The organism is Paucibacter sp. KCTC 42545 (assembly GCF_001477625.1).
In the GTDB taxonomy this organism is placed as follows: domain Bacteria; phylum Pseudomonadota; class Gammaproteobacteria; order Burkholderiales; family Burkholderiaceae_C; genus Paucibacter_A.
The window spans coordinates 1938986-2054328 of record NZ_CP013692.1 but is presented as its reverse complement, the minus strand read 5'-3'; the positions used below and the strand labels follow the sequence as shown (position 1 = coordinate 2054328).

Annotated in this window: 89 protein-coding genes and 7 tRNA genes (2 of these 96 running past the window's edge); 57 read left to right on the top strand and 39 right to left on the bottom strand. The window is 59.4% G+C overall.

Annotated features, from left to right (window positions below; all coding sequences use genetic code 11):
- The 17 genes from truA to AT984_RS08995 all read left to right on the top strand — a co-directional run.
- Window positions 1-580, top strand: the 3' portion of a protein-coding gene (gene truA / locus AT984_RS09075; RefSeq protein WP_058722196.1) for a tRNA pseudouridine(38-40) synthase TruA. Its footprint begins 206 nt before the window's first position; the window shows 580 of its 786 coding nt (coding positions 207-786); the start codon falls outside the window, past its left edge; its stop codon occupies window positions 578-580.
- A 5-nt stretch (window positions 581-585) separates the two neighbouring features.
- A complete protein-coding gene (locus tag AT984_RS09070) occupies window positions 586-1230 on the top strand; it encodes a phosphoribosylanthranilate isomerase (RefSeq protein WP_058722195.1) in 645 nt (214 codons plus the stop codon).
- An 18-nt stretch (window positions 1231-1248) separates the two neighbouring features.
- Window positions 1249-2559, top strand: a complete 1311-nt coding sequence (gene trpB, locus AT984_RS09065; protein ID WP_058719817.1) for a tryptophan synthase subunit beta — start codon at window positions 1249-1251, stop codon at window positions 2557-2559.
- Window positions 2556-3353 carry a tryptophan synthase subunit alpha gene (gene trpA, locus AT984_RS09060; protein ID WP_058719816.1) on the top strand — a complete coding sequence of 266 codons (798 nt, stop codon included), beginning with the start codon at window positions 2556-2558 and terminating at the stop codon, window positions 3351-3353. Before trpB ends, trpA begins: the two co-directional genes overlap by 4 nt.
- A gap of 47 nt (window positions 3354-3400) precedes the next feature.
- Window positions 3401-4273, top strand: a complete 873-nt coding sequence (gene accD, locus AT984_RS09055) for an acetyl-CoA carboxylase, carboxyltransferase subunit beta (RefSeq protein WP_058719815.1) — start codon at window positions 3401-3403, stop codon at window positions 4271-4273.
- 77 nt (window positions 4274-4350) lie between these two features.
- Window positions 4351-5652, top strand: coding sequence for a bifunctional tetrahydrofolate synthase/dihydrofolate synthase (gene folC / locus AT984_RS09050; RefSeq protein WP_058719814.1), 1302 nt, complete (start codon window positions 4351-4353; stop codon window positions 5650-5652).
- A 210-nt stretch (window positions 5653-5862) separates the two neighbouring features.
- Window positions 5863-6747 carry an SPOR domain-containing protein gene (locus AT984_RS09045; protein WP_231741616.1) on the top strand — a complete coding sequence of 295 codons (885 nt, stop codon included), beginning with the start codon at window positions 5863-5865 and terminating at the stop codon, window positions 6745-6747.
- A 27-nt stretch (window positions 6748-6774) separates the two neighbouring features.
- On the top strand, window positions 6775-7263 hold the full coding sequence (locus tag AT984_RS09040; RefSeq protein WP_058719812.1) for a CvpA family protein: 489 nt from the start codon (window positions 6775-6777) through the stop codon (window positions 7261-7263).
- A gap of 49 nt (window positions 7264-7312) precedes the next feature.
- Window positions 7313-8821, top strand: a complete 1509-nt coding sequence (gene purF, locus AT984_RS09035) for an amidophosphoribosyltransferase (RefSeq protein WP_058719811.1) — start codon at window positions 7313-7315, stop codon at window positions 8819-8821.
- 5 nt (window positions 8822-8826) lie between these two features.
- Complete coding sequence (locus tag AT984_RS09030; RefSeq protein ID WP_197418289.1) at window positions 8827-10074, top strand: O-succinylhomoserine sulfhydrylase; 1248 nt, start codon at window positions 8827-8829, stop codon at window positions 10072-10074.
- Window positions 10071-11471: a glutamate--tRNA ligase gene (gene gltX, locus AT984_RS09025; RefSeq protein WP_058719810.1), complete on the top strand. Its 1401-nt coding sequence runs from the start codon at window positions 10071-10073 to the stop codon at window positions 11469-11471. The genes AT984_RS09030 and gltX overlap by 4 nt, the downstream gene beginning before the upstream one ends.
- A gap of 115 nt (window positions 11472-11586) precedes the next feature.
- A tRNA-Ala gene (locus AT984_RS09020) sits at window positions 11587-11662 on the top strand.
- Between the two features lie 98 nt (window positions 11663-11760).
- A tRNA-Glu gene (locus AT984_RS09015) sits at window positions 11761-11836 on the top strand.
- Between the two features lie 100 nt (window positions 11837-11936).
- Window positions 11937-12013, top strand: a tRNA-Asp gene (locus AT984_RS09010).
- Between the two features lie 152 nt (window positions 12014-12165).
- Window positions 12166-12241: transfer RNA gene (locus tag AT984_RS09005), tRNA-Ala, on the top strand.
- A 69-nt stretch (window positions 12242-12310) separates the two neighbouring features.
- Window positions 12311-12386, top strand: a tRNA-Glu gene (locus AT984_RS09000).
- Between the two features lie 72 nt (window positions 12387-12458).
- Window positions 12459-12535, top strand: a tRNA-Asp gene (locus AT984_RS08995).
- A gap of 186 nt (window positions 12536-12721) precedes the next feature.
- Here AT984_RS08995 and lexA read toward each other — a convergent pair.
- Window positions 12722-13465: a transcriptional repressor LexA gene (lexA, locus tag AT984_RS08990; RefSeq protein WP_058719809.1), complete on the bottom strand. Its 744-nt coding sequence runs from the start codon at window positions 13463-13465 to the stop codon at window positions 12722-12724.
- Between the two features lie 90 nt (window positions 13466-13555).
- On the opposite strand from lexA, the gene AT984_RS08985 reads away from it, so the two are divergent.
- Window positions 13556-14530, top strand: coding sequence for an asparaginase (locus AT984_RS08985; RefSeq protein ID WP_058719808.1), 975 nt, complete (start codon window positions 13556-13558; stop codon window positions 14528-14530).
- A 19-nt stretch (window positions 14531-14549) separates the two neighbouring features.
- Here the strand turns inward: AT984_RS08985 and AT984_RS08980 are convergent, their stop codons facing one another.
- The 10 genes from AT984_RS08980 to queF all read right to left on the bottom strand — a co-directional run bounded on the left by AT984_RS08980 (window position 14550) and on the right by queF (window position 25203).
- Complete coding sequence (locus AT984_RS08980; RefSeq protein ID WP_058722193.1) at window positions 14550-16007, bottom strand: esterase-like activity of phytase family protein; 1458 nt, start codon at window positions 16005-16007, stop codon at window positions 14550-14552.
- A gap of 78 nt (window positions 16008-16085) precedes the next feature.
- Complete coding sequence (locus tag AT984_RS08975; protein WP_058722192.1) at window positions 16086-16511, bottom strand: organic hydroperoxide resistance protein; 426 nt, start codon at window positions 16509-16511, stop codon at window positions 16086-16088.
- Between the two features lie 54 nt (window positions 16512-16565).
- Window positions 16566-17066: a MarR family winged helix-turn-helix transcriptional regulator gene (locus AT984_RS08970; protein ID WP_058719807.1), complete on the bottom strand. Its 501-nt coding sequence runs from the start codon at window positions 17064-17066 to the stop codon at window positions 16566-16568.
- A 234-nt stretch (window positions 17067-17300) separates the two neighbouring features.
- Window positions 17301-19301 carry an ABC-F family ATP-binding cassette domain-containing protein gene (locus tag AT984_RS08965; RefSeq protein WP_058719806.1) on the bottom strand — a complete coding sequence of 667 codons (2001 nt, stop codon included), beginning with the start codon at window positions 19299-19301 and terminating at the stop codon, window positions 17301-17303.
- Window positions 19298-20197 (bottom strand): 50S ribosomal protein L3 N(5)-glutamine methyltransferase, encoded by a 900-nt coding sequence (gene prmB, locus AT984_RS08960; RefSeq protein WP_058719805.1) that lies wholly within the window; start codon window positions 20195-20197, stop codon window positions 19298-19300. Before prmB ends, AT984_RS08965 begins: the two co-directional genes overlap by 4 nt.
- On the bottom strand, window positions 20194-21339 hold the full coding sequence (dapE, locus tag AT984_RS08955; protein WP_058719804.1) for a succinyl-diaminopimelate desuccinylase: 1146 nt from the start codon (window positions 21337-21339) through the stop codon (window positions 20194-20196). Before dapE ends, prmB begins: the two co-directional genes overlap by 4 nt.
- 12 nt (window positions 21340-21351) lie before the next feature.
- Window positions 21352-22509, bottom strand: a complete 1158-nt coding sequence (locus AT984_RS08950) for a PilT/PilU family type 4a pilus ATPase (protein ID WP_058719803.1) — start codon at window positions 22507-22509, stop codon at window positions 21352-21354.
- 169 nt (window positions 22510-22678) lie between these two features.
- Complete coding sequence (dapD, locus tag AT984_RS08945) at window positions 22679-23503, bottom strand: 2,3,4,5-tetrahydropyridine-2,6-dicarboxylate N-succinyltransferase (protein WP_058719802.1); 825 nt, start codon at window positions 23501-23503, stop codon at window positions 22679-22681.
- 33 nt (window positions 23504-23536) lie between these two features.
- Complete coding sequence (gene dapC / locus AT984_RS08940) at window positions 23537-24760, bottom strand: succinyldiaminopimelate transaminase (RefSeq protein WP_058722191.1); 1224 nt, start codon at window positions 24758-24760, stop codon at window positions 23537-23539.
- Window positions 24761-24771: 11 nt separating this feature from the next.
- Entirely contained in the window at window positions 24772-25203 is a 432-nt protein-coding gene (queF, locus tag AT984_RS08935; protein ID WP_058722190.1) for a preQ(1) synthase, read from the bottom strand.
- Between the two features lie 544 nt (window positions 25204-25747).
- On the opposite strand from queF, the gene smc reads away from it, so the two are divergent.
- From smc to ligA, 4 genes are all read left to right on the top strand, one after another.
- On the top strand, window positions 25748-29263 hold the full coding sequence (gene smc, locus AT984_RS08930) for a chromosome segregation protein SMC (RefSeq protein WP_058719801.1): 3516 nt from the start codon (window positions 25748-25750) through the stop codon (window positions 29261-29263).
- Entirely contained in the window at window positions 29260-30330 is a 1071-nt protein-coding gene (locus AT984_RS08925) for a cell division protein ZipA C-terminal FtsZ-binding domain-containing protein (RefSeq protein ID WP_058719800.1), read from the top strand. Before smc ends, AT984_RS08925 begins: the two co-directional genes overlap by 4 nt.
- A 108-nt stretch (window positions 30331-30438) precedes the next feature.
- Complete coding sequence (locus AT984_RS08920; protein ID WP_058719799.1) at window positions 30439-31755, top strand: hemolysin family protein; 1317 nt, start codon at window positions 30439-30441, stop codon at window positions 31753-31755.
- A gap of 92 nt (window positions 31756-31847) precedes the next feature.
- Complete coding sequence (gene ligA / locus AT984_RS08915; protein ID WP_082679900.1) at window positions 31848-33935, top strand: NAD-dependent DNA ligase LigA; 2088 nt, start codon at window positions 31848-31850, stop codon at window positions 33933-33935.
- Between the two features lie 194 nt (window positions 33936-34129).
- Here ligA and istB read toward each other — a convergent pair whose 3' ends face one another.
- Both istB and istA read right to left on the bottom strand, forming a co-directional pair.
- Window positions 34130-34867 (bottom strand): IS21-like element helper ATPase IstB, encoded by a 738-nt coding sequence (gene istB / locus AT984_RS08910; protein ID WP_058718811.1) that lies wholly within the window; start codon window positions 34865-34867, stop codon window positions 34130-34132.
- Between the two features lie 23 nt (window positions 34868-34890).
- Window positions 34891-36441, bottom strand: a complete 1551-nt coding sequence (gene istA / locus AT984_RS08905) for an IS21 family transposase (protein WP_058718810.1) — start codon at window positions 36439-36441, stop codon at window positions 34891-34893.
- Window positions 36442-37012: 571 nt separating this feature from the next.
- Between istA and AT984_RS08900 the strand changes: the two genes are divergently transcribed.
- From AT984_RS08900 to AT984_RS08875, 6 genes are all read left to right on the top strand, one after another.
- Window positions 37013-38389, top strand: a complete 1377-nt coding sequence (locus AT984_RS08900; protein WP_058719797.1) for a TIGR03013 family XrtA/PEP-CTERM system glycosyltransferase — start codon at window positions 37013-37015, stop codon at window positions 38387-38389.
- A 54-nt stretch (window positions 38390-38443) separates the two neighbouring features.
- Window positions 38444-40582, top strand: a complete 2139-nt coding sequence (gene prsK, locus AT984_RS08895) for an XrtA/PEP-CTERM system histidine kinase PrsK (protein ID WP_231741614.1) — start codon at window positions 38444-38446, stop codon at window positions 40580-40582.
- Window positions 40579-41946 (top strand): PEP-CTERM-box response regulator transcription factor, encoded by a 1368-nt coding sequence (gene prsR / locus AT984_RS08890; RefSeq protein ID WP_058719795.1) that lies wholly within the window; start codon window positions 40579-40581, stop codon window positions 41944-41946. Before prsK ends, prsR begins: the two co-directional genes overlap by 4 nt.
- Window positions 41947-41968: 22 nt before the next feature.
- Window positions 41969-44743 (top strand): XrtA/PEP-CTERM system TPR-repeat protein PrsT, encoded by a 2775-nt coding sequence (prsT, locus tag AT984_RS08885; protein WP_058719794.1) that lies wholly within the window; start codon window positions 41969-41971, stop codon window positions 44741-44743.
- A gap of 96 nt (window positions 44744-44839) precedes the next feature.
- The gene (locus AT984_RS08880) at window positions 44840-46135 is read left to right on the top strand and encodes a GNAT family N-acetyltransferase (RefSeq protein ID WP_058719793.1); all 1296 of its coding nucleotides are present in this window, start codon (window positions 44840-44842) and stop codon (window positions 46133-46135) included.
- The gene (locus AT984_RS08875; RefSeq protein ID WP_335338588.1) at window positions 46132-46947 is read left to right on the top strand and encodes a S1 family peptidase; all 816 of its coding nucleotides are present in this window, start codon (window positions 46132-46134) and stop codon (window positions 46945-46947) included. Before AT984_RS08880 ends, AT984_RS08875 begins: the two co-directional genes overlap by 4 nt.
- Before the next feature lie 116 nt (window positions 46948-47063).
- Here the strand turns inward: AT984_RS08875 and AT984_RS08870 are convergent, their stop codons facing one another.
- Together AT984_RS08870 and AT984_RS08865 are read right to left on the bottom strand one after the other, a co-directional pair.
- Window positions 47064-47873 (bottom strand): PEP-CTERM sorting domain-containing protein, encoded by an 810-nt coding sequence (locus tag AT984_RS08870; protein WP_058719792.1) that lies wholly within the window; start codon window positions 47871-47873, stop codon window positions 47064-47066.
- Between the two features lie 176 nt (window positions 47874-48049).
- Window positions 48050-49651 carry an FAD-binding oxidoreductase gene (locus AT984_RS08865; protein ID WP_058719791.1) on the bottom strand — a complete coding sequence of 534 codons (1602 nt, stop codon included), beginning with the start codon at window positions 49649-49651 and terminating at the stop codon, window positions 48050-48052.
- A gap of 253 nt (window positions 49652-49904) precedes the next feature.
- On the opposite strand from AT984_RS08865, the gene AT984_RS08860 reads away from it, so the two are divergent.
- From AT984_RS08860 to AT984_RS08795, 14 genes are all read left to right on the top strand, one after another.
- Window positions 49905-50501: an XrtA/PEP-CTERM system exopolysaccharide export protein gene (locus AT984_RS08860; RefSeq protein ID WP_058722188.1), complete on the top strand. Its 597-nt coding sequence runs from the start codon at window positions 49905-49907 to the stop codon at window positions 50499-50501.
- Between the two features lie 109 nt (window positions 50502-50610).
- A complete protein-coding gene (locus tag AT984_RS08855) occupies window positions 50611-52197 on the top strand; it encodes an XrtA system polysaccharide chain length determinant (protein WP_058719790.1) in 1587 nt (528 codons plus the stop codon).
- Window position 52198: 1 nt separating this feature from the next.
- Window positions 52199-53134 carry an XrtA-associated tyrosine autokinase gene (locus tag AT984_RS08850; RefSeq protein WP_058719789.1) on the top strand — a complete coding sequence of 312 codons (936 nt, stop codon included), beginning with the start codon at window positions 52199-52201 and terminating at the stop codon, window positions 53132-53134.
- 25 nt (window positions 53135-53159) lie between these two features.
- Window positions 53160-54710, top strand: a complete 1551-nt coding sequence (locus tag AT984_RS08845) for a TIGR03016 family PEP-CTERM system-associated outer membrane protein (protein ID WP_197418288.1) — start codon at window positions 53160-53162, stop codon at window positions 54708-54710.
- A 3-nt stretch (window positions 54711-54713) separates the two neighbouring features.
- Window positions 54714-55772, top strand: a complete 1059-nt coding sequence (locus tag AT984_RS08840) for an XrtA/PEP-CTERM system-associated ATPase (RefSeq protein ID WP_058719787.1) — start codon at window positions 54714-54716, stop codon at window positions 55770-55772.
- Window positions 55773-55898: 126 nt separating this feature from the next.
- On the top strand, window positions 55899-56750 hold the full coding sequence (locus tag AT984_RS08835; RefSeq protein WP_335338587.1) for an XrtA system polysaccharide deacetylase: 852 nt from the start codon (window positions 55899-55901) through the stop codon (window positions 56748-56750).
- Complete coding sequence (locus AT984_RS08830) at window positions 56751-57800, top strand: FemAB family XrtA/PEP-CTERM system-associated protein (RefSeq protein WP_058719785.1); 1050 nt, start codon at window positions 56751-56753, stop codon at window positions 57798-57800.
- Window positions 57801-57803: 3 nt separating this feature from the next.
- Window positions 57804-59048 carry a TIGR03087 family PEP-CTERM/XrtA system glycosyltransferase gene (locus AT984_RS08825; protein WP_058719784.1) on the top strand — a complete coding sequence of 415 codons (1245 nt, stop codon included), beginning with the start codon at window positions 57804-57806 and terminating at the stop codon, window positions 59046-59048.
- 11 nt (window positions 59049-59059) lie between these two features.
- On the top strand, window positions 59060-60718 hold the full coding sequence (xrtA, locus tag AT984_RS08820) for an exosortase A (protein ID WP_231741610.1): 1659 nt from the start codon (window positions 59060-59062) through the stop codon (window positions 60716-60718).
- 206 nt (window positions 60719-60924) lie between these two features.
- On the top strand, window positions 60925-62874 hold the full coding sequence (locus tag AT984_RS08815) for an XrtA/PEP-CTERM system amidotransferase (protein ID WP_058719783.1): 1950 nt from the start codon (window positions 60925-60927) through the stop codon (window positions 62872-62874).
- A gap of 7 nt (window positions 62875-62881) precedes the next feature.
- Window positions 62882-64057, top strand: coding sequence for a glycosyltransferase family 4 protein (locus AT984_RS08810; protein WP_058719782.1), 1176 nt, complete (start codon window positions 62882-62884; stop codon window positions 64055-64057).
- Between the two features lie 28 nt (window positions 64058-64085).
- Window positions 64086-65294: a glycosyltransferase family 4 protein gene (locus tag AT984_RS08805; RefSeq protein ID WP_058722187.1), complete on the top strand. Its 1209-nt coding sequence runs from the start codon at window positions 64086-64088 to the stop codon at window positions 65292-65294.
- The gene (locus AT984_RS08800) at window positions 65287-66573 is read left to right on the top strand and encodes a putative O-glycosylation ligase, exosortase A system-associated (RefSeq protein WP_058719781.1); all 1287 of its coding nucleotides are present in this window, start codon (window positions 65287-65289) and stop codon (window positions 66571-66573) included. The genes AT984_RS08805 and AT984_RS08800 overlap by 8 nt, the downstream gene beginning before the upstream one ends.
- A gap of 96 nt (window positions 66574-66669) precedes the next feature.
- Window positions 66670-67554: a polysaccharide deacetylase family protein gene (locus AT984_RS08795; protein ID WP_231741608.1), complete on the top strand. Its 885-nt coding sequence runs from the start codon at window positions 66670-66672 to the stop codon at window positions 67552-67554.
- Between the two features lie 22 nt (window positions 67555-67576).
- Here AT984_RS08795 and AT984_RS08790 read toward each other — a convergent pair whose 3' ends face one another.
- Window positions 67577-69076 (bottom strand): asparagine synthetase B family protein, encoded by a 1500-nt coding sequence (locus AT984_RS08790; RefSeq protein ID WP_231741598.1) that lies wholly within the window; start codon window positions 69074-69076, stop codon window positions 67577-67579.
- 373 nt (window positions 69077-69449) lie between these two features.
- Here AT984_RS08790 and AT984_RS08785 point away from each other — a divergent pair, with 373 nt between their 5' ends.
- The 3 genes from AT984_RS08785 to AT984_RS08775 all read left to right on the top strand — a co-directional run bounded on the left by AT984_RS08785 (window position 69450) and on the right by AT984_RS08775 (window position 73368).
- Complete coding sequence (locus AT984_RS08785) at window positions 69450-70706, top strand: glycosyltransferase (RefSeq protein ID WP_058719778.1); 1257 nt, start codon at window positions 69450-69452, stop codon at window positions 70704-70706.
- Between the two features lie 28 nt (window positions 70707-70734).
- Window positions 70735-72180 carry a lipopolysaccharide biosynthesis protein gene (locus AT984_RS08780; protein ID WP_082679895.1) on the top strand — a complete coding sequence of 482 codons (1446 nt, stop codon included), beginning with the start codon at window positions 70735-70737 and terminating at the stop codon, window positions 72178-72180.
- A 168-nt stretch (window positions 72181-72348) separates the two neighbouring features.
- A complete protein-coding gene (locus tag AT984_RS08775; protein WP_058719776.1) occupies window positions 72349-73368 on the top strand; it encodes a hypothetical protein in 1020 nt (339 codons plus the stop codon).
- Between the two features lie 37 nt (window positions 73369-73405).
- Here the strand turns inward: AT984_RS08775 and AT984_RS22465 are convergent, their stop codons facing one another.
- The 12 genes from AT984_RS22465 to AT984_RS08725 all read right to left on the bottom strand — a co-directional run bounded on the left by AT984_RS22465 (window position 73406) and on the right by AT984_RS08725 (window position 86137).
- A complete protein-coding gene (locus tag AT984_RS22465; protein WP_082679894.1) occupies window positions 73406-74386 on the bottom strand; it encodes a glycosyltransferase family 2 protein in 981 nt (326 codons plus the stop codon).
- Between the two features lie 1305 nt (window positions 74387-75691).
- The gene (locus AT984_RS08770; protein ID WP_058719775.1) at window positions 75692-76879 is read right to left on the bottom strand and encodes an acyltransferase family protein; all 1188 of its coding nucleotides are present in this window, start codon (window positions 76877-76879) and stop codon (window positions 75692-75694) included.
- A gap of 57 nt (window positions 76880-76936) precedes the next feature.
- Window positions 76937-77593: a class I SAM-dependent methyltransferase gene (locus tag AT984_RS08765; RefSeq protein ID WP_058719774.1), complete on the bottom strand. Its 657-nt coding sequence runs from the start codon at window positions 77591-77593 to the stop codon at window positions 76937-76939.
- Between the two features lie 71 nt (window positions 77594-77664).
- Window positions 77665-78513 carry a 3-deoxy-8-phosphooctulonate synthase gene (gene kdsA / locus AT984_RS08760; protein WP_058719773.1) on the bottom strand — a complete coding sequence of 283 codons (849 nt, stop codon included), beginning with the start codon at window positions 78511-78513 and terminating at the stop codon, window positions 77665-77667.
- 18 nt (window positions 78514-78531) lie between these two features.
- The gene (locus tag AT984_RS08755; RefSeq protein WP_082679893.1) at window positions 78532-79884 is read right to left on the bottom strand and encodes a 3-deoxy-D-manno-octulosonic acid transferase; all 1353 of its coding nucleotides are present in this window, start codon (window positions 79882-79884) and stop codon (window positions 78532-78534) included.
- A 187-nt stretch (window positions 79885-80071) separates the two neighbouring features.
- Entirely contained in the window at window positions 80072-80995 is a 924-nt protein-coding gene (locus tag AT984_RS08750) for a glycosyltransferase family 2 protein (RefSeq protein WP_058719771.1), read from the bottom strand.
- Window positions 80996-81047: 52 nt separating this feature from the next.
- Window positions 81048-82079 (bottom strand): GNAT family N-acetyltransferase, encoded by a 1032-nt coding sequence (locus AT984_RS08745; RefSeq protein ID WP_058719770.1) that lies wholly within the window; start codon window positions 82077-82079, stop codon window positions 81048-81050.
- Window positions 82076-83290, bottom strand: a complete 1215-nt coding sequence (locus tag AT984_RS22460; RefSeq protein ID WP_197418286.1) for a DegT/DnrJ/EryC1/StrS family aminotransferase — start codon at window positions 83288-83290, stop codon at window positions 82076-82078. The genes AT984_RS08745 and AT984_RS22460 overlap by 4 nt, the downstream gene beginning before the upstream one ends.
- Before the next feature lie 41 nt (window positions 83291-83331).
- The gene (locus AT984_RS08740; protein ID WP_058719769.1) at window positions 83332-84099 is read right to left on the bottom strand and encodes a tetratricopeptide repeat protein; all 768 of its coding nucleotides are present in this window, start codon (window positions 84097-84099) and stop codon (window positions 83332-83334) included.
- On the bottom strand, window positions 84096-85025 hold the full coding sequence (locus tag AT984_RS08735; protein ID WP_058719768.1) for a hydrolase 1, exosortase A system-associated: 930 nt from the start codon (window positions 85023-85025) through the stop codon (window positions 84096-84098). The genes AT984_RS08740 and AT984_RS08735 overlap by 4 nt, the downstream gene beginning before the upstream one ends.
- Complete coding sequence (locus AT984_RS08730; protein ID WP_058719767.1) at window positions 85022-85861, bottom strand: hydrolase 2, exosortase A system-associated; 840 nt, start codon at window positions 85859-85861, stop codon at window positions 85022-85024. Before AT984_RS08730 ends, AT984_RS08735 begins: the two co-directional genes overlap by 4 nt.
- A gap of 27 nt (window positions 85862-85888) precedes the next feature.
- Window positions 85889-86137, bottom strand: a complete 249-nt coding sequence (locus tag AT984_RS08725) for an acyl carrier protein (RefSeq protein WP_058719766.1) — start codon at window positions 86135-86137, stop codon at window positions 85889-85891.
- A gap of 278 nt (window positions 86138-86415) precedes the next feature.
- Here AT984_RS08725 and AT984_RS08720 point away from each other — a divergent pair, with 278 nt between their 5' ends.
- A complete protein-coding gene (locus tag AT984_RS08720) occupies window positions 86416-88074 on the top strand; it encodes an acyl-CoA ligase (AMP-forming), exosortase A system-associated (protein WP_058719765.1) in 1659 nt (552 codons plus the stop codon).
- Window positions 88075-88213: 139 nt separating this feature from the next.
- Window positions 88214-89437, top strand: a complete 1224-nt coding sequence (locus AT984_RS08715) for a pyridoxal-dependent decarboxylase, exosortase A system-associated (protein WP_231741596.1) — start codon at window positions 88214-88216, stop codon at window positions 89435-89437.
- Window positions 89438-89472: 35 nt separating this feature from the next.
- On the opposite strand, the gene map is transcribed toward AT984_RS08715, so the two are convergent.
- A complete protein-coding gene (map, locus tag AT984_RS08710) occupies window positions 89473-90267 on the bottom strand; it encodes a type I methionyl aminopeptidase (protein WP_058719763.1) in 795 nt (264 codons plus the stop codon).
- Complete coding sequence (locus AT984_RS08705; RefSeq protein WP_058719762.1) at window positions 90264-90563, bottom strand: ParD-like family protein; 300 nt, start codon at window positions 90561-90563, stop codon at window positions 90264-90266. The genes map and AT984_RS08705 overlap by 4 nt, the downstream gene beginning before the upstream one ends.
- 91 nt (window positions 90564-90654) lie before the next feature.
- On the opposite strand from AT984_RS08705, the gene AT984_RS08700 reads away from it, so the two are divergent.
- Window positions 90655-91287, top strand: a complete 633-nt coding sequence (locus AT984_RS08700) for an ABC transporter ATP-binding protein (protein WP_058719761.1) — start codon at window positions 90655-90657, stop codon at window positions 91285-91287.
- 12 nt (window positions 91288-91299) lie between these two features.
- Here the strand turns inward: AT984_RS08700 and AT984_RS08695 are convergent, their stop codons facing one another.
- The 5 genes from AT984_RS08695 to AT984_RS08675 form a co-directional block, all read right to left on the bottom strand.
- Window positions 91300-92310: a DUF2804 domain-containing protein gene (locus AT984_RS08695; protein WP_058719760.1), complete on the bottom strand. Its 1011-nt coding sequence runs from the start codon at window positions 92308-92310 to the stop codon at window positions 91300-91302.
- A 43-nt stretch (window positions 92311-92353) separates the two neighbouring features.
- On the bottom strand, window positions 92354-94681 hold the full coding sequence (locus AT984_RS08690) for an alkaline phosphatase D family protein (protein ID WP_082679890.1): 2328 nt from the start codon (window positions 94679-94681) through the stop codon (window positions 92354-92356).
- 16 nt (window positions 94682-94697) lie between these two features.
- Window positions 94698-96191: an OmpP1/FadL family transporter gene (locus AT984_RS08685; protein WP_082679889.1), complete on the bottom strand. Its 1494-nt coding sequence runs from the start codon at window positions 96189-96191 to the stop codon at window positions 94698-94700.
- A gap of 134 nt (window positions 96192-96325) precedes the next feature.
- Window positions 96326-97564: an SO2930 family diheme c-type cytochrome gene (locus AT984_RS08680; protein WP_197418285.1), complete on the bottom strand. Its 1239-nt coding sequence runs from the start codon at window positions 97562-97564 to the stop codon at window positions 96326-96328.
- A 168-nt stretch (window positions 97565-97732) separates the two neighbouring features.
- Complete coding sequence (locus AT984_RS08675) at window positions 97733-99148, bottom strand: parallel beta-helix domain-containing protein (RefSeq protein ID WP_082679887.1); 1416 nt, start codon at window positions 99146-99148, stop codon at window positions 97733-97735.
- A 257-nt stretch (window positions 99149-99405) separates the two neighbouring features.
- Here AT984_RS08675 and AT984_RS08670 point away from each other — a divergent pair, with 257 nt between their 5' ends.
- The gene (locus tag AT984_RS08670; protein WP_058719755.1) at window positions 99406-100434 is read left to right on the top strand and encodes an AraC family transcriptional regulator; all 1029 of its coding nucleotides are present in this window, start codon (window positions 99406-99408) and stop codon (window positions 100432-100434) included.
- A gap of 202 nt (window positions 100435-100636) precedes the next feature.
- Here AT984_RS08670 and AT984_RS08665 read toward each other — a convergent pair.
- From AT984_RS08665 to AT984_RS08655, 3 genes are all read right to left on the bottom strand, one after another.
- Window positions 100637-100726 (bottom strand) — tRNA-Ser (locus tag AT984_RS08665).
- Window positions 100727-100822: 96 nt separating this feature from the next.
- Window positions 100823-101734, bottom strand: coding sequence for an SPFH domain-containing protein (locus AT984_RS08660; protein WP_058719754.1), 912 nt, complete (start codon window positions 101732-101734; stop codon window positions 100823-100825).
- A gap of 43 nt (window positions 101735-101777) precedes the next feature.
- Window positions 101778-102206 (bottom strand): NfeD family protein, encoded by a 429-nt coding sequence (locus tag AT984_RS08655; protein WP_082679886.1) that lies wholly within the window; start codon window positions 102204-102206, stop codon window positions 101778-101780.
- Between the two features lie 220 nt (window positions 102207-102426).
- Between AT984_RS08655 and AT984_RS08650 the strand changes: the two genes are divergently transcribed.
- Entirely contained in the window at window positions 102427-104688 is a 2262-nt protein-coding gene (locus AT984_RS08650; RefSeq protein WP_058719753.1) for an arginine/lysine/ornithine decarboxylase, read from the top strand.
- Window positions 104689-104784: 96 nt separating this feature from the next.
- Here the strand turns inward: AT984_RS08650 and fabI are convergent, their stop codons facing one another.
- Entirely contained in the window at window positions 104785-105567 is a 783-nt protein-coding gene (fabI, locus tag AT984_RS08645; RefSeq protein WP_058719752.1) for an enoyl-ACP reductase FabI, read from the bottom strand.
- A gap of 315 nt (window positions 105568-105882) precedes the next feature.
- On the opposite strand from fabI, the gene rimP reads away from it, so the two are divergent.
- From rimP to AT984_RS08610, 7 genes are all read left to right on the top strand, one after another.
- Entirely contained in the window at window positions 105883-106494 is a 612-nt protein-coding gene (gene rimP, locus AT984_RS08640) for a ribosome maturation factor RimP (RefSeq protein ID WP_058719751.1), read from the top strand.
- Window positions 106491-107969, top strand: coding sequence for a transcription termination factor NusA (gene nusA / locus AT984_RS08635; protein WP_058719750.1), 1479 nt, complete (start codon window positions 106491-106493; stop codon window positions 107967-107969). Before rimP ends, nusA begins: the two co-directional genes overlap by 4 nt.
- A gap of 73 nt (window positions 107970-108042) precedes the next feature.
- Entirely contained in the window at window positions 108043-111090 is a 3048-nt protein-coding gene (infB, locus tag AT984_RS08630) for a translation initiation factor IF-2 (RefSeq protein WP_058719749.1), read from the top strand.
- 88 nt (window positions 111091-111178) lie between these two features.
- Window positions 111179-111610 (top strand): 30S ribosome-binding factor RbfA, encoded by a 432-nt coding sequence (gene rbfA, locus AT984_RS08625; protein WP_058719748.1) that lies wholly within the window; start codon window positions 111179-111181, stop codon window positions 111608-111610.
- Window positions 111611-111618: 8 nt separating this feature from the next.
- Window positions 111619-112566, top strand: coding sequence for a tRNA pseudouridine(55) synthase TruB (gene truB / locus AT984_RS08620; RefSeq protein WP_058719747.1), 948 nt, complete (start codon window positions 111619-111621; stop codon window positions 112564-112566).
- Window positions 112567-112597: 31 nt separating this feature from the next.
- Window positions 112598-114421, top strand: a complete 1824-nt coding sequence (gene typA, locus AT984_RS08615) for a translational GTPase TypA (protein WP_058719746.1) — start codon at window positions 112598-112600, stop codon at window positions 114419-114421.
- A gap of 225 nt (window positions 114422-114646) precedes the next feature.
- A protein-coding gene (locus AT984_RS08610) for a DMT family transporter (protein ID WP_058719745.1) crosses the window boundary here: on the top strand, window positions 114647-115343 show its 5' portion. Its footprint extends 239 nt past the window's final position; the window shows 697 of its 936 coding nt (coding positions 1-697); it begins with the start codon at window positions 114647-114649; its stop codon lies off the right edge, out of view.

Genomic DNA, 115343 nt, shown 5'->3' with positions numbered 1-115343 from the left:
CGAGGCCGCCTCCTGGGTGCGTGGCACCAACCGTTACTTGCCCGCCGACGTGGCGGTTCAGTGGTGCCGCTTTCCGGGTGATGAATTTCATGCGCGCTTCTCCGCGCAAGGCCGGCGTTATGCCTTTTTGGTGCTGGAGTCGGTGGTGCGCCCGGCCATCGAAGCGGGTGGTGTGGGCTGGGTGTTTCGTCCGCTCGACGCTGAGGCCATGCGCGCGGCGGCAGACCTGCTGATCGGCGAGCACGACTTCAGCGCTTTTCGCGCCGCCCAATGCCAGGCCAAATCGCCCATCAAAACCCTGCGCAAGATCAGCATCAGCCGACGCGGTGCCTACTGGCGCTTTGACTTTGATGCCTCGGCCTTTTTGCACCATATGGTGCGCAACATCATGGGTTGCTTGATCGCCGTGGGCAATGGCAGCCAGTCGCTCGAGTGGTTGGCTCAGGTCTTGGCGGCGCGTGATCGTGCCTTGGCCGCGCCCACCTTTCCGGCCGATGGGCTTTACTTCATGGGGCCGTACTACGAGCCTCAGTTTGATATTCCCGAACACACCGCAACCATGGACTGGCTGCCCGGATGACGATGATGAGCCGTACCCGAATCAAGATTTGTGGCTTGACCCGCGAGGCCGATGTGGCTGCGGCCGTGGCGGCCGGTGCCGATGCGATCGGCTTTGTGATGTACGCCAAAAGCCCGCGTTATGTCAGCCCGGCCCGCGCGGCCGAGTTGGCGCGCTTGCTGCCACCCTTTGTCACGCCGGTGGGCTTGTTCGTCAACGCCAGTGAGGCCGAGTTGGCGGCGGGCTTGCAGGCGCTGCCCAATATGCTGCTGCAGTTTCACGGGGATGAGAGCCCGCGCGAGTGTGAGGGGGCAGGGCGGCCCTATCTGCGTGCCGCGCGCATGGGCGAGGGTTTTGATTTGCTAAACTTCGCCTCACAGTACTCAAGTGCCCAAGCCGTGCTGCTCGACGCCCATGTCGAGGGCTACGGCGGCGGTGGAAAGGTTTTCGATTGGTCACTCATTCCAAAAAACGTGCCCTCTCCAGTCGTTTTGTCTGGTGGGTTGCATGCCGGAAATGTGCTGACCGGGATTCTTCAGGTTCGGCCTATCGCCGTTGACGTGAGTTCCGGCGTGGAAGAGGCCAAGGGCCTCAAGAGCGCCGCCCTGATCCGTCAGTTCTGCGATGCGGTGCGTCAAGCCGATGCGCGCATCCAGGAACTTTCAACCTGAACAGAGAAATCCAGCACCATGAGCAAGTATCAACAGCCCGATGCCAATGGGCATTTCGGCCCGGTCAAGGGCCAGACCTATGGCGGCAGCTTTGTTGCCGAAACCCTGGTCCACGCGCTTGACGAACTCAAGCAAGCCTATGCGCACTACAGCAAGGATCCGGAGTTCATCGCTGAGTTCAACAAGGAACTGGCCCATTTCGTGGGTCGCCCCAGCCCCATCTATCACGCGGACCGCCTGAGCCGCGAACTCGGTGGCGCGCAGATCTTCCTCAAGCGTGAAGACCTGAACCACACCGGCGCGCACAAGATCAACAACACCATCGGCCAGGCCTTGTTGGCCAAGCGCATGGGCAAGAAGCGCATCATTGCTGAGACCGGCGCGGGCCAGCATGGCGTGGCCACTGCCACCATCTGCGCGCGCTACGGCATGGAGTGCGTGGTCTATATGGGCAGCGAGGACGTCAAGCGCCAAAGCCCCAATGTTTACCGCATGAATCTGCTGGGCGCCCGTGTGGTGCCGGTGGAGTCGGGCTCCAAGACCCTGAAGGACGCGCTGAACGAAGCGATGCGCGACTGGGTGACGAATGTGGAGTCCACCTTCTACATCATCGGCACCGTGGCCGGCCCGCACCCCTATCCGATGATGGTGCGCGACTTCCAGCGCATCATCGGCGATGAGTGCCTGACGCAGATGCCGGAGATGACCGGCCGCCAGCCCGATGCGGTGATCGCCTGCGTGGGCGGTGGCAGCAATGCCATCGGCATCTTCTATCCCTATATCGAGCATGAAGCCACGCGCTTGATCGGCGTTGAGGCTGCTGGTTTGGGTGTGGATACCGACAAGCATGCCGCCACGCTGTCTAAGGGTACGCCGGGCGTTTTGCATGGCAACCGTACCTATTTGCTGCAGGACGATAACGGTCAGATCACCGAGACGCACTCGGTGTCAGCCGGCCTTGACTACCCCGGCGTGGGCCCAGAGCATGCGTATCTGAAGGACATTGGCCGCGCCGAGTATGTGTCGGTCACCGACGACGAAGCGCTCAGCGCCTTCCATCGCCTGTGCCGCACCGAAGGCATCATCCCGGCGTTGGAATCCAGCCATGCGCTGGCCTATGCGATCAAGCTGGCGCCTACGCTGCCGGCGGATCAGCATTTGCTGGTGAATTTGTCGGGCCGCGGTGATAAGGATATTGGCACGGTGGCTGATTTGTCGCAGGCGTCCTTCTTCTGCCGACCGTCTTGCACCGGGCAATCGGTCAAGGGGGGCAACACGATTTCGCTGGATGCCTTGCATGGGCAAAGCAAGACAGGAGCCCAGCCATGAGCCGCATCCAAAGCACGTTTGAGCGCCTGGCCGCTGAGGGCCGCAAGGCCTTGATCCCCTTCGTCACAACCGGTGACCCTTATCCCGATGTCACCGTCGAGCTGATGCTGGCCATGGCCGAGGCGGGCGCCGATGTGATCGAACTGGGCGTGCCGTTTTCCGACCCCATGGCCGATGGCCCGGTGATTCAGCGCGCGGCCGAGCGCGCCGTGCGCGCCGGTGTGGGCATGAAGCAGGTACTGGCCGATGTGCAGCGCTTTCGCGCCAGCAATAACAGCACGCCGGTGGTGTTGATGGGTTATGCCAATCCGATTGAGCGCTACGGCCAGGCCCGCTTTGTCAGCGATGCCAAGGCGGCGGGTGTGGATGGCGTGCTGGTGGTGGACTATCCGCCCGAGGAATGCGAGGCCTTTGCTGGGCTGCTGCATGCCCAGGATATGGATCCCATCTTCTTGCTGGCCCCCACCTCGACCGAGGAGCGCATGGCGCGCGTCGGCAAGGTGGCGCGTGGCTATGTCTACTATGTGTCGATCAAGGGCGTGACCGGGGCAGGGCATCTGGACACCGCGGCGGTAGCCGCGATGATTCCGCGCATCCGCCGCCATGTCAGCGTGCCGGTGGGTGTCGGTTTTGGCATTCGCGACGCGGTCAGCGCGCGCGCGGTGGCCGATCACTCGGACGCCGTCGTCATCGGTTCGCGCCTGGTTGAATTGCTCGAGGCCCAGCCGCGCGATAATGTCGCCGCAACAGGGGCGCAATTCATCCGAGAAATCCGCGCCGCGCTCGACGCCTGAATCCCAGTATCTGGGGTCAGAGTCAATTTTTTTAGAGGAATCTGCCCATGAGTTGGCTTGAAAAACTACTGCCGCCCAAGATGCAGCAAACCGATCCCAACGAGCGCCGCATGGTGCCCGAGGGGCTTTGGATCAAATGCCCGTCTTGCGAGACCGTGCTCTACAAGACCGACCTGGAGCAGAACGTCAACGTCTGCCCCAAGTGCAGCCACCATCACCGCATCGGCGCGCGTGAGCGCTTGAACGCCTTCCTGGACGGCGAAGGTCGCTACGAAATCGGTCAGGAAGTGCTGCCCGTCGATGCCTTGAAGTTCAAGGACAGCAAGAAGTACCCCGATCGCCTGAAAGAAGCGCTGGAGCACACCGGTGAAACCGACGCCCTCGTGGTGTTCGGCGGCGCGGTGATGACGGTGCCTGTGGTGGCTGCTTGCTTCGAGTTCAGCTTCATGGGCGGCTCAATGGGCTCCGTGGTGGGTGAGCGTTTTGTGCGTGGCGTGGAAACCGCCATCGAGCAAAAGACGCCTTTCATCTGCTTCACCGCCACCGGTGGCGCGCGCATGCAAGAAGGTTTGTTGAGCCTGATGCAGATGGCCAAGACCAATGCGGCCCTGACGCACCTGGCCAAGGCCAAACTGCCTTACATCAGCGTGCTGACAGACCCGACCATGGGCGGCGTCTCGGCCAGCTTTGCTTTTGTGGGCGATGTGGTGATTGCCGAGCCCAAGGCGCTGATCGGTTTTGCCGGCCCGCGCGTGATCGAGAACACCGTGCGTGAAAAGCTGCCAGCCGGCTTCCAGCGCGCCGAGTTCTTGATGGAGAAGGGCGCTGTCGACATGATTGTTGATCGCCGCAAGCTGCGTGAGACCATCGCCCGCCAGCTGGCCATGCTGCAGCGCCAGAGCTCCGACGCGGTGGCCTGATCGCAAACCTCCTGATTTTTTGAATTCAACGGCCAGGCCCACAAGGCTTGGCCGTTTTGCTTGAGCGAAAAAAAGACATGTTGCCCCAAACGCTTGATGACTGGCTCGCCCATTGCGAGCGCCTGCACCCCAAGACCATCGACATGACCTTGGAGCGCGTGCAGCTGATGCGCGACCGCCTGGGCCTGAAGTTCGAGGCCCCGGTGGTGATGGTGGCCGGCACCAATGGCAAGGGCAGCACCTGCGCGATGCTGGAGTGCATTGCCTTGCAGGCCGGCTACCGGGTGGGCCTCTACATCAAGCCGCATCTGGTGCATTTCCAGGAGCGCTGCCGCGTGGGCGGCGAGTCGGTCTCGGCGGAGTCGCTGCTGCCATTTTTCGCGGCTGTTGAAGCGGCGCGCGGCGAGATGACGCTGAGCTATTTCGAGTTCACCACCCTGGCCATCATGCTGCGTCTGGCGGCCGAGCCCTTGGATCTGGTGATTCTGGAAGTCGGCTTGGGCGGCCGTTTGGACGCCGTCAATGCCATTGATGCAGACTGCTCGGTCATCACCAGCATCGACCTGGATCACACCGAATACCTAGGCCCCGACCGGGAGTCGGTGGGCCGAGAGAAGGCCGGCATCATGCGTGCCGGCCGCCCGGTGGTGGTGAGCGACCCCATGCCGCCGGCCAGCTTGGCAGCGCGCGCAGCCGAGATCGGTGCCGACTTGCGCCAGCTGGGTAAAGACTTCACCTACAGCGGCGACCGCCAGCAATGGCAGTGGACCGGCCGCGAGAAGCGCTTCAGCGGCCTGGCCTATCCGGCGCTGCGCGGTGTTAATCAGCTGCTCAACGCTTCCGGTGTGCTCGCCGTGTTCGAGGCGCTGTATGCGCGCTTGCCCATCAGCGCCCAAGCGGTACGCAATGGTTTGGCGATGGTGGAGCTGCCGGGCCGCTTCCAAGTGGTGGCGGGCCAGCCCGCGCTGGTGCTGGACGTGGCGCACAACCCGCATGCGGTGGCGGCGCTGGCTCAGAACCTTGACCAAATGGGTTTCTTCCCGCGCACCCATGTGGTGTTTGGCGCCATGGCCGATAAAGACTTGGCCGCGATCTTCCAAAAGATGGCACCGCTGGTCGATGCCTGGCACTTTTGCGACCTGGAGATTCCGCGCGCCGCCAAGGCTACCGACCTGCGCCAGCAGTTCGAAGCCCTGCAGCAAGCAGGCGCCTTGAAAACACCGCCCCAACTCAGCTTGCACACCCATGCCGAACCCCTGGCCGCCCTGGCTGCAGCGGCGGCTGTGGCAGACCCGGCTGATAGAATTCTGGTGTTTGGTTCCTTCTACACGGTGGGCGGCGTGCTCAAGCAGGGCGTGCCTCGTTTGCAGCGCGCCTGAGCCATGCCGGGCAGGGTTTGAACACCACCGTACAGCTGTTTTTTTGACCATCTCCCCGGGTTTGCAGTAGCCGGGGGCGGTCTTGGTTTTGCACTATTGGGCGTTGCGCCCTTCACTTGTAACCCCTAACCCAGCGTTTGAGCTGCCAATCTAGCCATGGGCTTGCTGTCATTCCTTAAGCGATCAAGCAATAAGCCGGCGGCCAAGCCGGTGTCTGACACAGCCGATGCGGTTCAGCAGTTGCGGGTACGCGCACGCCGACGTCTGATTGGCGCCGCGGTGCTGGTGGCGATTGGGGTGATCGGCTTCCCGCTGGTGTTTGAAACCCAGCCTCGGCCTATTCCCGTTGATCTTTTGATCACCATTCCGGACAAAGACGGCGTGCCGGTGCTGAGCCCGCCCCCGGGCTTGGCCGGCAAGGTGGGCCCCAAGGTGGCGGTGGTGGAGCCGCCTGCTTTGACGCGCACGACTGAGCCTTCGCGGCCCGAGCCGGTGCAGCCTGAGCCGCCGAAGGCCAGTGAGCCGGTGGCGCAAGTCAAACCTCAGCCGCAACCGGCTCAGTCAGCCCAGGTGGCGGCCCCGAAGCCAAGTCAAGTAGCAGCTACAGAGCCTGCCAAGCCTGTCCCAGCGCCAAGCGCCAAGGTGGCTGCTGACAAGCCTGTCGCCAAGGCAAGTGAGAAGGCGGCCGAGAAACAGGCAGATAGGCACATCGACAAGCCCACCGAAAAAGTGGCCGAAAAGCCCGCCGATAAGCCTAAGCCTCAGGCCATGAGTGCCAGCAGCCAGGAAGCGGCGCGGGTGCAGGCTTTGCTGGATGGCAAGATGCCACCCAAGCCGGATGAGAGCAAAAAGCCCGCCGATGGCGCCACACGCGTGATCCTGCAGGTGGGCGCTTATGCGGATATGCAGGCGGCTCAAGAGGCGCGGCACAAGGTCGAAAAACTGGGCCTCAAGACTTATACGCAAGAGGTGAACACGCCTTCAGGCACGCGCATCCGCGTGCGGGTGGGGCCCTTCGCCAGCCGCGAGGAAGCGGATAAAGCCGCAGCCAAGGTGCGGGCCACGGGCCTGAGCACGGCTGTGCTGACGCTGTGAAGCGGCCGCTTTCTTGCGGGGTAGCGCATGGTTTGGCTTGATTGGATTTTTCTGACCGTGCTGGCCTTGTCCATTTTGATGGGCTTGTGGCGCGGCTTGGTGTTTGAGGTTTTGTCGCTGGCGGGTTGGGTGGTGGCCTACTTTTGCATGCCCTGGTTGGCGCCGGTGCTGCAAGAGTTTTTGCCGCAAGAAAAGTTGGGGCCGGGCTTGGCGCATGCCCTCAGCTTGGGCTTGAGTTTTGTGCTGGTCTTGCTCTTGTGGGGTATTTGCGCCAAGCTGCTGCGCAGCCTGATTCATGCGACGCCGCTGAGCGTGCTGGACCGGTTGGCCGGCGCAGGTTTCGGCGTGCTGCGCGGGCTCTTGATTTGCATTGCGGTGGTGCTCTTGGTCAGCATGACGCCAGCGGTCGAGTCCGAGACTTGGTTGAGTTCGCAATTGGTGCCTGGTTTGCAAACCGTGATCCAGGCCGCCAAGCCGGTGTTGCCGGCAGAAGTATTGAAGTTGATTCCGGCCTGAGCATCTTGCTTGGGCCTCGTGTTTAGAAGCAGTGAGTGAAGGAAAAGCCATGTGTGGCATCGTCGGCGTGATCTCCCCCAACCCCGTCAATCAGCTGATTTACGACGCGCTGTTGCTGCTGCAGCACCGTGGTCAGGATGCCGCCGGCATCGTCACCATGCAAGGCAATAAGTGCTTCATGCACAAGGCCCGCGGCATGGTGCGCGATGTGTTCCGCACCCGCAATATGCGCGCCTTGCCGGGCAGCATCGGCTTGGGCCAGGTGCGTTACCCCACGGCCGGCAATGCTTACAACGAAGAAGAGGCACAGCCCTTCTACGTCAACGCGCCTTTTGGCCTGGTGCTGGTGCACAACGGCAACCTGACCAATGCGCAAAGCCTCAAGACCGAGTTGTTTGATGTGGACCGCCGCCACATCAACACCGAGAGTGATTCCGAGGTGCTGCTGAATGTGCTGGCCCATGAGTTGGAAATGGTCGCCCGCGACCTGCCGCTGACACCCGCCGAGGTGTTCAAGGCCGTCGCCGCCGTGCACAAGCGCATCAAGGGCAGCTACGCTGTGATCGCCCTGATCGCCGGCCACGGCTTGCTGGCTTTCCGCGACCCCTACGGCATCCGCCCGCTGTGCTTTGGCCAAGCGGCAGATGGCGAATTCATGGTGGCCAGCGAGAGCGTGGCCCTGGAAGGCACCGGCCACCAACTGGTGCGCGATGTGGCGCCGGGCGAGGCCTTGTTCATCGATATGAAGGGTCAAATGACCAGCCAGCAATGCGCTGAGAACCCGACGCTGAACCCCTGCATGTTTGAGTTTGTCTACCTGGCCCGCCCGGACTCGGTGATGGACGGCATCTCGGTCTACCAGGCGCGTCTGAATATGGGTGAAACGCTGGCCCAGCGCCTGATCTCCACCATGCCGCCCAGCGACATCGATGTGGTGATCCCGATTCCGGAATCGAGCCGTCCCTCGGCCATGCAATTGGCCCACCGCATCGGCAAGCCTTACCGCGAAGGCTTTGTGAAGAACCGCTACGTCGGCCGCACCTTCATCATGCCGGGGCAGGGCGCGCGCAAGAAGTCGGTGCGCCAAAAGCTCAATGCGATTGGCCTGGAGTTCAAGAACCGCAATGTGCTGCTGGTGGATGACTCCATCGTGCGCGGCACGACGTCGAAGGAGATCGTGCAGATGGCCCGCGAGGCTGGCGCCCGCAAGGTCTATCTGGCCTCGGCCGCCCCGCCGGTGCGCTATCGCAATGTCTACGGCATCGATATGCCCACCAGCTCCGAGTTGGTGGCGCACAACCGCTCGATCGAAGAGATCCGCCAGTTCATCGGCGCCGACGCGCTGATCTACCAAGACGTTGACGCGATGAAGCGGGTGGTGGCGGCCTTGCAGCCGGCGCTGAAGGGCTTTGAGGCCTCGTGCTTCGACGGCCACTACATCACCGGCGATGTGACGGCTGAAGACTTCGCCAAGATGGAGGCTCAGCGCCTGAGCCAGGGCGACGAGGAAGAAGGCCCGGCGCGCAGCCGCCTGGCACTGCAAAGCCGGCAGGAGTGAGCGGGATGAGTTTGAGTGACGAAGAGCGCCGCATTGCCCGCGCTCGCCTGCCCGAGGGCTTGCGCCCTGAGACTCTGGCGGTGCGCACCGCGCTGGCGCCCAGCCAGCATGGCGAGAATTCTGAGGCCTTGTTCCTGACCAGCGCCTTTGTGCAGCCCGACGCTGCCACCTCGGCGCAGCGTTTTGCAGCCTCGGACGATTTCACCTACGCGCGCACCAGCAACCCGACCGTGCGCAGCCTTGAAGCACGTCTGGCGGCGATGGAAGGCACCGAAGCCGCCGTAGCTACCGCAACCGGCATGAGCGCCATCCTGCTGCTCGGCATGGGCCTGCTGAAAGCGGGCGACCATGTGATCTGCTCGCGCTCGGTGTTCGGGTCGACGATCAATCTGTTCGCCAAGGAGTTCGGCAAGTTCGGTGTCGAGACCACGTTCGTCTCGCAGACCGATCCGGCTGAATGGCAGGCTGCCGTCCGGCCAAGGACCAAGCTGCTGTTCGCCGAGACGCCGACCAATCCGCTGACCGAGGTGTGCGACATCCAGGCGCTGGCCGACATCGCCCACGCGGCCGGTGCCTTGCTGGCGGTGGACAACACCTACTCGACGCCCGCACTGCAACGGCCGGTCGATTTCGGTGCCGATGTCGTCATGCACTCGGCGACCAAGTACATGGACGGCCAGGGCCGCGTGATGGCCGGAGCCTTGTGTGGCCCGAATCGTCTGATCCGTGACGTGTTCGGCCCGGTGCTGCGCACAGTCGGCATGACCTTGGCGCCCTTTAACGCCTGGGTTGTGCTGAAGGGCTTGGAGACCTTGAGCTTGCGCATGAAGGCACAGAGCGATCAAGCATTGGCCGTGGCCCGCTGGCTCGAAGCCCGCCCCGAGGTCGCTCGCGTCTACTACCCGACGCTGGCCTCGCATCCCCAGCACGATTTGGCGATGCGCCAGCAGTCGGGGCAGGGCGGTGCGGTGCTGTCCTTCGAACTGCATGCCGATTCACCTGAAGCGGCACGGGCGGCGGCCTTCCACATCATCGACAGCACCCGCGTGCTCAGCGTCGCCACCAATCTGGGCGATACCAAGTCCATCATCACCCACCCGGCCACCACCTCGCACGGGCGCTTGTCTGACGCGCAGCGCCAAGCCGCCGGCATCAGCCAAGGCCTGATCCGCCTGGCCGTTGGCCTGGAGCATGTGGACGACATCACCGACGACCTGCTTCGCGGTCTATCAACTTTGAATCTCTCGAAATGAGCCAAGCCATCACTCCTGTCCGCACCCGTATTGCGCCGTCGCCGACCGGTTTCCTGCACCTGGGCACAGCCCGCACCGCCCTGTTCTCCTGGGCTTATGCCCGCCATTTCGGTGGTGAGTTCGTGCTGCGCATTGAAGACACCGATGTGGCCCGCTCCACCCAAGATTCGGTGGATCAAATCATTGCCTCCATGAACTGGCTGGGCCTGACCTACGACGAAGGCCCGATCTATCAGATGCAGCGTCTGGATCGCTACCAAGCCGTGGTGGACAGCATGTTGGCCGCCGGCACCGCTTATCGCTGCTATTGCTCGCCGGAAGAACTGGAAGAAATGCGCGAAGGCCAGCGCGCGCGTGGTGAGAAGACCGGCTACGACGGCCGCTGGCGCCCGGCGCCCGGCAAGGTGCTGCCGCCCGTGCCCGAAGGCGTGGCGCCGGTGATCCGTTTCATGAACCCGCCCGAGGGCGATGTGACTTGGGACGATCTGGTCAAAGGCCCCATCACCATCAATAACCGCGAGATCGACGACCTGATCATCGTGCGGCCCGACGGCGTGCCGACCTACAACTTCTGCGTGGTGGTCGATGATTGGGATATGAAGATCAGCCACGTTTTCCGCGGCGACGAGCATGTCAACAATACGCCTTGGCAGATCAATATCTTCAATGCCCTGGGCGCACCGCTGCCCAAGTTCGGCCACTTCCCGGTGATCCTGGGTGACGACGGTTTGAAGCTGTCCAAGCGCCGTGGTGCCGTCAGCGTCACCAACTACGAAGAAATGGGCTATCTGCCCGAGGCAATGCTCAACTATCTGTCACGCCTGGGCTGGAGCCATGGTGATGATGAGTTGTACTCGCGTGAGCAATTGGTGGCTTGGTTCGACGGCACCCATCTCAACAAGAGCCCCGCGCAGTGGGATCCGGCCAAGCTCGAGTGGGTCAATAGCCACTACATGAAGCTGGCTGACGATGCTCATTTGGCTGGTTTGGTGCAAGCGCAATTGCTCAAACGCGGCATCAGCGCTGAGTTGCCGCAGCTCAAGGCCATGGCCGCCTTGTTCAAGGATCGTTGCGCAACCACAGTGGCCTTGGCCGATTGGCTGGCCATGTACTTCACTGATGTGAGCCCGAGCGCTGACGATCTGGCGACCCATGTCACCGATGCAGTCAAACCCGCTTTGACGACCTTCGCTGACAAGTTGGCTGCTATCGAGTGGAATAGGGCGAGCATTGCCGCGGCCATCAAGGAAACCATCGCCGCCCATGGCTTGAAGATGCCGCAGCTGGCCATGCCTGTGCGTGCTTTGGTGTGCGGCCGGGTGCAAACGCCCAGCGTCGATGCAGTGCTGGAACTGTTTGATAAAGAAATTGTCATCAAACGCTTGCGCAGCGCCTAATTTTCGTTCTACAATCTACGTCTTGCTTGAACAGCGCGAAACATCAAAACGCTGCTTTGGGTCGAATGAGGGTCTGGCTAGCTGGACTTCTTGTGATGCGCAGAGTAAAGAGTTTGGGGGTATAGCTCAGCTGGGAGAGCGCTTGCATGGCATGCAAGAGGTCAGCGGTTCGATCCCGCTTACCTCCACCAAAAGTATTAGATTTAAAAATTTATACTCTAAGTGGCGCGCAGTTCAGTAAGTAGCGATAATGTTGTGTATAATGCGCAGCAATATTGAAGAAGGTTTAGTCCCCTTCGTCTAGAGGCCTAGGACACCACCCTTTCACGGTGACTACAGGGGTTCGAATCCCCTAGGGGACGCCAAGTTTGATAAGGCTTGGTAAATGTTTGAGAGATTAGAAATAATCTGAAAATATTTACAAAACTTGTCGATGAATGCTGATATAATATCAGCTCTTCATCTGGAGTGGTAGTTCAGTTGGTTAGAATACCGGCCTGTCACGCCGGGGGTCGCGGGTTCGAGTCCCGTCCACTCCGCCAGCGTATTGAGTGCATAGATTTCGGTCTGTGTATGTGTTTGAAGGCTCAACTTAATGAGTCGACAAGCGGCCAAGAGATTGGCCGCTTGCATTTAAGAGTTGAGTTTAGAGTTTTAGCTTGAACGGCGCGATGCCCGCATTCTGACAAGATTCGGGGGTATAGCTCAGCTGGGAGAGCGCTTGCATGGCATGCAAGAGGTCAGCGGTTCGATCCCGCTTACCTCCACCATGATTTCATCCTGTGGGTGAGATCAAGGCGGCGCGCAGTTCGGGTGTGAATTGAAAATTAGAAGGTTTAGTCCCCTTCGTCTAGAGGCCTAGGACACCACCCTTTCACGGTGACTACAGGGGTTCGAATCCCCTAGGGGACGCCAAGTTTGATAAGGCTTGGTAACTGCTAGCAGTTACATAACTTATCGATGTTGCGAAACTATATTCGCACATCTGGAGTGGTAGTTCAGTTGGTTAGAATACCGGCCTGTCACGCCGGGGGTCGCGGGTTCGAGTCCCGTCCACTCCGCCAACATTTTGAAAGCCCCGATAACTTGTTATCGGGGCTTTTTCTTTGCTTGAATACTTAACTGGCAAACAGAATTAGATTGGGATGCAGTTACTTCGTGGCTGTGATGATCTGCAGGAGTATTTGCATACTCGTGTAGATCATTCCCCAAGTGCCAATCAACCGCCCTCTAATTGCCCGCCAGTCGCCTCAATTAAATAGGCTGTTGCGAATCAGGCCGACGGCCAAGCCTTCCAGGGCGAAGTTGTCTTCATCCGCTTTCGCAATCAGTATGGGCTCGAACTCGGCGTTCTCGGGGTGCAATTCAATGCCGTTGCGGCCGCGCTGGTAGCGCTTGACCGTCACTTCATCGCCCAGGCGCGCCACAACGATCTGGCCATTCTTGGCTTCGCTGCACTTTTGCACCGCGAGCAGGTCGCCGTCCAGAATGCCGATGTCTTTCATGCTCATGCCTTTGACCTTGAGCAGAAAGTCCGGCCGGCGCGCGAACATGCTGGCTTCGACCGTATAGCTTTGTTCGATGTGTTCCTGAGCCAAGATGGGGTGGCCGGCCGCCACGCGCCCGACCAAAGGCAGGGTCAACTGGGCCAAACTGGCCAGCGGCAGCGAAAACTGGGCGGTTGACTGGCCTTTCAAGCGACTACCGCCAGCAGAAATGCCGCCCGCGCGCGCCTCTTTGGCATCGCGCGCTTCATTCAGCGCACGCAAGGTGCCTGATTTGAGGCGAATCCCACGCGAGGTGCCGCCCACCAATTCAATCGCACCCTTGCGCGCCAAGGCCTGCAGATGCTCTTCCGCCGCATTGGCCGATTTGAAGCCGAGTTCGGCTGCGATTTCAGCCCGAGTTGGCGGGGCGCCAGTCAGTTCGATGGCTTGGCGCACCAGATCCAGAATTTGCTGTTGGCGGGGTGTGAGTTTGGGGCTGTCATCCATATCGGTCCTCGTTTGTGATCCAATGATCAACTGCCTGAATATATATCCAGTAGCTGTATTTTCATCCAGTCGAACCAAGAAAATATGTCAATGAGCGCCGAAAAATCAAGCATCGAGGGTGTTGGCCCTCTCTCCACTACCGCCAGCCGGGTCGTCATTCTTGGCACCGGCGGCACGATTGCCGGCACCGCGGCCAATGCTGCGGACAATGTGGGTTACCAAGCCGCCCAGCTCGGTGTCGATCATTTGGTGCAGGCCGTGCCGGCCTTGGCCAGCCACCGGCTGGAAATGCAGCAAGTGGCGCAGTTGGACAGCAAGGATATGGACATCGCCACCTGGCAACGCTTGGCTCAAGCAGTTGCCACGCATCTGGCGCGCCCTGAAGTGGCCGGCATTGTCATCACCCATGGCACCGATACGATGGAAGAAAGCGCCTACTTTTTGCAGCGCGTGCTGGCGCCAACCAAGCCGGTGGTGCTGACCTGCGCGATGCGCCCGGCCACGGCCTTGCAGGCGGATGGTCCGCAGAATCTGCTGGATGCCGTGGTGCTGGCCCAGGATGCACGTGCCTCGGGTGTGCTTGTGATGGCCGCTGGCCGTGTCCATGCGGCCGAGCAAGTGCAAAAAGCGCACAGCTACCGCATTGACGCTTTTCGCTCTCGCGACGATGCGCTTTGCGGCGTGATGGAAGAGGGTGTTTTGCGTGAGTGGGGCGCTTGGCCGCGTGGTGAGGCGTTGGGCCTGGATCGCATCGCCAAGCCAGCGGACCAGTGGCCACAGGTGCAGATTGTGTTGAACCATGTGGGTGCCGACGGGCTGCTGGTGGATGCCTTGCTGGGCTTGGGCTGCGCCGGCCTGGTGGTGGCCGGCACCGGCAATGGCACGCTGAGCGAGCGCCTGACTCAGGCTTTGTTGCGGGCTCAGGCCCAGGGTGTGCGGGTGCTGCGCTGCAGCCGCTGCGATGCTGGGCCGGTGATCGGTGGCGAGGACAGCGGCCTGCCCAGTGCAGGCGCGCTGTCAGCCGTCAAGGCCAGGGTGGAGCTGATGCTTCAGCTCCTGGCTTGAGCTTCGGAAAGCTCCGCAGTCAGTGGCCTTTGCCAGCCTTGCGGCGGCGGGCGGCGGCCAAGGGGATGCCCGCCATCAAGCCGGCCAGCAGTAGCGCATAACTGCCGGGTTCCGGCACGGCGCTGATTTGCTGGGGCACAAAAGCGGAGCCGTTCAGATCTGCATCGCTGAAGGCAAACACATACCACTGGTTGGGGTTGTTCAGGCCCTTGGGCGAGCTGGCCAAGAAGTCGTTGTCATTGGCGATGTAAAGGGTGTGCTTGAGCACGCCGCCCACCATGATGTCTTCGCCAAAGCTCATGCCCTCGAGCTTGGCTGGAATCTGCGCATCGCTAATGCCTTGGGCATTCAGGGCTTGCTTGAGGTCCAGGAACAGGCTCTTGGCAGGCGCCAGGGCTAGCAAATTGCTCTCGCCGGAGATGCTGCTGACGTCGGCCGCATTGGCCAGATCCACCTTGTAAATGCTCTTGAACTTGGCGGTCGAGTCGTCGCCCAGGCCCTTGCCATCACGCTCCAGAACGAGGAACTCGTGATCGTTCAGCGCCAGGATTTCGCTGCTGTTGTAGTTCTTCTTGGTGATGGGATCGTAGTTGTTGTAGGCGAATTGCTTGGTGGCACCGGTGGCAATGTCGATGCTGATGAAGCGGTTGGCCGCGCCACCGTCACCGCCGTCTTGTGCCAGCGGGCTTTGCATAAAGCCCATCAGGGTCTTGCCATCGGGCGTGATGGCCAGGCCTTCCATGCCCTTGTTAGTGACGCGCCCGCTGCTGGTGTTGTTGGCAATCTCGAGGGCGCCTTGTGCATTTTGCTGGCTGATGCCCAGATTGGCCGGCAGGACAAATGACTTGAGGCGCGCGCCGGTGGCACGGTCGAATTGATAGACGGCGGGGCCGTACTCATCGCTGACGAAGACGCTGCGGCCGTCGTTCGAGAGGCGCAAACCTTCCGGGTCGAGGCGGGCATTGCTGCTGTTCAAAGAACCGCCGGCGCCGAAGGCATCGGAGCGGCCGGTGAAATAGTTCTTGCCGTCCTTGCTCAAGCTCGGTGCGCTGCCGTAGTTCAAGGCGCTGGCACTGTAGAGCAAGGTCGTGGCGTTCAGCTTGGCACCCAAGGTGTAGGGCAGGGCGCCGCCAGCCGATGCGTTCAAGCTCAGCTGCACGGTTTGCAGGCGAGGAATGAAGGAGGCGGTGTTGTCGATCGCGCTGTTCCATGCGGTGGCATTGGGGCCACGGTCGGGCAGGGCGATGAAGGTGTTGCCGCCGGCCCAGGCCAGGGCCGAGCCCATGCCGCCGAGCAGATCGCCGGCAATACCGTTTTCAAGCGGGGCACTTTGGCCGGAGAGGTCGTGCAGCGCGCCACTCAAGCTGCCGGTGGCCACCAGGCTGATGGCGGCAGCGGCCGGTGTGGCGGCTGCCGCTGTGGCCAAGCCGAGTGCGATCAGGCTGGCGAGTCGTTGAAGGGCGTGCTTGGAGCTCATGGCTTGGCCTTTGTGGAAGATGTTCGACAAAGCTTCAAACCATAGAGCCCCTTCGTGACTCCCTTGTGACGAGGCCTTTTAGACCAGCGTCAGCGTCACATCGATATTGCCGCGGGTGGCGTTCGAGTAAGGGCAGACCTGGTGCGCGGCGTTGATCAGGGCCTGTGCTGCGTCCCGGTCCATGCCCGGCAAGCTGATGCGCATCGCCACTTGAATGCCGAAGCCGCCGGTGATGGGGCCGATGCCCACATCCGAGGTGATGGACACATCCGCCGGAACGCTGATCTTTTGGCCGGCAGCAACAGCCTTCATGGCGCCGATGAAGCAGGCCGAGTAGCCGGCCGCGAAGAGCTGCTCCGGGTTGGTGCCGGGGCCGCCGGCGCCACCCAATTCACGCGGTGTGCTCAGCTCAACTTTGAGCGCGCCGTCGCTGGACGATGCATTGCCTTGACGGCCGCCGTTGGCGGTAGCGGTAGCGGTGTAGAGAACTTTGTCGAGGGCCATGGTCATGTACTCCGTGAGGTCGTTGGTGGGTGGGGGAAAAAATGAAAAACGAAATCAGTCGCTGGCTTGGGCTTTGGAAAGCTCCAGGCGCAGCGCATGTAAACGCTTGGTGAGGGAGGAGATTTCTTCGAGTGAACAGGCGCTGGCGCAAGCCAGTTCATGCGGGATGCTTTTGGCTTGCGCCCGCAATGCTTTGCCAGCTGGCGTCAAGCCAATGTCGACACGGCGCTCGTCATCTTTGGCGCGCTGGCGGCTGATCAGGGCGGCGGCTTCCAGGCGCTTGAGCAAGGGCGTCAAGGTGCCGGAGTCCAGCGACAGGCGCTGACCCAGGGCGGAGACGCTGATACCGTCTTGCTCCCACAGCACCAGCATCACCAGATACTGCGGGTAGGTCAGGCCCAGCGGCGCCAGCAGCGGTTTGTAGAGCTTGGTCATGGCCAACGAGCTGGCGTAGAGCGCGAAGCACAGCTGCTGGTCCAGTTGCAACCAATCGGGTGGGCTGCGGCGTGAGGCGCCTGCTGTGTTGGCTGATTTGGGGCTTTGCGTTGAATGCATGGTGTAACTGTAGTTAGCAATTGAATTGCGTACAACTTAAATGGTTATTCAGGGAGGTGCTAGACGGCGTAAGGCGTTTGGGCAAGTTCGGAGCGTCTGGCCCAGGTCGGCAGCCAGGCAGATAGGCATGAAAAAAGGGCCCGAAGGCCCTTTTGTTTGCATTCCGCAGTTGCGCGCTTAGCTGCGCCTTGATGCGGAAATACGGCTGGTGCGCTGATGCGCTGATGCCTAGCGTTAGCTGGCCGCCTGGATGGCATCGACTTCGGCGCCCAGGGCCAGCCAGCGCAGCTCGGCGGCTTCCAGCTCGTCGTGAATGCCTTTCAGGCGTTTGCCCAGCTCGGCGATTTGCGCGGGCGTTGCCTTGCCCGAGGCCAGTTCGGCCTCGACCGCGCTGCGTTCATCGGCCAGCTTGTTCAGCTTGACGTCGATGGCATCCATCTCGCGGCGCAGCGGCTTCGTCTGCTCAGCCAGGCGTTGACGGGCTTGGCCGCTGAGTTTGCGGTCCTCGCGCGCGGCAGGCTTGGCCGCTTCGGCGGCAGGTGCGGCGGCGGCCACGGGCGCGGCCTCAGCAATAGCGGGCTTCTTGCCCATCGCCTTGCTGGCTTGTTTGGCAGCTTCCTTGGCGGCCTTGGCGGCTTCCTTGGATTGCTCAAGCAACCACTTCTGGTAGTCGTCCAGGTCACCGTCAAACGGCGACACCGCGCCCTTGGTCACCAGCCAGAACTCGTCGCAGACTTCACGCAGCAAGGCGCGATCGTGGCTGACCAGCATCACCGTGCCTTCGAACTCGTTCAGCGCGATGGACAGAGCCTCGCGGGTGTTGAGGTCCAAATGGTTGGTTGGCTCGTCCAGCAGCAAGAGGTTGGGGCGCTGCCAAACCAGCATGGCCAGCACCAGGCGTGCTTTTTCGCCACCCGAGAGGCTGCCCACTTGCTGGTTCACCATCTCGCCGACAAAGCGGAACTGGCCCAGGAAGTCGCGCAGCTCTTGCTCGCGCGCGCCGGGGCTGCATTCCTTGGCCAAGCGCACCATGTGCGAGAGCGGGCCTTCGTCGGGGCGCAGCACATCCATTTCCTGCTGGGCGAAGTAGCCGATGGTCAGGCCCTTGCCCTCGGTGATCTTGCCGCCCATGGCACGCTGCATACGCGCCACGGTCTTGACCACGGTGGACTTACCCTGGCCGTTAGCACCCAAGATGCCGATGCGCTGGCCGGCCAGCACCGAGCGGTTGATGCCGCGCACGATGATGTTCTCGACGCCATCGACCTCGTAGCCGCAGGCCACTTCGTCGAACATCAGCATGGGGTTGGGCAGGCTGACGGGCTCGCGGAACTCGAAGTTGAAGTCTGCGGCAGCGAGCACCGGCGCCAGCTTTTCCATCCGCTCCAGCGCCTTGACCCGGCTTTGCGCCTGCTTGGCCTTGCTGGCCTTGGCCTTGAAGCGGTCAATGAACTTCTGCAAGTGGGCGATGCGCTCTTGCTGCTTGCCGAAGGCCGCGGTTTGCTGCTCCATGCGCTCGGCGCGCATGGATTCAAAGGCGGTGTAGTTGCCGCCGTAGCGCATCAGCTTGGTTTCATCCAGGTGCAAGGTGACCTTGGTGATGGCATCGAGGAATTCGCGGTCATGGCTGATGACGATCAAAGTGCCGTCGTAGCGCTGCAACCAGGCCTCCAGCCAGACCAGGGCGTCCAAGTCCAAGTGGTTGGTGGGCTCGTCCAGCAGCATCAACTCGGCCGGGCACATCAGTGCGCGCGCCAGTTGCAAGCGCATGCGCCAGCCGCCCGAGAAGCTGTTCACCGGGGCCTCGACCTGCTCGCCCTTGAAGCCCAAGCCCATCAACAGGGCTTGCGCGCGCGGCTTGGCATCGAAGGCGCCGGCGTCCATCAACATGGCGTGGGCATCGGCCATGGCGTGGCCGTCTTCGGCGGCTTCCGCCTCCTCGAGTGCCTTGCGTGCAGCCATCAGGCGCACATCGCCTTCCAGCACATAGTCGGTGGCCGAGTCTTCGGTTTCCGGCATGTTCTGCGCCACTTCGCCCACCGCCCATTGGCGTGGGATGTCGACTTCGCCCTTATCGCTTTGCAGCCGGTCGGTCAGCAACGCGAACAAGCTGGACTTGCCGGCGCCGTTACGGCCCACCAGGCCGATTTTCTCGCCCGGCTGCAGGGTGACCGAGGCATCGTCCAGGACGATTTTGCTGCCGCGGCGCAGGGTGACATTGCGAATGGTGATCATGGCTGGGCGCCCTCATTGTTCTTGTTCATCGACTTCAACAGCGCTTCCTGGGTCACCAGCAACACCTGATCTTCTCCGGCCGATGTTTCCATCCAGGCCACTTCCAATTGCGGGAATGCCGCTTCAAAAAACTCGCGCTCGTTGCCGATCTCCAGCACCAACACGCCGTGCTCGCTGAGGTGCTCGGGTGCGGCGCGCAGCAGCTCGCGCACAAAGTCCATGCCGTCGCTGCCCCCCGCCAGGGCCAGCTCGGGCTCGGCCCGGTACTCGGCCGGCAGGGCGGCCATGGACTGGCTGTTGACGTAGGGCGGGTTGCACAGAATCAGGTCATAACGCTTTGTCCCGGCGGGCTGCAGGCCATCGCCTTGCAGAAGGCGGATGCGGTCTTGCAGGCCGTGTTTGTCCACATTGATGCGGGCCACGGCCAGGGCGTCGACACTGAGGTCGATGGCATCCACCGCCACCTCGGGCCAGGCCATGGCTGCCAAGACTGCCAGGCTGCCGTTGCCGGTGCAGAGGTCCAGCACGGCCTGGGTCTGGTCGGACAACCAAGCGTCAATGCTGCCATCGGCCAGCAATTCGGCAATGAAGCTGCGCGGCACGATGGCGCGCTCGTCAACGTAGAAATCCACGCCCTGCAGCCAGGCCTCGCGGGTCAGGTAGGCGGCAGGTTTGCGGGTGGCGATGCGCTCCTCAATCAAGGCGGCGATCTGGCTTTGTTCGGCCTCGCTGAGCACGCGCTCGGCGTGTTCGTCCAGGCTGTCCAGCGGCAATTGCAAGCGCCACAAGACCAGCCAGGCGGCTTCGTCAAAGGCGTTGGTGGTGCCATGCCCAAATGAAACGCCCGCCTCGGTCAGGCGGGCGGCGTGCAATTCAATGCAGGAGATCAGGTTCACAGCAGCAGGTTCTCCAGCGTGCGTCGGTAGATATTCTTCAGCGGTTCCAGGCTGTCGGCGGGCAAGTACTCGTCGATCTTGTGGATGCTGGCGTTGATGGGGCCGAATTCCACGACCTGGGGGCAGATCTTGGCGATGAAACGGCCGTCCGAGGTGCCGCCGGTGGTGGACAGCTGCGTACTCAAGCCGGTCTCGGCCAGGATGGCCTGGCTCAAGGCTTCGCTCAAACTGCCCACCGGGGTCAGGAAGGGCTCGCCACCCAGGGTCCAGTCCAGCGCATATTCCAGCCCGTGGCGGGCCAGCAGGGCTTGCACCCGGGTCTTCAGCGACTCCGGCGTGGACTCGGTTGAGAAACGGAAATTGAAGTCCAGCACCATCTCACCGGGGATCACATTGGTGGCGCCGGTGCCGGCCTTGATGTTGGAAATCTGAAAGGTGGTGGCCGGGAAATAGCTATTGCCATCGTCCCAGTGCATGGCCGTCAGCTCGGCGATGGCCGGTGCTGCTTGATGAACTGGGTTGCGTGCCAATTGCGGATAGGCCACATGGCCTTGCACGCCCTTGATGCGCAGCTTGCCGCTGAGCGAGCCGCGCCGGCCGTTCTTGACCATATCGCCCACGCGCTCCACCGAGGTCGGCTCGCCGACGATGCAGTAGTCCAGGCGTTGGCCTTGGGCTTTGAGCTGCTCGCAGCAGACCTTGGTGCCATCGACCGAAGGGCCTTCTTCATCGCTGGTCAGCAAGCAGGCCAGGCTGCCCGTATGGCTGGGATGGGCGGCGCAGAATTCTTCGGCGGCCACCACAAAAGCGGCCAGCGAACCCTTCATATCGGCAACACCGCGGCCGTAGATGCGGCCGTCGCGGTAGCTGGGCACAAAGGGGTCAGAGCTCCAAGCGTCGAGCCGCCCGGGCGGCACCACGTCGGTGTGGCCGGCAAACACAAGCACCGGGCCGTCTGGCGCGCCGCGTTTGATGGCCCACAGATTGCTGACGCGGAAATTGTCCGGGCCGCTGTCCATGCGCTGCAGCTCAAAGCCCAGGGCAGACAGACGTTGGCCGATCAGCTCCAGGCAACCGGCGTCATCGGGCGTGACCGAAGGGCGCGCGATCAGCGCCTCCAAAAGGGCAAGGGTTTGGCTCATCGAGGGGCGGGCTCAGTCGTGGCGCACGTCGAGCGTGATTTCGGTGAAGCTGGCCTCGTCGCTGGCGGCTTCTTCCTTCTTGCCGGCAGCAGCCTTGCCCATTGCGGGGCCTTCGTTTTGCAAACGCCAGAGCAGATTGGTGGGCGAGTCGGCGAAGGCCAGGCCTTCTTCGCGGGTGATGGTGCCGTCCTTGATGAGCTTGGCGAAATGCTCTTCGTAGGTCTGCGAGCCTTCGGCGATGGACTTCTCCATCGCTTCCTTGACCGAGGCGAAGTCGCCTTGCTCGATGAACTCGGCGATCAGCTTGGTGTTGAGCAAGATCTCGATCACCGGAATGCGCCCGCCCGCCGTGGCCTTGACCAGGCGCTGCGAGACGATGGACTTGAGGCCCGCCGCCAAGTCGTTCAGCAGCGCTGGGCGTGACTCGGGCGTGTAGAAGGACAAGATGCGGTTGAGCGCGTGATAGCTGTTATTGCCGTGCAAGGTGGCCAGCACCAGGTGGCCGGACAGGGCGTAGGAAATCGCCGCCGTCATGGTCTCGCGGTCGCGGATCTCGCCAATCAAGATGCAGTCGGGCGACTGACGCAGCGCGTTTTTCAGCGCCACTTGCAGCGAGGCGGTATCGCGGCCGACTTCGCGCTGGTTGACCACCGAGCGCTTATTGCTGAACAGGTATTCCAGCGGATCCTCGATGGTGAGGATGTGGCCGGCCATATTCAGATTGCGCTGCTCCAGCATGGAGGCCAGCGTGGTGCTCTTGCCCGTGCCGGTGGCGCCCACCATCAGGATCAGACCGCGCTTTTCCTGCACCAGCTTGCCCAGCACCGGCGGCAGATTGAGCTGCTCCAGCGAAGGGATCACATGCGGAATATGCCGGAACACGCCGGCAATGGTGCCGCGTTGGCGAAAGCCGGAGAGGCGGAAGGAACCCACACCGGGCACCGACACCGCCATATTCAGCTCGCCGCTCTGATCCAGCTCGGCCAGTTGTGGCGGGCTCAGCACCTCGGCCAGCAATTGGCGGGGCTGTGAAGGCGAGAGCAGCTGATCCGACAACTGCACGATCTGCCCGTTCAAGCGGATCAGCACCGGCATATTGGCCGATAGGTAGACGTCAGACGCGCCCTTGTCGGCCATCAGGCGCAGGATGCGCTCCATGTTTCCACTCATGTGGGAATTCCTTCAACGCTTCGTCCGACAAGCCGTGGCGGCTCCGTGCTGGCTCCAGAGCGCGGCGCCCACGCAGCCATTGCGGCTGGGCCGCTCGGCAGGCTTGGGGCGGCTGTGCCGGCATGCCCCCCGTGGGTGGCGTGCCTCGCGCTCAAGGGCAGGGCCATGCTCAGGCGCCGCGCAGCAGCTCGTTGATGCTGGTCTTGGAGCGTGTTTGCGCATCAACGCGCTTGACGATCACCGCGCAGTAGAGGCTGTACTTGCCATCGGCCGAGGGCAGATTGCCGCTCACCACCACCGAGCCTGCGGGGATGCGGCCGTAGCTCACTTCGCCGGTGGCGCGGTCATAAATCTTGGTGCTTTGGCCGATGTAAACGCCCATCGAAATCACCGAGTTCTCTTCCACGATCACGCCCTCAACCACTTCGGAGCGTGCGCCGATGAAGCAGTTGTCTTCGATGATGGTGGGGTTGGCTTGCAGGGGCTCGAGCACGCCGCCAATGCCGACGCCGCCGCTCAGATGCACGTTCTTGCCGATCTGCGCGCAGGAACCCACGGTGGCCCAGGTGTCCACCATGGCGCCTTCATCCACATAGGCGCCGATGTTCACGTAGGAGGGCATCAGCACCACGTTCTTGCCCTGGAAGCTGCCGCGGCGCGCCACGGCGGGCGGCACCACGCGCACGCCCATGGCGCGGATGGCTTCGTCGCTCAGGCCAGCGAACTTGGTCGGCACCTTGTCGAAGAAGGTCATATCGCCCGAGCCCATGATCTGGTTGTCATTCAGACGGAATGACAGCAGCACGGCCTTTTTGATCCACTGGTGCACGGTCCACTGGCCGACGGCTTGGCGCTCGGCCACGCGCAGGCGGCCGGCGTCCAGCTCGGCAATCACATGCTCGACGGCTTCGCGCACTTCGGGGGAGTTGCTGGCGTTGATGGAGGCACGGCCTTCCCAGGCTTGGTCGATGATGGATTGCAGCTGTTGTGTCATGGGGATGGAATCAGGCAAAGGTGAAAAAAGGGTTCAAGCGCGGGTTTCTTGCTGAGCGAAAGCGGCAATGCGGTGGGCGGCTTCCAGGCATTCCGCCGTCTCGGCCACCAGGGCCAGGCGGATGCGTCCGGCGCCCGGGTTCACACCGTGGGCCTCGCGCGCCAACAAGCTGCCGGGCAGGACCGCCACATTGTATTGAGCCAGCAGGCCCTGGGCGAAGGCGATGTCGTCGCCGCCGCAGCAGTTGGCCGGCACTTGCGCCCACAGGTAGAAGCCAGCATCCGGCAAGGCCACATGCAGATGCGGTGTCAGCACCGGCGTGACCTGGGCGAATTTGGCGCGGTATTGCTCGCGATTGGCCACCACATGGGCCTCATCGTTCCAGGCCGCGATGCTGGCGGCTTGCACCATCGGGTTCATGGCGCTGCCGTGATAGGTGCGGTAGAGCAAGAAGCGCTTGAGGATGGCCGCGTCACCCGCCACAAAGCCCGAGCGCAGGCCCGGCACATTGCTGCGCTTGGACAGGCTGGTGAAGGCGATTAGATTGCGGTAGTCGTGGCGGCCGAGTTTGGCCGCCGCTTCCAGGCCGCCCAGCGGCGCCTCATCGCGGAAGTAGATTTCGGAGTAGCACTCGTCCGAAGCGATCACGAAGCCGTAGCGGTCGCTCAGCTCGAACAGGGTGCGCCACTCTTCCAGCGGCATCACCGCGCCCGTCGGGTTGCCGGGCGAGCAGACGTAGAGCAGCTGGGTTTTGGCCCAGGTGGCGGCGTCGATCTGCGACCAGTCGGCCGCGAAATTGCGCGCCGGGTCGCTGTTGGCAAAAGCGGTTTGCGCGCCGGCCAGCAGGGCCGCGCCCTCGTAGATTTGGTAAAACGGATTCGGGCAGACCACCGTGGCGCCGGGGCGGCTGGGGTCGATCACGGTTTGCGCCAAGGCAAACAAGGCCTCGCGCGAACCGTTGACCGGCAGCACCTGGCTGGCTGCGTCGAGTTTGAGGCCATAGCGCCGCTCAATCCAGGCGCAAATGCTTTCGCGCAGAGCCGGCTCGCCGGCCGTGGCCGGATAGACCGACAAGCCCTTGAGGCTGGCCATCAAGGCGTCTTCGATCAGCTTGGGCGCCGGGTGCTTGGGTTCACCAATGCCCAGGCTGATCGGCCGCAACGCGGGGTTGGGCTGAATGCCGGCATTGAGCGCACGCAGGCGCTCAAAGGGGTAGGGGTGAAGGCGGTCGAGCAGGGGATTGTGAGGCGCGGGCATGGCCGGGTTCATCAGCGCAGCAGGCCTGACTCAAAACCATGCGTGGGCAGGTCGACGCGGGGCGCCGGCTTCCAACCCTTTTTCTGATGCTCCACCACCACATTGGTGTAGATGCCGCCGCGCACATACCACTTGGCTGTGATGCGGATGAAACGGGGCTGGGTGACGCGCACGATGTCTTCCAGAATCGTGTTGGTGACCTTCTCGTGGAAGGCGCCTTCGTCGCGGTAGCTCCAGAAATACATCTTCAAGCTCTTCAGCTCGACGCAATGCTTGTCCGCAATCATGTCGATGGTGAAGTGGGCGAAGTCGGGCTGGCCGGTCAGCGGACAGTGGCAGGTGAATTCGGGCACCTGGAACTGGATCACATAGTCCCGCTCAGGCGCGGGGTTAGGGAAGGCGTGCAGTTCCTTGCTGGGGCGCGAGGGCGGGTTGGGTGGCATCTCGCGCATGGGCGGCGCAAGTTCGGCCGTGGCTTTGGCCTTGCGAGCGGCCGGCTTGGGCTTGGCGGCAGTGGCGGCGGCGCTGGTCTTGGGCAGCGCGGCTGCGGCTTTGGGCGAGGGAGTCTTGGCCATGGGTCGGTGCTGGCGCGGGCGCGCAAACGCCCCGCTTTCAATTCAGAAGGAGGGCGCGATGGTAACACTGCACCCCTTGGCGCCGCCTGGGTCGCCGGGCTTTGTGCCTCGTGCTTGGCCGGGCTTTATGCCGCTAAATCAAGAGCTTAGCGCGGCAGGCCTTGAAGTCTGGCGAGGACTGAGAAGCGTCTTGGCCTGCAGCTTCACCGGTCCGGGCGACGCCACCGGCGGCTGCCGTGAAACAGGCCGGCTTTGCTGCACGGCAGGGGCTGCGCCACCGTGCCCGGCTACGGCGGTACGCGATGCTATGATTTGGCCCCGTCGAGGCGCCGAGTGAAGGCGCTTTTTTTTAGATAAATCAATGGTTTAGCGGTTATTCGGTGGTGCGCCACCGCGAGGGTGCCAAGCAAGCATGCGTCTGAACTCGATCAAGCTTTCGGGCTTTAAGTCCTTTGCCGATCCGACGGTGTTCCAGTTGCCTGGGCAATTGGTGGGCGTGGTGGGCCCCAACGGCTGCGGCAAATCCAACATCATGGATGCGGTGCGCTGGGTCTTGGGCGAGAGCAAGGCCTCGGAGCTGCGCGGCGAGTCCATGCAGGACGTGATCTTCAACGGCTCGGGCAACCGCAAACCGGCCAGCCGCGCCAGCGTGGAGCTGGTGTTCGCCAATGAAGACGGCCGCGCCGGCGGGCAGTGGAACCAGTTTGCTGAAATCGCCGTCAAGCGCTTGCTGACCCGCGACGGCACCAGCAGCTACTTCATCAACAACCAGCCGGTGCGGCGCCGCGATGTGCAGGATGTGTTTCTGGGCACGGGCCTGGGGCCGCGCGCTTACGCCATCATCGGCCAGGGCACCATCAGCCGCATCATCGAGAGCAAGCCCGAAGAGATGCGCATGTTCTTGGAGGAAGCCGCCGGCGTCTCCAAGTACAAAGAGCGCCGCCGGGAGACCGAGAACCGGCTCAAGGACACGCGCGAAAATCTCACCCGCGTGGATGACATCCTGCGCGAGCTGAACAACAACCTCGAGAAGCTGGAAAAGCAAGCCGAGGTGGCCGCCACTTACCGCAGCCTGCAAGACAGCGGCACGCTCAAGCTGCATCAGCTGTGGTTCCTCAAGCATCGCGACGCCACCTCCGAGCAGACGCGGGTCAAGGCCGAACATGCCGAAGCGGTGAATGCGTTGGAGTCCCGCATGGCCGAGTTGCGCCATGTGGAGGCCGAGCTTGAGGAAGTGCGCCAAGCCCATTACGCCGCCGGCGATGAGCTGCACGCCTCGCAAGGCCGCTTTGCCGAAGCGCAGCTGGAAGTCAGCCGCCTGGAAGAACGCATCCGCTACGTGGTGGAGGGGCGCCAGCGCGTTGAAGCCCGCTTGCTTGAATTGCAAACGCAGAACGGCCAGTGGCTGGAGCGTTCGCAGCAAGCGCAGGACGAGCTGGAAAACATTGCCGAGCAGATCGCTGGCGCCGAGGAACAAAGCGAGATCCTGGCCGCCCAGGCCGAGGAGCAGCAGGCCAATCTGCCCAATGCGGAAGACGCGGTGCGTGCCGCGCAAGCCAAGGCCAATGAGCAGCGCAGCGCCGTGGTGCAAGTGCAGCAGCATATCCAGGTTCTGGCCGCAGAGAGCCGCAGCATCGACGAGCAAAGCCGCCAGCTGCGCACTCGCCGTGAGCGCCTGGCGACCGAACGCCAAGCCCTGGTCGCCCCCGATGCCGCGCGTTTGGATGAACTGAAGCAGCAAAGCGCTGCCGCCGATGAGAGCCGCGACGTGGCCGATGCACGTCTGCAGGAATTGCAAGAGCAGGTGCCGGCACTCGACGAAGCGCGCCGCCAGGCCCAGCAGGACGCGAATGCCCAACAGGGCCGGCAAGGTGATTTGTCGGCCCGCCTGGATGCTTTGCGTGCGCTGCAGGAAAAAGTGCAGACCGAAGGCAAGCTCAAGCCCTGGTTGGCCAAGCATGGCCTGGACGGTTTGCCTGGCTTGTGGACCAAGCTGCACATCCAAGCCGGCTGGGAAAACGCGCTGGAAGCGGCGCTGCGCGAGCGCCTGGGTGCGCTGGAAGTGGGCAGGCTGGAAACGGTGCGCGCCTTCGCCAGCGATGCCCCGCCGGCTCGCCTGGCCTTCTATTCGCCGCCCAATAACTTCATTACCAACACGCATGAAACGCTGCCGCGCCTGAGCGATTTGCTGCGCTTGCAAGACGCCGGCCTGAAGGCCTTGCTGAACGACTGGCTGGAGGGCGTCTACACGGCAGCGTCCATGGACGAAGCCCTGGCTGCGCGCGCCCAATTGACTCATGGTGAGTTGATCATGACCGCGGGTGGCCACGCGGTGAGCCAGTTCGCGGTGAGCTTTTACGCCCCCGATACCGAGCAAGCCGGCATGCTGGCCCGTGCCCAGGAAATTGAGCAATTGGTGTTGGACCTGCGCGCGCAAGCCCTGATCGCGGAAGAGGCCAAGAGCGCCCTGGTGCGCGCCGAAGCCGCCTACACCGAAGGCTCGCAGCGCCTGCTGAACCTGCGCCGCGAGGCTGGCGAGGCGCAAAGCCGTGCCCACCAGCTGCAAGTGGAGTTGCTGCGCCTGAACAGCCAAGCCGAAGCTGCGAGCAGCCGCCGCACGCAGCTGGAAGACGAGCTGTTCGAGATCGACGCGCAAAACGAGGAACTGCAGGAACGCCGCATGACCGGCGAAGCCCGTTTTGAAGAACTCGATCTGCAACTGGCCAGCACCCAGGAGCGCCATGCCGAGCTGGACGACGGCGTGATTGCCGCCGAGCGCAAGCTGGCCGAGGCGCGCGAGCAATTGCGTGCCCTGGAGCGCCGCGCGCAGGAGGCGCAGTACAGCGCCCGTGCTTTGGCCTCGCGGCGCGGCGAGTTGCAGCGCTCGATTGAAACAGCGGTGCAGCAGCAGCAGACCAATGCGCAGTCGATTGAGAGCTTGCAGCGCGAGCTGGGCACACTCAATGACGCCGCCGCGCAAGCCGGTTTGCAAGACGCCCTGGCCCTGAAGATGGAGCGTGAACACGCCCTGGCCGCCGTGCGCAGCGGCTATGACGACTTGAGCCTGCGCCTGCGCAAGGCCGATGAACAGCGCCTGACGTTTGAGCGCAGCCTGGACCCCTTGCGTGAGCGCATTACCAAGCTGCAGCTGGAAGAGCAGGCGGCGCAACTGGGCGGCGCGCAGTATCTGGAGCAGCTCAGCGCGGCCGCGGTGGACCTGGATGAGTTGGCCAAAACCGTGGAAGCGGGGCAGGTCAAGCTCTACGGCCTGCAAGGCGAGATCGACCGCATCAACCGTGAGGTGGCGGCGCTGGGCGCGGTCAATCTGGCGGCGTTGGACGAGTTGACGGCGGCGCGCGAGCGCAAGACCTTCCTGGATTCGCAATGCGCCGATTTGCAATCGGCCATGAAGACGCTGGAAGACGCCATCCACAAGATCGACCTCGAAACGCGCGACTTGCTGGGTGCCACCTTCGATCAGGTCAATATGCACTTTGGCCGCATGTTCCCGACGCTGTTCGGCGGCGGTCAGGCCAAGCTGGTGATGACCGGCGAAGAGATTCTGGATGCCGGCATTCAGGTGATGGCGCAGCCACCGGGCAAGAAGAACAGCACGATTCACCTGCTCTCGGGCGGCGAGAAGGCGCTGACGGCCATCGCCTTGGTGTTCGCCATCTTCCAGCTCAATCCGGCACCGTTTTGCTTGCTGGACGAGGTGGACGCGCCTTTGGATGACGCCAATACCGAGCGTTATGCCAAGCTGGTGGCCGAGATGAGCAGTGGCACGCAGTTCCTCTTCATCTCACATAACAAGATTGCAATGGAAATGGCTGAACAACTGATTGGGGTGACGATGCAGGAGCAGGGGGTGTCGCGCATCGTGGCGGTGGACATGGACAAGGCCTTGGCCATGGCGGAGGTGGCATGAGCTTGACCACCATGTTGGCCATTCTGGGCGGCTTGATTTTGGCCGCCGTTGTGGCGCACGGCGCCTGGAGCGCCCGCAAGGCCGGGCCGCGCCGTGCCGAACAGCTTGAACCCTTGATGGACGGCCAGCGGCTTGAGCCCGGCCTGAACCCATTGACCGGCGACAGCGCCGAGCCGCAGGTGGACGGGCAGGCGCAAGTCTGCGACGACAGCCTGCCGGTCGTGGCGCGGCCCAGCCGCAAGCCCTCGGCCCGCATCGACGCCTTGATTGACGCGATTGCCACGCTGACCCTGGAAGCGCCAATCAGCGGCGAGATGGCCCTGTCTCATCTGCCCGGCAGCCGCCGCGCCGGCACCAAGCCCTTCCACATCGAAGGGCTCAATGCCGAGAGCGGCGAGTGGGAGCTGCCCATGCCGGGTCAGCGCTACGGCGAGTTCCAGGCCGGTGTGCAGATGGCCAACCGCAGCGGCGCGATGAACGAGATTGAGTACTCGGAGTTCGTGCAGAAGGTGCAGGGCTTTGCCGACGGCGTGGGCGCCTTTGTGCAATTCCCCGACATGCTGGATGTGGTGGCCCGCGCGCGCGAACTGGATCATTTCGCCAGCGAACATGATGCCCAGTTGGCCGTGGTGCTGCGGGCCCGCAATGCCGCCTGGACCTTGGGTTATGTGCAGCAAATGGCGCTGCGCCATGGCTTCGTGCCGGGCGCCATGCCTGGCCGCTTGGTGATGGCCTCGGCCGAGGAGGGCGCGCCGCCCATCCTGACGCTGAGCTTTGACGCACAGGCCGCGCTGGCCGAGAACCCGCAGCAGTCCTCGCTGCGCGAGTTGGCCCTGGCCTTGGATGTGCCGCAAACCCCCGAGGCGCTGGAACCATTCGCTTCCTGGCAAGAGGCTGCGCGTGGCTTGGCGCGAGATATCGATGCGGATGTGTGCGACGACCGCGGCCAGATTCTCAATCTGCATGCCTTCGCTTCGATCGGGCAAGAACTCAATACGCTTTACAAGGCCTTGGGTTCGCGCGACCTGGCTGCCGGCTCGCTGGCCGCGCGACGCATGTTCAGCTGATTGAGGCTGACCTTGAGCTTGAGTCGCTAGGGCAATCGGCTCGGTTCTTTGGCGGCAGTTGCTGAGGCGCTCGCTACACTCTCATCTGGGACTAACGGAGGGAGCCACTTGAGCCTAAGTTTTCTGTTCATCGCCTTGCTGATCGCTGGCAGCGCCTTTTTCTCGATGGCGGAGCTGTCGGTAGCAGCCTCACGTCGACTCAAGCTGCGCCAACTCGCCGACGAAGGCGATGCGCGTGCGGAGCGGGTGCTGGAAGTGCAGGCGCAACCGGGCCACTACTTCACCGTGGTGCAGATGGGTGTCAACACCGTGGCCATTCTGGGCGGCATTGTGGGTGAGGGGGCCTTGACGCCGCATTTCGCGGCTGCGCTGCAACTGGTGCTGGATGCGGATCAGGCGCAGAGCCTGGGCTTCGCGCTGTCCTTCATCAGCATCACCTCGCTCTTCATCGTTTTGGCCGATCTGGTGCCCAAGCGGCTGGCCATGAATGAGCCTGAGCGGGTCGCGCTGGCTTTGATCGGGCCGATGCTGGTTTTGTGCGCCTTGCTCAAACCCTTGTCCTGGGCTTTCAGCCAACTCAGCGAGGTCTTGATTCGTCTGCTGGGCCTGCCCTCGGCGCGCGACGACAGCATTACTCATGCCGACATCTTGGCCCTGGCCGAGGCGGGCAATCTTGCCGGCGTGGTGGCCGATGCCGAGCAGCAGATGATTGAGAACGTGTTCGAGTTGGACACCCGCCGGGTTGAGAGTGCCATGACGACCCGCGAGCATGTGGTGTTCTTCTCGCTGGATGACGATGACACCCTGATCCGTAACCGCATTGCCGAGGCGCCGCATTCCACCTATCTGGTCTGCGACGGCGAGATCGATCAGGTGATGGGCTATGTGGATTCCACCGATCTGTTCCAGCGCGTGTTGCGTGAGGAAGCCATCAATCTGCGCAGCAGCCAGTCGGCCGGCCTGTTGAAAAAGGTCTTGATCATTCCGGACCGCCTGACCCTGTCAGAGGCGTTGGGTCAGTTCCGCCAGGCGCATGAGGACTTTGCCGTCATCGTCAACGAGTACAGCTTGGTGGTGGGCATCATCACCCTGAACGATGTGATGAGCACGGTGATGGGCAATTTGGTTGCCTCGCATGACGAGGAGCAGCAAATCGTGCGTCGTGACGATGGCTCTTTTCTCGCCGACGGCATCACGCCCATTCCCGAAGTGCAGCGTGCCTTGGAGTTGGAAGCATGGCCTCATGCCGGGCAGTACGACACCCTGGCCGGCTTCCTGATGGTGATGCTGCGCCGCATCCCCAAGCGCACCGATCAAGTGGTGTGGGAGGGCTGGTGCTTCGAAGTGGTGGACGTGGACAGCCACCGGGTTGACCAGGTGATGATCGCCCGCGTGCCGGTTCGAGATGATGGCGCGGGGGTGTGAGCCCATCGGGCATTGACTTGAGCTGCGGCTGATCTGGTTGGCGTTCTTAGCTTGGGTGAAACGGATCAGTCATTTGCAGGCAGCGCGCCGGCTTGAATGACAATCCGGCTATGAGTCAGTTGCCAAGCCCACCCCCTTCAAGTTCCACCCCGTTTGCCTCGCCCGCCGAACAAGCCACCAGCTTGCGCGAGGTCTTGAATCACCACGCCCATCTGTACTACGTGCTGGACCAGCCCAGCCTGCCGGATGCCGAGTACGACCGCCTGTTTCAAGCCCTGCAGGCCTTGGAGCGTGAACACCCCGAGTTGCTGACGCCGGACTCCCCGACTCAGCGCATCATCGGGAAGGTGTTGGACGGCTTTGCCCCCGTACGCCACGCGGTGCCCATGCTCAGCATTCGCACCGAAACCGATACCGAGGCCAGTGGCGCCCACAGCTTTGACCAGCGGGTGCGCAAGCAGCTGGAGCTGGATGAGACTGCGCCGGCCGTGGAGTACGCCGCCGAGCTGAAGTTCGATGGCCTGGCCATCAATCTGCGTTACGAGTTCGGCGTGCTCAAGCAAGCGGCCACCCGTGGCGACGGCGAGACCGGCGAAGACGTCACGCAGAATATCAAGACCATCGGGCAGATTCCCCTGCGGCTCAAATCGGTGGATGCGCCGGTGCTGGAGGTGCGCGGCGAGGTGTTCATGCGCCGCGAAGATTTCGAGGCCCTGAACGAGCGGCAGCGCCAGGCCGGCGAGAAGACCTTCGTTAACCCGCGCAATACCGCTGCCGGTGCGGTGCGCCAACTCGATCCCGCCTTGGCTGCGCAGCGCCCTTTGAGCTTTTTTGCCTATGGGCTGGGCGAGGTCAAGGGTTGGGACTTGCCTGCCACGCACAGCGCCATGTTGGACGCTTTGGCTGCCATGGGCTTGCCCGTTTGTGCGGACCGCGCGGTGGTGCAGGGGGCGGCAGGGTTGGTGGCTTTTCACCAAACCATGGGCGCCAAGCGCGACAGCCTAGCGTTTGACATCGACGGCATTGTCTACAAGGTCAACAGCCTGGCCTTGCAGCAGCGCCTGGGTTTTGTGACCCGCGAGCCGCGCTGGGCGGTGGCCCACAAATACCCTGCGCAGGAACAGATCACGCGATTGAACGACATCGAAATCCAGGTCGGCCGCACCGGCAAGCTCACGCCGGTGGCCAAGCTGGAGCCGGTGTTTGTGGGCGGCACCACGGTGTCCAACGCCACCTTGCACAACGTCTTCGAACTGCGCCGCAAAGGCGTGCGGGTAGGCGACCAGGTGATTGTGCGGCGCGCCGGTGATGTGATTCCCGAGGTGGTGGGTCGTATGCCCGGAATGCGCGCCAGCTATGTGCCTAACTTTCGGATTCCGCGCGCTTGCCCGGTATGCGGCAGCGAGGTGCTGCGCGAGCGAGGCGGCATGGACTACCGCTGCAGCGGCGGCATCTTTTGCCCGGCCCAACGCAAGCAGGCGATGCTGCACTTTGCCGGCCGTCGCGCCATGGATATCGAAGGACTGGGCGATAAATTAGTGGAGCAGTTGGTGGACGAAGGCATTGTCAACAGCCTGCCGGGCCTCTACAAACTCGGCGTGGGCAAGCTGTCGGCACTGGCGCGGATGGCGGACCGCAGCGCCTTGAATCTGCTCGAGTCGTTGGAGAAGAGTAAACAAACGACCTTGGCGCGCTTCTTGTTCGCTTTGGGTATTCGCCAAGTGGGCGAGGCCACGGCCAAGGATTTGGCGCGCCAGTTCGGCTCGCTCGATGCGTTGATGGCTGCCAGCGTTGAACAATTGCTGGAGGTCCGCGATGTGGGCCCCATCGTGGCGCAAAGCATCCATCACTTCTTTGCCCAACCGCATAACCGCGAGGTGGTGGAGCAATTGCGTGCTGCCGGTGTGCAATGGCCCGAAGGGCAGGGCGCGGCTGCCGATCAGGGCCCCAAGCCCTTGCTGGGCAAAACCTTGGTGCTGACTGGCACTTTGCCAACCTTGTCGCGGGACGCGGCTAAGGACCTGATTGAAGCTGCCGGCGGCAAGGTGAGTGGGTCGGTCTCCAAAAAGACCGACTTTGTCGTAGCGGGCACTGAAGCAGGCAGCAAACTCATCAAAGCGCAGGAGCTTGGCCTCAGCATTCTTGATGAAGCCGATCTGCTCAATTTGCTCAACGGTTAATCCCGCTTTCGGGTCTTTTTACTGCGGATTTCAGCGATCCCGGACAGTCATTTCAGCGTGATGGCGGACAGCGTTTCAAACTGATCGCGGACAGTTTGGGTGCGCGCAAGTGCCTGGGTTGATGGTAGCTCAGGTGTCCGCGATCAGCCTGAATTGGGCTGGCCCGGACGGTTCTGCGGTGGTTGGTTTGGTGCTCATACCGAGTCCTGTTTCTTGCGCAGCGACTCGCCCTTGAGCGCGATCTTTTGTGCCGAATGGACGATCCGGTCCAAGATGGCATCGGCCAATGTCGGGTCATCCAACCATTGGTGCCAGTTTGAGACGGGTAGCTGACTGGTGATGAGCGTCGAGCGGCTGCCGACCCGGTCGTCGAGCAACTCCAGCAGGTCGTTACGGTCGGCCGCCGTGACCGGTGCAATCGCAAAGTCATCGATGACCAGCAGGTCAATGCGCGCCAGTTGTGCCAGGCGCCGGCCGAAGGAGCCGTCGCCGTGGGCCACCCGCAGCTCTTCCAGCAGCCTCGGCGCCCGCGTGTACAACACCGCGAATCCCTGGCGTGCCGCCTGCTGGGCCAGCGCGCATGCGAGCCAGGTCTTGCCGCAACCCGTGGCCCCGGTGAGCAACACGTTGTGGCCGTGGCGCAGCCAGTCGCAGCCCGCCAGTTGGGTGATGAGGCTGCGATCCAGCCCGCGCGAGCCTCGCCAGTTGATGTCCTCGATGCAGGCGCTGCTGACCTTGAGCTTGGCCGCCTTGAGCAGCCGGGCCAGGCGTTTGCCGTCGCGCCAATCGACCTCGCGTTGCACCAGCATGGCCAGCCGCTCCTCGAAGGACAGCTCGGCCGCTGCCGTGCGGGTGGCGCCATCGGTAAGCGCCTGCACCATGCCGTCTAGGCGCAGGCTGCGCAGTTGATCCAGGGTGTGTTCGTTGAGCAAGAGCTTCTCCTTCTTCAGTGGGGTCAGTGGTAGTAATCGGGGCCGCGCACGTTGTCATGCAGCGGGAGTGCGGCCTGCGTGGCTTGGGCCGGCGCGGCTTGCCGGTCCAAGCCGGTGGCCAGGATCGACTTGACGCTTTGGTAGGTCGGCGAGCGAATCGACATGGCGCGAACGCAGGCCGCTTCCAGCCGCTCGTGGCCGAACTGGCGCGCCAGGCTTTGCAGGCCGAGGCAGGAGCGGTAGCCTTGCTCGGGGTGCGGCCGGTGTTCCATCTGCCAGCGCACCACGGCGGCTGTGGCCACGCCGATGTGCTCACCCCAAGCGATGAGCTTGGCTGGGGTCCACTCTCGGTGCGCCCGGTGGGAGGCCGGCATGTGCTCGGGCGCCGTCGTGTGCGCCCCGCGCCGGACGCTGTAGGCGTGCACGGCCACGCGTTGCTGGCCCGCCAGAATCTCCACCGTGGTCGAAGTGATGCGCAACTCGACCTGCTCGCGCACCAGCCGGTGCGGCACGCTGTAGTAATGGCCATCGAGTTCAACGTGATAGTCAATATTGACCCGGGCGCGCTTGAAGCGGGCGATGGGCATGCGCGCTGCCGGCAGGGGTTTGAGCAGCGGCCGATCCAAGGCCGCGAAGGCGCTGGCCCGACAGCCGGGTAGCTTCTTGAACGGCCGAGCGTTCAGGTCCACCAGCAACTCCCGGACAGCGGCGTTGAGCTCAGCCAGGGTGAAGAAGCGCCGGTGCCGCAGCCGCGCCAGAATCCAACGCTCGACGATTTGCACGCCGACCTCCACCTTGGGCTTGTCGCGGGGATGAGCAGGACGCGCGGGCAGCATCGCCACGTCGTAGTGGTCGCAGAACTCTTCGACCAGACGGCTAGGCGTGGCCTCGTAGCGGTCGGGCCGGGCGATCAGGGCGCGCGCCTGATCCGGCACGATCAGCCGGGGCACGCCACCCATGAACTCCAGCGCATCCATGATGGCGCCGACCCAGTCGGCTGCTGTCTGTGTCGGCGTGGCGCAGGCGAAGGTGTAGTTCGAGGCGCCGAGGACGGCCACGAAGATCTGCGCTTGCCGGATCTCGCCGGTGGCAGCGTCCACCAAGGGCACAGTCTGGCCGGCGTAGTCAATGAACAGGCGCTCGCCGGCCGGGTGGACCTGGCGCATCGAGCGCTTGAGGCCGGTGACCCAGGCGCGGTACTTCACGCAGAAGCTGGTGTACTTGTAGGCTTGCGAGCCGGCGTCGGTCAGACCGCGCTGGTACTCCTCCCAGAGCAATTGCAAGGTGACGCCGGGGCGCTTGAGTTCCTGGTGGACGAGGGCGAAGTCGGGCTCAAGCTGGGTGCTGGACCGAGGCACAGCGGGGCCGTACAAGCGAGCCTCCAAGGCGGCATCGTCCAGCGTCTGGGCGGCGGCCCAGTCCACACCGGCGGCGCGGGCCTTCATAACGACGCTATTGACGGTCGACTTGGCGATGCCAAGCACGCGCGAACACTCGCGCATGCTCAGGCCAGATTCAAGGTGAAGTCGAAGGGTTTGTCGAAGTTGGCGCATGTGAATCCTGGGAGTGGGCATGACGGACCGAAAAATCGGTCAGCATGCCTACGGCTCAGGTCACTTGCGCGCGCCAGGGGTGTCCGGGATCAGTTTGAAACGCTGTCCGCGATCAGCCTGAAATGGTGTCCGCCTTCGTCTGAAACGCTGTCCGCGTTCCGCTGAAATGGGTGGCCGGGATGGGCTGAAATACGCATTTTTACCTATTGCGCGGCCCAGACTGTTTCCATTTCGCCCAACTTTTCAAGAAGCCTCACGCGCTTGTGCAAAACGCACGGTCGTGACCCAGTTGCTTCCCGCGAAAGGCAATTCCTGCGCTCTACTGCGCAACGGTCGCGTATGCAGCGTTGCGATGGGCTCATTAGAGTCCGCGAAGTGAGAATTTCTACTCAGCCGCACCCTTCAAACGGGGGGCTTTCAATGGGGCCTTGTGCAGGCATGATCACCTCGCAAATCCAGCAAAGGCTCAGCGCAAGATTTGGCTAGATTTGGGTTCGTAAGGCGGCTTCAAGTTGTCATGAGACGGTCGTCTATTTGACATGTTTTGAAGCGCCAACGAATCAGATGCAGTCGGAATTCATAGGGGAATGACATGGTCCGGATTTTCAGTCACTACCTGCACAGGCAGACACTGCTTCATGTCCTTTTCGACTTGGGCTTGATCCTGTTCGCCGTCGTTGCCGTGGTGCTCAGTCAAGGCGATGGCGTGGCCTCCACGATTCCTTTCGTGGCGTCACATGGCCTGTCCCTGGCTGGCTGCATGTTCATCATCAATTCGGCAAGTGGTCTCTACCAACATGTCCACAATCGTTCGATCACCGAATCCTGTGCCCGGGCGCTGCTGGGCTTGATGTTTGGTCTGCCACTTGCTTACGCCATTTTCAGTTTCCTGCCGACCAATGCGGGCCACCGTGAACTGATTACCCTGGGCGCCATGGTGGCTGTGGCTGCAGTGATGGTGCACCGGGTGTACGCGGCGCACTCTGCGACGCAAACCCGTAGCCGAATCCTAATTTTTGGTTGCGGTGCAGCAGCAAAGTCTGTTGGTGCCACGTTGAAGGCATCTGACCCCCAGGCGCAAATCGTCGGCTATCTTCCCGGTCCCAACGAAGAAAGTTCCTGCATCGCCGATGATCAAATCATCCAGATGCAAGGCACCTTGACGGACACCGCTCGCCGTCTCAATGTCAATGAAATCGTGGTCGCCTTGTCGGAACGTCGCGGTGGCAGTATGCCCTTGCGCCAGTTGCTTGATTGCAAGCTGTACGGTATTCGCGTCGTTGATATCGCCACGCACTTCGAAAAGACTCTGGCGCAGATCAAGATTAGTCACGTTAACGCCGGTTGGTTGATTTTCGGCGATGGCTTCAATCAAGGCGTGGTGCGCACCGCCATCAAGCGCGTGTTCGACGTCATCTCTGCTTCGCTCATTTTTATCGCCGCCTTGCCGGTCATGCTGGTTACTGCGGTGTTTATCAAGCTGGAGTCCACCGGCCCAGTTTTCTACCGCCAGGAGCGGGTAGGCCTGAATGGCAAACCATTCAAGGTGATCAAGTTCCGCAGCATGCGAACCGATGCAGAAAAGGATGGCAAGCCACGTTGGGCGACGCTCAATGATGACCGGGTGACCAAAGTTGGTCGATTCATCCGCAAGGTGCGGATCGATGAGCTGCCCCAACTGATCAACGTCCTGCAAGGCGATATGAGCATGGTCGGCCCTCGCCCTGAGCGCCAGTACTTTGTTGATGAGTTGATCAACAAGATCCCCTATTTTGCAGTTCGGCAGAGCGTCAAGCCCGGTGTTACTGGTTGGGCGCAGGTGCGCTACGAATATGGTTCGACAGTTGAAGATTCGGTCGAAAAATTGCAATACGACCTCTATTACGTCAAGAACCACACCATGTTCCTTGACATGCTGATCATGCTTGAAACCGTCGCCGTGGTGCTGACGGGTAAAGGTGCCCGCTGATCGCCAAGTTTTTTCCCTGGTAACAATACCAGGGCCTCCGGCGGGCCGGGCCGCATGTTCCAATCACGCATGCTGAATGGTTTGGTGGATCTCGGTCTAATTGGTGACGGCTTGGCAATGCTGGTCTATGCCGCGTTCGCTGTCTATTTCATCCGTCGTTTATGGTGGACTAGAACCGCGATTGCCAATCCGGTTTCCCTGACCTTCTTGCTTGCACTTATGTGCAGCGGGATTTGGGCTGCGTTCAACCTGGTAGGTAAATGGCAGGGTAGCCAATACCCCTTGATGCAATGGTTGACACCGTTTGCCGATTGGTTGCGCTACGGTCTCTGGTTTACCTTCCTCCTGTTACTGCTCCAGCCAAATGCCGAGAAAAGGCAGAATGGGCCAGTTTCTCAGTTCCTGCCCTTTGTTCTGGCCGGCCTTGGATTCGGTCTTGTCCTGCTGTTTGCCAGAGGATCAGATGAGAAACTAAGCAGCGATCTGGCGCGGTATTCAGCCTTTGCGCTACTGGCACAAGCAGTTCTTGGATTGCTTCTGGTCGAGCAATTGCTCCGCAATGCGACGGAAGATTCGCGCTGGAATGTCAAGCCTGTCTGTCTTGGGCTAGGCACCATCTTTGCGTTCGATTTGTTTACCTATTCACAGGCCGCCCTTTTCCGCCAATTTGATGGCGATGCCTTGGTGGTTAGGTCCGCTGTCCATGCCTGCGCCGTCCCGGTGCTTTTTGTCGCATCCCGGCGCCATGTCAATTGGCTGGAAAAGCTACATGTCTCCCGAGCCGCAGTCTTCCATTCGGCTAGCCTTTTGCTGGTGGGCAGCTATTTACTGCTCGTTTCGGCGATCGGATACTACGTTCGATTTACCGGTGGCGAATGGGGGCGGGCCTTGCAACTGGCCTTGGTATCGGGAGCCTTGTTAGCCCTTGCCGCGCTGGTTCTGTCTGGTTCCATGCGATCTAGACTTAAAGTCTATATCAGTAAAAACTTCTTTAATTATCGGTATGACTACCGCGAAGAATGGCTCCGCTTTACCGCGACCTTATCTTCAGATGACCCATCGCAAGGCATGGGTGTCGTGGTGGTCAGGGCTTTGGCGAATTTAGTGGAAAGCCCCGCCGGAGCTTTATGGTTGCAGCACAACTCAGACCAAGTGTTGAATCAAACGGCGCGATGGAATTTGCCGGTTGATACCAACCATGAGCCCATCAACTCGCAGTTCAGTGAGTTTTTGCGCAGCCAGGCATGGATCCTCGACTTGGACCACATCCGTGCCAATCCGGCACAGTACGCCAATGTACACGTCCCGGCTTGGTTGCTCGGTGATACGAAATACTGGTTGTTGATTCCTCTTTTGGTGGGTGAGGAATTATTTGGCTTCGTGATCTTGGGGCATGCGCGTGCCACCATCGAAATCAATTGGGAGGTTCGGGATCTATTGAAGACCGCCAGCCGTCAAGCGTCCAGCTATCTTGCGCAAATGCTCGCATCGGAAGCATTGTTGGAATCAAAAAAATTCGATTCCTTCAACCGAATGTCTGCTTTTGTTGTTCATGATCTTAAAAATATCGTGACTCAGCTTTCTTTGATGCTGAAGAATGCTCAACGCTTGCGAGATAACCCGGAATTTCAACAAGACATGCTCGATACTGTGGAGAATTCTTTGGCGAAAATGCGCCAATTGATGCTCCAGTTACGTGAAGGTGAAAAGCCTCACGGCATTGTCAGCGGTGTTGATCTTGCACAAATCTTGAAGCGTTTGGTCGCTACTACAGCCGCTAAAGGTAGAAAACTCGAGCTTCATTTGGAGGCGGCCGTCAGTACCCGAGGGCATGACGAGCGAATTGAGCGGGTAATCGGCCATGTGGTGCAGAATGCTTTAGATGCCACACCGCGGGGCGGGCGGGTTGTTGCGGTGCTGACACGTTCCGGAAGCCAGGCCTGTGTAAAGATTACCGACGACGGTTGTGGCATGACTGAAGAGTTCATTCAAAATCGCCTATTCAAGCCGTTCCAGTCGACAAAGGAATCGGGTATGGGAATCGGCGCTTATGAAAGCTATCAGTATCTGCAGGAACTGGGGGGCAAAATCTCAGTGGAAAGCAAAGTACAACAAGGGACGGTGGTGACCATCTTGCTACCACTTTTTCATACTTCAGCGATGTCTGAAAATTCTGAGCCTCTGCACCAATGAGTTCTGAACGCCCTTCGGCTCCATTGTTGATCGTAGAAGATGATCTAGCCCTGCAAAAACAATTGAAATGGTCCTTGGACCGTTATGAATCGGTTGTAGCGGACGACGTCGCTTCCGCGGTGTTGCAGTTCCGGCGTCACTCGCCGGCCGTGGTCACTATGGACCTCGGTTTGCCGCCAGATCAAGATTCGGTGTCTGAAGGCTTCCGATGTTTGGAGAAGTTGCTGGAGATTGACCCGGCCGTAAAAGTCATCGTCTTGACTGGGCAAAACGATCAAGACAATGCCTTGCGGGCGATTCGAATGGGCGCCTACGACTTTCTCGCTAAACCCGTGGAACCCGAAGTCCTAAGTTTGACGGTCGAGCGGGCCTATCGTTTGTATGAACTGCAACAGGAAAACCGGCGTTTGCAGACTGCGCAACAGACTGAAGCGCTAAGTGGCTTGGTGACCCGCGATCCCGGCATGCTCCGTATATGCAGAACGCTGGAAAAGGTGGCGAGCAGCGATGCCACTGTTTTATTGCTGGGTGAAAGCGGCACCGGCAAAGAGCTCTTGGCTCAAGGTCTACACGAGACCTCCAAAAGAAAGGGGCGATTCGTTGCTATCAATTGCGCAGCGATCCCCGAGAATCTGTTGGAAAGTGAGCTTTTTGGATACGAAAAGGGTGCTTTTACAGGCGCGTCAAAAACTACCGTAGGAAAGATAGAAACCGCCAACGGTGGAACTTTGATGTTGGATGAAATTGGCGATCTGCCAATGGCATTGCAAGCCAAATTACTGCGCTTCTTGCAAGAGCGGAGCATTGAACGTGTTGGGGGACGCCAGGAAATACCCATTGATATCAGGGTGCTAGGCGCCACGCATCAAAATTTGAAAAGCTTGATCAGCGAAGGCAAATTCCGCGAGGACTTGTACTATCGCTTGGCCGAAATTGTGCTTGAGATTCCGCCTTTACGGGAACGCTGTGGTGATGCAGTTTTGTTGGCCAATGTCTTTTTGAAAAAATATGCAGCAGAGCGGCGTCGGCCGACCATGAGTTTTGCTGAGGACGCGGTACGAGCCATTGAATTGCACCAATGGCCCGGGAATGTCCGGGAATTGCAAAATGTGGTGAAAAGAGCCTCCATTATGGCGGATGGGGATCGGGTCACAGTGCAAGATATTGACCTACCTGTTGAAGTCCCGGATCTTGAGTCCAATGACAGTTTCCCAAGCCTTAAGGTTGTTCGTGAAAACGCCGAGCGTGAGGCTGTGGTTAACGCATTGGCACGCTCCAACGGAAACATTGGTAAAGCAGCGTTAATGCTTGGGGTGAGTCGCCCCACTCTTTACGACTTGATGAGCAAATTGAATATAACTTGATTGTTTAACCAGGATGACACGCATGAATTTCAAAGGCCATGGCGTGACGCCATTGTTCCTGAGCTTAGTGCTCGCGCTTTCGGCTTGTTCCGGGGGGTCGGCAGAAAGTATGTTGAAGTCGGCAAAGGAGCATATTTCCAAAAAGGAATCGAATGCTGCTGTCATCCAGTTGAAGAATGCATTGCAAAAGCAGCCGGCTAATCCTGAGGCGCGCTATTTGCTTGGTAAAGTCTTGCTTGAGACCGGGGACCCAGTTGGCGCTGAAGTTGAGTTGATTAAGGCGCAAGATTTGGGTTATTCCGCCGAAGAGATTGCTCCGCATCTGGCTAAAAGCTTGCTGGCTCAAGGGAAGATTGAACCTTTGCTCACTCGCTTCGCCAAGTCAAAGTTGGTGAATCCTGCTGCGAATGCTGAGTTAAGGGCTGCGGTGGCTTTAGCCTTTGCGCAACAAGGCAAGAGCGATGAGGCAAAGAATGCACTGCAAGAATCTTTTGCTGCAGACCCGAATAATATCTCGGCGCAGTTGCTTCAAGCGCGCATGTATATCCACCAGCGCCAATTCCCGGCCGCTATGGCCGTGCTTGATAAATTAGTGGGATCGGCACCTAGCAACGCTGATGCTTGGCAGTTGAAAGGCGACGCTTTACTGGAGAGCGGAGCGCCGTCAGAAGCTGCATTGGCAGCTTACCGGCAGGCTATTAAAGTTGATAAGAAGAATCTGCAGTCGTACGTTGCAATCATTTGGACCGAATTTGGCAAGAAGGATATTGAGGCGGCTAGGAATGATATAGCGGAATTGGCGAAAATATTCCCAGATCATCCGCAGACAAGATTTTTCCTAGGCATGATTGCGCTGGAGAAAAGCGACTTGAAGGCTGCACAAGAGCAGGCGCAGTATCTTTTGAAGGTGACGCCGGATAGCCCTAGAACATTGCAGTTGGCGGGGGTTGTTGAATTCCGTAGAAATTCCCTGATTCAGGCTGAGAGCTATCTAAAGAAGTTCATCAAAGTTGCACCGGAGTCGATGCAGGCGGCGAGTCGTTTGATGTTAGGTCAAATATATAACCGAAACGGTGACCCGGCCAAAGCCTTGAACGTTTTGCAGCCTCTTCTGGTCGATGACTCGCCTTATCCTGCTGCTTTTTCTTTGGCGGCAGAGGCCTATATGCAACAGGGTGATTCGGCTGGGGCTCAGAACTATTTTTCAAAGGCGGTGAAGAGTAATCCAAAGGATATTAGGAGCCGCACCGCATTGGCTTTGGCAAAGATTGCTAAGGGCGGGGATAGTGGTTTCGAAGAGTTGAAGGCTATTTCTCGAGATGACAAAGAGATAACTGCAGATTTGGCCTTGTTTAGCTCGTACTTGAATGTCAAACGGTGGGATGCCGCCGCGCAGGTGCTCGAGACTATTGCGAAGAAACAACCAGACCGGCCGTCCGCTGAAAATCTTCGTGGTCGTATGGAAATGATGCGCGGAGACCGAGTGGCGGCGCGTGCTGCATTTGAGCGGGCGCTCAAAATTGATCCGAAGTTTTATCCTGCGGTGGCAACCTTGGCCTCTCTTGATCAGGATGATAAAAAACTTGATGCCGCAATTGCTAGATTGAAAGCATGGATCGCTCTTGAGCCCAAGGATTTGCGTGCGCAATTGAGCGTCATTGAACTTCAGTCTTTGTCTGGAAAGCCTTCTTCCGAAATTGAAGAGGCGCTGGCAAAGTTGGTCAAGGAATGGCCAAATGAGTCCGGTCCGCGCCTGTTGCTGATTCGCAAGTTAGTTGACCGCAAAGAGTTAAAAGCAGCGTTGACACTTGCCCGCGACGGGGTAATTGCCGCACCTGATCAGCCCACTATGCTTGCGACGCTTTCGCAAGTTGAACAACTGAATGGTGAGTCTAATCAGGCGGTTGCGACGGCCAACAAATGGATGGCATTGCAACCAAACTCGGTTCAGCCGTTGTTACGTTTGGCGGAATTGTATGTGGCGCTGAAGGATCCATCTGCGGCGGCGCAGAGTTTGACTCGGGCCCTAGCAATCGATGAGCGATATTTGCCTGCACAAAGAATGCTGATTGCTATTGAGGTGGGGCGAGGGCGTGTAGATTCAGCACGCAAGGTGATAAAGGTTGTTCAGACTCAACGTCCAAACGATGCCATCGGCCAGGTTTTGGAAGCTGAGTTGGAGAGTACGCAGAAAAATTGGGCGGGGGCAGTTGCCGCTTATCAGTCCGCCTTGAACAAAAACCCGAGCACAGACATAGCGATCAAAACTCACTATGCCTATCTGTCAGGGGGCAAGACGGCAGAGGGTGGCGCGTTCGCAACGCGTTGGCTGCAGAAAAATCCTTCTGATGTCGCATTTATTTATTACTTGGGTGACTTGGCATTGACGGGCAAGCAATATGCTCAGGCGGAGCAGCATTATCGGGCGGTGCTTAAATTGCAGCCTGAAAATGCTGCTGCTTTGAATAATGTTGCTTGGCTTTTGAATCTCGACAAGAAGCCTGATGCCTTGGAGTACGCTGAGCGAGCCGTTAAATTGCAGCCGAAACAAGCGCCATTGCTGGATACTTTGGCAGAAATCTATGCAAGCAGAGGACAATTGGAAAAGGCCATCGAGGTGCAAAAGCAGGCGTTGAGCCTGGCGCCGGATGCACATTTGCATCGCTTACATCTGGCAACTTTTTACGTTTCTGCAGGCAAGAAGGCGGAGGCGAAAGTGGAATTGAAGCGCCTGGCTGATTTGGGGGACAAATTTCCAGCGCAAGATACGGTTAAGAAATTGTCCATCGGGCTTTGATGCCGACGCAGTTGTTTTTAGTTGTTTGAGCCAGCAGGGCTCTGCGCGTAAATTGGCAGCGGTTGACGGTCAATAAATCATGTGTAGGGACGATGTATGACAAAGATTCGCGGCTCTAGCCTAAAGAAGAAATTTCACCAGGGTCTTCGAAAGCTCTTTGGGGTGCTGCCTGCAAATTTTCGCTTCAGCATTTACCGACGCATGGTGGAATGTGACCCGGCGCCGGATCTTCGCCTGGAATTGAAAATTGCAGATACCCAGGAGGAGTTGGAGGATTGTTTCAAGCTCTTGCATGGCGCTTATGTCGCGAGCGGATTTATGCTGCCAGATCCTTCTGGAATGCGCATCACGATTTATCACTCGCTGCCAACTACAACCACCTTGTGTGCAAAGTATGACGGTAAGGTGGTTGGCACCATTTCGATGATCCGGGAAGGTGTGTTCGGATTTCCATTGCAGTCGGTCTTTGACTTGCAGCAGGTAAAAGCTAAAGGCGGCAATATCGCAGAGATATCAGCTTTGGCTGTGCATCCGGACTTTCGTGCTACCGGGGGTGCCATTCTGTTTCCATTGATGAAGTTTATGCATCAATATTGCACGGAATATTTTGATACCCGTCATCTTGTTATTGCGGTCAACCCGGAGAAAATTGAGCTCTATGAGGCGCTGCTGTTCTTCGAGCGTTTACAGGCCAATGTTGTCGATCAGTACGACTTTGCGAATGGCGCACCTGCTGTAGGTGCGACCTTAGATTTGCATCATGCCGCGGAGATATTCAAAGCTGGATACAAAGGAAGGCCAAGTCGGAAGAATTTGCATCGCTATTTCTTCATGCAGAATTTGCCCAATATAAAATTGCCGAAGAGACGCTATTTCACAACCAATGATCCGGTCATGACGCCGGCTTTGCTTGATTACTTTTTTAATGAAAAAAGTAAAGTGTTTGAGGCGATGGATGACCGCAAGAAGTCTTTGCTTTGGTCGATTTATGACCTGATCGAGTACCGCCGAATTTTGCCAATGCTGTCTGGGACGGCACTTGAGTCGCATCCCTTGCGGCGCCATCAGCGCTATTCAATCAGGTGTCCTGCTCAAATACGCTTTGATGTGGATGGGCGTTCTAGAGAATTTGTCTTGAACATCATAGAAATTTCTCTGTCTGGTTTTCAGGCCGAATGCAGGATTGATGTTCCGCTTAAGGTTCCGGGGCATGCGAGCATTGTTTTGGGTGCTGCCGACACTTCTGAAGTTAAAGCGGTTGCACTGCGTTCGAAGGTGACAGACGTTGGTGTGTTCTATGGCTTCCGTGTCGAGGAGGCGGACGTCGTTTGGCGCTCCTGCGTGACCGCCTTGGAGATGGGGCAAACCTCGGCCGATTTGTCGCTTGCATGAGCGGAGCAGGCTCTGGTTTTAACCGCCGTTCGGTAGTTGGGTGGTTGGCTGTGGTCGGCATGCCTAGCGGGGCTCAGGAGCTCACGCCGAGCAGGGCTGGTGCCCCGGTTGATTTGCCGTCCTTGATCAAACGGTCTCGTTCTTCCGTGTTGCTTGTGGGCACTTTCGGGGAAACCGATAGTCCCCGCTTTTCGTTCCGGGGTACAGGCTTCGTAGCGGCGGAAGGCAATTTGGTGATCACCAATAAGCATGTCTTGCCGGAAGGCGGTGAGATGACTGGAGGACGGCGCTTGGTGGTTCGAGCCGCAACGGGTCCCACGGGTCGATGGGTGATGCGAGAGGTGGAAGTCCTTAAGCTTGACCGTGAGCGGGATTTGGCATTGCTGCGAGTCCAGGGCGAGGCGCTTAGTCCTTTGGCTTTGGCCTCGGATCAGGTGGCCCAGGAAGGCAAGAGCGTGGCGATTCTGGGCTTCCCAGTCGGTGGCGCGCTGGGTTTTTCTTTGGTAACCCATCGTGGCATCATTTCCTCAATCACGCCGATTGCATTGCCTCAGGCGTCGGCGCAAGCGTTGAACGAAAAGTCGATTCGAAAATTGCGCGAAGCTACGTTCAATATTCTTCAGTTGGATGCGACGGCTTATCCAGGAAATAGCGGCGGGCCGGTCATCGATTTGGAGACAGGTGCCGTGGTGGGTGTGTTGAATATGGTGCTCATTAAGGGGTCACGAGAGACCGCGTTAACGCACCCGACCGGGATCAGCTATGCGATCCCGGTTGACCTCGTCACGAAGTTGCTGGCGCGCGCGGACTGATTGCTTTGGCCTAACGGCGAGGTCATGTTCCGTTTGATGAACAAAAAGGCCGTGCGAACAAAATTCGCACGGCCTCTTCTTGCATCAGCTGCCTTGGCAGCTGAGAAGAACTGGCATTAAGCCTTGTTTGCCTTGCGGCGGGCAAAGCCCAGGCCAACCAAGCTCAGGCCGATCAGGGCCAGGCTAGAAGGTTCAGGGATGGTGTTGCCCGTAATGGAGCCGTTGCCGCCGGACGAGTACTTGGCATTCGGGTTGAAGAAGGCGCTTGAATTGAACTTCAGCAGATTAGGGTCGAAGTTACCAGCGGCCAAACCGCCGATCACTTGCAGGTCGGCAGCTGTGAAACCGCTAGCGACGTTACCGCTCGTGAAGGCAAGGCTGTTGAACTTCGCGTCAAGCCAGACGGTGCCATCCAAGGCCTTGTCGGCACCGACTTGCCCAGCCGGTGGGCTGGTGTAGAGGGTGCTGGTGTCCACGTACAAGGTAACCCAAGCATTGGTCAGGTCAAAGGTGTTGTTCTTGTTCAGGCCAATGCCGCCAAAGCCAAAGGTCACTTCGCAGCCTGGGCAGAAGCTGCCTGCAGCGCCGAAGCCAGAGCCGATATTGCTGGCGTTGTCATTGATGCGGCCCAGGCGACCAACGCCCTGCAACACAAATCCGGTGGCGCCAGGGCTCACACCGTCAACGGTGGACAGCACCGATCCAATGCCTGCTGCGTCGCCGTAGTTGACGGTGCCCTTGGCATAGTTTGTGCTGCCGAACCACTGCGTGAATTGGTGTTCAGCGATGAAGTCAGTCTCAGCGCCACCCGGTGCCACATAGTCTGGATCCCAAACCACGCCGCCCACATTGATCGGGGTAGCTTGAACGCCGGCCATGCAGGCCAGCAAGGCCACGCCAGCGAAAGTCGTCTTCAGAAATTTCATGTCATTTCTCCTGAGGTGATTTGAAAAGGCTACTGCCCGTTCGCAGCAAAGATAAGCAGTAACCGTGCCAACTCTTAAAGAAAATGGTTAAGTGTTTGAAATCATTGGAGAAAATTGACTTTGTGGCGAGCGCGCTTGCTGGCGATGAAGTTGACTTGTAAAAAAATCCGACAAAATTAGCTGTAGCGCCCAGGTGAAATGATGTTGTCGGGGTCCAGTGACTGCCGCAATTGCCGATTCAGCTTGCCCGCGCTCCCCATTCGCTCGGCAAGCCAGGGCATGCTTGATATGCCGACCCGATAGGGTAGAAAGCCTTGCAGTGCGCCGCTGTCCAGCAGCTCTTGGTTGCAGGCTTTGGCGTTCGCAGTTTCGGACTCCTTTTGGCGGTCGAAGAGGATGGGGATGGTGCTGTCGAATACCTTGTCGCTGATGCTGGTCAGTGTGATGAGTGGTTCGATGCCGTGCCTATGGGTGATCGCTTTCACCATGTCGACGAAACTGCGTGCGGCTTGCGGCCTCATGGGGACGAGTGGTGCGTACCAAATGAGGCCGGAGCCATCGCGGCCAGGGTCACGGGATGGCCCCTTTGGCGGGTTTGGATTGCGCCAGTAGGCCAATGGCATTGCTGTTTCGTTGGGGCGCCCTCCGACTAGTTCCAGTGACTTTGCAAGGGTTTGTGCAGTGCTGCCGGCTCGCTGCCCGAGCCGTCCAGGAATGAGCTTTGCCAGCTTGGCCAGGCCTTGGGCTTGGCCGTTGGACAGAAAGACGAGTCGCTTGGCAAATCCTTTCAGGATGTTTCGAATCTCTTTCTGTGCTGCGGCGACGACCTTCTTGCTGCCATAAAGGGTCATAAAACCTGTCCATGGGAATATTTGATATTCACGCCCCATCGCGGCAATGACCTCCTCTGGAATTAGGCCGTTGGGGCCAATTTGAGTGGCGGGATAGGGGGCTGCCATTGCGAGCATGCGGTGCCTATTCATCAAATTGCTGCCGCCAACAATGCCCGGCAGGGTTTGAAGAATACGTTGCACTCGCCGCACAGCCTCTTCGAGCATTTGGTCGTCGGGAATGCTGAAGAAACAAACTTTGGAGCATTGTGGGCGGCGTGCCAACAAGATGGTCATCTGGGTAACCACGCCAAAGCCGCTTTGAGTGAAGAGACCGTTGATGTAGGGGCCGATTCCCCATTTGAAGAGTTTGGCCACCTCAATGCCACCCGCTTCATGCAGTCCGCTTCGGTAAATGCTGCCGTCCGCCAGGACGGCTTCGATATGGGTGACTGCGCCGAAGTGGTCGGTATGGGGGGTTACGCCATAGCCGCGCTCCAGTGCATTGCCAAGCAGGCTGCAATTTGGGCCGCCGCCGGTCACGGGCACCATGAAGTCGTGACCGCCCTCATCCAAGAACTTGGCCAGCATGCCTTGGGTGACGCCGGGCTCGACGGTGATTACTCCCAATTCGGCATCGAACTCCTTGATTTGGGATAGTCCTGAGAGATCAAGCAGTACGCAGTCGTTTGCGGCAGGGAGGCTGGTTCCGTAGCCCCAGTTGTTGCCGGTGCTGATTGGGTAAATTGAGGTTCGATTGGCCTTGGCAATACGAACAATTTCGGGAATTTGCTCACTAGCGCTGGGTTTGAGTGCAGCCACAAGCTTTCTACTTGAGGCGGTGGTGTCAAGCCCATAGGCCTGCTGCGCAGCCGCAGTGCTCAGGACTTGCGCTGCTCCAAGGAGTTTGGTCCAGCTGCTGATGGCTGCGGCGTGAGTGGTGGTCATGTCAATGGCCCCTCATTCAAGTGGGTGTGTGGTCGCAACGGTAAAAAGTCGCCTTAAGGGCGAAGGAAGAGCAAGCCTAGTGTGGCATCATTCCCCTAGCCATGCAGTGCCGTGCGCGCTCAGAGTTGGCTGAAATATTTTTGCTGTTGGGAGTGGAGATGGTCAGGCGAGTACCCCCAATTTTGCTAGCTAAATACAAGGAGCGGCGTCTGTGAAGAATCTTTCATTTTTTTCGGTGGTAGGCATGTCGCGGATGCTTTTTGCTGGCCTTGTACTTTCGACGTTGAGTGCATGCGGTACGGTAGGCTCGAAATTCCCGCCCGCGCCAAGCGCCGCAGCGAGCGAAAAATATAGTTATATCGTTGGCCCGGGTGATGCCCTCAATATCATTGTTTGGCGCAATCCGGAATTGTCGATGAGTGTGCCGGTGCGGCCTGATGGAAAAATATCTACGCCGCTTATCGATGAGTTGACGGCTCAAGGCAAGAATTCCACGGAAATTGCCAGAGATATTGAACAGCAACTCGGTAAATATGTTCGTGATCCGGTGGTTACGGTGATTGTGACCAGCTTTGTTGGGCCTTACAGCGAACAGATTCGCGTGGTGGGTGAGGCGTCCAAGCCGCAGGCCTTGCCGTACAAGCAGAAAATGACGGTGCTCGATGTCATGATTGCTGTTGGCGGCTTGACTGACTTTGCCGCGGGTAATGAGGCGACGATTGTTCGCTCCGGCGAGGGCAATAAACAGTACTCGGTAAGGCTGAAGGATTTGGTCAAGCGCGGCGATGTGTCTGCGAATGTGGAAATGCGACCTGGCGATATCCTGATCATTCCGCAGAGTTTGTTTTGAGCTGATTTGATTGCCTTGCGCTCGCCGCGCTTGGCTAATAGTTAGGTTAGATTCTCTCGATTCGTCGACATCGCGGGTTCCCTCGCTTTGAACTTGAAAAGTCGCCTCAATGGATTTGTTGATTGCACAGTTGCTTTCCGTCGTGAAGTCGATGTGGAAGCACCGCTGGACCGGCTTGGCAGTGGCTTGGATTGCCGGGCTGGTTGGCGCCGTTGTCGTCTTGGTCTTGCCTGACCGGTACGAGGCGAGCGCGCGTATCTATGTGGATACGCAGTCCATCCTGAAGCCGCTGATGACGGGCTTGGCTGTACAACCCAATGTCGAGCAGCAGGTGATGATGCTCAGCCGCACTTTGATCAGCCGCCCCAATGTCGAGAAGTTGGTTCGCATGGCGGATCTGGACCTCAAGAACCAGTCCAAGAGCCAGCAAGAGGCAACGATTGAGACGGTGACCAAGAACTTGTCGATTCAAAGCACGGCGCGCGACAACCTGTACACCTTGGCCTATCGGGATACCGATCAGGAAAGTGCCAAGCGGGTGGTTCAGTCTTTTGTCTCGATTTTTCTGGAATCGAGCCTTGGTTCTAGCCGCAAGGATACGGCCACTGCCACGACCTTCATCAACGAGCAAATCAAGGGCTATGAAGCGAAGTTGGAAGAGGCTGAGTCTCGCTTAAAAGAGTTCCGCCTGCGCAATATTCAAACCATGTCGGGCGATGGCAAGGATTCCGCATCCCGTTTGGGTGAAATCAGTGCGCAACTTGAGCGTGCCCGGCTCGACTATCGCGAGGCTGTGAATGCGCGCGATGCTGCCAAGAGTCAACTGGAAGCAGAGCGCAAGGGTTCAGTTGGCGGAAGTGCGGTGCAAAGCGTGTTGCAAGAGTCCGCAACAGCAGTGTCGACACCAGAAATTGATGCGCGGATTGATGTTCAAAATCGCAGTCTCGACGCACTATTGCAGCGCTACACCGAGCAGCATCCCGATATCGTCAGCGCCCGCAAGATGCTGAAGGACCTCGAGGCGCAAAAGAAGAAAGAGGTTGCCGAACTGCGCAAGGCGGCATTGGCTGCACCTACCGTGGGCTCGGCCGGCAATACCAACCTGGCGTTTCAAGAAATGGGGCGCTTGCTGGCCAATTACGAGGTCCAGGTGGCGGCGATGAAGGCTCGGGTGGATGAGTATTCCAGCCGCTATGCCCAAGCGATGGCCGCGGTGAAGACGGCGCCGCAACTGGAGGCCGAGGGAGCCCAGTTGAATCGTGATTACGCTATTCACAAAAAGAACTACGAAGACTTGGTGTCGCGCCGCGAGTCGGCCGCGATGTCGGGCGAGTTGGATGTGGCTTCGGGCGTGGCGGATTTCCGCTTGATCGACCCACCGCGGGTGTCGCCCAAGCCGGTGGCGCCAAACCGACTACTGTTGTTGGCTGTGGCGATGGTCCTGGCCCTGGGCTTGGGTATGTTTGGCGCCTTTGTCAGCAGTCAACTGCGTCCGGTTTTCCACGACGTCAATGAGTTGCGTTCACGGGTGGATTTGCCCATCCTGGGTGTTGTGACGCGACTGACCACCGACGAGGATAGGCGGCGCCACCGCATGGACATGATCCGCTTCAGCGTGGCATCGGCGAGCTTCTTTGTGCTGTTTGCCATCGGGCTCACAGTGATGGCAATTTTGATGAATCGGCAGGTGGGTTGAGATGAGTAGCCTGATTGAGCAAGCCACCCAACGCCTTGAGCAACTGCGCCAAGCTGGCGCGTCAATGCCGGACGATGTGCAGGCCAATGGTGCAGGGGTTGCTACCGGCTTGGCTGCCTCAGGCCTCGCGACAAGTGCGCTAGGCCCTGCGCCTGCGCCGCTTGAGACGCCCCATCACCCGTCCAGCAAGCGCGTGGATCTGGATTTCACGGCCTTGGCCGAGCAGGGTTTCTTGACGCCCAATGCCGGCCGCTCCCATTTCGCGGACCAGTACCGTGTGATCAAGCGTCCGCTGATCAAGAACGCGATGGGCAAGGGCGCTGTTACCCTGAACCACGCCAATCTGATCATGGTGACCAGCGCACTGCCGGGCGAGGGGAAGAGCTTCACTTCGCTGAATCTGGCGCTGAGCATTGCGGCGGAAATGGACAACACCGTGATGCTGGTCGACGCTGACGTGGCCCGACCTTCTGTCTTGCGCATGTTGGGGCTGCCCCAGGGCCCGGGTTTGCTGGATGTACTGGAGGACTCTGTTGATATGGCCAGCGTGATGCTGCGCACCAATGTCGACAAGCTCACCCTGCTGCCTAGCGGTACACCCCACCCCCGGGCGACGGAATTGCTGGCCAGTGATGCGATGAGCCACTTGCTCGATGACATGGCCAAGCGCTACCCGGATCGCATCATCATCTTTGACTCGCCGCCCCTGCTGCTGACGACTGAGTCGCGCGTGCTGGCCTCGCATATGGGCCAGATCGTGGTGGTCGTGCAAGCCGGCAAGACGCCGCAGAGCGCGGTGATGCAAGCGCTTGCCGCGATCGAGAGTTGCCCGCTGAAGATGATGTTGTTGAACCAGTCCAGCACCAACGCAATTGGTGGCTATGGCTATGGATACGGCTACGGCTATGGTTATGCCAGTGAATCAAGCAAGAGCTGATCGGCATGACGCTTTGCCGCTCGCGGTGAAGAGCCTTCTGCACACGCCGTCGCTGCATCGAGTCAGCCGAGCCTGCACGCTGGTGGCTTGTCTGGCTGCACTCGCCACGGCGCAGGCGCAGGAGGCGGCGGCAGTGGGGCGCTCGGGCACCTCTCTCACGCCGAGGGTGACGCTCAGCCAGACATGGACCGACAACAATACCTTGTCCTCGGTTGCCAAAGATGCGGCCTTGATAACGACCTTGTCGCCGGGCCTCACGCTGGCTAGCAGGACGGGGATGTTGAAGGGCTCGCTGGACTACGCCATCAGCGGCGTGTTCTATGGCAAGAGCGAACAAAAGGATAGGACTCAACAGTCCTTGACGGCCAGCGGCGTGGCGGAGTTAATCGATAACTTCCTGTTCGTGGACGGGCGCGCCACGATTGGACAGCAACTCACTTCGGCCTTTGGTCAGCAAAGCGTTGATCAATCGCTCAACAACCCAAATAGCACCGAGGTTGCCACCGTCAATCTCTCGCCTTTTGTGCGCGGTCGTTTGTTCGGCTTGGCGAGCTACGAGCTGCGCGGCACTTATGCCGAAACCAATGCCAAGGGTACGTCGGTGAGTGATAGCACCGTGGTCGGCAGCAACTTTCGCCTGGACAGTGCCAGCCTTGGTCAGGTGGGGTGGTGGATCAATGGCAACACGCAGCGCTCGCACTTCAAGTCTGGCGTGGACAACAACACGGCCTTGGTTTCACTGGGTTTGAGGTATCAGCCCGATGTTGACTTGCTGCTCAAGGTCAATGCGGGGCGCGAGCGTTCTGACTATCAGCTGGGTGTCGCCACTCGGGGCAATAGTTATGGCGTCAACGCCAGTTGGCAGCCGACGCCACGCACCACGTTGCTGGCCGATTGGCAGAGCCACGACTATGGCAATTCGCACCTGCTCAGCTTCGAGCACCGGATGGCCCGGTCGGTTTGGCGGGTGTCCGATTCCCAAAACGTATCGACTCAGTCGAGTGGCAGCTTGCCAGGTCAAAACACGAACTACGATCTGCTCTTCACCCAGTACGCGTCGATTGAGCCGGATCCGGTTAAGCGTGATGCCAAAGTCCGCCAAACCCTGAGCGAGTTAGGTCTGAGCGCGGGTGCTGCGGGCTCAAGTGGATATCTGAATGCCGGCCCGACCTTGGTGCGCACGCAAGGTTTGTCTTTCTCCATTGAGGCGCTGCGCACGACCTTGACGGCATCGGCCACGCAGTCCACCACCAAGCAGTTGGGTAACGGCGTGCCGCCGGGTGGTGTGGTTGGGCAAACCGGCAATATCGTCCAGCGCAATGGCAGCATCAATCTGGCGCGCAATTTGACGCCTACGACCAGTGCCAATGTGAGCTACACACAGTCAGAAACGCTGGGTGACGCGAATGCCCCGGGCACTTCGAACACGACCTTGCGTTCAGTGACTGCGAATTGGACCATGCGTTTGAACCCGCGCTCCAGTGTCTCGCTGGGCGGGCGGGTGGCGCGTTTTCATAGCCCGCTGCTGCCTTACCGCGAAAACGCGGTTTTTGCCACACTCGTTCACCAGTTCTAGCCCATGTATGAATCCTTTTATGGGCTCAGCAGCAAGCCGTTCCAGCTCAGCCCTGATCCCAACTTCTATTTCGGCAGCAAACAGCATCGGCGGGCCAAGGCCTACCTGGATTACGGCGTCCTGCGCAATGACGGGTTCATCGTCATCACCGGTGAAATCGGCGCCGGCAAGACCACGCTCTTGCGAGGTTTGCTGGACAGCCTTAATCGCAGCAATGTGGTGATCGGCAATCTGGTCACCACGCAAGTCGATGCGGAAGACACTTTGCGCTTGGTCGGTGCGGCCTTTGGCGTGCGCGTCAAGGATCTGCCGAAATCAGAAGTGCTGATGAGCTTGGAGGCCTACTTCGTCAATCAAGCCAGCCATGGCAAGCGCTGCTTGCTGATCGTGGACGAGGCGCAGAATTTGACGGCGCGGGCGGTTGAAGAGCTGCGCATGCTGTCGAATTTTCAATTCGGCAATCAGTCCCTGCTGCAGACCTTTCTTGTGGGGCAGCCAGAGTTTCGCGGCATCTTGCAGCGGCCCGAGATGGAGCAATTCCGTCAGCGCGTGGCAGCAACCTGCCATATCGGCCCGCTGGACGAGGAAGAAACACAGCGCTATATCGAGCACCGCCTGAAATGCTCGGGCAGTACCGGCAAGCCGAGCTTTGAGGCCGATGCCTTTCCGGCCATCTACAAGGCCAGCGGCGGCATCCCGCGTCGTATCAACTCCTTGTGTGACCGCCTCTTGCTCTTGGGCTTCATGGCCGGCAAGACCCATTTGGGCTTGGCCGAAGTGGATGAAGCCTTGCGTGACATCGCCCAGGAATTGGCGCCGACCAAAGCGGTTGCGAATGAGGCCGGCAAGCAGCCCGATCAAGACCTGAGCTTGGATCTGTCGCGCCTGCGCCTCGACGCTGGCGACGTCGCAGGCTTGTCAACTGAGTTTGCTAGCCTTGGCAACGAAGCCATGGCCGAGCGCTTTCAGCGCATTGAGAACAGCTTGGTGCGCCTCGAGCGCGTGAATATGCAAACGCTGGCCTTGCTGCAAAAGCTGGTGGAGGCGGTCAAGTCAAACTGAGTCTCAGGGCTCGGCGCAGTTCAATTCCAAATACGCCTAGACCGGCGGTTCCAAAGGGAGCCGAGCCGGCGGCACAACAGGGGTTTTATGCTTATGGCAACAAGGGCAGGGGCGATCCGCAACGCCATGACGATTGACGTGGAGGACTACTTCCAGGTCTCGGCGTTTGCGCCCTATATCGCGCGCAGCGATTGGGATGGGCGTGAGTGCAGGGTCGAGCGCAATATCGGGCGCATTCTGGCCTTGCTGGATGAGCGCCAAACCAAGGCCACCTTCTTCACCCTGGGCTGGATTGCTGAGCGCTACCCACAATTGGTGCGCGACATCGTGGCGGGCGGGCATGAGTTGGCCAGCCACGGCTATGGCCATGAGCGGGTCAGTGATCTGAACCCGCAGACCTTTGCTGAGGACATTGGCCGCGCCAAGAAGCTGCTGGAGGACCTGGGCGGGCAAGCGGTGCTGGGCTATCGCGCCCCGAGTTTTTCCATCGGCGAGCGTAATTTGTGGGCTTTCGATACCTTGCTGGAGCAGGGCTATCGCTACAGCTCCAGCGTCTACCCGATTCAGCATGACCATTACGGCATGCCCGATTCACCGCGCTTTGCCTACCCGGTGCGTGAGGGCTTGCTAGAGGTGCCGGTGACCACCTTGCGCAAGTTCAATCGCAACTTTCCTTCTAGTGGCGGCGGCTATTTCCGTTTGCTGCCCTATGCCTTGTCGCGCTGGATGATTCGCCAGGTCAATGAGATCGACCAGCAGCCCGCAGTGTTCTATTTCCACCCTTGGGAGATCGACACCGAACAGCCGCGTGTGGCCGGCATCGACGGCAAAACCCGGTTCCGGCACTACGTCAACATCCCGCGCACCCATGGCCGCATTGCTCAATTGCTAAGCGATTTTTCCTGGGGCCGAATGGACGAAATTTTTCTGGCTCAGCCGTCTGTGGCTCAGTCTCTCACACTTGCCGCTGCTGCCTGAATGAGCCCTGCCGACGTCCAGATCAAGCGCCTTCAGTCAGGCGATAGTGCCAATGCCAAACGCTGGGACGCCTTTGTGTTCGCCAGCCCGCAGGCCACGTTTTTCCACCGCGCCGGTTGGTTGCGAATGGTGGAAGATGTGTTTCGCCATCAGGGCTTTTTCCTCTATGCCGAACGGGCGGGCGAGATCGCTGGCGTCTTGCCGCTAGGGCAGGTCAAGAGCCGCTTGTTCGGGCACTCCTTGGTGGCCTTGCCCTTCACCGTTTACGGCGGCGTGGTGGCCGACGACCCTCAAGTGGCGCTGAGCTTGGAGCAAGAGGCCCATCGCATCGCCTTGAGCCTGGGTGTCGATCATCTGGAATACCGCAACACCAGTCCACAGCATCCTGACTGGCCTAAGCAAGACCTCTACGTCACCTTTCGCAAGGAGATCTTCGCGGAGGAAGAGGCCAATATGCTGGCCATCCCCCGCAAGCAACGCGCCATGGTGCGCAAAGGCCTGAAGAATGGCCTGCAAAGCCATATCGATGCGGACGCCTCGCGCTTCTTCGCGCTCTATGCCGACAATGTGCATCGCCATGGCACACCGGCCATGCCCAAGCGCTATTTCCAAGCCTTGCTGGATGAGTTTGGGCCGGACGCTGAAGTGCTCACCGTCACTGACGACAAAGGCCGCGCTCTGAGTTCGGTGCTGAGTTTTTACTTCCGCGACGAGGTCCTGCCTTATTACGCCGGCGATGACGAGTCGGCGCGCGACTTGGCCGCAAATGACTTCAAGTACTGGGAGCTGATGCGGCGCGCCTGTGCCAAGGGGTTCAAGGTGTTTGACTATGGGCGCAGCAAGCAGGGCACAGGCTCCTACGCCTTCAAGAAGAACTGGGGTTTTGAGCCGACGCCGCTGCACTACGAGTACCAGCTCTTCAAACGCGACAGCGTGCCGCAGAACAATCCCTCCAACGCCAAGTACCAGTTGCTGATCAAGGCCTGGCGCAAGCTGCCCCTCGGCGTGGCTAATTGGTTGGGCCCCTTTATCGTGCGTAACCTTGCCTGAGCGATGGCCAAGATTCTCTACCTGGTCCACCGCCTGCCGTACCCGCCCAACAAGGGCGACAAGGTCCGCTCCTTTCATTTACTCAAACACTTGGCCGCCAGGCATCAGGTGTTTTTGGCGACCTTTGTTGATGACCCGGATGACCGGCAGTACATCGCGAAGGTGCGGGACTACTGCACTGAGTTGTATGTGGGCGAGCTTCAGCCTGGCCTGGCCAAGTTGAAGTCCTTGCAAGGGCTGCTCAGTGGCGAAGCCCTGAGCTTGCCCTATTACCGCGATGCCGGCATGAGCCGCTGGGTTCAAGAGATGGCTCAGGCGCATGGCTTTGATGCGGTCATCGTGTTTTCGTCGCCGATGGCGCAATACGTGAAACACGCGCAAGGCCTGCAGCGGGGTGGGGCGGCTGTGCCGGTGTTGATCGACTTTGTGGACGTCGACTCCGCCAAATGGGCCGACTACGCCAACTCGCGCTCTTGGCCCATGTCCTGGCTGTATCGCAGGGAGGGGCGGCAGTTGCTGGCTTTCGAAGCGGATAAGGCCGACAAGGCAGCTTGTTCATTCTTCGTCACCGATAAAGAGGTGGCCCTGTTCCGGCAGCTGACGCCGGGGCGCCATGCCGCGGTGGAGTCGCTTTGCAATGGCGTTGATGCCGAGTTTTTCTCCCCCGCGGAGGACCGGCCATCGCCTTTTCCCGCCGGGCAGTTGCCGCTGGTATTCACCGGCGCGATGGACTACTGGCCGAACGCGGATGCCGTGACCTGGTTCGCTGCTGAAGTCTTGCCGAGCTTGCGGGCGCAGTGGCCTGCCTTGCACTTTCACATCGTGGGCCGCAGCCCGACGCCGGCCGTGCAGGCCTTGGCCGGGGAGGGCATTTCGGTGTCTGGCACTGTTCCTGATGTACGTCCGTATCTGCAGCATGCCGCAGCCGTGGTGGCGCCACTGCGTTTGGCGCGCGGCATTCAGAACAAGATCTTGGAGGCCATGGCCATGGGTCAGCCCGTGGTGGCCGCGCAGAGTTGCGTTCAAGCCATTGATGCGGTGGATGGCCAAGAACTCATGGGAGCAGCCGAGCCTGCCGACTTTGTGAGGGCTTTGAGCGCCCTGCTGGCCGACCCGCAGCTGGCCTCCCGCATCGGGGCTGCCGGCCGCGCCCGTGTTCAAGCCAGCTATAGCTGGGACGCCCATTTGGCCGGACTTGACCGCCATCTCGCTCAGGCCATGGCGAGCACCGAGACCCAAGCTGCATGATGCGATCAGATTTGAAGTTATCAAAAGCGTGGCAAGCCGCCTTGCCTGGCTTTCTCTTGGGCCTGTTGGCGCTGCTGTGGTTGTTCAGGGATACCGGCCTGGCCATGGTGGAGATTTGGAATCGCTCCGAAACCTTTGCCCATGCCTTTGTGGTGCCGCCCATCTCGCTGTGGCTGATCTGGCGCCAGCGCGCTCAGCTGGCGCGTTTGACCCCGCGCCCGGCACCGCTGTGCCTGCTGTTCATTGCCGTGCTGTGTGCGCTGTGGTTGTTTGCGGAATTGGCCGTGGTCAATGCCGCCACCCAGTTTGCGCTGGTCGGCTTGATCGTGCTCTTGGTGCCCGCCACCCTGGGCTGGGAAGTGGCGCGCAGCATTACTTTCCCCTTGGGCTTCTTGTTTTTCGCCGTGCCTTTCGGTGAATTCGTGATGCCTCAGTTGATGGCGTGGACAGCTGATTTCACTGTCACTGCTTTGCGACTGAGCGGCATTCCCGTGTTCCGTGAAGGCTTGCAATTCGTCATCCCTTCGGGCAATTGGTCGGTGGTGGAGGCGTGCAGCGGCATCCGTTATCTGATGGCCTCGGTGATGGTGGGTACTTTGTTCGCCTATCTGAATTACCGCTCACACACACGCCGCTGGATCTTTGTCGGTGTGTCCATCGTCCTGCCCTTGGCTGCCAACTGGGTGCGCGCCTACCTGATCGTGCTGCTGGGCCATATTTCCGGCAATAAGCTCGCGGCTGGCGCCGATCATTTGGTGTACGGCTGGATCTTTTTCGGCGTCGTCATGCTGGCCATGTTCATGATTGGCGCCCGCTGGTCGGAGCCCGATGCGCAGCATGTTGAAGCTAACGACGAGGCTGAAGGGGGCACACAGAAAGTAGAAGCCGCGGCCTCATTGGTCGAGGCCGGCAGAGGTCGCTTTGCAGTAGCCAAGACTGGATTTGCCGTGGCAGCCCTGTTGGTGCTGCTGACCACTCCGCATCTCCTGCTTCATTCGATCTTGGCGAACGCGAGTTCGGCCGAGTTGACCTTGGCCGCACCCGACCTGAGTGCCAAAGGCTGGGCTCTGCGGGCCGATCCGGCGCCGGTGTTTACGCCGGCCTTTGAGAATCCGCTTGCAGTTCTACAAGCCAGCTATGCCAAGTCCGGGGAGGCCCCGGTCGGCCTGTACCTCGCTTACTACCGCCACCAAAGCTTCAACAGCAAGCTGATCAGCTCGAACAATGTGCTGGTGACGTCAAAAGATGCCGTCTGGAGCCAGGTTGCCTCAGGCAGCCGTGAACAGGCAAGCCCCGGCTACTCCATGCGTGTGCGCACGGCGGAATTGCGTCGCAAGGACATGGGCCATGAGGGCGTGGCAGGTAGCCGACTGCGGGTGTGGCAGCTTTACTGGGTCAATGGTCGTCTGTTGACGCGTGACTGGCAGGCCAAGCTGTACGGCGCCTTTGACCGACTGATCGGCCGTGGAGATGACGCCGCTGTACTGGTGTTCTACGCCGACCAATCCACGCTAGGGCCCGACGAAGCCTTGCTGAGCGCTTTCGCGCTCGACAACCTCGATGTCCTTGCCTCGCTGCTGAAGACCACTCGTGACGCTGCCCTGGTAGGCGATGGCCGGGCCAAACCGACTGCTGCCGCTACGCAGCCCTTGCGGACACCCGTGCCATGAGCTCAGGCCGCGTCAAGCCCGAGGATGTGGCGTTTGCTTGGATGTGCGTGGTTCGGCACCCTGAACGCGGGATGATCGTGGCCTGGATCGCCTGCAGGCCAAAGCACAATGCAGCATGAACTCATGATGCGGGCTTGGCCAGTATTTGGTCCCCGACGCTAAGCCGCAAACGGCCTTGAGTACCCCAATTAGGACTGAGCTTAACTATGTGTGGCATTACCGGTATTTTTGATACGCGCGGCCCTCGGGATATCTCGCCAGCTGTGCTGCAGCGAATGAACGATTCGCAGCATCACCGTGGCCCAGATGAAGGCAGCCTTCATCTGGAGCCCGGACTGGGTTTTGGCCACCGCCGCCTGTCCATCATTGATATCGCCACGGGACAGCAGCCGCTGTTCAACGAGGACGGGTCTGTGGTGGTGGTCTTCAATGGCGAGATCTACAACTACCAAAGCCTGATTCCTGAATTGCAAGCCCTGGGTCATGTGTTCAAGACCAAGAGCGATACCGAGGTCATCGTCCACGCCTGGGAATCCTGGGGTGTGGACTGCGTGCAGCGCTTTCGCGGCATGTTCGCCTTCGCCCTGTGGGACCGCAACAAGCAGACCTTGTTCATGGCGCGCGACCGCTTGGGCGTCAAGCCTTTTTACTACGCCTTGCTGGACGACGGCACTCTGCTATTTGGCTCCGAGCTGAAGTCTTTGGTGGCCCACGGCGGCCTGCGCCGCGACATCGACCCGCTGGCAGTGGAAGAGTATTTCGCCCTGGGCTATGTGGCCGAACCGCGCACCATCTTCAAGCAGGCCAAAAAGCTGCCGCCGGCCCATACTTTGCTGATTCGCCGCGGTGAGGCCGTCGGCGAGCCTCGTCGCTTCTGGGATGTGCGCTTCTCGCTGGATGCCAAGATTGGTGACGCCGAGGCCTGCGAAGAGCTAACGCGGCGCCTGCAGGAGTCCATCCGCCTGCGCATGATTGCCGAGGTGCCGCTGGGTGCCTTCCTCTCCGGCGGCGTGGATTCCAGCGCCGTCGTTGCCATGATGGCTCAGCAGTCCAGCGGCCCGGTCAACACCTGTTCCATCGCCTTTGAGGACCCGGCTTTCAACGAAGCCGCCTTCGCGCAGACGGTGGCGGACCGTTATCACACCAATCACCGGGTCGAGACGGTGCAGAGCGATGACTTTGACCTGATCGATACCTTGGCGCGGCTCTACGACGAGCCCTATGCCGACAGCTCAGCCATCCCCACCTACCGGGTTTGCCAACTGGCCCGCAAGCATGTGACCGTGGCCTTGTCGGGCGATGGTGGCGACGAGACCTTTGGCGGCTACCGCCGCTACAAGTTGCATCTGATGGAAGAGCGCATGCGCTCAGCCATGCCATTGGGTTTGCGCCGGCCCTTGTTTGGCACCCTGGGTCAGCTTTACCCAAAAGCCGACTGGGCACCGCGCGTCTTCCGCGCCAAGACCACGTTCGAAGCCCTGGCGCGCGATTCGGTGCAAGCCTATTTCCATAGTATGAGCTTGCTGCGCGATGCGGATCGCTCACGGCTTTACAGCAAGTCCTTCAAGGCCGAGCTGGGCGGCTACACCGCCCGCGAGGTCTTCACCCGCCACGCGGCCAATGCCGGAACCGACGACCCGCTGGCTTTGATTCAGTACATCGACACCCAGACCTATTTGGTCGGCGATATCAACACCAAGGTGGACCGCGCCAGCATGGCCCATTCGCTGGAGGTGCGCGAGCCCTTGATGGATCACGAGATCGTCGAATGGCTGGGCACCTTGCCTTCCTCGCTGAAGATCCGCAATGGCGAGAGCAAGTTCCTGCTGAAGAAGGCGATGGAACCCTATCTGCCTAACGACATCATGTATCGCCCCAAGATGGGCTTTGCCGTGCCCCTGGCGCGCTGGTTCCGTGGACCCTTGCGCCAGCGGGTGCGCGAGGCCTTGCTGTCTGGGCCGCTGGCTGAATCCGGCATGTTCGATCAAGCGACGATCGCGCAGATGGTCGAGCAGCACGAGGGCGGCTCGCGCGATCACAGCACGCCCTTGTGGAGTTTGCTGATGTATGACGCCTTCCTGCGCAATGTGATGGCCGGCAGCGCCGCCAGCGGTCTTCCCAAGGCCGCGCCAGTGAATGAGATGGTTGGGGTCTGAGCGCAGGATGAAGATTCTTTACCACCACCGCACGGCTTCCAAAGACGGTCAATCCACCCACATCACCGAGATGATTTTGGGCCTACGCGCCCTGGGTGCCGAGGTTATCGAATGCGCGCCCTCTGTCGGTTCCGACAGCCCGGCAGAAGCCGGTGGCGGTAGCCCCGGCTGGGTGGGGCGGCTCAAGGCCTTGCTGCCGCGCCAGCTCTACGAGTTGGCCGAGCTGGCTTATTCCTGGGTAGCCTTTCGTCGCCTGAGCGCGGCCATCCGCCAGCACCAACCGGAAGGCATTTACGAGCGCTACAACCTTTATCTGCTGGCCGGCATTTGGGCCAAAAAGCGCTTCAAGCTGCCGCTGATTTTGGAGGTTAATGCGCCGATGGCGGTGGAGCGGCGCGAGTACGGCGGCCTGTCCTGGCCGCGTCTGGCCGATTGGGCCGAGCTTTATGTCTGGAAGCAGGCTGATTTGCTGCTGCCGGTGACCCAGGTGCTGGCCGACTATATGGTCGCCAAAGGGCTGGATGCGGCTCGCATCCACGTCATCCCCAATGCCATCAATCTGGCGCATTACCAGCATCTGCCTAGCAAGGACGAAGCCAAGGCTGGTCAGGGCTTGCGGGGCAAGTTGGTGGTGGGTTTTACTGGTTTTGTGCGCGAGTGGGACCGGCTGGACCGCATCATGGCCTGGGTGGCCAAGCAGGCGCCGCGTTATCCCGTGCATCTGATGGTGATTGGTGACGGCCCGGCGCGCGCTGAAATCGAAGCCTGCGCCCGCCAGCTGGGCGTTGCCGAGCGACTTAGCTTTACTGGCGCGGTGCCACGCGAGCAGGTGCCAGCTTTGTCGATGGCTTTTGACATTGCGTTGCAAACTGCCCTAGTGCCCTATGCCTCGCCCCTGTGCTTGTTCGAGTACTTGGCCCTGGGCAAGGCCATCGTGGCACCCGACCAGCCCAATCACCACGAGATTCTGACGGCCGGTGTCGATGCAGTGCTCTACGACCCGCTGGACGCCAATGGCATCGAGAAAGCCCTGGATCAACTATGTGAAGACGCTAGCCTGCGCGAGCGGGTGGCAGCGGCTGCTGTCAGTGTGATCGCCACCAAGCAGCTGACCTGGGTGCAGCATGCGGCCCGCGTGCTGGGCTTGTTTCAAAGTCTGCAAAACAAAAACAAGAAGAAGTGAGCTTGCTGCCGTGACCTCGCCCAGAAAACTGCGTGTTCTGACCTTCTCCACGCTCTATCCCAGCAGCGTGCGGCCGGGCCATGGCATCTTTGTCGAAACCCGTTTGCGCGAGCTGATTGCCAGCGGCCAGATCGAGTCCCGCGTGGTGGCGCCCGTGCCATGGTTCCCCTCCACCGACGCGCGCTATGGCGAGTACGCCCTGATGGCCAAGACCCCGGCGCGTGAGCATCGCAACGGCATCGAGGCCCTGCATCCGCGCTACGGCCTGCTGCCCAAGATCGGCATGAATCTAGCGCCCTTGGGACTCTATCTTGGCGCCAAGGCGGCGGTCCAGCAGTTGTTGGATGAAGGCTTTGACTTCGATGTCATCGATGCGCACTACTACTACCCCGATGGCGTGGCTGCCGCCATGCTGGCCCGGCATTTCAAGAAGCCGCTGACGATCACCGCCCGCGGCACCGATTTGAACCTGATCCCCGAATACACCTTGCCGCGCAAGATGATCCAGTGGGCGGCGCGCACGGCGCAGGCCTCTATCGGCGTCTGCTCGGCCCTGGTCGATGTTTTGCGCGGCTGGAATATCCCCGAGGAGCGCCTGCACGTGATGCGCAATGGCGTGGATCTGCAACGCTTCCGGCCGTCGCCTCCGGCCCAAGTCCGCGAGGAACTGAGCCTGCAGGGCTCACCCTTGCTGATGTCGGTTGGGTATCTGATCGAGCGCAAAGGCCACCACCTGGCCATTGAGGCACTGGCCCATCTGTTGCCGCGTTATCCCAATGCGAGGCTGGTGATCGTTGGCGAGGGCCCGGAGCGCAAAAGTCTGCAGGAGTTGGCCGAAAAGCTGGGTGTGGCCCAGCATCTGAGCATGCCCGGTGCCCAGCCGAATGCCGAACTCTACCGTTGGTATAGCGCGGCCGATATCTTCATATTGGCCTCCAGTCGTGAGGGCTGGGCGAACGTTTTGTTGGAGTCCATGGCCTGCGGCACCCCGGTGGTCGCCACTGATATCTGGGGTACGCCCGAGGTGGTTTCGGACCCGGTAGCCGGGCGGCTGGTGAAAGAACGCACAGGCCTTGCCTTTGCAGGTGAGCTCGAGCAGTTGTTGGCCGCCATGCCTGATCGCAACCAGGTGCGCCGATTCGCCGAAGGCTTTAGCTGGGCCGCTACCACTCAGGCTCAGCTGGACCTATTCAGCAAACTGAGCAAGCCGATGCAGTCTGAGGCTTGCGATGCGTGATCTGGTTCTTGCCAGTGTTTTGCTATGGCTGATGTTCAAAGGGTTCAGACACCCTTGGATCGGCATCATCGGATGGACTTGGATCAGCATCATGAATCCACATTCCTTCAGCTGGCGCTTGAGTGAATTGCCAGTAGCGGCCGCGATGGCTGGCTCAACCTTGCTCGGCATCCTACTCACCAAGGACAAGATTTCTTACTTTGTCAGCCGAGAGTCCGGTGTTTTGATGCTATTCATGCTGTGGATGTGCATCACCTTGCCGTTTTCGGTCTACTTTGATCGCAGTTTTGTTCTCTGGAGCCGGGTCATGAAGATCGACTTCATGATCTTGGTGGCCATGCTGGTGCTCTACAACAAAAAGCACATCATGGCTCTCACTTGGACCCTGGTGGCGTCTATCGGTTTTTACGGTGTGAAGGGTGGCATCTTTACTTTTGCCACGGGGGGCAGCTATCGCGTCTGGGGGCCGGAGGGCAGCTATATCGAGGGCAATAACGAGATTGCCCTGGCCCTGATTATGGTGATTCCATTGATTCGCTTTCTGCAGATGCAATTGCCAGCCTCGGCGAAGTGGGCGAGTCGTGGGTTCAGCGCCGCCATGGTTTTATGTGCAGCTTCTGCCTTGGGCAGTCAGTCGCGGGGTGCCCTGTTAGCGATCGCGGCGATGACCCTGGTGATGTGGTGGCGGGGCAAGCACAAACTGGAAATGGGCTTGGTGTTGCTGGTTCTCGGGGTGGCCTTGATCATTTTTATGCCCGATAGCTGGACCGAACGTATGTCAACCATCAAGACCTACGACCAAGACACTTCCGCCGGGGGGCGCATCAACGCTTGGTGGATGGCCTTCAACCTGGCCTCGCACAATTTCTTTGGCGGGGGCTTTATGGTGAGCTCAGCCTCCCTGTTCGCCTTGTATGCGCCTGATCCCAATGATGTGCATGCGGCGCACAGCATCTATTTCATGGTGTTGGGTGAGCATGGCTTTGTCGGACTTTTTCTCTTCTTGTTGCTCTGGTTTTTTGTTTGGCGCTCGGCAGGCCGGCTTTACCGCAATCAAAGTAGTTCAGCTGAAGATAAATGGATGTCCGACTTGGGGGCCATGTGCCAGGTGAGTTTGGTCGGCTACTTCGTTGGTGGTGCGTTCCTGAGTCTTTCCTACTACGACTTGCCCTACAACATCTTGATTCTGGTCGTGCTGGCTTGCCGGCTGATGGATGGCAAAGCCAAAGAGGATTCGCCTGCTGCCAAACTCGGTTTGAATCCCTCTGCGTCTGCTTGAACCCTGCTAGCGCCAGGACTACTACTTTTCCGCTCGTCTATGGATTTCATGCGTCTGGGTTTTCAACTTCTTTCCGCAACCGCGGCGCGTGGTCGCTTGTCGATTCTGATTTTTCATCGCGTATTGCCTAGGCCGGATGAGATCTTCCCCGACGACGTTCATGCGCAGCGCTTTGATCAGATCTGCGCTTGGCTGAAGCAGTGGTTTGAGGTGCTGCCTCTGGATCAGGCGGGGCAGATGTTGGCAGAAGGGCGGCTGCCGGCGCGGGCGTGCTGTATCACCTTCGACGACGGCTACGCCGACAACCACCAGGTCGCCTTGCCTATTCTGCAAAAGCACGGATTGCCTGCGACCTTCTTCATTGCGACCGGTTTTTTGCAAGGTGGTCGCATGTGGAATGACACGGTGATTGAATCCGTTCGTCATTGCCGCCAACCCGAGTTGGACTTCGGTGCGCATGGCAGTTATGCCATGGGAGATGCAGCAACGCGCCGCACGGCCATCGACGCCATCATTGGCAAGATCAAATACCTGCCCATTGCCGAGCGTTTGGCGGCCTCGGAAGATTTGCTCGAACGCAGCGGCGCGCGCTTAGAAGAGCAACTGATGATGGGGCCGGACGGCGTGCGACGCTTGCGGGATGCGGGTATGCAGATCGGCGCGCACACTGTTTCACATCCGATTTTGGCGAGAACTGAGTCTCAGATTGCTCGGCAGGAAATCCACGACAGCAAAGCCTATTTGGAGGATTTGCTGGCACAGGATTGCAGCCTGTTCGCCTACCCGAATGGCAAGCCCGGCCGGGACTATTTGCCCGAGCATGTGGACATGGTGCGTGATCTGGGCTTCAAGACCGCGGTGTCCACCACCTGGGGCGCTTCAGGCCCCGGGGCAGACCCTTTGCAGCTTCAGCGATTCACGCCCTGGGACAGCAGCAAAGGCGCATTTGGTCTGCGCTTGATGCGCAACTTGCTGGCCTGATAGGGCGGCAGGCCCGATCTGTTTAAATCTTGTAGCTAGGCGCGTGCTGCTGGAGCCACTGCTCAAGCATCATCAAGATCCACAGCATTTCGCCGTAATAGCCCGGGTGCTCGGCCAGGCGCTGATCCAGCAATTGGCGCACAAAGGTATTGTTGACTAAGCCTCGCGCCACCAAGCTTTCCACCGAGCTCGCCGCCAAACCCTTCAGTTCTGCATTGCGGGTGGACCAGACGCCGAAGGGCAGACCAAAGCCTTGCTTCTTCTTGGTGATGATTTCATCCGGCAGGAATCCGCGCAGGGCTTCCTTGAAGAACCAGCGCAGCTTCAAGCCTTTGAGCTTGTACTGCGGTGGCAGCTTGAGCGCGATGGCCAGCATGCGGCCGTCCAGCATGGGGAAGCCCACCTTCAAGCCGGCCAACTGGGTGGTGCAGCGAACCTTGGGTAGGTCGGCTTCAGCAAGGGTGTAACGCCAATCGAAGGCCAACATGCGGTCCACCAGATGATCGGCTTTGGGCTCCGCCCAGACCTGGGCCTGCTGGTCATGCGGGCTAGCTTGATCGACCGACTGGAGGAAGGCTGGTGATAGAACCTCGGCGACCCCCAGACGTTCCAGCAGGTTGTAGGTTTGAAAGCGGCCAGGCATTGGGACCTTGGCCTGGCGCACATAGCTGCTCGCCTTGCGCAAGAGCGGCGTGGCTTCGGCCGCGCGGTTCAGGAGCAGCGGGTCGACAAGCGCCGTCCGCAGGCCTTGGGGAATGTCATCGTAGACGCCGAAAACTTTTTGCTTGGCATAGCGGGTATTGCCCCCGAATAGCTCATCGCCGCCGTCACCTGCCAAAATCTTGGTGACGCCGTCTTGCTTGGCCATCATGGCGCAGTAATAAGCGGGCAGGGCAGAGGAGTTGCCAAAGGGCTGGTCGTAGAAACCCGCCACCAAGGGAATGCTCTGCACCAGGTCTTTGGGCGTGACGTAGTACTCGTGGTGTTCGGTGTTGAAATGTTTGGCGGCCAGACGGGCATATTCCATCTCGTCATAGCCCTCGGCCTCAAAACCGATGGAATAGCTGGCGGGCTTTTTGCCGCTGACGCGTGCCAACATGCCGGCGATGGTGGAACTGTCGGTGCCGCCACTCAAAAAGCACGCCGCTTTGCCGCCATCCAACTGGGACAGCACCGAATCAGCCAGGGTCTGCAAAAACTCGGACTTGAGCGTGCCGAAATCCGGCTTGCTGAGAGGCTGAAAATCGGCGGTCCAGAAGGGCTGAACGCTGAGCTCGCCTTGTGAGAAAACCGCGAAGTGGCCGGCGGGCAAGCGGAAAACATCTTTGAATATGGTGCGCGGCGCCGGGATGACGTGGAAGTAGAGGTAGTCGTAAATCGCCTGCGGATCGATTTCGGCGCCGCTGGCCAACTCGTCGGCCCGGCTGGCAAAACGCAACTCATTGCCAACTACCCGGTAGCACAGGGTTTCGATGGCAAAGCGATCCACCGCCAGCACCGTCCGGCCGTCGTCAAGATCCATGCCGAGAGCAAAACTGCCTTCAATGCCAGCCAGTACCTGCGCTGGGCCTGCGTTGGCAAAAGCCTGTCGCCACGCGGCTTCTAGGCTCTGGGTGCCCTGCACCTGTGGCTGTTTCGCAGCACTGAAACGTGGGTTGCCGGTCAACAATGCGCGGGAAAGTGCTGTCATTTGCGTTCTTTATCAAAAAACTGGGAGTTTTTACACAGGTGGCGCAGTATCGGAAATGCCGAGCGAATATAACCGATGGCCGTTGCCGCGATATGAGCGAGGCATCACTTGATTGCCCTTTCTTTACGGGGGCGAATTCAGGGTTTCGCTCAAGTATCATCAGCTTCAGATTTTCCCCGGAGCCCCATTGAATCGTCGAGTTCTCATGATTGCCTACCATTTCCCGCCTCTGGCGGGCAGCAGCGGCATCCAAAGAACTTTGCGCTTCGCCCAGCATTTGCCTGCGCTGGGCTGGCAGCCTCTGGTCCTGAGCGCCAACCCAAGAGCCTACCCCAGTACCAGCGCGGATTTGCTCTCTGAGATCCCCCCCGACTTGGTGGTCCAGCGTGCTTTTGCCCTGGATACAGCGCGGCAGCTATCAATTTTTGGCCGCTACCCTGGCTGGATGGCGCGCCCCGATCGCTGGCTGAGTTGGCGCTTTGATGCGGTGCGCCAAGGCCTGCAGATGATCAAGCGCTATCAACCTGACCTGATCTGGTCCACGTTCCCGATTGCGACGGCGCATTTGATTGCGGCGGATTTGCAGCGCAAATCCGGCTTGCCCTGGGTGGCCGATTTTCGTGATCCGATGGCGCAGGATGGGTATCCCACCGACCCGGAGGCCTGGGCCGCATACCGTCGGGTGGAGCAAACTGTTTTTGATCAGGCTCGCCATTGCACATTCACCACGCCAGGCGCATTGGCCTATTACCGCCAAAGATATCCAAAACGGGCAGACGATATTTCCTTGTTAGAAAACGGGTACGACGAGGCGAGTTTTTTGGCCGCAGAAAAGAAACTCGTACCTGCGGCACATTTGGTGAGTACCGTGGGGGGCGTCAAACCTGCAGCTCCTTTGATCTTGCTGCACAGTGGCATTGTCTACCCATGGGAGCGGGATCCGCGACCCTTGTTCGCCGCGCTGGCATATTTGGCTGCTAGTGGGCAGTTGAACTCCACACAATTGCGCCTACGCTTTCGCGGCTCAGCCCATGAGCAGGAATTGATGCAAATGGCTACGGCGGCGGGCGTGTTGGATTTTGTCGAACTGTGCCCGCCTTTGCCCTATGAAGAAGCCTTGGCGGAAATGATGTCAGTGGATGGCTTGTTGCTTATGCAGGCAGGGAATTGCAATAGCCAAATCCCGGCCAAGGTCTATGAGTACTTCCGGGCGGGTCGGCCGGTGTTCTGCTTGACTGATCCCAGCGGCGACACCGCTTCCGTTTTGCGCTCGGCAGGACTGGATGAAATCGTAGACTTGGACTCTATTGATGCCATCGCCACGGCCTTACCTCGTTGGCTGGGTCAATTGCATGTAGGGGCCGCTGCATTGCCTGACATTAATTCGGTTCGGGCTGCTTCAAGACATTCGCGATCACAGGATCTGGCGAAATTGCTGGATCATATTTGTTCGCCTAAATAATTAAGTTAGTGGGCTAGGCCTGATTCTCATGACAACTCGAAGTTCGCTTTTCTTCTCATTTCTGGATCGTTATGCAAGTCTGCTAATCACGGTCGGTTCGTCCATGGTGCTTGCGCGTTTATTGACGCCAGCTGAGATAGGTATTTTTTCAGTCACCATGGTGCTGTTGATCTTCGCCAATACAGTCCGAGACTTCAACTCTGGCCAGTATTTGGTTCAACAAAAAACCTTGACGGAAGACCACATTCGCGCTGTTTGGGCTCTCCAGCTTGGCCTAGGGATTGGATTGGCTTTATTGATCCTGTGTGCCGCTTACCCGGTTGCTTGGTTCTATCAGGAGCCCCGAATGCGCGACATCATGCTGGTGGTGTCGGTCAACTATGCAGTCAACCCTTTTGGATCTTTGACGAACGCCTGGTTGGTGCGCGAAATGAGGTTTCAAGCTCTGGCGATAATGCGGTTCGCCTCAGTTCTGACTGGAGCTTTATTGTCGATGTGGCTAGCTTGGCGCGGCCATGGGCCCATCAGTTTGGCCTATGGATCACTGTGTTCAACTATTGTGAGTGCAATGGTGGCAGTCTATTTTCGCCCGCAGTCGTTTCCTTGGCTTCCCGGACTCCAGGAGATACGAACAGTTCTAAGCTTCGGTTCTAAACTGACCGGTAGTTCTTTTATCAGCAATATGGCAAATTACTCGCCCGAGTTGCTCTTGGGTAAACTGCAAGATGCGGCGGCGGTAGGTTTCTACTCGCGTGCCAATGGACTAGTGCAAATGTTTTACCGGCTTTTCGTTGACGCGGTTTTGGGTGTTTGCATGCCGTGGTTTGCTAGGCGAGCACGGGAAGATGGGGTTGTTGCTAAACCGCTTTTGAAGGCGACGTCATACCTCACGGTTGTGGGTTGGCCATTTTGTTTAGGTTTAGCAATTTTGGCGGACCCGGTCATCTCACTCTTATATGGAGATCAATGGGGCGAGTCGGTCGACCCGACGCGCATACTGGCTGTGGCGACTGCCCTCATGGTTCCGTCTACGCTTAGTCGTACGGCGTTACTGGCGGCCGGTAAAGTGGATTCAACCGTGAAAGTGATTGCCTTGAATTCAGCACAGACGGTTGGCTTCGTTGGCCTTGGTGCGTATTTGGGCTTATCGGCTTTGGCTTGGGCACTGCTGGTTTCGGCATCGCTAACAGCCTGGCTTTGGTTGCGGGAAACGCGCAGTCACTTGGCCGTCTCGTATGGCGCGCTTGCTTCAGTATGTTGGCAGAGTGCGAAAGTTAGCGTAGTGGCATCTCTGGGAGCGGTTGCCGCTTGTTTGGTGTTTGGCTTGCATCCAGTTCACAGCCTGCCTTCCATCTTGATGGCCATCGGTTGGGGTATTCCGAGTTTTGTGGTGGCGGTATTTATGTTCGAACACCCAATCCGAGAAGAATTGGTGAGCTTGGCTGGTCGACTTGGCTTCAGTTTTAAAACGTGAACGGGTGAGAGTTGCTGTTCGAAGTAGGACAAGCTTCCGACCTAGTTATACAGCGAAAGGTAAGGGCCAGTGATCGAGAGTCAAAGTCAATGTGAGCGGCGTGTCCGATGGGTCATTCCGAATCCCAATCCGCGATCGGCCAGCTTGCGTTATCGCTGCCTATACCCTATGGAGGAGTTGAAAAAGGCAGGCCGTTCTATTGGCTTTTGGAAGGAGGGGGAGTCTATAGATGCTGGCCTGACCCTCGTCTTTGAAGCTTGGTCTGTATTCCCGACGGTCAATCCGCTGTCAACTGCAGAGGCTTTGGTTATCTTTGCAGAGCAAGCAGTACTGAAGGGCGCGCGAGTCGTCGTCGACAACTGTGACAACCAGTTCGCCTGTTCAACAGAAATCGATGGATGGTCTTCCGGGTTGGAATTCTTGCGGCGCTTGGCTGGAATAGCTCAAGTTATGGTCTGCTGCTCGAACGCGCTCGGCGAAGAGATGCGTAGACAGTTTGGTGAAAATCTGAAAATTCAAGTTATTGATGACGGCTTGGAAAGCAGTTTACTCCTCGAGTCAGACAGTTTCTGGAAGAGAGTATTGAGTCCGACCAGAAAGTTGGCATGGTTGTGGGCTCTGCATCTTCTTATATGGCTCGGATTCAACCGCGTGGGCAAACGTACACCTTTGGTCTGGTTTGGCTCTCATGGCAATCCTTTTGCGAATGGCGGCATGCTTGATCTAAAAGGGAAGGCGGAAGTTCTGATTGAGTTGAATTCTAGGTATCCAATCAGCCTGACTATTATTAGTAATAATCGGAAAAAATTTGATAGCAATTTTCAGGGGTGGCCGTTTCCAATTCACTACATAGAGTGGAATAGGGTTACCTTTCATTCAATTTTGAGGTGGCATCAAATAGCTTTAATTCCATCTGTCGATAACGAATTTACTCGATGTAAAAGCAGCAATCGCCTTACTCTGGCTGCTTTTCATGGGTTGGCCGTTGTTGCAGATCCGATGCCTGCGTACCTACCCTATAATTCAGTTATCGCGAATGGCGATTGGCTTACCAATTTGGAGAGGCTTATCATTTGTCCAGGAGAACGGGAGAAGCTTGTCGCTAAAGCTCGTGACTTCGTTTGCCAACGCAACGCCAAAGAATTGATTGCGAGTCAGTGGGATGGAGTGTTTTTTTCGAAAAAATGATTGGACGTTGCGTGGGAATGCAGCTTGCAAAGCGCGCTTAGATGGAACGCAAGTGTTGGATAAATAGCTTTACCAATTCAACGTAAGTTGAAAGCGATTTTGGTGAGATAAGCACTGCTTTTTTAATTGCTGCAAACGATCTTGTTTTGTCACCTTCTTTGCGGTATCCGTAGGCTTGACTGCAAAGAATGGCACCAATCCGTTGTCGAATCAGTGCTCGCCAGGCTAAAAACTCGGTCTTCGAAAGCAGATCTTCCAATGCTTGTATCAACCAGTCATCAATAATAAAAGAATTTGATTTTTGTGTTAGTGAATTGAAATTTGTGCGGTATCCGGCGGTGGCATCTGGGATGAAACAAAAATCACCATGCGCTGACAATCTTATCCACAGATGAACATCCTCTGCCATGCGTAAGTCTTCAGAGAAATGCAATAGTTCCTTCGGAAATTTTTCCCGATCAATCACGGTAGTAATTGTGCACGCTGGACAGCAATCAAGAAAAATTTTTACTGGACGTCTATAAACAATAAATTTACTTGTTGTCTGCGTTAGTTTGAGCGCTCTGCTCTTTTCTTTATGGTTGTGAAAAAACCGTGGGGAGTAAACGGTATCTGTTTGGTCAATCGAATTGTAGTCTGAGCAGCTAAAACCTGCGGATGTACTACGTAATGCTGCGATATGTGTTTGCAAGTGATTGTTCAGCCAAAGATCATCGCTATCTAAGAAGGCTAAATACCGACCTTTGGCGTTGGCGATTGCTTCATTGCGAGCACGAGCTGCGCCACCGTTTTTTTTTAGCCTAATCAACCTAATCATTGGCGACGAAGCGGCTTGTATTCGATCCAAGGCCGAAATCATGGTCGACTCAGTGGAGCAGTCGTCTACGACTATAATTTCGACGATTAAATCAGATGGTTTTTTTTGAAGTTCGACAGAGCGAATGGCCCGTTCAATGTAGGTGCCGCTATTGAAGGCCGGAATAATCACACTAACAGAGTTGCTGGGCCATTCGTTCATTTCTAAGATCCAAACAAGTTGTATGATAATGTCTAGTCGACCGGAGTTCGTCGGTCAGTTGGCGGATGTGTCGAGTATAGTAGGAGATTATGGATCCGCGTCAGATCATGTGTGCGGAAAATGATATTGGGTAGTTTTTTGCTAGCGTTCTAGTGCTCTATTGGAGTGCTGTATTAAGGGGGGGGCATTCACTGATCGCTTGCTATCGGGGCGGTGTTAACTGGTTTGGCAGTGCCAGGCTGGTTGAGGACTCTATGGGTCTCGTGGGCGTGCAATACCAAGGTGCGCCATCGTGAAATTCCGAATCGAGGCCAAGTCCTAAATTGTTTAGGGTGGTCATTTCGGTTAGCGCCGGTAACGCGATCCAATGTGGGGGCGAATGATGATTTGGTGCCTACTTTTGCAAATGGTTGCACGGAATTTTTACATGGTAGGCATTGTCGTATCGGGACTCCACGCAAGACAAAATCTTGTCATAGTCTGAATTGCGATGCGCAAATAGCGATCCGCTGAAAAATCTGAGCTGGTGGCGTGAGTTAGTAACACTATGAGCACAACCGCATATCGGACATCATTCAAATAGATTGAAGTAGCATTATTGATCTGGCTGGCCGACTGCGTTCGCGGTCATGCGCAGGTTGGATTAACCTGCTGCACCAATTGCGGTGCTGTACGTAATTTTGATAGGGGACCTACTTGGGCGATGCAGGGCACCATGGCATGCCTAGAGTGGAGCCTTTTAACGAAAAGAACGCATCCGTCTGAGGTAAATTGATAAGCATTTAATACTCCGTCCTCGTCATAGTCCATGTAGATGTTTGGTCGGTTTCCTGATTAAATGGGATTACGACCGAAGTGCCTCCTGCCCAGGCGTGATCCCATTCGCCTAGACGCATCATGGAAAGTACTAGTGAGATCAATTTTCTCGTCGCATCAGTGTGTGATTGGTGTGAGACGACTTTCTCGCGAAGAGTGCTTAATTCAAATCGTGACGTCGAATGACTAGATACACCGCCTTGAGGTTGCACAAGCGTCGCTGCTAAATTGCGTTTGATTTTCTCTGTTAGACGGTTTATTTTCGGGTTTATTTGGTTTTTGCTGATGCACCGAACTCCGTTGAATATTAGATCTATATTGACGGGGTGGAGGGCTTGAGGCATTCTGTCGAAGGCCAGTTTGCGCTGTTTCCTATAAGGAAGAGGTAAGGTTTCTCAGGGAAATTTGTTGATAAGAATTTATTGTTTCTAGTATTGGGCGGCTGCTCCAATTGCGCTAGTGTGGGCGTGCTCTTGAGGTTTATTTTTTCTATTTTTCCCGGGCGTTGAGCCGTATTCCGATGGCGCCGAGGCTGTTCGACAGATTTTCTGAAAGCTTCTTCAGTGCGGTTCTTGTCTTGTGCTTTCTTTTTTCGGTGAATTCGCCGATGAGAATGACAATAAATATTGTCAAAAGCATCATGCTTAACCAATCAAGTTTATCTGCCGGATCTAATTTCAGTATTGCTGCATTTAGCTGTAATAGTGGCATGTGAAGCAAGTAGATGGAGAAGGTGTAATTGGCGCAACTTCTGATCCACTTTTTTGAATGTTCGCCAAATGGATTTCTATTTTTCAGAGAAATCGCTGCGCCATAGAAGTGCAGCATGACTAAAGATCCCACAATGTAATTGCTCAAAAAGCTCTTTGACCAAGCTAGGCTTTCTTGTGTGAAATCGATTCCAAGCCAGTTTGCGGTCATCCAGTTGAGGTGCCCGTGTATTCCGCTCTGGCTATATATCGCGTAAATCAATGGTGTTAGTAGACCAAGCAACAAGCCCCAAATCGAGTGGGCATGCGTTCGTGTGATCAACCAGTTGGCGGCGATTCCTAGGAGCCATACTGGCAATAGCAATAGGATTTTCGGTCCGCAAATCAGGGTGCAGAAAGTTGTGGCAATTATTCGCTGGCTGCCGCGTAGGAAATAGAGGCTGGCGAAAATTGCGTAATACCAGAATTCATAGTTTATTGACCAATAGGGTACATTGCTAAAAGGTAGTAAATTTAAGAACCACAACTCGCCGGCGAAAAGCGCATTGATCGATAAGCGCCAAAAAACCATGTCTCCTGGGGCCCAGTTACCTTCATAAAGCTCCGGCATTAAATTTCGACCTAGGCTATCGGCGGCATAGGTGATTAGCAGGGCCGGTAGGGCAACAGACCAAAGCCTGGAAAGTCGAGCTAAGGCATAATCAGCGAAACCTCGATTTTGATGGATGGTAACTTGTGCAATGACGAGTCCTGAAAGCACAAAGAATACCATTACTGCATCATTGGCATATGATCCAATTGTTGACAGCCATCCGTCTGTAAATCTTGGATACTTGGTGTGGGCCAGCATGACATAGGTTGCGGCGAGAAAACGCACCAAGTCTAGGTAGATGGAGAATTGGTCGCCCCAAAGACCGAATTTGGTCTTGTCTGGTTTGGCGCTTGAATCAATGGCGAGCCCTAGCATATGAAATAAGCGGCGAGTTAGTGGTGCAATCTGGCGTAAATCAAGGGCGGCGTAGTGTCAAGGCTGCCCGGCACTGGGGGCTTTACGGGCAACAACAACAAATTGGCGCCATCGCGTATCTTCAATATGTTCACGAAAAATGAGGCGCAAGAGCCCAATCTTCCAGCCGGTCCACCAGTGTGAATTAATCCCGACGACACGATCGATCGTGAATCCACATTCTTTAATCGTTCGCTGCATGCTCAATTTTGTAAAGAACCGCAAGTGCGTGCGATCCAGAATGCCGGCATCTACATATCGCCACTCCTTCTCGATCAGCAGCTCTTTCAAATTTTCCAAGTAGCGAATGTTTGGCAGGGAAACCACTAGGGTGCCATTTGGTTTGAGTTTTCGCCAAGCTACTTTCAGTGCGGCGACTTCATCAGGCATATGTTCCAAACTGTCATTGAAACTAATGCTGTCAAAGTACTCGTCTGGTAGAGGCGTGTTTTCGTCGAAATATCCTTGAATGACTTTGCTGAGGCGTTTGGTCGCCTCGGCGCTCGGGCCGTCTGTTGGCTCGACGCCCCATACCTCTACGGCCCGGCCTTCCCTGAGCAAGCTCTCTCCAAAGAGGCCTGCCGCGCAGCCGACATCAAGATGGCGCTCTACCTTGGCGGGTAGCAACGCCACAACTTCGGGACGTGCGCAGGTGTAGTAAATGCTTTTGTCCATAGATTGGGCGGCTGGAGGCGATAGGTTGCTTCGGGCAGGGCGGGTGGACTTCAGGTCTGTGCGTGGATTGCTCAGCGGATATTGAGCAAGGGCAAGCTTTTGACCAGATCGTCAAGTGCTTTGAGTTGGGTCAGGAAGGGTTCTAGTTGATCCAGGGGTAAGGCACTGGGGCCGTCGCACTTGGCTTGGTCTGGCTCAGGGTGCGCCTCAAGAAAGAGCCCTGCCAAGCCCACGGCTAAACCTGCGCGGGCCAGGTCAGCGACTTGTTGGCGTCGGCCGCCAGAGGCTGCGCCTCCTGGGTCGCGTTGTTGCAGAGCGTGGGTTACGTCGAAAATCACGGGTAGGTCCTGGCAGGCCTTCTTCATCACGCCGAAGCCCAACATGTCTACGACTAGGTTGTCGTAACCAAAACATGTGCCGCGATCGCATAGGATCAGTTGCTCGTTGCCCGCTTCCTTAAACTTTTCGACGATGTTTTGCATCTGCGAAGGACTGAGGAACTGTGGCTTTTTGATGTTGATGATTCGGCCGGTTTTGGCCAGTGCAACGACCAGATCTGTTTGCCGCGCCAAAAAGGCAGGCAGTTGCAAGATGTCGACAACCTCTGCCACTGGCTTGGCTTGCCAGGGCTCATGCACATCGGTGATCAGTGGAACGCCGAACTCAGTCTTGACCGCCTCGAAGATTTTCAGGCCTTCCTCGAGGCCGGGGCCGCGGTAGGAGTGGATGGATGATCGATTGGCTTTGTCGAAGCTGGCCTTGAAAACGTAGGGGATGCCCAGTTTGTCGGTCACGCGGACGTACTCTGCAGCGGCTTGGAGCGCCAGATCCTTGGACTCCAGCACATTGATGCCGCCAAACAGCACAAAGGGCAGTTGATTGGAGACTTGAATATTTGGATTGATGGATATCGTCGTCATGATGAGTTTTGTGTCGAGTTAAGTCTTGGAGCTTGAGGGGTTCGTGGCGGCAGTTGTGGGCAACCAGGGCTCCAAAAGGCTGAGGTGCTTCTCAACTGCGCCCCGGGCTTGGGCCAAGCTGGTGTCGGTCTCTTGGACTCTCTGAGCACGCTGTAAGGGATTGTTGATTAGTTCCAGCCACATCGCGGACAAGGATCTGACCTCGCGGTGTTCAGCAATGGCGTTTCTTTCCAGCATGAGGCTGTAGACCGGGAAAGAAGGATAGCTGGGATTCCATCCTGGGCTGACTGTGACTGGCGTGCCAAAGGCCAAAGGTTCAAGCACATTGTGGTCAACACCCACATGGGCCGCAGTGGCTGCGGCATAGACGTCACGCAACTCGCCCATGGTGTCGAGCACCAGGCACTGGATGTTCGAGTCCAGGGGCATGTCGTCAATCTTGGATCTGAACCGAGCCCGCAGATTTCGTTGGGCTAGGTAGTCGGCCAGCGTTTGCATACGTTCGCTGCGTTCTGGATGGCGGGGTGCGAGTACCAGCAAGGTATCTGGTCGCTGTGCCAGCACCTTCAAGAAAGCATCCAACACCAGTTCCTGCTCATCAAAATTGGTAACGCAACCCGTGACAATCACAGGCCGGCCGGAGTCCAGTAAACCTTGCAATAGCTGAGGGCTGCGTGCTTGCGTTGCACTCCAGCCTTGACGTTGCATAGCGTCAAACTTGATGTTGCCTGCAACGCTGACTCGCGAGGCCTCTGCACCGGCATTCATGACCCCTTGTCGGACCACTTCGGTCTGTACCGCAAGTACGTCAAATGCTCGCAAGTAGTCGCGTTGAAACCATCGCCGCTCCAAATGGTCCATACGGCTTGGCGGGGTGTAATGGTAGAGCCAGCCATTCACCAGAGCGCACATGGCGCCGGCCTTTCTGGCTTGCAGCACAAAAGCAAAGGAAAAACGGCAAGGAGCATCCGAAGGCCAACACGGGATTTCCGCCACAATCAATTGAACCGGCGGGTAGTGAAGTACCAAGTTGCAGGCATCACTGCTGTGTCCGCTGCTGACACACAACACGGCATCGGGATAGCGGGCCATGTAACTATCCCGGTACTGCGGCCTGTCTGTGATTAGAACCAAGCGCAAGTTGGGCTGCGACTCAACAACATGACGCAGTAAAGGCTCAATGGCATTGAGCTCACCGATGGTGGAAACATAAACCCAAAGTGCAGGCTCGGGCGTTGAGGGCCGAGGTAGTGGCAACAGATTTTTTTCGCGATTTACGCGTAAGTCGCTTAGCCGCTCCAAGCAACGAAAGGCCAGCCACTTCAAGTGCAGCCAGATTCCAATTGGGCGGGGCGCTGGGCGTATGCTCATCGTTGAAGGCGATTATTGATGGTGTGGTTCGTTAAAGCACTGCTGTTGCACCAATTTCTCAGGCTAACTTGAATTGGGTCTATTTCCATTGGTGGTGTCGATTGTATTTTTTATTATAAAAAAACTTCCACGTCCTAGTTGTTGTTGAATATTCGATCATTTTTTTTGAAATGGGGCATTTTGTGGCTCAGTTTCCAATAATTTTGAGCAGTCGTCTGCGAGTTGCCTTGATGACGGTTAATATCGTTTCGCCCCGGAATGGCTCAGACAACAATAGCCTTGTAATTTGGCTTAAACCCAATTTGAAGTTGCCAGCAACAAGGTGTGCATCGGCAAAGTGACGTAGGCCAAGGTAGCGCCGCCTTTGGAGCTCAATCCGATCGACCGGTCCGCCGTGAGTGCAATTGTACTGATAGCGCTGAATAAGTTGTTCGCGCATCACTTCGGTGTGATTGACCGCAGAGGGGCGGCGAGATAATGAGGTCGGGTGTTGGCGATAAAGGACCAACGCTGCCGCAATTTTTACGAACTCGAACTGGCGCGATGCGCGAACAAGGTACTCCCAGTCATCGGTCTGTTGGTTATCGCAAAGAAATGGCCCCAGCATATCCCAAACAGTGCGGCGAAAAATAATCGTTGATGGGAGCACGAAATTCGTCAATATCATTTTTGGATAAATCCAGCCGCTCAAATCCTTGGATATGTCGGAGTCATTGATTGGTGCGAAGAATTTATCGTCGGCTTCGCCATGCCAAATTTTGAATTCTGAATAGCAAATTCCATACTCAGGGGCTTGTCTTAACTTTTCAACTTGTAGGGCAAGTTTGTTTGGGTGCCAAACATCATCTGCATCAAGCAAGGCAATGAATTCTGAACTGCCGGAAGAGATGGCGATATTCCGACTGGCAGACATGCCTTTATTGGCTTGACTAATGACGCGCACGCGCGGGTCGGTAATGCTGCGCGCCACATCGCAAGTGCTATCGGTTGAGCCGTCATCGACAATAATGACTTCAAAATCGTGAAAGCTAGATGCGAGTACACTATCAATGGTTGCTCGCAAATAGGTGGCTGCGTTATAGGCTGGTATGACGATGGAAACTGCGGGCATATCGTCGGCTTGATGCGTGTAAGGTTGAGTTGACTGTTGATTTGTTGTCGATTTACTGAGTCGATTCTTGTTTTGCCAACTTGTTTCTCAATGTGATGAGATTCAAAACTGCTTGAAATCTATATAGATTGCAGTGATATATTTCGCGCAATTGTTCCGTCCAGCGGGTGTGCCATTCCATCACCTTCCCGTAGAATTCGATTCTCCTGAATTTTTGTTCATCGAATAATTGCTGGAATTCTGTTTGGCGCATCAAGGTAGATGGGGAAACAGCCTTGTAGGATTCGTCGTAAGTGGTTTTGAGAATTACGATGACGTGGCCGTCGTCAATGCAAAGATCCATGGCCACCACTTTGTCTCCGAACCAGTATCGGTACACACGTGCTTGGCCTCGGGCAGCAAAGTTTTCCAACATCTTCCGGTAAAAGCGACCCTGTTGATTCTCGGGATTGATGGCCGTACCGTCAGCCGTCTTCCAGCCAGCGCTTTCAAGTCGGCCGTATTGTTCAATTGCTGTGCCCATCTCGGCGACGGCCTGCAGGCATTCGAGGCGCGGCTCAACTCCTTCGCTTTGGAGTTTGTTGCGTTGCTTTCGGGTGTTTTGTTTGAGATTCTTGCCTCGGGCGTCCCAGTAGGCATCGAAGCTGCCGTTGATATCTACCCACGAGGTTTGGATGTAGTCCTTGCTCCGGCGCTTGATTGAGTCGGTGGGGCGAGGATCGAAATTGGGATCGAGTTGAGTCAGACCCAGGCCCAAGCAGAGCCCGGGTAGCTTGTGCCATAGGCCTGGGGCGGCGAGTTCGATGTCTACTGAGCCATCACTGAGGAAGGCACCTAGCGGTAACTGCGAAGGCTGGAAGGTCTGCCACATGCCCTTGCCTTGCTTGGACAGAATCATGGCGATACGAAGTTGCCCCTCCGCTTGGTACAGGCAAAGCAATTCATCGCCGCGGCCAAAGGCGGTAATGGCCGGTTGAATAAAGCCGGACCGCAAAAAAGGCGCACCCACACGGCCTTGCGCTAGCGTATCCCAGGCCTCGCTGTGCGCCGGGAAATCACGGATGGGGTGAATGGACCAACTCATGCTTCGCCCTCGCTTGATGCGTTTTTTGTTCTAGTGGTGGGGGCATAAACGTTCTTGACCAGGGTCACCATGCGTTGCAATTCATCTGGGGTCAAATCTTGATGGCAAGCTAGTTGCAGGATGTGATGTGACCAAGCGCGGCCGTGGTCGCCATCAATATGGGGCACACCAGGCCAAAGCCGATCCCAGCGCGAAACCGGTAGGCCGAGTCGTCTTAGTTTGAAATAACCAGGATCTGGATCATTGACCCAGAGCGGAAACACATAGGGTGCGCAATCATTTGGCAGAACTGGTATGAGCGGATGAAACTCGGCAGCTCCGGCGAAGGCCGCAGTAAAAAACGCGTACTGCGTGCGGCGCCCGGCCACGATGCGTTCACGCGGAGCACCTTGGGCGACCCAACGGCAAGCCGCAGTCAATTCCTGATGTGACATTCCAAGGTCGATGTCGTAGGCCTCTTGCGCAGGACTTTTTTCTTCTTGTGAGGCCTCAGCCTGGAATTCTGACCGAGCCCCTGATTGCCCGCGCAAGCGGCGCATGCCACGTAAAACCAATTCAAAGGGCAGGGCAAGTCCCTTGAGGCGCCCGTGATGGATACCGGTATGAAGGATGTCGAACGCTGCTTTGATTTCACTCTTTAAGCCGGGCGCGCGGAGAGATTTTTTGCTTTTTGCAGCAGATGGGTTGTTGTTGACTAAGCAACCTCCTTCAGGCACTGGCAGGAATTTCGTCAAACTCGCAATGGCCAAATCTCCCCAACTCCCCACAGGTTTTCCGTCACTGCTTCCAAACAAGGAGTGGGCACAGTCTTCAATCAAGTAGATCCGCTTTTGCGTGCACCAGGTTCGCAGCGTTCCCAATGGTTGAGGCAATCCGAAAAAGTGTGCGGCCAAAACGGCGCGAACGCCGGTCAGATCCTGTGATTCAATCCAGGCTAGATCGGGCGAGCCGTCTGGGTTCAATGGGTAAAAAAATGGGAGAGCCCCACGCAAGCTGATGGGGGCGATCATCGTGGGGCAATGGTAAGTCGGTACCAAGACACGATCCCCAGCGCTGATCTCCAGCATTTCCAGGGCCAACAAAATTGACGCGCGCCCGCTATTCGTATAGCGGGACTCAGGCAAGTCGAGCAAGCAGGCCGTGCCGGAGTTTTTGGCTCCAGAAAAGGTCTGCCAGTCTAAAACGGGAAGGCGAGGAATGGCTGCGTGCATGCTCGGACTAATGGGCGAAAAAGGCTGGAAATGTCCTAAGCTCAAGGGGCTTTGGGGCTCGACGCTGCATCGCCTACTGCGGTGCCGTCTCTTGCGGTCTCGGTCTCTGCCGACTGGACTACTGGGTCTTGCCATTGCCCCGCAGCGATCAATTTTTCGCGCAAATCAGGCTTGTCAAATCCCAATGCGATCGCCCGATGCGCACTCTCCAGTGCCGGACCGTACTCCTTCATTTCGTAGTACGCCAAGCCAATGTTGTAGTGGGTGAAGGCGTTGTCAGCTGCAAGCTGGGTTGCCGAATTGAGTTGGGCTTTCGCCTCCGCCAGGCGGTTCTTCTTGGTTAAGTAGGTGGCATAGATGATGCGAACGATGCTGTCATTGCCTGCAAAGCGGATGGCACGCTCGAAATAGCATTCCACCGGATACTGCAGTCCCGGAGGCGTTTCCGTCTTGAACTTTTCGCCATAACGCATCACCGAAACCAAGGCCCGATGATTGTTGGGGAATGCGCGCAAGGTGTAGGAAAGGTCCGGGCCGGGCGACCCAATTTGACCGCCGGATTGAGCGCCGATCAGGTTTTCGACTCGTGGCGTGAAGTGGGCGCCTTCTACGAGCACTCTTTTTTCGGCGTGGGGTAGTGGGTCGCTACCAGCATTCTTTTGATGATCGGGGCGATAGTCGTAGGGGCCGTAGTGCCCACCTCGAATCGGGCCGCAATTCCCGTTACCGCCGCTCGTCGTTTGAGCATTTACTGCGAAGGCCCAGGACAAACCTGTGATCAACACATACCAGAATTTCAACGTCTTCATAGGTGCGTGACCTCATATGACTTGCCGAGCCTCAGGACAAAGCTCAATGTATGCGCCTGAACCTCCAAACCTGCCGCTCGATCTGAAAAGGTATGGTCGGCGGCGCTCAAGTTCACCCTTTGCACCTTGCTTTGGGCCAGGAGACCTCGCCAGTTGGAGTCAGTGTCGGCATGATCCAAGAACTCCTTTGCCGTCAAGTCCTGGCCGCTAATGATCAATTGGATGTCACCACCGAATCTCCGCCAAGCCTTGGCCATCCGCTCTTGGTAGGGGCGTTCGCTTTTTACCTGTGCAGGTGTGGTGCCCCGTCCCTTTGGGGGGGCCTTGGCCCGGCCAAGAGCCTCGCGGGCATTTCCAAGCAAGTCACTCCAGGCCTTGCGCCCGACGCCTCCACCTAAAAGCTTCTTCCAAAACTCAGGCTGACTTAGCCGCTGCCAGTAGTAGTGTTTAAGCTGCGTTTTGGCCAGGCTGGTGTCAGAGCGCGCCCAGGGGTTGAGCAGTGTCAGGCCTAGGACCCGTGGGTCTTTACTCACGTCGAGGTAGAGCAGGGCGGCTGAGGCGCCATCGCAAAGCCCCCATAGCACTACTTGATCCATACGCCCGTGGGTGTGGGTGAAGAAGGCGTCCATGGCTGCCGCGATGTCGTCGGCGACGGCTTCGAAATCGCGCTGCTCACCTTCCGCATCGCCCATACCGCGATAGTCAAGGCGCAAGGTCGGCACGCCTTGGCTCGCCAATTCACGGGCAAGCAAGGTGAACTGTCTATGGCTACCGCCTCGGTACTGTGGGCCGCCCACAATGACCAACACGCCAGTCTTGATTGTTGAACTGATCGCAGTCGGCTCACTGAGGATGGCCAACATTCGCTCGCCCTGGCAGGGAATGAACAAGGCTTGGTCGCGATAAGCGGCGAGTTTTCCCATCATGCGTTCGCCGGCTCTAAGAGCAGCGCATTCAGACTTGCCTGCAAGAGTGCGGGCGCGTCCTCAATCTCGCTGGTTTGCCAGAACGAGGGGCCTTGCACTTTTTGTGCTTCAACTTGCAGGCCCGCATCCTGCCAGCGCTGCGCTGCAGTTGCCAGGGCAGGCGAGACGTCACCGCCTTCTTGGCTGGTCATTTCCAGAAAAATGGCCCGGCCGCTTTTGCCCGAAGGCGGCAGCAGTGTGGACTTCTCCAGTCCGGAGGCCAGTGCTGGCGAAAGTCCATAACCAGCAATCTCGACGACTTCACCCGCTGCCATTTGGGCCTTTAAGATCTCCATCGCAGCCGCGCCGTTGCCGTCCATTAGGCTACCGGCCAATTTGAGGCGCAGGAACTGTTGAAGCAGCACGCGGCCATTGGCCGGTGGCTGCCAGAACAGGAAGTTGCATGTTTCGTCATCGATCTGTCGCGCCAACTCGCTGGCCAGCAGGCAGCCGACGCGATGCCCCCATAGCCACAAGGGGGTGTTCCGACCACATTGCGTGTCTAGCCATGATTTGGCTTGGTGCAGATCGGCAATCCAATCCTGCCAGCCGGCGTCGCCAAAGTCCCCGGCGCTGTCACCGCAGCCAAACAGATCCAACTGCAGCACAGCAAAACCAGCCGCCGCCAATTGGCGGGCTTGCAGCGCCGCCATGCGGCGCGACTTATTCATCTCTTCAGCAAAGGGATGGAGATGCAGCACCCGGCCGCGTGCCGACCCCTGGGCTGGGTGATAAATGCAAAAGCGTTGGCCCTGACCCTGGTTCGATTCGATAAAGAAGGCCTGGGGTTTGTGCATGGCGGGCGGCTGGGCTTAAGAGTTTGTTCAGGCCAGCTTGGCCGCAACAAAATCGCTCAGGGAGCCGACGCTGGAAAACGTCGCGCCGTCAATCTCGTCATCCGCCACCACAATGCCCAATTGCTCTTCCAGCGCGGTCAGCAGGCTGACGACGGCCATGGAGTCCAACTCCGGCAGCGCACCTAACAGCAAGGTATTGCGGTTGAATGTGGCGCTGCGCCCATTCAAGCTCAGAACTTCGTCGAGGATGCGCAACACGTGCTTTTCAGTAGTCATGGGGTCGAGGTGCCGAAGAGAGGGGCGGTCTTGCTGATTGAGAGACGCCGCATCTTACCCGTGGGATTTTTCAGTTCTGTGCGTGGATGCCCCCCTGATCCGAGGCCCAAACGAGGAAATATTGCGGGAACCTGCACTTGACAAGACGTGGGGTGGGTTAAAAAGTGGCGGGGCCCTCCGGACGAGGGTGGCGCAGCGCCGGCGATACGCTACATTTTGGCGATTTCCTTGGCGTCTCTGCGCAGGATTTCGCCCCCGTTCAACCAGCTATTGACCGCATGACAGCCATCTCTTCGGACGCTCAGCAAGACCTCTCGGTGCTTCTACATGATTTGCCGCTGCTTCAAGCGGCGCGCAGGCCGGCAGCGATTGCCTTGAGCTTTGGCTCGCAGCAGGTGACTTACGCCGAACTGGGCGCGCAGATCGAGGGCTTCGCGGCGGGCTTGATGGCGCTGGGTTTGCCGCGCGCCACGCGCGTTGGCATCTATCTTGAAAAGCGTTTTGAGACCGTGGTGGCCAGCTTCGCGGCGCCGGCGGCGGGCTGCGTTTTCGTGCCGATCAACCCTTTGCTCAAGCCCGAGCAGGTGGGCTTCATCATGGCGGATTGCGGCGTGCAAGTGCTGCTGACGTCGCCCGAGCGGCTGGCCATGTTGCAAGACACCTTGGCCGGGTCGGCTTCCTTGCGCCATGTGCTGCTCACCGGTGCCGGCGATGGCGGGCAGGGTGCAGATGGCAGTGGCGCGGCTGCGCTCGATGCCCGCTTGCGCCTACCTCTTTGGGCCGACTTTGTTGCGACCGCACCGCGCGCCGGCCACCGCGTCATCGACACGGATATGGCCGCCATTCTCTACACCTCGGGCAGCACCGGCCGGCCCAAGGGTGTGGTCTTGTCGCATCGCAATATGGTGGCTGGCGCCAAAAGTGTGGCCTCCTACCTAGAAAACCGGGCGGACGACGTGCTGCTGGCCGCCTTGCCTTTGTCGTTTGATGCGGGTTTTAGCCAGCTCACCACGGCCTTTCATGTGGGCGCGCGGGTGGTCTTGCTGAACTATCTGATGCCGCGCGATGTGCTGCGGGCCATGGAGCGCGAAGGCGTCACCGGCCTGACCGCCGTGCCGCCGCTCTACATCCAGCTCGCGCAACTGGACTGGCCCGCCGCCATCAATGCCAAGCTGCGCTATTTCGCCAATACCGGCGGCCGCATGCCGCGTGAGACGCTGGGCTTGTTGCGCCAGCGCGCGCCCAGCGCCAGCCCGTTCTTAATGTACGGACTTACCGAGGCATTCCGCTCCACCTATTTGCCACCGTCCGAGGTGGACCGCCGGCCGGATTCGATTGGTAAGGCAATTCCTAACGCCGAGATTCTGGTGCTGCGCGAAGACGGCAGCGCTTGCGCGCCGGACGAGGTGGGTGAGTTGGTACATCGCGGCGCCTTGGTGGGCCTGGGCTACTGGAACGATGCCGAGAAAACCGCCGAGCGCTACAAGCTGCTGCCTGCAGGGGCGCCAGGCCGTGAAGCCGGCTTGCAGCTACCCGAGTACGCGGTGTTTTCCGGCGACAACGTGCGCATGGACGCCGAGGGCTATTTGTACTTTGTCGGCCGCCGCGACGAGATGATGAAGACCTCGGGCTATCGCGTCAGCCCCACCGAGGTGGAAGAGATTCTGTACGCCACCCAGTTGGTGGGCGAATGCATCGCTTTTGGCGTTGATCACCCGAACTTGGGCCAGGCGATTCAGGTCATCGTTACCGCGCCGGTGGGCGCCGAGGGCGTGGATTTGCCGGCTTTGCAAGCGCAGTGCCGCCAGCATATGCCGGCCTATATGGTGCCCGCGGGCATCGAGGTCCAGGCGGGGCCCTTGCCTCGTAATCCGAATGGCAAGATCGACCGTAAGCTCTTGGCCGGTCAGTGGCTGGAGCGGCGCGACCAGGCCTGAGCCCCAAACGCTCAATCTCAGCGCATCCATTTTTCTATTGCAGACTCTGATCGAGAACCCTCTCACCATGTCCAGCTCGGCCACTGATAGTCCCATTTCGACTCTCGCACAGAGTCGCCCCGCGCCCGTGCACGCCCCTATGACGCAGTTCGGCCGCGCTGAGGGTGATTTGCTGGTGGGCCAGCAGCCGTTGCGCCGACTGGCCGCGCGGGTGGGGCAAACGCCGTTCTACGCCTACGACCGCGACTTGCTGCGCGCCCGCGTGGCGTTGCTGCGGCAAACCTTGCCGCCCGAAATCAAGCTGCACTACGCGATGAAGGCCAACCCCATGCCCGCCTTGGTGGGCCTGATGGCAGGCTTGGTGGACGGCATTGACGTGGCTTCGGCCGGTGAGTTGAAAGTGGCGCTGGATGTCGGTGCCGACCCGGCCGAGATCAGCTTTGCCGGGCCTGGCAAGCGGGATATCGAGTTGAATCAGGCGGTGGCGGCCGGCGTGCTGGTGAATGTGGAGTCAGCCCGCGAGTTGCCCGTGCTTGCGGCGGCCTCGGCGCGATTGGGCTTGCCCGCGCGTGTAGCGGTGCGCGTCAACCCGGACTTCGAGTTGAAGGGCTCGGGCATGAAGATGGGCGGTGGCCCCAAGCAGTTCGGTGTGGATGCCGAAGACGTGCCCGCGCTGCTGCAGGAGATCGGCCGCCTGGGCCTGGCCTTCGAAGGCTTCCACTTGTTTGCCGGCTCGCAAAACCTGCGTGCCGAGTCGATTTGTGAGGCGCAGCAGAAGTCGTATGAGCTGGCACTGCGCTTGGCGGCTCATGCACCCAGCCCGGTCAAGTTCCTGAATCTGGGGGGCGGTTTCGGCATTCCCTATTTCCCGGGCGAAGCGGCGCTGGATCTGGGGCCGATTGCAGCCAATCTGGCTGAGCTGGTGCAGCGTGCGGCTCAAGATCTGCCCAGCGCTTCGCTTGTGATCGAGTTGGGCCGTTATTTCGTGGGCGAGGCCGGGGTGTACGTGACCCGGGTGGTGGACCGCAAGGTGTCGCGCGGTCAGGTGTTCCTCGTCACTGATGGAGGCTTGAACCACCATCTTTCCGCATCCGGCAATTTCGGCCAGGTCATCCGCAAAAACTATCCGGTCACCATCGTGGCGGACCGTGCGGTGGCTGCGGATGCTGAAACGAACGTACTTGAACTAGCTTCGGTGGTGGGGCCTCTGTGCACGCCGCTGGACTTGCTAGCTGACCGGATGCAATTGCCGCAGGCTGAGATCGGCGATCTGGTCGTGGTGTTTCAATCCGGCGCCTACGGGGCCAGCGCCAGCCCGGCTGGGTTCTTGAGCCAGCCGATGTTTGTCGAAGTGTTGGTCTAACTGCTGGTCTGAGCGGCGTTTTTTTTGCTGCCGCTTCAGCTGATGGCGGGGTAGTCGCCGTAGCCGTCGGGCCAAGGTGTTAGCACCTCGAAGCCGTCGGCGGTCACCGCGACCATATGCTCCCACTGGGCCGACAAGGAGCGGTCTTGCGTGACCACGGTCCAGCCGTCGGCCAATTCACGGATGCCGCGCTTGCCGGCATTGATCATGGGCTCGATGGTGAAGATCATGCCTTCCTTGAGCACCAGGCCCTGGCCGGCCTGGCCGAAGTGGAAGACATGCGGTTCGTCGTGGTAGATGTCGCCGATACCGTGGCCGCCATACTCGCGCACGATGCTGAAGCCTTCGCGGTGCGCCACCGTCTGAATGGCGTGGCCCACATCGCCCAGCCGTGCGCCGGGGCGAACGGTTCGGATCGCGGCGCAGAGGGCTTCGTAGGTAGTGTCGACCAAGCGGCGCGCCAAGGGGCTGATTGCGTCCCCCACGAAGTACATCCGACTGGTGTCGCCGAACCAGCCGTCTTTGATGACGGCCACATCGATATTGATGATGTCGCCCGACTTGAGGATCTTTTTGGCGGAGGGGATGCCGTGGCACACCACCTCGTTGACGGAGGTGCACAGGGTCTTGGTGAAGCCGTGGTAGCCCACATTGGCGGGCGTGACCTTCAAGTCATTGACGATGTAGTCGTGGCAGATGCGGTCCAGGTCTTCGGTGCTGGCACCGGGCTGGACATGGGGCGCGATCATGGCCAGCACTTGGGCTGCCAATTTGCCGGCCTCGCGGGATTTGGCTACCTCGTTGGCGCTGCGAATTTTGATGCTTTTCATTGCAGACCTGCTTTGCTGTTCTTGTCGGATTTATTGGGCTTGTGCGTGGGCGTAACTGTGGGCTGCCGCAACTCACCGGCGCAACAAGCCGCTACGGTGGCGAGATCGAAGCCGCCCGCCTGCTCGGCGCGAATCAATAGCTGGCTGATCTCGCGGTGATCAAGTTCGGGATGCAACTCGGCCACCATGCCGATGCGCATCCAATGCTCGGCTTGCGCATTGATGGAACGCGAGAGCGCATTGCTGGCGACGCGCAGACTCTCATGCATCTGGTCTGAAATTTTGACGATTCCCATGTTGGAAATTATACGATATGCAGATGAAACGTATATTTTCAGGGGCCAGGCAGTCGCGGCAGCGCTGGCCGCGGCAGGCAGAATGCCGGCCATGAATTCGCCAGATAAATCCACCCGCTTGCCCAATGCCGCCTTCTTGATCGCGGAGAACCTGCGCCTAGATGTGGGCGGCGGAGCCTTGCTGGCTGACTTGAGTTTTTCGCTGCACCCTGGCTTGAGTCTGGTACGCGGTGGCGATGGTCGCGGCAAGACCAGCTTGCTGCGTTTGATGGCCGGCGTTTTGGTGCCCAGCAGTGGGCAAGTTCGTCGTGGCGAGGGTATCTCCCTGTACTACCAATGCCCGGAGTCCTCGGAGCACGACGCCATACCAGCACACGCGTGGTTGGCGGCTCTGCGGCCCAACTATCCAGCCTGGCGCGCGTCCGAGGCGCCTGCTTTGATCGAGGCCCTGGGTTTGGCGGAACACATGGCCAAGCCGATGTACATGCTGTCCAGCGGCAGCCGCCGCAAACTCGGCTTGTTGGCCGCGGCGCTCTGTGGGGCTCAACTGCTTCTGCTAGACATGCCTTATGCGGCGCTGGATGGCCGCTCTTGCCGCTGGGTTCATGATTTGCTGGGCGAAGCTGCAGCCGGCCAGACGCAGGCTTGGGTGCTGGCAGATTACGAGTTGCCTGCGGCCTTGGCTGGCCAGAAACTGGCGGCGCTGATTGACTTAGGCGATTGACCCGGGGCTTGTCTACCAAGTCGAGCGATGGTCCTCGGTCACGCCGAGCAGATCGCTGACCGCGTAGGGCGCTGCGTCAGTCGCAGGTTTGACCCAGCCGCTGAAAGTGCCGATGGGCTGGATGTACTGGCTGGCGGCGATGAGCAGATTGCGATTCTGCTGGCGCGCGCCCTCCGGGCTGAAGCTCAGGTCTAGCAGCCCGTCGTCGGTGCTGACGCGCCAGGGCTTGAGCGGCTGTTGGGCATCAAACTCAAAACGCGCTGCGCCGAGGGGAATGAGTTCCCCGTTCAGCCACAAGGCATTCTCATTGCCGCCAAAGTAGCCGTTTTGCAGATTGAAGCCCACGTCTGGCCGGTGCGCGCAGGCCCAGCGCCAGTCGGTGTTGCGGGCCAAGAGGCCGTTGGAGCTGTCAATGCTGGCCCAGGCGTCGTCCAGGGCGAAGGTTTGGCCCTGGACTTGCACCTGGCCGCGCACCGGCAGGGCTGAGCTTTTCTGGGTCGCATGCGCCACTCCACCCGTGCCAATGGCGCCCATGGCCAGCAGCCACGGGGCCGCAGCAGACAGGTCTATTTCTAGCTCCAGGTTCAAGCCAGAGGTTTTGACCTTCACCTGCATGCAATCCGGGGCTTGATGCTCAAAACTCAGATGCGCACCAAGCCCCCGGAACCAAGCCCAGGCACCCGTGACCGGCGCATCGGACAACTGGCATTGCAGGCCGGGCAAGCCGTCCTGACTCCAGTCGGCTAGTAAGCGCTTGTTTTTACGGTCAAAGACATAGGCAAACGCGGTGCAGGTCCAGCCCACATCGACGATGGCCAGGCCAATGAACACCGCTTCATTTCCAAGGCCCAGGTATTGCCAACGCTTGTGATGAAACCGGCGCCAAACTGCTGAGCGCCTGAAAGAGCCGCTCAGCTCTCGCCAGTCGATGTGGGCGATTCGCCCAGCATAGCGGCCGCTGGCAGGGGCGCCATCGGCCACCACGCTGGCGGGTGGTGCGGGCAGGTCGCGAACAGCCCTCATACCAGGCCCTGCAGTCGGGCCTGGACCTTCATGCAACTGTCGTTCAATCCAGCACCACCTGCACCTTGCCCACCGGCACGCGCACCCGTTTGACCGAGGCGACAGGTGTTGTGGGTGCAGCACCAGCGCTCAAGGGCGCCATCTTCTTGAAGTCGCACACCAATTCGGTCTTGCTCAGGTTCACCACGGCATAGCCTTGCGCATTGGAATCGGCATAGCTCAGCCAAGGGTTGTTGGCGCTGGGTGGCTCGCCGGTGGTGGCGTTGGCAAAGGGGTTCATCCGCTTGACCACCTCGGCGGCAGGCACAAAGCCGATCGGGATGCCCAGGGCCTTGGACAAACTGTCGGCGATCAAGAGATACAGCGTCGAGCAAGCCGTCGACTTGCTCGCACCCGACAGACGCGCATTGGTGGCGGCAATGGTGTCACCCATATGGCCATTCAAGGTTTCGTCGAAGGTGTTGATGGGTGCTGTGCTGAGACCCGGTGTGGGCTGCACGGCTGCCAGCGGAATCAAACCAGCGCCGATGGCGCCCATCACCGCCGCCTGGATGGCGGCGGTATTGCTCAGGTCAGTCACGCCCGAGGCCATGGCAATGGCGGCCGAGAGCATCTGGATGGCGATGTCCTCGCAAGCCACTTCATTGACCACCACCAGGGGCTTCACGGCCGCAAAAGCCGGTGAGCTGGCTGCGCCCACAAAGTAGCTGAAGAGCGAGTTGCTGGAGATGCCCGCCGTCACCAGGTCCACCATCACCGGCTTGGGGCTGGCGGCATTGAAGTCGTCCATCACGGTGCCGGCAAAGAAGGCGTGAATGTCGCCCGTGACGGCCACCACATTGCTGATCTTGTTCGTAGCCAGGTGGGCCATCAGCTGCTTGCGCTCGCCGTTATAGCCGTCCCATTGGTCGGCATTCAGCACAAAGCGGGTCTTCAGTGCGGCCGGTGCGGTGGGCAGCTTGGCACCATCCACAATCATCTTCAGTAGCGAGGTCTCATTGCCCCAGATCTTCCACAAGGCGGTGGAGCTCTTCATCGTCTCCATCCACCACTGGCGCTGTGCGGTGCCCAGCACGCTGACCAAGGTCATCTCGTCGGGCAGGCCAAGCTTCTTGGCGGCGTCGATCTTCTGCGCTTCGATGCCGGCCAGGGTGGCCTCGGGCACCATATAGCGGGCGCCAATCTGGCCCAGCGGTTTGCCGTCCAGGGGGCTGGGCGCTGCTTCGGGAATCAGGTGGTCGGCGCGGTAGAGGCGCTGGTCCGTCATCACCAGATGCATCAGCTTGCCGAACTTCAGGTCACGGTAGATGCGGATATTGCTGATGCCGTAGCCGGCATCCAGCGTGAAGCTGATGTCGGCCGGCATGAACTCGAACCAGGCCTGGCTGGCGGAGAGGCGGCGCGAGGTCTGAACGGTGTTGTCCGCCGCGCCCGTGCCGGCATTGAAGCTGCCGTTGTCGTAGGTGGAGCGGTCTTGCCAGCAGTCGTCAGAGAACTCGTGATCGTCCCAGATGGCGACGAAGGCGAAGCGCTCGTGCAAGGCTTGCAGGCGCGGGTCGCTGCGATAGCGCTTGTACAGATAGCGGTAGTCGGCCAGGCTGCTGGCATATTTGCCGCCGCTGGGCAGGCTCACGCCATTGGGCAAGATCAGGGCGCTGTGGGCGGCTTCCACGCCACCGGCTTGGTAGTCGGCGCCAACGGCCTCGTAGATGTAGTCGCCCAGGTGGACGACGAAGTCGATGTCTTCCTTTACCAGGCTGCTCAAGCCGGCCCAGTGGTTGACGCTCCAGTCCTGGCAGGCCATATAGGCGAACTTCAGGTTGCTGATGTCGGCGTCGGCCGCGGGCGCGGTCTTGAAGCGGCCGACCTTGGAACGCGAGTCACCGGCGGTGAACTGGTAGTAGTAGGTGGTGCCCGATTGCAGGCCGCGGATACGGTGGCGCAAGGTGTTGTCGTAGAGGGCGTAAACCGGTACTTCGACATCGCTGGTGAGGCTGCCGCTCAGCGCCGTGTCGCTGCCCAGGGCGGCCGCGTTGTCGGCGCTGCTGATGCGCAGGCGCACGCTGAAGTTGGCGGGCGTGCCGGCGCTCAGGATGTCATCAGCCGCGGCCGGCACCACGCGAGCCCACAGCAGGGCGCCGTCGCTTTTGGGGTCGCCCGAGGCCACGCTTTGCGGGAACTTGTAGGCGCCGGTAGCAGCCGGGGTGGCGGGCACGGGCTGGTCGGTGCCAGGGAAGGTGGGCGGCAGGGGCACGATGGCCTCGCCGTCTGAGCCGCCGCCGCAGCCGCTCAAGCCTGTGAGTACTGACGAGGCGGTGATGAGGGCGCCAGCTTGCGCGACCGATTTGCGAAGAAAACTGCGTCTGTCCATGATGGCCTCCTGGGGGTCAGAATTGATAGTTCAGCTGCACGCCGAAGGTCTTGGCGGTGCTTTCGTAATTGCCGCGCACGGTGGAGTAAGCGCAGCTGCAGGGCTGAATGCCGGCGCCGTCGTCGGTGGCGCTCATCGGTGCATCCTTGAGCTTCACATAGCCGAAGGACAGGTCCACGCTGGCTTGCTTGTTGATCGCGATATTGGCGCCCAGGGCATACCAGGTGCGGTCGGAGTCAGGCAGCGCGGGGCTGCGATACACCGCGTCCACCGGGGACTTGTCGTAAGACACGCCCGCGCGCAGCATCAGCGCCGGGCTGACGCGCCAGTTGGCACCAGCCGACAGGCGCCAGGAGTCCTTCCAATGCTCAGCGGTCACCGACGGTGCTGCCGTGCTGTCAAAGTCAATGCGCAGAGTTTGCAGCAGCGAATAGCGGTACCAGGTGGCATCCGCCATCACGGCGAAGCGGCTGTCGATCTGGTGGAAAGCGTGCATGGACAGCGAGTCGGGTGTTTTGACCGACAGCGAAGCGCCCGAATCATTGTGATCAAGCTTGCTGTGGCCATCGCCCGGTTTGCCGGTGATGGCAGCCAGCACGGTGGGCGGCAGGGTGCTGGGCTGCGTCCAGTCGGCATTGCCCTTGAGCGTATGCGCAATGCTGCCGCGCCAGGCCAGGCCCAGCCGGGTTTGCTCGCTCAGTTCCCACATCAAGGCGAGGTTGGGGCCAAAAGCCCAGCTATCGCCCTTCACGCGGATGGAGCCGTCGAAGGAGGCGTCGCCGAAGACCTGTGCGGCCTGTTGGCGCAGCTGCAAGGCCAGGCCCGGTGCGCCGCCCACTGCGGCCTGCTGTGCCGCGGCCAGCAAACCGCTGGCATAGACGGAGCCATAGGGCACGGCGCGGGTCAGATCACCCTCCATGCGCTGGGCCGTGATGCCGAAGGCCAGAGACACGGCCTTGCTGGGCTTCCACGCCACATTGGGGTTGAAGGCGATGGACTTCAGGTCGACCGCATTGAGGTTGTAGCGGCCGCCCCAGGACGGCGCGTATTCCAGCTTGGCGCCAAAAGGCACAAACATGCCGGCGCCGAAGCTCAAGGTGTCGGAGTATTGGTAGCTGGCGTATAGATGAGGCACCACCGCCGTGCTGGTGATGGCTTGGGTGTCGCCGGCGCGCGAGATCGGCACGGGCTGAAAGCCCGAACCCGGCAGGGAAACAAAGGAGCCTTGATCGACAAACTTGATGTCTGCTTTGACATAGTCGATCACGCCCGAGAAGCGCAGGCCTGACAGGCGCGTGATGGCTGCGGGGTTGGCAAACAGCGCGCTGGCGTCCTCGCCCTCAGCGCCATTGGCGTTGGCCGTGCCTTCGCCTGAGGCACTTTGCGTGCCGAAGCGGTAGCCGGCTGCCTGGGCTTGGTCCAGAGGCATGAAAAACGCCAGGCCGCTGGCAATCAAGGCGGCCAAAACATGTTGGCGGGGGAGGGCGTGAGCCTGAATGGGTCTGGCCATGGGGTGGTCTCCTGCGAGTGGGGGTCAAGCCGCTTTGGTTTAAAAAATGAACGCTGGGGCGGCTTGAGCTTGACGTAAAAACTTGCGGTTTTGAATTGGCTTTAACGTGGGTTTAGCGTGGGTTTAAGCGTAATTCAGTGGCAGGACGGCAGAGTCAGCTGATTGATCCAGTCTTTCACCAAGGCGTTGCCTTCGGTGTGATTGACGTGGCGGCCGATCACCGGCATCACATCACCGGTCGTGGTGTGGCTGATGCGATAGAGCAGCAGGGATGCATCCGCCTGGCCGGGCTCAATGCCATACATATACGGCGCGCCAGGGCCGCCATAGGCCAGGGGCTTCTTGCACACGCCCCACTGCGAGGTGGAGGGGCTGGTGGTGCCCACCGTGTTGATGTCCAGCATCAGGCCGGTCTGGAAGGCGGCGCCGCGTGAGCTGTGGCAATGGGCGCAGTTGACGTCCAGATAGGCCTTGGCGCGGGCTTCCACGGTTTGCGTGGTGTCGCGCCAATCCGCGTTGGCCGGCACGTTGGCGATGCCGGGGAAGCCCGACAGCAGCTTCAACTCATCCCAGTACACCAGCTGGTTCTTGGTGAGGCTGGCACTGTAGGCATAGGACTTGTTCAAATTGCGTGGCTTGGGGCCGATGGGCAAGATGCCCTGTCCGCCGGCCGACTGGGTGGCGTGGCATTGCTGGCAGCTCTGCGCGTTGGGCACACCGTAAACGAACTTCTCATTCGCGCCGGCGGCACCCACCAGTTCGAGCTTGACATCGGCGCCGCCGATTTTCAGCTTGGCCTCTTTCTGATCCGCATCCCACAGATAGGGCAGGCCAGACCAAGTGCCGTTGGGCTGCAAGACCAGCACCCGTGTCTCAACCAAAACGTTGGTGGCCAGATCAATCGAGTCCCCTTGCACGGTTTGAGTTTGCCGCGCCACCGCCTGGTAGGCGGCATCGGTGCCGGTGGCCTTGGGGTAGTAGAAGGTCTTCATCATGGCCGAACCGATCGGGAATTCGATCGAGCCATCGGCCTTGTAAGTGATTTGCTTGCCCGGCGGCACATAGAGCGCGCGCAGCTTGAAGGAATAGTCCGAGAACAGCGGGGTGTTGAGGTCGTAGGGCACGACGTTCTTGTTCAAGCTGAGCTTCTTGCCGTCGCTGATGACAAAGTGCCAATCCGAGAGTTTGTCCGGCGCGGTGCTTTGCTCGAAGATTTTGACCGAGGGCTCGCTCGGCGCTGTGGGCGTGACGGGAGGCGTAGGCCTTTCGCTGGTCGTGTTGTCGCTGCCACCGCAGCTGATGAGCAGGCCCGTGCTCAGGGTGGCTGCGGCGATCCAGGCGAGTTGCTTGGGCTTCATGGTCTTGACTCTCATCTTGTTGTCTCCTGATGGGGCGGCGGCGTTTGGCTTAGCTCTCATTCCCACATGGCGAGGGCACTTGCCGCTTTGTGCTCATGTGGGCGAGACGTTGGCGATACCGAAACGCGGCCGCGCGTTGCAGAAATATTGCTTCAGTGCTGGATGCAATCCTGGGCCACTGACTCAGGGCAAACCGGTTACCGCCGGCATGCTGATGCTGCAGTTCATGCGTTCGGGGAAGGGGAAGATGGGTGAGCTGGACAAGCCTTGCATCAGCGCCACCAGATCCAGGTCGATGTTCTCGTAAGAAATCTGGCCCGGCACGGTCAGCGTGTCGATGACGTTATTCTTCGAGCACACCTGCAGATTACCCGTGTACTTGCCGCCCTGACCCTGGCTGCCGGTAGTGCCGGTGGCCACGTCCACGATGCCGTCCCAGACCACGGCGGGCAAGCGCTGGGGCAGGTTGTTGCTCTTCAGATAGGCGAACAGGCCGTCCACCAAGGGGCCCAGGTTGGCCGGATCAGCAAACTCCGCCGTTGGTGAGCTGCCGAAATCGGTGATCTTGTTGTTGTGGGCGTAGAAGCCGCGCAGATGCGGGTCGTAGACCTTGGGGTCGTAGGCAAACTGGGTGGCCTGGAAGCTGATGGCCAGCACGGCGGCCGTCTTGTGCTTGGTGATGGTGTTGTCATGCACCTCGGTGTTTTGCGAGGCCAGCACCATCACGCCGGTGCCGGGTGGCACGGCGGTGACGAAGCCGGTGGCATTGGCGGCCGTGGGCAGGTTGTTGTCAATGATTCTGTTGTTGCGAACGATGGTGCCGTCGTTGGTGGCGAAGCGGTAGGTGCCGGGCAGAGCGAACACCAGAATGCCGCCGGTGTTGTCGTGCACATAGTTCTGCTCGACGATGGCATTGCGTGAGTTCTCGATCTCGATGCCGGCGACGTTGTAGTAAACGTCATTGCCCACCACGCGAATATTCTTCGACTGGCCTACATAGACCCCGGCATCCCGGGTGCCGATGGCCTTGCTGTTGATGATGGTCACGTTGTCGCAGGCCACCGGGTAGAGGCCGTAGGCCATGCGCGAGGTCTTGACCGGGTCGGTGGTCCACTCGGCGCGCACCGTGTCCATCAGCACGTCAGTGGAGTTGGAAATCATGATGGCGTCGCCCACCGCGTCCTCCACCGCAAATTTGCGCAAGGTCACGGTCTTGACGAAGCGCGCCTCCAGCCCGTTGGTCTCGGCGGCGTCCTTGAAGGACAAGATGGTGTTGCTGGCGGGATCGGCGCCATTGCCAGCGCCCAGCACGGTGACGTTGTTGACGCTCAGTTTGAGCGTTCGGTTGAACACGTACTTGCCCGCCGGCAAGGTGATGGTGTCGCCTTCGCGAGCGCGGAAGAAGATCGTGTTGAGATCTTCGGAGTTCATCTGAGCCGGGGTGACCACGGTGCCAGCCACGGCCGCCGGTGGCGCCGGCGCCGGAGCTGCCGGCGTGACTGGTGCGGGTGCAGGGGTGAGGGTGGAGCTGCCTCCACCGCAAGCCGCGAGTCCCAAGGAAAACGCGGCCACCAACCAAGGCGAGCGAGGGTTTCTCATCAGATCATTCCTTCTTTGGGTGCGTGACGGCCAATCGACAATGATCGACCTTGTTTCGCGAACAGCGTGGACGGCTGAACTTGTCTAGTTTTGAGGAGTACGAGCTGGCTGGATTATTTGGTGTGCTAACTGTTCTTGCTTTGTCACAATCTGCCACGCCGCAGTCAATTCGCGACAATTAAGGTGAAACACTTAGGCTTGTAGCGCGCTGGAGAGACGCGCTGCATCGTGCAGCCTAGAACCCTCAAAAAAGAAGAATGATCAATCGCAAGCCAACCGCACCATCTCGCTATGCCGGGCTGATGCTGAATCTGCTGGAGTCCTGGGGCATCCCCCGGGAGCGCGTGCTGGCGTGCGCCGGCATGGATCCGGCCGAGTTCTTGCGCAAGCAAGGCAATCTGCGCATCACGCTGGAAGAAACCGAGCGCATCTATGTGGCTGCCGCCGAACTCAGCGGCCGCGGCGATCTGGGCTTTGAATTCGGTCAAATGCTGACGCCGACGTCCCACGGTTTGCTGGGCTACGGCTTGATCGGCTGCCCGGACATCAACGCGGTGTGGAGCCTGGCGATACGCCAGCAGTTCCACCTGACCGCAGCCTTTAGCATCAGCTATCGGCGCAGCGACAAACTCGGCCGCACCGAGTTTTCGCCGGTCGGGCCCATGAGCCAGGACCGTGTCGCTTTCTATCAAGAGGTGTTGGCTGTGGCCACCCACACCACTTTGAAACTGCTGCTGGGGGAGCGCATGCTGCCTTGTGATATCCGGCTCTCGATGCCGGAGCCCAAGCATCTGGACCGCTATCTGGCTTTGCAACCGACGCGCTTTCATTTCAATGCGGATGCGCCGCCGGGGGTGGTGGTCTGCATGGACGCCGCCTTTCTCGCCCTGCCTTTGCCCATGCCATCGCGCGACATCGTCGCCAGCGTTGAGCAGCAATTGAACAAGCAGACCCCGGGCGCCGAACCCGAGGAGTCCTGGATCAGCGTGGTCAGCAAAATCATGAATCAGGCCGAGGTATGGCCTGTCAGCTTGAAGGGCGTGGCTGCGCAGCTGGGTGTGTCAGAGCGCACCATCGACCGCCGCCTCAAGCAAGAGGGTGTGCTGTTCAGCGAGTTGCATGACGGCCTCTGGCTGGATCGCGCTTGCGCGCTGCTGAGCAATGGCCGCGTGACGGTGGCCGAAGTGGCCGAGCGCCTGGGCTATTGCGATACCGCCAACTTCAGCCGCGCCTTTCGCCGCCGCACACAGAAATCACCGAGCGAGTACCGCAGCGAGCATCTCTGATGTGAGTGGCTTGCCTGGCTGGCTGAACGAAGTTTCCAGACCCGCCGGGCAAACTTGCTGGACGTGTGTGGCTTGATCTTGGCGGCTTGGGCAAAAAGTGAAACGCGTGGAGTAACTGCGCGGGGTATTCGCGCTTGGAAATAGGAAAAGCCCTGAAACGCGACGTCAACAACTTGACTGCATTTCAGGGCTTCTAATCCACTGGCGGAGAGGGCGGGATTCGAACCCGCGGTGGGGATAAACCCACACACGCTTTCCAGGCGTGCGACTTAAACCGCTCATCCACCTCTCCGAAGCCCGCTATGATAGCTCAGTTTTTGTGCCCGAAAGGAAACTTGGTGAAGTTTCCTGAAAATAGTGGGCCGGGCGTTCTGGTCGGCAGGGGAACTTACTTGGCTTGTTTGCCGCGCATCAATGCCATGGCGGTGCCAATCAGGCCGGAGACCTCGGACATATTGCCCGGCACGATCATGGTGTTGTTCTTCTGGGCCAGTTGGGCGTAGGCGTCCACGGCCTTCTCGGCCACCTTGAGTTGCACGGCTTGGTCGCCGCCCGGCAGCTGAATCGCAGCGGCCAGCTTCTCGATGGCGCCGGCGGTGGCGTCGGCCACGGCGGTGATGGCGGCGGCATTGCCGGCGGCCTTGTTGATTTCGGCCTGCTTCTCGCCTTCGGAGCGGGCAATGGCGGCTTCGCGCTCGCCGGTGGCGATATTGATCTGCTCTTGGCGGCGACCTTCCGAGGCGGCGATCAGGGCGCGCTTTTCCCGCTCGGCGGTGATTTGGGCTTGCATGGAGTGCAAGATGGCCGGCGGCGGGGTCAGATCCTTGATTTCATAGCGCAGCACCTTGACGCCCCAGTTCAGGGCGGCTTCGTCCAGTGCCTCGACCACGGTGGTGTTGATGATGGCGCGCTCTTCAAAGGTGCGGTCCAACTCCATGCGGCCAATCACCGAGCGCAGCGTGGTTTGCGCCAGCTGGGTGATGGCGACGATGTAGTTGCTGGCGCCGTAGCTGGCGCGCATGGCGTCGGTGACTTGGAAGTACAGGATGCCGTCCACGGTGAGCTGGGTGTTGTCCTTGGTGATGCAAACTTGGCTGGGTACATCCAGCGGGATTTCTTTGAGCGAATGCTTGTAAGCCAAGCGGTCAATGAAAGGCAGCAGGAAGTTCAGACCCGGGGTGAGGGTGGCGTGGTACTTGCCCAGGCGCTCCACCACCCAGGCGTTTTGCTGCGGCACCACCTTGATCGATTGCACGATGAAGACGATGGCGATGATCAGCAGAATGAATGCGATTTCCATGATTGTTCCGATTCCCTCTGTGTTGTTGTGTGGTGGTCGTTGATCAGTGATCGAGCATTAGGCGGCTGCCTTCGATGGCGCGAATGGTGTAGCGGCCCGCCGCCGGCGCACCAGTGCCGGCAAAGCGTGCTTGCCACTCGGCGCCGCGGTACTGCACTTGGGTGCTGCCGTCGGCGTGCCAATGTTTGACTTGCACGCTCTGGCCGATGTCCATCAGTACATCCGGGTTGGCATTGGCGGGCAGGGCTCGTGCACCCATGCTGCGCTTGCGATGCCACAGCACGACGGCGGCGCCGCCTACGCCAGCTGCGGCCACCATCTGCGCGCTGCCGCCCAGGCCGAGGTGGGCGGCGATGGCGCCAGCCGCACAGCCAATTGCCAGCATCAGCAGGTAAAAGCTGCCGGTGCCCAGCTCGATAGCCACCAATAGGCCAGCGGCAATCCACCAGGCGGTGGACAAAGTCATCTCCATGTCATGCCTCCACAGTCATCATGAAAAGCAGTGTAAGCCGGGCCCTGCAGAATGGCCGGAGATGGCATTGGAGTTCTAGGGGCGGTGCTGAGGGCATCTACGGCTTGGCTTTGAGGCCAAAGTGTTGTGCCGTTTTTGCACTTGGCCCGTCACAAGCCTAAGCTTGGCCCTACACTTCGCGCCTCTTGTTTTTCTGACCCCGCCCGCTGGAGGCTCAAAGATGCTTCGTTTCCGCTTTCCCATCGTCATCATCGACGAGGACTATCGCTCCGAGAACACCTCGGGTTTGGGTATCCGTGCCTTGGCCGACGCGATCCAGAAAGAGGGCTTCGAAGTGCTGGGCGCCACCAGTTACGGCGACCTGAGCCAGTTCGCTCAGCAGCAAAGCCGCGCCAGTGCCTTCATCTTGTCGATCGACGATGAGGAATTCACGCCCGGCCCTGAGCTGGACCCGGCCGTGCTGAGCTTGCGCAAGTTCATTGAAGAAATCCGCTTCAAGAACGCCGACATCCCGATCTACATCTACGGCGAGACGCGCACCTCCCAGCATCTGCCCAACGACATCCTGCGTGAGCTGCATGGCTTCATTCATATGTTCGAGGACACGCCGGAGTTTGTGGCTCGCCACATCATCCGCGAAGCCAAGAGCTATCTGGATGGCCTGGCGCCACCGTTCTTCAAGGCGCTGATGGACTATGCGCAGGACGGCTCCTACTCCTGGCATTGCCCGGGTCATTCCGGCGGCGTTGCCTTCCTGAAGAGCCCGGTCGGGCAGATGTTCCACCAGTTCTTTGGTGAAAACATGCTGCGCGCCGACGTTTGCAATGCGGTGGAAGAGCTGGGTCAGTTGCTGGACCACACCGGCCCGGTCGCGGAGTCTGAGAAGAATGCTGCGCGCATCTTCAATGCCGACCATTGCTTCTTCGTCACCAACGGCACCAGCACTTCGAACAAGATGGTCTGGCACCACACGGTGGCGCCGGGCGATGTGGTGGTGGTGGACCGCAACTGCCACAAGAGCATCTTGCACAGCATCATCATGACCGGCGCCGTGCCGGTGTTCATGACGCCCACGCGCAATCACTACGGCATCATCGGCCCGATTCCCGAGAGCGAGTTCTCGCCGGCCGCCATCCGCAAGAAGATTGCCGCCAACCCGCTGCTCAAGGGTGTGGATGTCAAGACCGTCAAGCCGCGCATCATGACCCTGACGCAAAGCACCTACGACGGCGTGCTCTACAACACCGAAACCATCAAGAAGAAGCTGGACGGCTGGATCGACACCCTGCATTTCGACGAAGCCTGGCTGCCGCACGCGGCCTTCCATAGCTTCTACGGCAGCTATCACGCCATGGGCAAGAACCGCCCGCGGCCCAAGACGGCCATGGTCTACGCGACCCAGTCCACCCACAAGCTGCTGGCTGGCCTGAGCCAGGCTTCGCAAGTGCTGGTGCAGGACTCGCAGAACGTCAAGCTGGACAAGCATTTGTTCAACGAAGCGTACTTGATGCACACCTCCACCAGCCCGCAGTACTCCATCATCGCCAGCTGCGATGTGGCGGCGGCCATGATGGAGCCGCCCGGTGGCACGGCCTTGGTGGAGGAGAGCATCTCCGAAGCCCTGGACTTCCGCCGCGCCATGCGCAAGGTCGAGGCCGAGTACGACCAAGACTGGTGGTTCAAGGTCTGGGGTCCGGACAAGCTGACCGAAGACGGCTTTGGCGAGCCGGCTGACTGGATGCTCAAGGCGAACGAAAAGTGGCATGGCTTCGGCAAGATCGCCCCCGGCTTCAATATGCTGGATCCGATCAAGTCGACCATCATCACCCCCGGCCTGGACATGAGTGGCAAGTTTGCTGAGACCGGTATTCCGGCCAGCATCGTCACCAAGTTCTTGGCCGAGCATGGCGTGGTGGTGGAGAAGACGGGTCTGTATTCCTTCTTCATCCTCTTCACCATCGGCATCACCAAGGGTCGCTGGAATACCTTGCTGACGGCGCTACAGCAGTTCAAGGACGATTACGACCGCAATGCGCCGCTGTGGCGCATCCTGCCGGAGTTCTGTGCGGCCAATCCGCGTTACGAGCGCATGGGTCTGAAGGATCTGTGCCAGAGCATCCATGGCATGTATGCCAAGGGTGATATCGCGCGCCTGACGACGGACGTTTATTTGTCGGACCTGCAGCCGGCCATGAAGCCCAGCGATGCTTATGCCTACATCGCCCATCGCCGTACCGAGCGGGTGCCGATCGATGATTTGCTGGGCCGGGTCACGACCGTGTTGCTGACGCCTTATCCGCCCGGCATCCCCTTGCTGATTCCCGGTGAGCGTTTCAACAAGAAGATCGTGGACTATCTGAAGTTCACCCGCGACTTCAACGCCAAGTTCCCCGGCTTTGCCACCGATGTGCATGGCTTGGTCGAAGAGAAGGGCGAGGACGGCAAATCGCGTTACTTCGTCGATTGCGTGGACGCTGAGTAAGCGACAGGTCTGGCCGGCTTTCGGGTCGGCTTGGCTGGCTGGAATAAAAAAGGGCCTGCAATTGCAGGCCCTTTTTTCATTGCAGAGCTACTTTGATCAGGCTTCGCCAGCCATGGCGACGTGGCTGAAGCCGCCGTCCACATAGGTGATCTCGGCGCTGACGCCGCCGGCCAGGTCGGACAACAAGAAGGCGGCCACATTGCCGACATCTTCGATGGTCACATTGCGGCGGATCGGCGCGGACGCGGCGAACTGGCTCAGCAACTTGCCAAAGTCCTTGATGCCGGAGGCTGCCAGAGTCTTGATCGGGCCGGCGGAGATGCCGTTGACCCGCACGCCGCGAGCGCCCATCGATTGCGCCAAGTAGCGCACGCTGGCTTCCAGCGAGGCTTTTGCCAGGCCCATGGTGTTGTAATTCGGCACATAGCGCGCTGCGCCCAGATAAGACAGGGTCAGCAAGGCGGCGCCGGGGCGCAGGCGCGGTGCTGCCAGCTTGGCCATGGCGGGGAAGCTATAGGCCGAGATGTCATGGGCGATACGGAAGTTCTCGCGCGTCAGGCCGTCCAAGAAGTCGCCGGCAATGGCTTCGCGCGGGGCAAAACCAATGGAATGCACAAAACCGTCAAACTCAGGCCATGCCTCGCCCAAATTGGCGAACAGGGCTTCCATTTGCGCGTCGTCAGATACGTCGCAGTCAAACACCAGCTTGGAGTCAAACTCGGCTGCAAACTCGGTGATGCGGTCCTTGAAGCGTTCGCCTTGGTAGCTGAAGGCCAATTCCGCACCTTCGCGGTGGCAGGCTTTTGCAATGCCGTAAGCGATGGATCGGTTGGACAAGACGCCCGTGATCAGCAATCGCTTGCCTGCGAGAAATCCCATGGTTGCTCCTTTGTATTGAATCAGCCGCAGATTTTCGCATGGCTTAGAGCGAAACCGGGGCATCTGCTTGTCGGCACTGAGCTTGCATAGTACAATCCCGGCTTCGCTGAAGAGATGAGGCGAGCGTAATCACAAGCTCTTAATTACTTTGAGCGCTTGTTTCGAAGCCCCGGCTTGGCCAGGGTTTGAAAGTTGGGCGGATTCATCCAGCCCATTTTTTTTGCTCGATCGCTCTTTGCATAAAATTTGATTCACATTGATTTGGCTCGGGTCGCAAGACGCATGAGTTCTTGAAAAGTTGGAGCTGCACGACGCATGAATTGGCAGGAAGCTGTAGAAAAAACCGTAACCGGACTGGGTTACGACCTTGTGGACTGTGAACGCAGTCCCGCTGGCTTGCTGCGCGTGTATCTCGATAAGCTGCCTGAGCAGGCTTTGGCCGGCGAGCTGATCAATGTGGAAGACTGCGAGCGCGTGACGCGCCAGTTGCAATACTTGCTGGAAGTTGAAGGCTGCGCTTACGAGCGCCTGGAGGTTTCCTCCCCCGGCCTGGATCGGCCGTTGAAGAAGGCCAGCGACTACCAGCGCTTCGTCGGCGAAGAGATCGAGATCACGCTGCGCATGCCCTTCCAGGGGCGCAAGAAATATTCCGGCGTGCTGTCGGCGCTGCCTGCTGAGACGGCAGGCGCAGACGTAGCGGCACCGGCCGAAGATGCGCCGGCAGCGGCTGCCTGGCGTGTGGTTTTTAGTGATGGCAAGGCCGAGCAGGCCCTGGATTTTTCTCTTGAAGAAGTTCGCGAAGCCCGTTTGGTGCCCGTGTTCAGCTTCAAGGGTCGTGGCGGCAAGCCAGCAACCGGCAAGAAGACGCCGGCCAAGGTGAAAGCTGCGAAAACAGATGACAAGATTGACGGAGGTCCTGATCAATGAACCGCGAACTGTTGATGCTGGTGGACGCGATTTCTCGCGAGAAGAGCGTCGAGCTCGATGTGGTGTTCGGTGCTGTCGAGGCGGCACTCGCTTCGGCGACCAAGAAGCTGTGTGGAGGCGAGGCTGACATTCGCGTGTCCGTGGATCGGGATTCCGGTGCCTACGAGACTTTCCGCCGTTGGCACGTTGTGCCCAACGAGGCTGGCCTGCAAAACCCCGATGCCGAAATCCTGTTGTTTGAAGCACAGGAGCAAATCCCCGACATCGAGGTCGAAGACCATATCGAAGAGCCCATCGAGTCGGTGCCTATCGGTCGCATTGGCGCGCAAGCGGCCAAGCAGGTCATTCTGCAAAAAATCCGTGATGCCGAGCGTGAGCAGTTGCTCAACGACTTCATGGCGCGCGGCGAGCAGATCTTCGTCGGCACGGTCAAGCGCCTGGATAAGGGCGACATCATTGCCGAGTCCGGTCGTATCGAAGGCCGCCTGAAGCGCTCGGAAATGATCCCCAAGGAAAACCTGCGTACCGGTGACCGCGTGCGTGCCGTGATCCTGGGTGTTGATCCGACGCAGCGCGGCCCGCAAATCATGCTGTCGCGCAGCGCGCCTCAGTTCATGACCGAGCTGTTCGCTCAGGAAGTGCCTGAAATCGAGCAAGGTCTGCTGGAGATCAAGAGCTGCGCTCGTGATGCCGGTTCGCGCGCCAAGCTGGCCGTGCTGTCGCACGATAAGCGTGTCGACCCGATCGGCACCTGCGTCGGCGTGCGTGGCAGCCGTGTCAACGGTGTTACGAATGAATTGGCCGGTGAGCGTGTGGACATCGTGCTGTGGTCGGAAGACCCCGCACAGTTCGTCATCGGCGCATTGGCTCCGGCCAATGTGCAGTCCATTGTTGTGGACGAAGAACGTCATGCGATGGATGTTGTGGTGGATGAGGAAAACCTCGCCATCGCCATCGGTCGCGGCGGCCAGAACGTGAGGCTCGCTTCCGAGCTGACCGGCTGGCGTATCAACATCATGTCGGCCGAGGAATCGGCTGTTAAGCATGAGCAGGAATCGGAATCGGTGCGCAAGCTCTTCATCGAGAAACTCGATGTGGATGCTGAAGTCGCCGACATCCTGATCGCTGAAGGGTTCACCAGCTTGGAAGAAGTGGCCTACGTGCCTATGCAAGAAATGCTGGAAGTTGAGGCCTTCGACGAAGACACGGTCAATGAATTGCGTACCCGAGCCAAGGATGCGCTGTTGACCATGGAAATCGCCCGGGAAGAAAAGGTTGAGGAAGTGTCCCAAGACCTGCGTGACCTCGAGGGCATGACGCCCGAACTGGTTGCCAAACTCTCCGATGGCGATATCCATACCCGCGACGACCTGGCCGATCTGGCCGTCGACGAACTCGTTGAACTGTCTGGCATGGATGAGGGCGCCGCCCGAACCATGATCATGAAGGCTCGCGAACATTGGTTCACGGCTTGACGCTGCGCTTTCGCAGCAAAGAGTCAACACCAAGAATCGCCCAGCAAAGTACGCATAAGTTAAGGATCCAACAATGGCTGTGACCACCGTCGCCCAGTTTGCCGCAGAGCTACAAAAGCCTGCGAGCACGCTGCTTGAGCAGCTTCAAGCTGCAGGCGTCAAAACGGCGTCTACCGAAGACGCCCTCAACGAAGCCGACAAAGAGCGTCTGCTGAACTACCTGCGTACTTCGCATGGCACGGCCGGCGCTGATCGTAAAAAGATCACGCTGACCCGTAAGTCGACCAGCGAAATCAAGCAGGCCGATGCCAGCGGCAAAGCCCGCACCATCAGCGTGGAAGTGCGCAAGAAGCGCACCTTCGTGAAGATGGATGAGTCCGGCGCGACCGACGACGCCGCAGTGGCCGCTGCCGCTGCCGCCGAGGAAGCCGACCTGCAACGCCGCGAAGTCGAGGCGCAAGCCCAGGCTGAAGCCCTGCGTCGCCAGGAAGCCGAGCTGGCTGAGCGTGTGCGTGAGCGTGAAGAGGCCGAGAAGGCCGCCCGCGCCGCTGAAGAAGCACGTCGCCAAGAACGCCTGGCTGCTGAGGCCGTGGCTGCGCAAGCTGCCGCAAACCTGGCTGCCGAACAAGCTGCTGCCGCCAAGGCTGCGAAGAAGCCGCCACGCCAGACGGCTGAGGCTGCTGCTCGCGAAGCTGCTGCCATCAACAAGGCGGCTGCCGCTGCACGTGCCCCGGCACCGGCACCCGTGGTGGCTGCGCCTGCGCCCGCCGCTGTGGCTCAAGCCCCGGTTGCTGAAGCTGCTGCTGCACCCGCTGCGCCCGTCGCTGCTGCTGCTGCCCCTGTGGCCGCGGCGCCTGTCGCTGAACCTGCCAAGCCCGCGCTGCGCGTGGTCAAGGCGGTGGACGTGGGCGTGGAAGAGAAGCAAAAACAAGTCGACCTCGAGCGCCGCCGCAAGGCCGCTGAGGCCGAGGCTGCTGCCATCCGCGCGATGATGAATGCCCCTAAAAAGGTCATGATCGCCAAGAAGGAAGAGCCCAAGCCCGTTGAAGCCCCGAAAGAAGGCATCAAGGGCACGATCCACAAGAAGCCCGGTACTCCCGGCGCCCCTGCGGCTCCTGGAACGACCACGGCTGCCAAGCCGGGTGACAAGAAGTCGGTTAAGTCCGAGAAGTTGTCGTCCAGCTGGGCCGATGACAAGAAGCGCGGCGTCAAGCCGGGTTCGACGCCTGCACCGGGTGGTGCACGTCCTTCTGCCGGTGGCTGGCGTGCGCCTAGCCGCGGTGGTGCGGGTGGGCGTCGTGGCAATGACCGCAATGACCGCGGCCAGAGCCAGTCCAACTTCGTGGCACCGGTCGAGCAAGTGGTGCAAGAGGTTCACATCCCTGAGACCATCTCGGTGGCCGATTTGGCACACAAGATGTCCATCAAGGCTTCCGAAGTCATCAAGCATTTGATGAAGCTGGGCCAGATGTGCACCATCAACCAGCAGCTGGACCAAGAAACGGCCATGATTTTGGTCGAAGAAATGGGCCACAAGGCATTTGCTGCCAAGCTGGATGATCCGGACGCCTTCCTCGAGGAAGAGGGCGCTGGTGCCGAGCAGGCGGAAAGCCTGCCGCGCGCACCGGTCGTCACCGTCATGGGTCACGTTGACCACGGCAAGACCTCGCTGCTGGACTATGTTCGCCGTGCCCGTGTGGCTGCTGGCGAAGCCGGCGGCATCACGCAGCACATTGGTGCCTACCACGTGGAAACCCCGCGCGGCATGATCACCTTCCTGGATACCCCGGGTCACGCGGCGTTTACCGCCATGCGTGCTCGCGGCGCCACGGCTACCGACATCGTCATCCTGGTGGTGGCGGCGGACGACGGCGTGATGCCCCAGACCAAGGAAGCGATCCACCATGCCAAGGCGGCGGGCGTGCCCATCGTTGTGGCGATGAACAAGATCGACAAGCAAGGTGCCAATATCGAACGCCTGAAGGGCGAGCTGGTGGCTGAGGGCGTTGTGCCTGAAGACTTCGGCGGCGATACACCTTTCGTCCCCGTTTCGGCCAAGACCGGCGAAGGCATGGACGCATTGCTGGAGCAAGTGCTGCTGCAAGCCGAAGTGTTGGAGCTGAAGGCGCCTGTCGCCTCCATGGCCAAGGGCCTGGTGATCGAAGCCAAGCTGGACAAGGGCCGCGGCCCTGTGGCCACCATTCTGGTTCAGTCGGGCACCTTGAAGCGCGGCGACGTCGTGCTGGCAGGTTCGACCTACGGCCGTGTTCGCGCCATGTTGGACGAAGACGGCAAGGCTTGCTCCGAAGCTGGTCCTTCCATCCCGGTGGAAATCCAAGGTTTGACCGAAGTGCCGCAAGCCGGTGATGAATTCATGGTCCTGGCCGATGAGCGCCGAGCCCGTGAAGTGGCTACCTTCCGTTCGGGCAAGTACCGTGATGTGAAGCTGTCGCGTCAACAAGCTGCCAAGCTGGAGAATATGTTCTCCGACATGGCTGCGGGCGATGTGCAGACCCTGGGCATCATCATCAAGTCCGACGTGCAAGGTTCGCAAGAAGCGCTGTCTTCTTCGCTGCTCAAGCTGTCGACGCCCGAAGTCAAGGTGCAGATCGTGCACGCGGCGGTGGGTGGCATCAGCGAGTCGGACGTCAACTTGGCGATCGCTTCGAAGGCCGTCATCATCGGCTTCAATGTGCGGGCTGACGCCGGCGCACGCAAGCTGGCCGAGGGCAATGCGGTTGATCTGCGCTACTACAACATCATTTACGACGCCGTGGATGAAGTAAAGGCAGCGATGACCGGCATGCTGGCTCCCGAGCAGCGCGAAGAAGTCATCGGTATGGCCGAGATCCGCACCGTGTTCGTGGCGACCAAGATCGGCACCATTGCCGGCTGTATGGTCACTTCGGGTACCGTCAACCGTTCGGCACGCTTCCGCTTGCTGCGCGAGAACGTGGTGATCTACACCGGCGAGATCGACACCTTGAAGCGCATGAAGGACGATGTGCGCGAAGTCCGCGAAGGCTTCGAGTGCGGTATCAAGCTGAAGAACTACAGCGACATCGCCGAGGGCGATCAGCTGGAATTCTTCGAGGTCAAGGAAGTGGCTCGAACGCTGTAAGGCGGAGTTGCCCCCAAGCAGCCAACCCCGCCCTCCAAAGAGTGGCGGGGTTTGTCTTTACGTGGGCATCCACTGAGGAGATCAAGATATGCGACATAAACGAGTCATTCCCAACCGCAGCTTCCGCGTGGCCGACCAGATCCAGCGCGATTTGGCTGAGCTGATCCGCGAGCTGAAGGACCCCCGCATCGGCATGGCCACGGTCAATGCCGTGGAGGTCACGCCCGACTACGCCCATGCCAAGGTGTTTTTCTCGGTGCTGGTCGGCGACCCGACCGAAACCGGCGAGGCCTTGAACGAGGCCGCCGGCTACTTGCGTAACGGCTTGTTCAAGCGCCTGCAGATTCACACCGTGCCCAGCTTGCACTTCCACTTCGACCGCACGATTGAGCGCGCGGCCGAAATGAGCGCGCTGATCCGCACGGCCAATGCCAATCGCGCCCTGGACGATGAGCCTGCCGCTGACTCGGATGCCGAGGCAGCTGCTAGCGCCGCCAAAAAGGCCGACGAGCAAGAGTAAGAAACAAGATGTCTGCCGCCCGCCCTCCGCGCATCAAAACCGTACGCCGTCCAATTCACGGCGTGCTCTTGCTGGACAAGCCCTTGGGCTGGACCAGCAACGACGCTTTGCAAAAGGCGAAATGGCTGCTGCGCGCTGAAAAAGCGGGTCACACCGGCACCTTGGATCCCCTGGCTACTGGTTTGCTGCCCCTGTGCTTCGGCGCAGGCACCAAGTTCAGCCAAGTCAGCCTGGATGCCGACAAGGCTTATCAAGCCACGCTGCAGCTCGGCGCGACCACCACCACCGGCGACCTCGAAGGCGAGGTGCTGGAAGAGCGTCCAGTGTCGGTAAGCCGCGAACAGATCGAGGCCGCTTGCGCCACGCTGCGCGGTGAGATTGACCAAGTGCCGCCGATGTACTCGGCCCTCAAATTTGAAGGCCGGCCTTTGTATGAGTACGCGCGCGCCGGCATCCAGATCGAACGCCCCTCGCGCCGTGTGACGATTCATGCTTTGGACATCATCGATTGGCAAGATGAGCTGAGCCAGCTGACCGTGGCCGTGCGCTGCAGCAAGGGCACTTATGTTCGCACCCTGGCCGAAGACCTGGGTGCCTTGTTGGGTTGCGGCGCGCATCTGACCGCTTTGCGGCGGACCGCCTCCGGCCCGGTGCGGGTAGAAGACGCCATCAGCCTGGACGCCCTGGCTGAGCTGACCGAGGCCGAGCGCGAGGCCTTGCTGCGCCCACCCGACAGCTTGCTGGCGGACTGGCCCGAAGTGCGCTTAGGCGCCGACGAAGCCGCCCGCTTTTTAACCGGTCTACGGCGCCGCCTGAACGCCCCCGACCAGCCCCATGTGCGGGTCTACGGACCTGAACCCCAGGCATTTTTGGGCGGGGCCCATATCAAGGCGGGTGAGTTGATCCCGGACCGTTTGTTAAGCCCTCAAGAGGTGTCCAGCCTCCTGGGTGTGTAAGAAGAAATTCCGAATTTTTTGAAAGCGTCGTATGAGTAAGCAGATTCGCAACATCGCCATCATCGCCCACGTTGACCATGGCAAAACCACCATGGTTGACCAATTGCTGCGCCAAAGCGGCACCTTCGCCGAGCACGAAAAAGTGGTCGACACCGTGATGGACAGCAATGCCATCGAACGCGAGCGTGGCATCACCATCTTGGCCAAGAACTGCGCCGTGGCTTGGGAAGGCACGCACATCAATATCGTGGACACCCCCGGTCACGCGGACTTCGGTGGCGAAGTCGAGCGCGCCCTGTCCATGGTGGACGGTGTGGTGCTGCTGATCGACGCCCAAGAAGGCCCGATGCCCCAGACCCGCTTCGTGACCAAGAAGGCCTTGGCCCTGGGCTTGAAGCCCATCGTCGTGGTCAACAAGGTGGACAAGCCCGGTGCCAAGCCCGATGCCGTCGTCAACGCCGCTTTCGACCTGTTCGACAAGCTGGGCGCCACTGACGAGCAGCTGGACTTCCCCGTCGTTTACGCCTCCGGCATCAACGGCTGGACTTCGCTGGAAGAGGGCGAGCCTGGCGCGCAATGGGGCCCCGATATGTCGGCCCTGTTCAACACCGTGCTGAAGCATGTGCCTTCGCAAAAGGGTGACCCGGCCGCTCCGCTGCAGCTGCAGATCTCGGCGCTGGACTATTCCACCTTCGTGGGCCGTATCGGCGTGGGCCGTATCACCCAAGGCACCATCAAGCCCAGCATGGACGTGCTGGTCATGGAAGGCCCTGACGGCAAGAGCACCAAGGGTCGCATCAACCAAGTGCTGACCTTCCAAGGCCTGGACCGCGTGCAGTCGGCCGAAGCCGGCCCTGGCGACATCGTGCTGATCAACGGTATCGACGAGATCGGTATCGGAGTGACCGTCACCAGCGTGGCCACCCCGGCCCCGCTGCCCATGCTCAAGGTGGACGAGCCCACACTGACCATGAACTTCTGCGTCAACACCAGCCCGCTGGCTGGCCGCGAAGGCAAGTTCGTCACCAGCCGTCAGATCTGGGACCGCCTGCAAAAAGAACTGCAAAGCAATGTGGCCCTGCGCGTCAAGGAAACTGACGAAGACGGCATTTTCGAAGTGATGGGCCGTGGCGAATTGCACCTGACCATCTTGCTGGAAAACATGCGCCGTGAAGGCTACGAGCTGGCTGTTTCCAAGCCGCGCGTGGTGTTCCAGACCATCGACGGCGAGAAGCACGAGCCTATCGAGCTGGTCACTGCCGACGTGGAAGAAATCCATCAAGGCGGCGTCATGCAAGCCCTGGGCGAGCGCAAGGGCGAGCTGGTCAATATGGAGCCGGACGGCCGTGGCCGCGTGCGCCTGGAGTACCGTATTCCTGCGCGTGGCCTGATCGGCTTCACCAACGAATTCCTGAACTTGACCCGTGGTTCGGGCTTGATCAGCAATATCTTTGACGGCTACGAGCCGCACAAGGGTGAGATCGCTGGCCGCAAGAACGGCGTGCTGATCTCCATGGACGCGGGTGAAATCTTCACCTACGCCCTGGGCAAGCTGGATGACCGCGGCCGTATGTTCGTCAAGCCGAACGACCCTGTGTACGAAGGCATGATCGTGGGTATCCACAGCCGTGAAAACGACCTGGTCGTCAACGCGACGCGTACCAAGCAGCTGACCAACTTCCGCGTCAGCGGCAAGGAAGATGCCACCAAGATCACGCCTCCGATCGACTGCACGCTGGAATACGGCGTTGAGTTCATCGAGGACGACGAGCTGGTCGAAATCACGCCCAAGAGCATCCGCCTGCGCAAGCGTTTCCTGACGGAAAACGAGCGTAAGCGCAACTCGCGCGGCTAAGCCTTGCGTGTCGCGCTAGGGCGCGACATCTTGGCTCCCTCCAGCCCGGCAGAAGCAGTCCTCAGGACTGTTTCAGTCCCGGCTCAGCCTCCCTCCGCCAGGGCCATAGGTCTTGCCCGTCGTCTGGCATAGAAAGTCATCAGGACTCTCTATGTCGGGGCTCCGACAGGGAGGCTCTAACCAGTTAGTTACCTGCGACCCCACTGGGGTCGCTCTTCATTTCAGATGACTCATCGACGCGCTGTTGTCCTGATGTTGCTGGTCACCTTGCTGTGGAGTACGGCTGGGGTGGTCGCGCGTCAGCTGGAGGCGGCGCGAGGCTTTGAGTTGACCTTCTGGCGCAGCGGCTTCAATGCGCTGGCCCTGACCCTGGCCCTGCGCTGGATGCGCGGGCCGCAACTGTGGGCGCAGTTGCGTCAGGCGCCACGGCTGGTGTGGCTGTCGGGCGTGTGCTGGGCCGTGATGTTCACCGCCTTCATGGTGGCGCTGAGCCTGACCTCGGTGGCCAATGTCCTAGTCACCATGGCTTTGGGCCCCTTGCTCACCGCCTTGCTGTCCCGGGTGGTCTTGCGCCATCACCTCCCGCTGCGCACTTGGCTGGCGATTCTGGTGGCCAGCATCGGCATTGCCTGGATGTTCGTGCATGAAATGGGCGGGCAGGGCGCGTCCGCTGCCAGCGGTTTGGGCATTGCCGTGGCCTTGGGCGTGCCCATCGCTGCTGCGGTGAACTGGTCGGTGCTGCAGCATGTGGGCCACGGTGATGCGGCGCAGGCGCCAGATATGTTGCCGGCCGTTCTGATCGGCGCGCTGATCTCTGCCCTGACGGTCTTGCCGCTGGCTTGGCCTTTGCAGGCGTCCCCGCATGACTTGGTTCTATTGGCCGGCTTGGGCGTGTTTCAACTCGCCTTGCCCTGCTTGCTGG

Bases quoted from the DNA above. Each gene is read 5' to 3' on its own strand.
- rimP (WP_058719751.1), top strand. From the start codon at position 105,883: ATGAATTGGCAGGAAGCTGTAGAAAAAACCGTAACCGGACTGGGTTAC.
- dapE (WP_058719804.1), bottom strand. From the start codon at position 21,339: ATGAGCCAAACCCTTGCCCTTTTGGAGGCGCTGATCGCGCGCCCTTCG.
- AT984_RS08695 (WP_058719760.1), bottom strand. From the start codon at position 92,310: ATGAGGGCTGTTCGCGACCTGCCCGCACCACCCGCCAGCGTGGTGGCC.
- AT984_RS08875 (WP_335338588.1), top strand. From the start codon at position 46,132: ATGAGCGGAGCAGGCTCTGGTTTTAACCGCCGTTCGGTAGTTGGGTGG.
- dapD (WP_058719802.1), bottom strand. From the start codon at position 23,503: ATGACACAACAGCTGCAATCCATCATCGACCAAGCCTGGGAAGGCCGT.
- AT984_RS08980 (WP_058722193.1), bottom strand. From the start codon at position 16,007: ATGAGCTCCAAGCACGCCCTTCAACGACTCGCCAGCCTGATCGCACTC.
- AT984_RS08855 (WP_058719790.1), top strand. From the start codon at position 50,611: ATGGATTTGTTGATTGCACAGTTGCTTTCCGTCGTGAAGTCGATGTGG.
- AT984_RS08750 (WP_058719771.1), bottom strand. From the start codon at position 80,995: ATGCCCGCAGTTTCCATCGTCATACCAGCCTATAACGCAGCCACCTAT.
- AT984_RS08815 (WP_058719783.1), top strand. From the start codon at position 60,925: ATGTGTGGCATTACCGGTATTTTTGATACGCGCGGCCCTCGGGATATC.
- AT984_RS08900 (WP_058719797.1), top strand. From the start codon at position 37,013: ATGGTCCGGATTTTCAGTCACTACCTGCACAGGCAGACACTGCTTCAT.
- AT984_RS08690 (WP_082679890.1), bottom strand. From the start codon at position 94,681: ATGGACAGACGCAGTTTTCTTCGCAAATCGGTCGCGCAAGCTGGCGCC.
- infB (WP_058719749.1), top strand. From the start codon at position 108,043: ATGGCTGTGACCACCGTCGCCCAGTTTGCCGCAGAGCTACAAAAGCCT.
- typA (WP_058719746.1), top strand. From the start codon at position 112,598: ATGAGTAAGCAGATTCGCAACATCGCCATCATCGCCCACGTTGACCAT.
- AT984_RS08655 (WP_082679886.1), bottom strand. From the start codon at position 102,206: ATGGAGATGACTTTGTCCACCGCCTGGTGGATTGCCGCTGGCCTATTG.
- purF (WP_058719811.1), top strand. From the start codon at position 7,313: ATGTGTGGCATCGTCGGCGTGATCTCCCCCAACCCCGTCAATCAGCTG.
- AT984_RS08650 (WP_058719753.1), top strand. From the start codon at position 102,427: ATGCTTCGTTTCCGCTTTCCCATCGTCATCATCGACGAGGACTATCGC.
- AT984_RS08740 (WP_058719769.1), bottom strand. From the start codon at position 84,099: ATGAAGACGTTGAAATTCTGGTATGTGTTGATCACAGGTTTGTCCTGG.
- AT984_RS08735 (WP_058719768.1), bottom strand. From the start codon at position 85,025: ATGATGGGAAAACTCGCCGCTTATCGCGACCAAGCCTTGTTCATTCCC.
- AT984_RS08925 (WP_058719800.1), top strand. From the start codon at position 29,260: ATGAGCTTGACCACCATGTTGGCCATTCTGGGCGGCTTGATTTTGGCC.
- trpA (WP_058719816.1), top strand. From the start codon at position 2,556: ATGAGCCGCATCCAAAGCACGTTTGAGCGCCTGGCCGCTGAGGGCCGC.
- kdsA (WP_058719773.1), bottom strand. From the start codon at position 78,513: ATGACGACGATATCCATCAATCCAAATATTCAAGTCTCCAATCAACTG.
- AT984_RS22465 (WP_082679894.1), bottom strand. From the start codon at position 74,386: ATGAACGAATGGCCCAGCAACTCTGTTAGTGTGATTATTCCGGCCTTC.
- AT984_RS08730 (WP_058719767.1), bottom strand. From the start codon at position 85,861: ATGCACAAACCCCAGGCCTTCTTTATCGAATCGAACCAGGGTCAGGGC.
- lexA (WP_058719809.1), bottom strand. From the start codon at position 13,465: ATGGATGACAGCCCCAAACTCACACCCCGCCAACAGCAAATTCTGGAT.
- AT984_RS08865 (WP_058719791.1), bottom strand. From the start codon at position 49,651: ATGACCACCACTCACGCCGCAGCCATCAGCAGCTGGACCAAACTCCTT.
- AT984_RS08725 (WP_058719766.1), bottom strand. From the start codon at position 86,137: ATGACTACTGAAAAGCACGTGTTGCGCATCCTCGACGAAGTTCTGAGC.
- AT984_RS08860 (WP_058722188.1), top strand. From the start codon at position 49,905: ATGCTTTTTGCTGGCCTTGTACTTTCGACGTTGAGTGCATGCGGTACG.
- prsK (WP_231741614.1), top strand. From the start codon at position 38,444: ATGTTCCAATCACGCATGCTGAATGGTTTGGTGGATCTCGGTCTAATT.
- AT984_RS22460 (WP_197418286.1), bottom strand. From the start codon at position 83,290: ATGCACGCAGCCATTCCTCGCCTTCCCGTTTTAGACTGGCAGACCTTT.
- map (WP_058719763.1), bottom strand. From the start codon at position 90,267: ATGAAAAGCATCAAAATTCGCAGCGCCAACGAGGTAGCCAAATCCCGC.
- AT984_RS08785 (WP_058719778.1), top strand. From the start codon at position 69,450: ATGATTGCCTACCATTTCCCGCCTCTGGCGGGCAGCAGCGGCATCCAA.
- AT984_RS08830 (WP_058719785.1), top strand. From the start codon at position 56,751: ATGAGCCCTGCCGACGTCCAGATCAAGCGCCTTCAGTCAGGCGATAGT.
- AT984_RS08765 (WP_058719774.1), bottom strand. From the start codon at position 77,593: ATGGACAAAAGCATTTACTACACCTGCGCACGTCCCGAAGTTGTGGCG.
- AT984_RS08700 (WP_058719761.1), top strand. From the start codon at position 90,655: ATGAATTCGCCAGATAAATCCACCCGCTTGCCCAATGCCGCCTTCTTG.
- AT984_RS08970 (WP_058719807.1), bottom strand. From the start codon at position 17,066: ATGCATTCAACGCAAAGCCCCAAATCAGCCAACACAGCAGGCGCCTCA.
- nusA (WP_058719750.1), top strand. From the start codon at position 106,491: ATGAACCGCGAACTGTTGATGCTGGTGGACGCGATTTCTCGCGAGAAG.
- AT984_RS08675 (WP_082679887.1), bottom strand. From the start codon at position 99,148: ATGAGAAACCCTCGCTCGCCTTGGTTGGTGGCCGCGTTTTCCTTGGGA.
- AT984_RS08950 (WP_058719803.1), bottom strand. From the start codon at position 22,509: ATGAGTGGAAACATGGAGCGCATCCTGCGCCTGATGGCCGACAAGGGC.
- gltX (WP_058719810.1), top strand. From the start codon at position 10,071: ATGAGCCAAGCCATCACTCCTGTCCGCACCCGTATTGCGCCGTCGCCG.
- AT984_RS08975 (WP_058722192.1), bottom strand. From the start codon at position 16,511: ATGGCCCTCGACAAAGTTCTCTACACCGCTACCGCTACCGCCAACGGC.
- AT984_RS08680 (WP_197418285.1), bottom strand. From the start codon at position 97,564: ATGAGAGTCAAGACCATGAAGCCCAAGCAACTCGCCTGGATCGCCGCA.
- AT984_RS09030 (WP_197418289.1), top strand. From the start codon at position 8,827: ATGAGTTTGAGTGACGAAGAGCGCCGCATTGCCCGCGCTCGCCTGCCC.
- AT984_RS08705 (WP_058719762.1), bottom strand. From the start codon at position 90,563: ATGGGAATCGTCAAAATTTCAGACCAGATGCATGAGAGTCTGCGCGTC.
- AT984_RS08825 (WP_058719784.1), top strand. From the start codon at position 57,804: ATGGCCAAGATTCTCTACCTGGTCCACCGCCTGCCGTACCCGCCCAAC.
- AT984_RS08790 (WP_231741598.1), bottom strand. From the start codon at position 69,076: ATGGATCTTGACGACGGCCGGACGGTGCTGGCGGTGGATCGCTTTGCC.
- dapC (WP_058722191.1), bottom strand. From the start codon at position 24,760: ATGCCCGCGCCTCACAATCCCCTGCTCGACCGCCTTCACCCCTACCCC.
- AT984_RS08835 (WP_335338587.1), top strand. From the start codon at position 55,899: ATGACGATTGACGTGGAGGACTACTTCCAGGTCTCGGCGTTTGCGCCC.
- AT984_RS08870 (WP_058719792.1), bottom strand. From the start codon at position 47,873: ATGAAATTTCTGAAGACGACTTTCGCTGGCGTGGCCTTGCTGGCCTGC.
- istA (WP_058718810.1), bottom strand. From the start codon at position 36,441: ATGCCCACTCCCAGGATTCACATGCGCCAACTTCGACAAACCCTTCGA.
- AT984_RS08670 (WP_058719755.1), top strand. From the start codon at position 99,406: ATGATCAATCGCAAGCCAACCGCACCATCTCGCTATGCCGGGCTGATG.
- AT984_RS08745 (WP_058719770.1), bottom strand. From the start codon at position 82,079: ATGAGTTGGTCCATTCACCCCATCCGTGATTTCCCGGCGCACAGCGAG.
- prsR (WP_058719795.1), top strand. From the start codon at position 40,579: ATGAGTTCTGAACGCCCTTCGGCTCCATTGTTGATCGTAGAAGATGAT.
- AT984_RS09040 (WP_058719812.1), top strand. From the start codon at position 6,775: ATGGTTTGGCTTGATTGGATTTTTCTGACCGTGCTGGCCTTGTCCATT.
- AT984_RS08770 (WP_058719775.1), bottom strand. From the start codon at position 76,879: ATGCTAGGGCTCGCCATTGATTCAAGCGCCAAACCAGACAAGACCAAA.
- AT984_RS08660 (WP_058719754.1), bottom strand. From the start codon at position 101,734: ATGGAAATCGCATTCATTCTGCTGATCATCGCCATCGTCTTCATCGTG.
- rbfA (WP_058719748.1), top strand. From the start codon at position 111,179: ATGCGACATAAACGAGTCATTCCCAACCGCAGCTTCCGCGTGGCCGAC.
- AT984_RS08775 (WP_058719776.1), top strand. From the start codon at position 72,349: ATGGAGGAGTTGAAAAAGGCAGGCCGTTCTATTGGCTTTTGGAAGGAG.
- AT984_RS09070 (WP_058722195.1), top strand. From the start codon at position 586: ATGAGCCGTACCCGAATCAAGATTTGTGGCTTGACCCGCGAGGCCGAT.
- folC (WP_058719814.1), top strand. From the start codon at position 4,351: ATGTTGCCCCAAACGCTTGATGACTGGCTCGCCCATTGCGAGCGCCTG.
- AT984_RS08840 (WP_058719787.1), top strand. From the start codon at position 54,714: ATGTATGAATCCTTTTATGGGCTCAGCAGCAAGCCGTTCCAGCTCAGC.
- smc (WP_058719801.1), top strand. From the start codon at position 25,748: ATGCGTCTGAACTCGATCAAGCTTTCGGGCTTTAAGTCCTTTGCCGAT.
- AT984_RS08685 (WP_082679889.1), bottom strand. From the start codon at position 96,191: ATGGCCAGACCCATTCAGGCTCACGCCCTCCCCCGCCAACATGTTTTG.
- fabI (WP_058719752.1), bottom strand. From the start codon at position 105,567: ATGGGATTTCTCGCAGGCAAGCGATTGCTGATCACGGGCGTCTTGTCC.
- truB (WP_058719747.1), top strand. From the start codon at position 111,619: ATGTCTGCCGCCCGCCCTCCGCGCATCAAAACCGTACGCCGTCCAATT.
- AT984_RS08985 (WP_058719808.1), top strand. From the start codon at position 13,556: ATGAGCGCCGAAAAATCAAGCATCGAGGGTGTTGGCCCTCTCTCCACT.
- AT984_RS08880 (WP_058719793.1), top strand. From the start codon at position 44,840: ATGACAAAGATTCGCGGCTCTAGCCTAAAGAAGAAATTTCACCAGGGT.
- accD (WP_058719815.1), top strand. From the start codon at position 3,401: ATGAGTTGGCTTGAAAAACTACTGCCGCCCAAGATGCAGCAAACCGAT.
- AT984_RS08810 (WP_058719782.1), top strand. From the start codon at position 62,882: ATGAAGATTCTTTACCACCACCGCACGGCTTCCAAAGACGGTCAATCC.
- AT984_RS08800 (WP_058719781.1), top strand. From the start codon at position 65,287: ATGCGTGATCTGGTTCTTGCCAGTGTTTTGCTATGGCTGATGTTCAAA.
- AT984_RS08965 (WP_058719806.1), bottom strand. From the start codon at position 19,301: ATGATCACCATTCGCAATGTCACCCTGCGCCGCGGCAGCAAAATCGTC.
- AT984_RS08755 (WP_082679893.1), bottom strand. From the start codon at position 79,884: ATGAGCATACGCCCAGCGCCCCGCCCAATTGGAATCTGGCTGCACTTG.
- trpB (WP_058719817.1), top strand. From the start codon at position 1,249: ATGAGCAAGTATCAACAGCCCGATGCCAATGGGCATTTCGGCCCGGTC.
- AT984_RS08780 (WP_082679895.1), top strand. From the start codon at position 70,735: ATGACAACTCGAAGTTCGCTTTTCTTCTCATTTCTGGATCGTTATGCA.
- AT984_RS08850 (WP_058719789.1), top strand. From the start codon at position 52,199: ATGAGTAGCCTGATTGAGCAAGCCACCCAACGCCTTGAGCAACTGCGC.
- AT984_RS08720 (WP_058719765.1), top strand. From the start codon at position 86,416: ATGACAGCCATCTCTTCGGACGCTCAGCAAGACCTCTCGGTGCTTCTA.
- prsT (WP_058719794.1), top strand. From the start codon at position 41,969: ATGAATTTCAAAGGCCATGGCGTGACGCCATTGTTCCTGAGCTTAGTG.
- AT984_RS08715 (WP_231741596.1), top strand. From the start codon at position 88,214: ATGACGCAGTTCGGCCGCGCTGAGGGTGATTTGCTGGTGGGCCAGCAG.
- queF (WP_058722190.1), bottom strand. From the start codon at position 25,203: ATGCCACCCAACCCGCCCTCGCGCCCCAGCAAGGAACTGCACGCCTTC.